This is a genomic window from Flavobacterium daemonense (assembly GCF_007341385.1).
Taxonomy (GTDB): Bacteria; Bacteroidota; Bacteroidia; order Flavobacteriales; family Flavobacteriaceae; genus Flavobacterium; species Flavobacterium daemonense.
The window spans coordinates 57,672-173,014 of record NZ_VJYD01000004.1 but is presented as its reverse complement, the minus strand read 5'-3'; the positions used below and the strand labels follow the sequence as shown (position 1 = coordinate 173,014).

Sequence of the window (115,343 nt, the reverse complement as noted above, 5' to 3'; positions counted from 1 at the left end):
ATGAAAAACAAAATTACACGAATTCTTCAACAAACGTTATTGTACAGGGCGGAAACTTGAAAATTACGGCTAAAAAAGAAGCTTCAGGAGGATCTGATTATTCTTCTGCCCGAATTAAATCGGAAGGAAAATTTGCCTTCACGTATGGAAAAGTTGAGGTTCGTGCAAAACTCCCAACAGGTGGCGGAACTTGGCCAGCCATTTGGATGTTAGGCGCAAATTATGCTACAAATGCATGGCCAGCGTGCGGAGAAATTGATATTATGGAACATGTAGGAAACAGCCAAGACGTAATTCATGGAACGCTTCATTATCCCGGACACTCCGGCGGAAGCGCAAATACCGGTTCTAAAACAATTGCAAATGTTTCGACAGAATTCCATATTTATAAAACAATCTGGAGTCCAGAGGCAGTTAAAATATATGTAGATGATGAGTTAATTCATTCGGTTCCTAATGATGCGAGTTTGCCTTTCAACAAAGACTTTTTCTTAATTTTGAATGTGGCTATGGGAGGTAATTTTGGCGGTAATATTGATGCAGCTTTCACACAGTCTTCAATGGAGATTGATTATGTAAGAGTGTATCAATAGGTTAAATTAGTTAGTAAGAATGAAGTGAGAAGGTCAGTTTAGGCTGGCCTTCTCAATTTTTATAATTTTAAAAGAAAAACGATGAAAAAGTTGGTTATGCTATTGTTGATCAGTAGTGTTTGTTTTGCTCAGGAAGTAAAAAGAAAGCTTGTCTGGGAAGAAAATTTCAATAAAAAAGAATTAAATGAAAAAGATTGGAATTTTGAACTCGGGGACGGTTGTCCTAATCTCTGTGGATTTGGAAATAATGAACGACAGATTTATACCAAAACCAATCATGAAATTAAAGACGGAAATCTAATTATAGAAGCCAGAAAAGAAGGTTCAAAGTACACATCGACCAAAATTACAACAAAAGGCAAAAAGGCATTTTTATACGGAAGAATCGAAGCCAGAGCAAAATTGCCAGTAGGTCAAGGAATCTGGCCGGCATTTTGGATGCTGGGCGCTAACATTGACGAAATTCATTGGCCAAAAGCCGGAGAGATTGATATTCTGGAATATATAGGACGCGATCCCGGAATGGTTTACACTACTTTGCACACACAAGACAGCCACGGAAACACAATCAATACAAAAAGAACTCCATATCCTAATGTTGAAGAGGGTTATCACATATTCGCCATTGAATGGACAAAAGATAAAATGGACTTTTTTGTAGATAAAACATTAGTGTACACTTTTAATCCTCCTGTAAAAAACGAAGATACTTGGCCTTTTGACAAGCCATTCTACATTATTGTCAATGTAGCGGTAGGAGGAAATTTTGGCGGACCAGCAGTTGATGATAAAATTTTTCCTCAAAAATACTATGTTGACTACATACGCGTTTATCAATAAAAATCGAAACTTAAAGATGTAAATAGCTTATAAGTAATTAATTGTAAGTTATTTATGTCTTTTTTTGTTGTTTTTTTGTTCGTATAAAAATTAAGGTTTTAACGGACTTTTCCAAGAAAATTTAACGTATGTACGCTTTTTTTAAGTTTTTATTGTTAATTATTCTGCCTTTTATTTGCTTTTTAAAATAATTATTTGTTAAATTTGATCACTTAATTAACACAACTAAAAAAAGAGAAGCCTATACAATAAAATTACTTTTTAGAAAAATTACTCCAAATTAAAGAAACTAAAAAAGTAGTATTATGGCTCATCTGCATATTCCAGACGCTCTGTTAGTAAAAAATTATATCGAAGGCAATGAAGTTGCTCTTTCGACATTAATTAAAAGGCACGAATCTAAAATATATGGTTTTATATATTCTAAGATTGCTGATAGAGATATTTCAAATGATATTTTTCAGGATACTTTTATCAAGGTAATCAAAACCTTGAAAAGTAATTCGTATAACGAAGAAGGCAAATTTTTGCCTTGGGTAATGCGTATTTCTCACAATTTGATTGTAGATCACTTTCGCAAAACCAAAAAAATGCCAATGTATAGAGAAACCGAAGAATTTTCAATATTCTCCGTAATGTCTGACGACTCCTTGACAATTGAAGGCAAAATGATACTTGAACAAGTCGAACTTGACTTAAAAAAACTGATTGAAGAGCTTCCAGATGATCAAAAAGAAGTATTGGTAATGCGTATGTATCAAGATATGAGTTTCAAGGAAATCTCTGAATTGACGGACGTTAGCATCAATACAGCACTAGGCAGAATGCGTTATGCATTGATGAATTTGAGAAAAATTATTGATAAACATCAAATTATTTTAACCAACTAATACTATTTTGAGTATTAGCCCGTTATACTATATATAAAACAATTTATAGTATGGCAAAAATTTACTCTAAGAAAGCGTTAGCTTCTAAAAATTTAAAACCTAAAAAAGAAGTAGTTTCTTTTTTACTTAGCTATTCACAAGCTTTGACTGTTGTCAAAATTGAAAATAAAAGTTTTGATATTATAGCAAATTAAGCAAAAGCTTTATTGCTAATGATAAGCCAAATGGTCGTTTTGGTTGAAAACTCACTTTCGGTACGCAAAATACTGATAGTGAGTTTTTTTTTGGTTCAAATGCAGCGCTTCAAAATTGTGATAAATGTGGTGTTTTAAGAAAATGTTATGATTTAGCTAAAAAAATATTCACATTTTATTGTGAATTCGTTTTTTAATTCTATTTTAGATAAAAAAATATAATGTTTACATAAAATTGCGACAAACAATGATATTTATGGCGTAATTACTGTTAAAATGTGAATTATTATAAGTAATAATAAAGAAATGTGTCTAATCCTTTAAAATATTTAATATGGTAAAAAACTACTCTAGCTAACTTTTCAGTTTGATTACTTTTGAAGCCTTTTCGGCATCATCAAAAGCGCAATTTTGTCTCACTCGAGAATAACCAGCAAAATTGTTGAGAGAAGAACCCAATCTATTTAACTATCAAACTTGATCTACAATGAAAATGAAACTAATGATTTTATCAATAGTATTGATAAATATTGGGACGTATGCCCAAAAAACACAAATTAAAGATGCGCAGGCAATTTTTGATAAAGGAAATTCGCAGGACGCATTAGCGATTTTAAATAAAACCGAATATCTGATCATAAATGCACCGGACGAAGATAAATCGGATTTTTATTTCTTGAAAGGAAACGTATATAAGGATTTAGCCAGTAAAAATATAGATGCGGCAAATAACTTCAGCCTTGCCTCACAAGCCTATCAGGATGTATTTTTATACGAAAATGAATCTGGAAAATTTAAATTTACAGTAAAAGCCAATGCCGCATTAAAAGACATGAAGTCTAATTTGGTAAACGGAGCCATGGCCGACTTTAAAGCGGGTAAATTTAAAGAAAGCGCCGACAAAAGCTACAAAGTATATTTGTTTGACAAAAAAGACACGCTTAATTTATTTAATGCAGCTTCATCATCAATAAATGCCAAAGATTATGTTTCGGCAATTAAATATTATGAAGAATTAAAGAAAAAGAATTATTCTGGACAAGGCGTTCTTTATTATGCAACAAACAAGAAAACAAAAGAAGAAGACGCATTTCTTTCTCCAAAAGCAAGGCAATCTGCTATAGATCAAGGTCTTTATGAAAAGCCAAGAACAGAATCGGTTCCTTCAAAAAGGATTGATGTTCTTAATAATTTGGCTTATTCTTATATGGAGAACAAAGATTATGCAAAGTCAGAAGCAGCATATAATTACGTTTTAGAAGTCAATCCTAATTATGTTGATGCTTATATTAATCTAGCGTATTTAAAATTGGAGCAAAAAAAGGCTTTGGCAGATCAAATTGCCAACTTAGGAACATCGGCAAAAGAAATGCAGCAATATGACAAATTGAATGCGCAAAAAGATGATATTGCAAGAAGTGCGATTCCATATCTAAAAAAGGCGCTTACAATTGAGCCTAAAAATGAGGATATTACAAAAACACTTTTGGGAGTTTATAGATCGCTTGATATGACAAACGAATATAACGCCTTAAAAGCAGGTAAATAACTTAGGTTCAAAGGAGCAAAGATAAAAAGGCACAAAGTTTAAGATCTTTGTGCCTTTTTTTATTTTGCCACTTTTGTCATTTCTTCAATAATGGATTTTTTTCCGACAGTTCTTGTTATAATATCTTTTTCAAGACTCCATCCTCTTGCCGGTGAGTATTCGCGTCCGTACCAAATAATCTGCAAATGAAGATCATTCCATATTTCTCTAGGGAATAATCGTTTAGCATCTTTTTCGGTCTGTGCTACGTTTTTTCCGTTAGATAGATTCCATCGGTACATCAATCGGTGAATATGCGTATCAACCGGAAAAGCCGGAACTCCAAAAGCCTGCGACATTACAACGCTTGCCGTTTTGTGTCCAACGGCCGGCAAAGCTTCAAGCGCTTCAAAACTCTGAGGCACTTCGCCATTATGTTTCTCAATCAAAATTTCAGATAAACCATGAATTCCTTTAGATTTCATTGGCGACAGCCCGCACGGACGAATGATTTCCTTGATTTCCTCCACAGACATTTTAACCATATCATACGGATTATCAGCCTTTGCAAATAATAATGGCGTAATTTGGTTCACGCGGACATCTGTACATTGTGCAGACAATAAAACAGCGATTAGTAAAGTATAAGGATCTTTATGGTCAAGAGGGACAGGTATAGTAGGGTATAGTTCTTTTAACGTATCGATTACAAATTGTACGCGAGCTTCTTTATTCATTTCCGTTTTTTTAGAGTCGTAAAATTAATGAATTATAAGTTAAGAGTTAGAAGTTGTAAGTTATAAGTTATCTTTGTTTTTCAATCTAAAATCTAAAATCAACAATCTAAAATAAAAGATATGACAACATTAAAAGCAGGCGATAAAGCACCAAATTTTTCTGGAATTGATCAAGAAGGTAAAAGCCATAAATTGGCAGATTACGCCGGAAAAAAACTAGTAGTTTTCTTTTATCCAAAAGCAAGTACGCCTGGCTGTACAGCCGAAGCTTGTGATTTAAGAGATAATTTTCATCGTTTTCAAGCCAATAATTACGAGCTTCTTGGAGTAAGCGCCGATAGTCAAAAAGCACAAACCAAATTCAAAGAAAAATTTGAATTGCCATTTCCTCTATTAGCCGATGAAGATAAATCGGTAATCAATGCGTTTGGAGTTTGGGGACCTAAGAAATTCATGGGACGAGAATACGACGGAATCCACAGAACAACTTTTGTAATCAACGAAAAAGGAATCATCGATGAGGTAATCGAAAAAGTAAAAACAAAAGAGCATGCCTCGCAGATTTTGAAGTAGTTTTTTTGTTTCAAGTTTCAGGTTTCAGGTTTCAGGTTTCAGGTTTCAATTTTTACGAGGAAATTTAACCGCAAAGCGCGCTAAGTTTTGCATTAAAAACGCAAAGTTCGCAAAGCTTAATCAGTACAAAGCTTTGCGAACTTTGCGCATTAATAATGCAATCTATATCTAAAAAAAAACTTAGCGAGCTTTGCGTTAAAAATTAAGTATCAATATTTAACCTGAAAAAAAAAGTCCCAAACAAGGGACTTTTTTTTTAATTCTTGGTATTTTGTTCCAATTCCTTTTGGGGATGATATCCAAAAAGGTGGTGTTCTTTAATAATTTCTGCAACTCCAGACGGAAGCATTGGTTCCCAGCCTGTTTTTCCTTGACCAATCATTTTTAATACTTCGCGAGAGAATATATTCAAGATATTTGGGTCATAATCTTTAATGTCAACCACTTTTCCGTTGAATTTAAAGAACTTATACAATTCCTTCATTCTCGGGTGAACTTTTAAGTTGTCAGACGTGATAATTTCGCCATCTTCGCCCAACATCGGATACAAGAAAACTTTCATATCGCGGTAGAATAATTTTCCAAAAGCTTCAAGGATTCCACCACTTAAATGACGGTAATATTTTTCATCAAAAATATCCACTAAGTTGTTTACGCCCATTGCAAGTCCCATTCTTGCTTTAGTATAATTAGAGAAGTACTCCACAACTTTGTAATATTCCTGGAAATTCGAAATCATAACCGTTTGACCAAGTGAACAAAGCAATTCTGCTCTATCCATAAAGTCACGTTCATCAATTTCTCCGTCAGAACGCAAATTCGAAAGCGTAATTTCAAAAACTGTTAAGGTATTGTCTTTGTCAACTTTATTTTCATGCAGAAACATCTTTAATGATTTTTCATACATGTCAAGATTTACGTTAGTTACCGGGCGGAAACTTCCTCTAAAAGCAAGAATATTTTTTTTATACAAAACAGCTGCTGGCAAAACGTTTTTTCCTTCCGGATTAAACATTACGGCATCCGTCATTCCATTTTTAACTAGTTGTAAACTCATCAAACGATTATCAACATCGGCAAAACGAGGTCCTGAGAAATTAATCGTATCAATTTCAAGTTGATCTTTATCTAAGTGATCGTATAAATAACGAAGAAGTCGTTTTGGATCATTGTATTTGTAAAAGGCACCGTAAATTAAATTTACACCCAAAATTCCAAGTGTCTCTTGTTGTAAACGAGCGTCAGTTTCTTTAAAACGAATATGAAGAATAATTTCGTTATATGCTTCGTCTGGTTCAATTTGGTATCGAATTCCAACCCATCCGTGGCCTTTAAATTGTTTGGCAAAATCTATAGTTGCTACCGTGTTGGCGTAACTGAAGAAAAGTTTGTTTGGGTGTTTTTCGCGGCTTAAACGTTCTTCGATCAATTCACCTTCAAACGTCAGCATTTTTTTAAGTCGGTTTTCTGTCACATAGCGGCCGTCTCCTTCAATTCCATAAACGGCGTCACTAAAATCTTTGTCATAGGCAGACATCGCTTTTGCAATTGTTCCCGACGAACCTCCAGATCTAAAAAAGTGTCTAACAGTCTCTTGTCCAGCACCAATTTCGGCAAATGTTCCGTAAATATTCTCGTTTAAATTAATGCGTAACGCTTTGTCTTTTATAGAAGGAATCTGTTCGATGACCTTGTCACCTTTGAGTTTTATTTCTGTACCCATTTTATTTTAAATAGATTTGTTACAAAGTTAGTAAATTAGGCTTCTAATGAAAGAGAAATAATCCTATTTTTGTAAAAAAATTAAGTTCAATTGAAGGTCTATTTTTTAGGTACTGGTACTTCTCAAGGTATCCCGATTATTGGGGTTGATCATCCCGTTTGCAAAAGCACTGATGCTAAGGACAAAAGACTCCGCGTATCCATCTGGATTTCGTGGAACGAGCATTCATATGTCATAGATTGCGGTCCAGATTTTAGACAGCAGATGCTTTCCTGCGGATGCCGAAAATTGGATGCAATATTATTTACGCACGAACATGCAGATCATACGGCTGGTCTGGATGATATTCGTCCGTTTAATTTTAGACAAGGCGAAATTCCTGTTTACGGCCATAAGCGTGTTTTGGAGAATTTAAGACGTCGTTTTGACTATGTTTTTGAAACCGTAAATAAATATCCGGGAGCTCCAAGCGTAAAAACGATTGAAGTTGAAAACGATAAACCGTTTGCCGTTGGAGACAAAATGGCGATTCCAATTGATGTCTTGCACGGCGATCTACAGGTTTTTGGTTACCGAATTGACGATTTTGCCTATTTGACCGATGTAAAAACGATTCAGCAAAAAGAGATCGATAAGCTTAAAAATCTAAAAGTTTTAGTTGTCAATGCATTGCGAATTGAACCGCACGACACTCATTTTAACTTGCAGGAAGCACTCGATTTCATTAATCTTGTCAAGCCTGAAAAAGCTTATTTAACTCACATCAGCCATGTTTTGGGCTTTCATGAAGAAGTGCAGAAAACACTTCCTGAGAATGTTTATCTGGCTTATGATAATTTAGAAATTACAATTTAATTATACCATAAAAATGAAAAAATCCTTAATGCTTTATCTTTTTATCCTTGCGATATTAATGAATCTTTTTACTTATTCGTTTTACAGCGGCGAAGCAAAATTTCAGCAGGAAAGATATGATAAAACAACTAAGAAACTGAGAGACAGTATTAATTTAATGACTGAAAAATTAAATGATGCCGATTATTTTTCATTGGAACACAATGAAAATGCTCAAAATTATTTTGACAACAGCGCATCTGGAGGAAAAGTGATTTTGTATGAAAAACTGATTCCGGTTGTAAAAGAGAAGTTGTTAGATTTAAATACAAATCCAAAAGGGAATCCGTACACAGGTCAGGATATGATTGGTGGAAAGAAATTCATCATCAATAAAATTAAAATTTTGAATCACAGATGGATCATTGCAGATTACAGCAATGGAGAGCTTTGGGGAGAAGTCTTGTTAAAATACTTTGTTGATAACGATGATAATATTACATTTGAAGTTAATCAAACTTGGTTATATCAAAAATAGGATTTTTTAATCCTATTTTTTTTGCTCAATTTTAAAATTATAGGAACATGAAAAAGATAATTTTATTTGCATTTATGACAACTTTTGCATTTTCTTGTGGAAAGAAAGCCTCTCAAGAAACTACAGATTCAAAAGAACCAAAAACAGAATCAAAACCTAAAACAGAAACCGTAGTGGGTGCAGACGCAGATGATCACGGTTGTAAAGCTTCGGCAGGTTATACGTGGTCAACGCTAAAAAAAGAATGTATCCGAATTTTTGACGGAACAAAATTGTCTCACTACGATGATGGAAAAACCTACACTACAGCATCATACGTAATTTTCGACGGAAACAAAGCAGAACTTTTCCTTGATACTCAGAAAGAATCTATCATTTTAGAAAGAAAGTCGGAAGGCGATTCTTGGAAAAAAGATGATTTTGAATTGATTCCGTGGAAAGGATATGTTCTAAAAAAAGCAGGGAAAATTCTTTATACAGGAGAATAAAAGTGAAATGTAAAATGTAAAATGTAAAAAGTGAAATGTAAATTGGTTTAATTATTTTACATTTCACTTTTTACATTTTACATATTTAAACAATTTCTCTAATAAACTCAGAAGTTACAACATTTGCAAACTCTTCATTTAAACTTGCTAAGGCCGTTTGGTGTATTAATTCTGCAGAGAAATCTTCGCCGTTTATTCCTTTTTTGTTGAAAGTAGCGGTGGCATCAGAAATTAAATGCACGTTATAACCAAAATTCCCTGCCATTCTTGTTGTAGTTGAAACACAATGATCGGTTGTCAAGCCTAAAATTACAAGGTTTTCTATTTTTGCATTGTCAAGCAATTCCTTTAAATTAGTTCCAATAAAGGCGCTGTTGACATTCTTTTTGATGATCGTTTCGGCTTCAAGTGGTTTTACTACATCTTGAAATTCATTTCCAGGATTTTTTTCGTTTAAAATCGAATTAGGATTTGAAGAACAATGCTGTACATGAAAAATAGGAAGTTTTTTAGATCTCCACAGTTCTAAAAGTTCACCGGCTTTTTGTTCAGCATCAACATTATTTCGATCACCGCCCCAGTACGCTAAATCGTGAAAACCTTTTTGGATATCAATTAAAATTAATGCTGGATTGTTAAGTTTCATAATATGATTTTTTAAAATTTTGGTTTAATTGTTGAAATCACTGAGCACTAAAAAAAACTGAACACTGAACACTCTACATTAGCTTAAGAGCCAATTCTTAAAATCAAAGAAATTCTGTGGTGCAACACCGTGACCGACAGGATATTCTTTATAAGTAATCGGGATATGTAAATTTTCTAAAATTGCTGGAGTTTTTCTTGCCCATTCAATCGGAATAACTTGATCTACAGTTCCATGTGATGCGAATATTTTTAGGTTTTTAAAGTCATTTTTCTCGAAACCTTCTTTGATGATTTCATCATTGAAATAGCCACTCATCGCCACAACTCTCTGAATTTTTTTTGGATACGAAAGTGCCACAGAATAACTCAAAATAGAACCCTGGCTAAACCCAATCAAAGTTACATTATTGGCATCAATTGGATAATTTGCAATTAATTCATCGATGAATTTTGCAATTAAATCTCTTGAAGTTTTAGCTTGTTCATTATCCGAAAATTTATTTTGATCTGCATCAAAATTGATTGCGTACCAAGCATAGGCTCCATGTTGTAAATCATAAGGCGCTCTTGCTGAAATCACGTAATAGTTGTCTGGTAGTTCAGTAGCAAATGAGAATAAATCGGCTTCGTTGCTGCCATATCCGTGCAATAAAAGCAATAACGGATTCTTGTCTAAAATTACTTTTGGTTCTTGTATTTTATATTCTAAAAATAAGTTCATTTTTTTTAATTGTGAATTGTAAATGGTGAATTGTGAATTTTCAACTTTGACAAAAATTCAGGCTTTGAAAAAGAGATTAGATAATAAAAAAATCTGTTTTTATCTGTGTTTTTGCTTGAAAATCAGTATCATCTGTGTTCTAAATTTATACGCTTATAAAACAGATTCGCTAAAGCGAAAACGCTGATTAGAAAGGATTTCTTTTTTGGAATTTCAAAATTTCGTTTTTTTTTTTTATCCAATAGACTTTAACCATTTTTGGAAAAGACCACCAACTAAAGGCATTGGTCTTGTATGTCCTTGAATGGCGCTAAAAATTCCATATGTCCATAAAACGGAAACGCAAATCCACATAGGGAAAGTGATGTAAAAGCTGTCAAAATTGCTTACGATCAAAGCTAAAGAAATAAAAGTAAGAGATATTCCTGCAGCCTGACGGATATGAAAAGAAGCAAAACTGTTTTTGTTTTCAGAATTCATTGACATCGCAATCAAAACACCAATAACTAAAATATAGCTAGTGATAGCGATAGACTTTCCTTCTTCGATTGAATTATTCATTGTATTATTTTGTAACAAGTTGATTGTGATTTAGAATTCCGTAAACAGAACCTTTAAGTTCCGTTCCTAAAAAAGCAGAATTTTTAGATTTTGAAAGAATGTTTTCTTTTGTAAAAGTTGATTTTCCTTCTGGAGTAAAAAAGGTGAAGTTTGCTTTTGCGCCTTCTTCAATTGTATTGTTTTCAAGCCCAAAAACAGTTCTTCCTGCGGTTAATTTTGTCACTACAGTTTCTACTGGTAAAACCGTTAATAAGGCTCCAAAAGCACTTTCTAAACCAATTGTTCCGTTTTTAGCGGTATCAAATTCCATTTTTTTGAATTCGATATCAATTGGATTATGGTCTGACGTTATCATGTCGATTGTTCCGTCTGCAATTCCGTTTAGTAAAGCCTGTCTGTCAACTTCGGTTCTCAATGGCGGTGTAACTTTAAAACGAGTATCAAATCCGTCTAGTTTTTCATCGGTTAAAACCAAATGATGTACAGAAACGCTTGCGGTTACATTTAAACCTTTTGCTTTCGCATCTCTTATCAATTGCACTGATTTTGCTGTAGAAATCGTTGGAATATGAAGTTTTCCGCCTGTGTATTCTAGTAAAAATAAGTTTCTTGAGATTTGCAGTTCTTCAGCTAAATTCGGAATTCCTTTTAAGCCTAATCTTGTAGACACAATTCCTTCGTTTGCAACACCATTTCCTTTAATGTTTGGGTCTTGCGAATAAGCGATAACCAAACCATCAAAATCTTGTACATATTGTAAAGCGATTTTCAGAATGTTAGCGTTGTCGATGCTTTTATTGTAATCGCCAAAAGCAATTGCTCCTGCTTTTTTCATGTCGTAAAGTTCCGCCATGTCTTTTCCTTCGCTGGCTTTTGTCAAAGCACCAATTGGGAAAATTTCGGTTGCAAAACCATTTGCTTTGTTTTTTACAAAATTTACTTGAGACTGATTGTCGATAACAGGGAAGGAGTTGGGCTGCAAACCAATTGCTGTAAAACCGCTTTTTGCTGCAACATTCAATCCGTTTGCTATGGTTTCTCTGTCTTCAAATCCTGGTTCACCTAGTGAAACACTGCTGTCAAACCAACCTTGAGAAACATGAAGATTATCAAAACGTACCTCGGTCGCGCCTTCTTTTGGAAGTGAAATTCCTATTTTTTCAATTAAACCATCTGCAATTAAAAGATCAACGGTCTGATTATGAAACGGACTTTTTGAGTCGATAATTTTGGCGCTTTTGATGATTATTTTCATATGTAGAGATATTTATTTTATTCAAACATTAAATGTTTTTTGTTTCTACCATTAAGAAATTAAGTTAATAAAGGGAGGAACTTAATTTTCTAAACATTAAAAAAAGTAAGTTCATAAAGTGAAACCTTAATAATCTTAATGTCTTAATAGTAAAAATCATTTTACAAATTTTATAATTGCTATTTCTAATGCTAAAAATAACAGTGCAAAGATAACAAACCATTTCCAAATTTGGCTGTCAGTTCGCTCAGTTTGTAAGGTATTAAAAATGGTCGAAATCGTATCAGCGGTTTTAAAATCAGAAACTATGTTTGTATTTACTTGACTTAAATCGCTTTCGGTTCTTTTATAATTGAAACTCAAATTCTCAACCCATTCTTTTTTGTCAAAAACACTGTAATTTCCAGCTGTTTCCGGAAAATCATTAAATGTTAATTTGACTTTATTATTCATAATCTGTTGAATCGGAATAAACGAATCATCATTTCCTTTTACTTCGAGAATGGCATCTTTTGTCAATAAAACATCAACAAAATAAGGTTTATTGCTTCCAATTGTTATGGCGTTAACACCAGTTTTTTGATTGTTTTGCGCAATTTTGTAAAATAACGGAACAATTAAAGGCGATTGCTGAAAATTTGAATTTGCTGCATTTATTGGTGCCGAAAAAATTGTAATTCCTGCTGTTGGATTTTGAATTGCCGTTACAAAAGGACTTTGATCTTCATAAGATAAAACGGCCGGATACGGACTTAAAATTCCAAATGAAGTATTTGTTTTTGGATACTGGAAATTCGTGATTTTATTTTCAAAAACGCCAGAAAACAACGGATGATCAAAATTGATTTTAGTGATTAGTTTGCTTTCGGTTTTTAAATTATTGAATTGGACTTTTCCAAAATTTCCTAAAAATGAATTCAAATTTGAAACAGAACTTTTTTCGGATGGAATAAGAACTACGTTTCCGCCTTTAGAAACAAACGCTTTTAAAGTGGTTTGCAACGCTTGCGGAATTTCAGCTAATTCGTTTAAAATGATTGTGTTTTGCTTTTCTAAACTATTATAATCTAAAGAAGCAAGTGCATAATTATTATAATTAAATTCGGCAGAGGTATAAATTCTCGATAAGAAATTGCTTTTTTCAGGTTCGCCAAGACTGATTACGTTTGTCTTTTTAGATTTTGAAATACTAAAGAAAAGCTTATTGTCATAAGTCAATCCGTTGTCTTCAATAGAAACATAACCGTGAAAAGCTTCTTTTGGAATGGTGAGGTTTATTTTCTTTTTCTTCGAATCAAAATTAATAATCGTTTTGGCAATCAATTTATTCTGATTGTATAAAGCAGTCGAAACAGGTTTGAAATCTTCGCCATAACCCGATAAATCAACACTTATTTCATAGAAATTTTCTAAAGTCTGATTGATGTAAACACTGTCAATTGAAACGTTGTTTTTTTGTTCCGCTTCGGGAATTATAAAATAAGGTTTCTCTTCAAAATCAATATTTTTGACATCATTTTCCTTTAAACCAACTGCATCAGTAATAATTACAATGTCTTTTCTATGCGCTGATTTATGCGCTTTTACTTTTGCTAAAATAGCTGAAAGTTCAAAAGGTGTTGCGCTGTAATTCAGATTCTGCAATGAACTTTTAACCGATTTGATATCCGTATTCCAATAATTTTCAGTGTTTGTCAGTAACGAAAATTGAGCTGTTTCAGGAGTATTTTCTAATAATTCTTGAACGGCGCGTTTTAGCAATTCGCCTTTTTTGCCTTTTGCCTGCATGCTGAACGAATTGTCTAAAATAATATACATTTCGTTTGAGGCATTTTTGCTGTCTTTTGCTTCAAAAAAAGGCTGAGCAAAAGCAAGAATAGCACATGTGAGCAATAACAAACGTGTGGCGAGTAATAATCGTTTTTTGATTTTAGAGCTCTTGCGAGTCTGAATTGCAAGTTCTTTTAAGAAACGAACGTTGGTAAAATAAGAAGTTTTGAATCGGCGTAATTGAAACAAATGAACCAAAATTGGAACAATCAATAAAAACAGAAAGTATAGAATTTCGGGATGTTTAAAATGCATTCTGGCTTCGATTTACTTCGTTACGTTTTGTTTTTCGCGAAGATGATGGTCAAAAATACAAATTAAAAATTATTAAACCATATAAGTTCTTAGAAGAGATTATAAGTAGAAATGTTTAAGTATACTAAAATGAACTTACATAACTTATATGATGGAAATCCTTTTAAAAAATGTAACTTTTCTGGTTTTATTTGTAATGATGAAAAAGATATTATTGCGTATTTTAGCATATTCAAAAAATAATAGAATATGAAAAAATTGTATCTAGTGTTGTTTTCAGCTTTGGCGGTGATTTCAGCGAAAGCTCAAAATAAATTCAACTTGTTAGTAGGGACGTATACCAATACTTGCCCGAGCAACGGAATTTATGTGTATGAATTTAACGCTGCGTCTGGGGATTTCAAATTAAAAAATTCTTCAGAAAATGTTATCAGTCCAAGTTATTTGTCGGTTTCAGCAAATAATAAATTTGTTTATGCGGTAAATGAAAACGGAACACAAAGTGCTGTAAGCGCATTTGGTTTTGATGCAGCGTCAGGGAAACTTAAATTTTTAAATACAAATGATGCTTTGGGCGCAGATCCTTGTCATTTAATTAATGATGATAAAAACGTAATTGTTGCCAATTATTCTGGCGGAAGCATTGTGGTATTTAAGAAAAATGCTGACGGAAGTATTACAACAGTGCAGCAATTGATTCAGCACGAAGGAAAAGGTCCAAATGCCGCGCGTCAAGAAAAAGCGCATGTTCATATGGTTGTTTTTTCTCCAGATAAAAAGTTTGTTTTGTCAAATGACTTAGGTTTGGATAAAGTTTTTATTTACAAATACAATCCTGATGCTAAAAATGAGATTTTAACTTTAAAAGGCAGCGTTGATGTAAAAGCAGGAAGCGGGCCAAGGCATTTGACGTTCAGCAAAGACGGTAAATTTGTTTATTTGATTCAGGAATTAGACGGAACGCTGACTACTTTTTCTTATGATAAAAGCGGAAGTCTGAAATTATTGAATGAAACCAATATAATTCCAAAAGATTTTAAAGGCGCAAATAGTTCGGCGGCAATAAAAATTTCACCTGACGGAAACTTTTTATACGTTTCAGATCGCGGTGACGTTAATTCGATTTCGGTTTATAAAATTCAGAAGAATGGAAGCATCGAGTTGGTTGAACAGCAAAGCACTTTAGGAAAAGGCCCAAGAGATTTCGCCATCGATCCATCTGGAAATTACCTTTTGGTAGGACATCAATACACAAATGATATTATCATTTTTAAACGAGATTTAACAACCGGAAAGCTTACAGATACAGGAAAACGAATAGAATTGTGTTCGCCGGTTGGGCTTGTGTTTACGAAAATTTAGTTTTTTAAAGGGACAAAGGTTCAGAGATTCAAAGGTTCAAAGGTTTGAACTAATAGAGAAAAGGCTCAAAAGAAAATTTTAATTTTCTTTTGAGCCTTTTTTATACTTTGTCTCTTTGCTCCTTTGAACCTTTGTAACTAGAAAAAAAACTATTTATCCTTATCTTTTCTCTTCTTGTCTCTGGTTTTCAACATATTTCGATTGACAGAACCATGAGTTTTCTTTTTGGTTTTAGAAGGTCCTCCTAAATTGACTTTTTTATTCTTTTTCGATTTTTCATGGAAAGCGCCTTCACCTTCAAGTTTCACTTTTTTCATTAAAAACTTAATCGGTTGTTTGTCTTTTTCTGGTTCGATTAATTTAGAGGAAATCTCGACTTCTTCAGGAAAATCAGTAATTTCAAGTTCTTGATCCATTAAAAGTTCCGTTTCAATTTTGAATTCCTCTTCTCTCGGAGCAACAAAACTAATTGCCGTTCCAGTTGCATCCGCACGACCTGTACGACCAATTCTGTGCATATACAATTCAGGTTCTTCAGGAAGTTCAAAATTGATAACGTGCGAAATATCAGAAATATCCAAACCTCTCGCCATAATATCAGTTGTGATTAAGCCACGAAGATTTCCTTCTTGAAATTCCGCCATTGTGCTCAAACGGTAATTTTGAGATTTATTAGAGTGAATAACACCAAATTGTCCTTCAAAATGCTCTTCAATACGAGTATGAAGCATATCTGATATTTTTTTATTGTTTACGAAAACTAAAACACGAACCATGCTTTCGTCAGTTTCCAATAAATGTTTCAGCAGATTTACTTTTGTATTGAAATTAGGAACATTATAAGTAATTTGAGTGATTTTTTCAAGAGGCGTTCCCGAAGCTGCAAGCGTAACTTCTTCTGGGAAATCAAAATAATCATTCAATATATCATCGACTTCGTCTGTCATTGTTGCCGAAAACAAAATGTTTTGACGCTTCGTTTTCATCATCGCTAAAAGCGAAGTCAATTGAGGTCTGAAACCTAAATTTAGCATTTCGTCAAACTCGTCGATTACTAATTTTTGTGTTTCATCAAAACGAACAACAGCATCAAGAGCCAAGTCCATTGTACGGCCAGGAGTACCAACTAAAATATCGACGCCTTCATAAACCGCTTTTTTTTGTGTATTGATATTTACGCCTCCATAAATGCCTAAAGTTTTAACCGACATGTATTTAGTCAATTTTTCAACTTCTTCGACTACCTGCACCACTAATTCACGTGTTGGCACCAAAATAACAATTTTTGGAGTATTGGTATTTGTGAATTTGTACAGCTTTAAAAGAGGCAATAAATAGGCAAATGTTTTACCGGTACCGGTTTGCGCAATTCCCATCATATCACGTCCAGACATGATTACAGAGAAAGATTTTTCCTGAATAGGAGTAGGCGTAACAAACCCTAATTCGTCAACAGCTTTTTGTAATGATTTTGGAAGATTGAATTTTTCGAAAGTGCTCATTTGCATTAAATTTTGTGCAAATATAGCTATAAATAGCTGAAAAATTGGTATTTCTTAGAAATTACAGAAACTTAAGCAATTCGTATTTCTTAAAAATAGCCTTTGAATTACTGCAAAAATCGTTTTATTCGCAATAAAAGTTCATTTGGATTAAAAGGTTTTGCAATAAAATCATCAACGCCAAGTCTAAACGCTTCTTCTACAGTATCTTCTTCTTCGCCAAGCGATGAAAGCGCTACCACACGAATATCTTTATAATTTTTTTTGATATGGCTGATGATTTCCAATCCTGATTTTAACGGAATAATAATAGTCGTAATTACTAAATCGGGCATAATGGTCTCGATTCGTTCAAGTGCGCTTATACCGTCTTTAGCGACGCTGATTTTATACCCTTCGCGATTTAAAATAAATTTCAGAATTTCGATAGTCATTTCATCGTTATCGATGATCATAATTTTTTTGTCACTATTGTTCATTTTTGGCGTTTATTTTTTGTAAAGTTCGATCTCATCAATCATAACCATTGGCTTTTTATTTTTTCTTTGTCTCCAGACAGGTAATTCTATCTGATTTTCAATAATAACTTTTATTTTTACAAAATTATTAAATTTTTGATTTTCAAATTCCCAAGATTTAGTTGTAATTTCAAATTCTTCTGTTAAATTATCACATATTTTTTCTTCGATAAGCTTCCATTTCTGATTTTCAAAACCGTAAATTTTTATTTTTTTAGGTGTAAAAATCCAATGGCGCTGATCGGTTAGAAAATTGAGTTTAAGAACATTAAAATTGAGTTTTTTTGTTTCAATTTCAAAAGACGGATCTGTGCCGTACCACCCAATCCAGTTGATGTTAAAGTCTTTATAGCCACGATTTCCATCCACTAGACCATAACTTCCTTTGCCTTTAAAATCATCCGATGGCGGTGTCAAAAAAGTAACTTTTAAATCTTCACCTAAATGCGTTGTTTTGTTTTTGCAGATTTCAAGCCATTCTTTGTAGTAATTATCAGGTGAAATTCCGTCTTCGCTCAATTCATAAATTCCTAGATTATTGCTGGATTTAGTGAAATTTAAAACTCTTTCTGTCAAGCCTTTTTTTACCTCTTTTTCCCCATTATTATTTACGATAAACATTCCATGTTGGTCTTTGCCATAAAATTTTGATTGTTCAAAATAGACAAATTCTAAAGCATGCCTCAATTTTTCAATCCTAGTTTTTAAAACAGCATCATCAGCTACGGCATCGGCTGCTTTTTCTAATATTTGGTCGTATTGATCCATGTCTGCTGGTTTCAAGAATGAATTCCGAGCTTGTACAGGTCCAGAATAAATATCTAAAGGCGTATTGCTTTTATTTTGGTTTTCAGTTAACGCTTTTAAATAATTGCCCACAAATGGTGCTGCTTTTCCGTAAAAACCTCTTAAAAAATCGGCTGTTGTGGCTTGAATATTAATGTCTGTATCCCATAATAATTTTGCCAGAATATATTGTCTTAATTCTGAAAAATCTCCCGGAACATCGGCATATCCTTGAACAAATAGACCTTTGACTTTATTCTTTTTAAAGAGTTTGTAATTGCTCTGAAAAGGTTCGAAATTTGGAAAAGGCGACATATAATTCGAAAATTGAACCGTATAATCCCATAAAAACAAATGCGGAGAAGCAGTGCTCCAATTTTCAAGAGTTTTTACAAATGAAGGTTCGTTTTGCGCTGTAATTTCTTTTCCTCGATTTAACTCGATAGGGCAGAATATTGTATAAATATTTGGCGCTATTTTTAGATTTACAGGAGGCTTAAATGTATGCAGATAGGCGAGTGTCGTGATTTTTGTATTTGGAAAATGTGAAGCAATTTTGTTTAAAAAATAATAAAGAGAACCTTGCGGACCACCGTGTTTTTCATTGATTTTTCGGCATTCGGTACATTCGCAATAAACCACGTCATCGTTTTGGCTGACAGAATAAAACTGAGCATTTGGCGTTTCTTCGATAATTTTTGCCATTTTTTTCTCGATCAGATTAACGACAGTATCGTTTGTCATACATAAAGATTCTCCGTTTCTTTTTCCTTGATATAAAGCAAAAAGTTTAGGATTGCTTTTAAAATACTCTTTTGGCGGAACTAAAACGCTAAAAGAATGTCCCCAAATTCCGAAATCATTTAAGTGCCAATCGAGTTTATGCCAGTCGCGAAAAGCGTCATCATAGCAATCTGGAAAAAACAAAGCGCGATAATCAAATGAAGGTTGATATTTTTTTAGCGTATTTTTTGCAAACGTAAATTGATCTACTTTTGGAATATAAGTTTCACTCGCAGTAAATTTTCTGAATTCCCAAATTTCCAACAATGTATATACTGCATAACGAAGCGATTTTGAATTTTCGGCCACCAAATAAATGGATTTTGAATCACTTTTGATGATAAATTCGCTTGGTTTTAATTTTTCCTGATCCGAAATTTCTAAGATAATTTCAGATTGTTCATGCTCTTTTTTCTCTCCAGAAATATTATCAAATTCTTTTGAAAAAGCTTTATCGATATACTTTTTTAAAAGCAAAGCAGCGTCACGCGAATCATCTGATTTTGAAATAATACTGTTTTTATTCGTTATGATAATTTCAGACTGTGACATCATATTAAAGTTGAAGAGAAGAAAAACGAGAAGCCGTAAATATATCTGATGCTTTTTTTTCATGATTTCTAAAATTTATATTGCAATAAAAAGGCAAAATCAAGTTCAGTTTGATATTTATCTGGCGAATATTCCTGCTCGTTTGTTGTAATAAGAATTCCTGCTATATAGTGACTTTTTATCAGTTTATTGAAACCTGCGCTGACCCTGAAAGATTTTAAAGACATTCTTGTCTCATATTCGGCAGCACGAGTTCTGTCATCTGGGGAAGTTCCGTAACCGGCAATCAAAGTTACATAATCATATTTTGTTTTGTAATAATATCTCGAAGTAAAAATTAAAGAAGGTGCATCTTTTTGAATATACGATCTAAGATTGAACCAATAGGAGCCAATGTATTTCCCTAAACCAATATTTAAAGTTTTGAGATCGCTGTTGTCCTGCATTTTTATGTAACGTGCTCCTAGATCAGCTTCCCAGCCTTTTTTAAAATTATGAAAATAAGAATATCCTAATCGCCATTCCGGAAAAGCGTTGTCTTGGCTGTATGCAACATCGATGTAGGAGTAATTGTTCTTTTTTGAAAACAGATGAGATTCAACCTCAAACTGCAGTCCGCTTGCCTTTACTTCTTCCAAAGAAAATCGTTTAGCATAACTAACACGTCCAATCAAACTTCCCCATAAACGTTGCCTTAAATAATCGACGCTGGCAAGGTGCCACGGGCCAACATCGTCACGGCTAATAGTCGTATAATTGTAATATGCGCCCACACGATCCATATTTACGGTCGAGTATAATTCAAAAAGCAATTGCTGGATTTCTGGATCGTTTGGAAATCTAGCCTTAATTGATTTTAAATACTTGGCTTCATTTTTAGTATCATTTTGTAACGAATAGAAAGTAATACGTTTTAACCGCAATGTTTTATCATCAGGAAATATCTCGATTGCCCGATTTGCTATTTTTACGCCTTCATCATATTTTTTTTCTTCTATATCTAAATTAATGAGGTACAAAAATGCATCCTGATATTTATTGCTTCTTTGAATAACATAATTATAATAGTACCTGGCACTGTCTTTTTGGTTTATTAAATAATAATTTCGGCCTAGCGCCAAATGAAAATCTAGATATTTTGGAGCCAATCTTTTTCCTAGTGACGCTCTTTTAATATTAAGGTTATAATTAGGGCGAGCACTTTGCATGTCTTTGGTTATGACAGTCAAAAGGCTGTCTGTATCGATTTTTTGTGCTTTTATATTTTGATTCGAAAATAAAAACAGAAAAAAAAGCAATTGGCTGATGTGTAAAATCTTAATGCACTTCATAATCAAATTATTTTACCGTTGGTTTTTCGAAGCCTTTGCGAACCATTACGCCCCATTTTTGTTCCTTTTTTGTAAAAAAGTACCAATATCCTTTTAATGAAGCATATACAGTTATTGGATGATAAACAAAAGGCTCAATGATTGCCATGCTTATAAGGGTTAATAATTCCTTGTAATTTGCGTAGCTTTTGTATAAAATCTCATCGATTAAAATTGAAATAATAGTAATCGATAAATAAAAAAGATATACTAAAAGGCTTATAATCAATAAATATTGAAAATCGATTATGCCAAAAATAAAGCTGGCAATCAAAGTGATGATTCCTATAAATTCTATTATTGGCACTAAAAATTCAAAACTGAAAAAGAAAGGCAAAACCAAAAATGCTGTACGTCCATATTTTCGATTTAGAAACATATTTCGGTGCAGATAAAGTGTTTGCACTAATCCTCGTGCCCAGCGGATTCTCTGTCTTAAAAAAACTTGCCGTGTACTTGGAACTTCAGTCCAGCAAAGTGATTCGGGAATGTATTGAATTAAAAATTTTTGATTAGTGTCATGCATGTATTTGCGCATGCGGGTTACCAGTTCCATGTCTTCACCCAAAGATTTGTGCCAATATCCGCCGGCTTTGATCACAACATCTTTGTCAAACATTCCGAGACCACCAGATACAAGCAATAAACCATTTATTTGACTCCAAGCCATTCTCCCAAATAAAAAAGAGCGAACATATTCCAGTTCTTGAAACCTCGGATACCATTCTTTTGGATAATGAACTCTATACAAAAAGCCTTCTTTTACATCGCAGGAATTCGAAATTCTGATACCCGCTCCGGTCGCAATCACGCGAATTTGGCTTTCCATGAAAGGTTTTGCCAATTTTAAAATGGTATCTTGTTTTAAAATACAATCAACATCTGTGCATAAAAATAGAGGATATTTAGATGAATTTATTCCCGCATTTGAAGCATCGGCTTTGCTTTTTCCGTTTATTTTATCTACCACAAGGAGTTTGGAGTACACAGGATTTTTAGATTTATAATGTCCCCTCACAGGCTGTGTCGGAATTTTTTCCTGATAATAAAAGTCAATTTTGACCAAATCAAATTCGGATATTAATTTTTCCAGCGTATCATCTGAACTTCCATCGTTTATAATTATGACTTCAAATTTTGGATATGTCAGCGAAAGCAGTGATTTTACGTTGTAAACAATATTCAAGCCTTCATTAAAGGCAGGAGCGACCACTGAAACACCTAGAATATGGTTAGAGCGCAACAAAACTTCATCTTCGAGATATTTTTGATATTTTAAATGTTTTATAATTGCCCAATAGGATAAGACGGATAAAAACATATAAAACAAAATATACCCAAGAGAAAAAAAGGCTATAAAAATATCATAGGCGCGTATAAGATCAGACAGAAAATCATGAATCATATTTGTATTTGTCTAATGTGATTAATCATTTTTTGTGTATCAGGATCTTTACTGCCAAATAAGTCGGTTCGTTCAGGATCCAAACTATTGCAGCAGTAAACCATTTTCAATTTTAAATCTTTTAATTCTTGTTTTCTAATTTCGATTTCTAAAAAATCTAATGTTTTCTTCGAACCAATTACTGCCAATGTTTCAAGCATTTCATATTGAATTTCAAGTATTTCATCAGGATATAGGGATAAAATTACATCTTCTGCCTCATAAAGATAGAGGTCTTTAATCGCTATAATTACGTCAGTTTTTAAGCCTTTATGGTTAACATGTAATAAGTTGATGATCTCATTTGCTCTGTTTCTGTAGTTATAAAATACCATTACCATTACAGCCAATTTTAAAATTGCCTTTTTTTTAGAAAGTATCCATTGATCAACTTCGAGGGGCATTGGTATATTTTCGGCGTGCAGAACATCCATTACTTTTATTGTGGTGATAATTGTTACTTTGAGCGGTAATTTATCTACCGCCTGCCAGTCGCCTTTTGATAGTGCCAAATAAGCAATATTAGCATTCGACCGAATAACTATGTTAGAACTGAATAAGTATTTTTTAAGAAGCGAAATGCCTGGTTTGTAGCTTAATGCCTGTAACTGATAAATTCCTTCATATTTTTATATTTTCTAAAGTCCTTTATCAAACTTGCTGTGTACTTGTTGAGTCCTAAATGCTCGTAAATAAGAAGGATATTTTTTGCAGCAGGACCTTTTAAATTGCTTTTCATTCGAATTAAATCCTCAATAAGCATGTTTTTGCACCAGGTCCTATTAATGGGGATTTGCGATTTGAATTTTGCAATTTTATATTTTAAAGTGTTTCTATCAGGGTTTGATAAAGTAACTTCGGTAAGAAATATTTCAGATTTTCGGATTGTGATATGTCTGTATGGAAGCCTGATTTGGTAAATAATTCTTTTAAGAATTAAAACAGCTGCTAAAGAAAGCGTCAAAACTAAAAAAAACGGAATGACGAAATCTTTGATATACCCTATAAGATGATTCATAACATACAGCTTTTACACTTGTAATATTACGAAAAAAAAATGCAACATCAAAGAAAATAAAATTTTTTTTGTAGCTAAAAACTTTCAAAAACTCCAAGTCCGAAAAGTGCAAAATCGTATTTTACAGGATCTTGCGAATCCATCTCTCTTAATTTGGCATCTAATTCGGCTAAAGCTTTTCCGTCGTTTTGTTTGCGTGTGAGTATTCCTAATTTGCGTGCCACATTTCCAGAATGTACATCTAAAGGGCAAGATAATGATGCCGGCGAAATACTTTTCCAAATTCCTAAATCAACTCCTTTTGTGTCTTGGCGAACCATCCATCGCAGATACATGTTGATGCGTTTCGCTGCCGAGTTATTCATTGGGTCAGAAATATGTTTTTGAGTTCTCGGGAGATGATCAATTTCGAAAAAGATTTTTTTGAATTCGTGAATGCTTTTTTGAAGATTATTCTGTTCTTGGTTTTTGGCAAAAACCGCTTCTAATCCGCCATGATTTTTATAAATATGCTGTAATCCTTTAATGAATCCGCCAAAATCTTTTCCGTTGAAAGTTCGATGAACAAAGGTTTCCAATTCTTCTAAATTTTCCTCAGAATGCGACATGACGTAATCATAGGGCGTATTTCCCATTAATTCCATCATTCTATGCGAATTTTTGATAATCATTTTGCGGTTTCCCCAAGCAATTGAAGCACTCAAAAAACCTGCAATTTCAATGTCTTCTTTTTGAGAAAATAAATGCGGAATCTGCACAGGATCACTTTCAATAAAATCCTGATTATTGTATTGAATGACTTTTTCGTCTAGAAATTCTTTAAGTTCTGCTTTATTCATTTTCTGAAAGTTTTTTGGCGTAAAATCCGTCTTTTAAATCATTGGTACGCATTTGCGGAATGGTATTGAAATATTTTTTGAAATAATCAATTTGTTTCTCGTCGACGCAAGGAAGTTCTCCGTCTCCATTTGCCCAGAAAAAATCATTTTTGATAGGAGAGTTATATCTTAAATTCCCCAACTGAATTATTCTGAAAGGTGAATTGCTTTTTGAGTTTTGATACGGATACAAGATATTTTCCGTTGAAAAATTGCTTATTTCCAACATGAATTTGTGATTTGCAAATCGATTTAGATTTATCGGAACAAATAAAACAATCATTGTTGGCAGTAATGATAACGCTAATATTGTATAAATTACTTTTTTGTTTTGAAAGATTGCAACGAAACAGAATATCGAGAAGAATAATATAAAATTCATGAAAAATCGATACTGTGGTGAGGTTATGAAAAATAGAGCAAGTTGCAGGGCCATTACAAAATATAATGTCCAAAATGTTTTTTTATTTTGGAATTTGTAAATAAAAAATGGAACGATAATAATGAGAAGAACTGCAATCTTATTAAACAAACCATTTAATTTAGGCATAGATATCCAAGTTAAAAATAAATCAGTAACCGACATCGCATTGTATTGATCTGCAGTTAAGAAAAAACCAAAATATTTAATTTGATCGTAGTAAAAACCTTGAACCGATTCAGGAATTGCATAATCCATCGTAACGGATTTAAAAAGCTTTGACGGATAAATTGGTGATCCGCAGATGATCATATTTTTTGTGACAAAAATGAAAAAAACTAAAACGGTAATTATTATAGGAAGCAGAAGTTTTTTTGAAAGTAACTTAAAGTGAAGCAAAAATAAAATTACAGGTAGTATCGCAAAAGTCAGTGTGGTGCTTTTAATGTATAGTAAAAACAAAACCAGAATTACAATTAAGTTGAATGCTTCAGAAGTTATGTTTTTGAAATTTTCTAAAAAGTAAAAGAAGACAATAAATGAAATTACATAAACCGGAATATCTGGCGAAGGCGCGCTTATAAACTGAAAAAAGAAAATATTAAACAACGGAAATAAACCCAAAACAAGATAGTTTTGATTACCATTTTTGTAATATTCACTGAGTTTTTGAATCGCGAAAATATTGCCTAGCAAAAGACAAAATCCGCTTAAATCATTGAAATTTTTATAAAGAAAAGAGAAACTGAAGACACTTTGTGTAATGTGCCAGCCACTCATTTGTCCTAAAAATAAATGCAAATTTACCAGTCCTTTTACAAAGCCATATTCATTAAGCCATTTTACAGTTTGTATGTAATACGATTCGTTATCAATAACAAACGGAATTGATGCACATTGAGCTACAATTAAAAATGAAATAATAATTAGGTACGTTTTTAAAACGATGTGGAGCTGAAGAAATTCGGCAATAAAAGTTTTATAAATTTCGGAAATTGGCGCTCTGAATTTTATCAATAAAAACAAATTCAACACTGCGAAAAAAATATGAAATTCGATGTTGATTCGCTCAAAAATGGCCCAAAAACTGGCTAAAATTGTTGTGCAGAACAATCCGAGTATTGCGGTAATTACGAAATCTTTATTTTTTAAACTGATAATTTTATTAAAACTATAACCTAAGTTAATAGTGGTAAATAAAATATAGATCCAGCTTATGAAAATTAAAATCATTAAGAAAGAATTTGTCCGTCAGACATTACCAATTTTCTGTCGGCCATATTTGCTAATTCTTCGTTATGGGTTACAATCACAAACGTTTGACCAAATTCATCTCTTAATTGAAAAAATAATTGATGAAGATTTTCGGCAGAATGTGTGTCTAAATTCCCTGATGGTTCGTCGGCAAAAATAACGTCAGGTTTGTTTATCAAAGCTCTCGCAACGGCAACGCGTTGTTGTTCTCCGCCTGAAAGTTCATTTGGTTTATGATTAATGCGATGAGATAATCCTAAAAATTCTAGCAGTTTTTTAGCGTCGGCTTCAGTTTCCGAAACTTTTTTTCCGGCAATATAAGCAGGAATGCAAACATTTTCAAGTGCTGTAAATTCTGGCAGCAATTGATGAAACTGGAAAATAAACCCTAAATTCAGATTTCGGAAATTAGATAGAGCTTTATCATTCAGTTTCAGAATATTTTCACCATTAATAGTTAATGAAGTATCTGGATCTGTATTTGAAGGTTTGTCCAACGTTCCTAAAATGTGCAGCAAAGTTGTTTTTCCGGCTCCGGAAGCACCAACAATTGAAACAATTTCACCTTTTTTAATATGCAAATCAACTCCTTTTAAAACTTCAAGTTGATCGTAGAATTTATGTATATTTTTTGCGTGTATCATTTTTTTGAAACTGTTTCTACAAAGAAACGAAGATTCTGGATAGAATCAAATTTCAATATTGTAAATTCCAAATTTCTAAAACGGTATATTTATTGAGTATGGGAATTTAGAAATTAAATTCAAGAAATAAATAATAGAATTTCTAGTATATTTTTTAATTTCAGTTAAACTAAATAGAGATACAATGCAGGATTTAAAAGCAACAAAGGAAGGGGTTAGGACCAATAAACTTTTGATTGGTTTGCTGCTGGATGCTATTGGGATGATTTCTTTTAGTATTCCTTTAATCGGAGAATTTTCAGATGTAATTTGGGCTCCAATTGCGGCTTTTATTATGACACGAATGTATAAAGGAAGAGTTGGTAAAGTAGCTAGCGTTTTGACTTTCATTGAGGAAATTTTGCCTTTTACAGATGTTATTCCGTCATTTACGTTGACTTGGATTTACACGTATTATTTTCAAAAAAGAAATAAAGAAGATTAATCTTTAAACAGAAAACCTAATCCCATGTTTTTCAGCATTTTCTTTTCGAAATTCCAAAAGAATTTGAATTGTCCAAAAACAGCTCCAATTGCGACTAATAAAACCTGATAAATTGGGAAAATTATAAGCAAACGAATTAAAGTAAACCAACCTCCAAAATCTTCTTTTGTAATGCCCAGCCAAACGCAAAAAGGTTTAGACAGCCACGCAGATGCCGATCCGGTCACGGCAAAAACGATAAGAATAATTATGGCTTGTAAATTTGAGGTGATTCCCCAGCGTTTCTTTAATTTATTCATTGTTATTTGTAATGATTACAAATATAATAACATTATCTAGATGGAACGTTACCCCAAAGCTTTTGTTTATAAGTATTTTGAAAATAAATCATGTAGTTGTAAATAAGGTAATTTACCTCGTAGCCGTAATGAATTTCGGGGCGGTAATCAATCAGCATTTCATATAAATTCGGGTTGTAAATTTGTGGTTGTCTTACGCGATTATTCCATTCGGTTACATACAAGTAATTTTTGGTTTCAAGATATGACAGGGAATAATAGTGACGTGGCAATGCAATTGAAGCCAGCCAAGTCGAAAAGCCATTGTCAATAATTATGACTTCATATTCAAGCGAGTCATTTGCAATTCTCACTGTGTCATTTACGGTTTTATTTACTTTAGGAGGACTAACGGCTGCAACATCTTTTTTTGAAGCTGTAGAGCACGCTATTATCGTAAATAAAACAATTAATATGTAAATGAATTTCTTCATGACTTCTGTTTTTGAACAATTAAAGTTACGAATTTTTTTTGAGATGCTAAGGCGCTAAGGTTCTGAGATTCTCAGGGACTAAGTTTTTTGTTTAAACTAAAAAAGCTGTTTATTTAAATAAACAGCTTTTAAAATATTTACTCAAAGAGATATAAATTCAGTACCTAAGTATCTTAGCACCTCAGTACCTCAGTACCTCAGAACCTCTATTTACTCCCAAACAATTTTCCAATAAAACCGGCAATGCCACCTTTGCTTTTAGTTACCACAAGCACATCGGCAACATCAACTTTTCCGTCGTTGTTTTGGTCAAGGCCAAATTGCATTCCATATTTAGAAATTGTATCCATAATTCCAGATGCTTGTCCGCTGTTTCCGGAAATCGAATTGATAATGTCAGAAATCTGAAAACTGCTATCATTTGGATCTTTTGCTTTATTTACTAACGAACCTAAAATCTGCGGAATCAAATTTGAAGCAACTCCGCTTGAATCAGCACTGCTTAGTCCAAATTTTTCACCAAGACTTCCACTTAATTGTTGTTGAATTTGTTGTACAACAGGATTGGAACTGTCAATTGGAGAATTTCCATTAAATAATCCGGCAATTTGTTCGGTTCCGCCTTCAGAAACAATCTTTTGTAACCCTGCAAAAATAGAATTACTGGTTTCATTCATTACTGCTTCATTATGTTCATTCGGGACAGCAGGGTTGTTTACAACGGCATCACCGCTATATTGCTGTACTAGTTGTGTCAATTGTTCAAACATGATTTTAAGAGTTTTAGATTATACACCAAAGTTAATAAAAAAAAGAAAGGGATTTACTACAAAACTGTAATAAATCCCTTTAAAGTTAATCTATTTTTTGATTCCTTAGCTCAACAAAGTGATAATTTGTGAAGCTAATTCTGTTCCAATTCTGTCTTGTGCCTCTCCAGTTGCAGCCCCGATGTGCGGAGTCAATGAAATTTTAGAGTGCATTAAGATTGCCATTTCTGGTTTTGGTTCGCTTTCGAAAACGTCTAAACCAGCAAAAGCAACTTTTCCTGAATCTAAAGCTTTTACTAAAGCTACTTCATCAATAACACCTCCACGAGCACAGTTTACAATTCCAACACCATCTTTCATGATTTCAAGTTCTTTTTCACCAATGATGTAACCATCTTGAGCAGGAACGTGTAATGTAATGAAATCTGCTTCTTTGAATAAAGATTCTAAAGATTGAGAAACGATTTTAGTTGTAATTGATTGTCCGTCAAAAAACTCAACTTTTACATCAACTTCAGGAATAAAACTATCAGCTGCGATAACTTTCATACCAAGACCAAGCGCCATTTTAGCTGTAGCTTGACCGATACGGCCAATACCAACAATTCCAAGAGTTTTTCCTCTTAATTCTGTTCCGTTTGCGTATGCTTTTTTCAAACCTTCAAAGTTGGAATCTCCTTCAAGAGGCATATTTCTGTTAGAATCATGTAAAAAACGCACACCATTAAATAAGTGTCCAAATACTAATTCAGCAACAGATTCTGAAGAAGAAGCTGGAGTATTGATTACATGAATTCCTTTGCTTTTAGCGTAATCCACATCGATATTATCCATACCAACACCACCACGACCAATGATTTTGATTCCAGGACAAGCGTCGATAATATCTTTACGAACTTTAGTTGCACTACGAACTAAAATTACGTCAACATTATTTTCATTAATATAGTTAGCTACTTGTTCTTGAGCAACTTTTGTAGTTATAACTTCAAAACCGCCTTTTTCTAAGGCTAGAATTCCGCTTTTAGAAATTCCGTCATTTGCTAATACTTTCATTGTGTGTTTATTGTTTATTTGGTTAATCGTTTAACTGTTTAATCGTATATATACGTTCAATTGTTTAATCGATGAACCAACTATTATTTTTCTTTTTTGATATTTCTAAAGGAAGTGCTTAACGGTTAAATATTTAATCAAATCAACAATTAAACGAATTAACAGTTAACCAAATTAACGATTAAACGCATAAACGATTAACCGAAAAAAACGATTAAACTTTACTTTCAAGTGCTTTCATCACATCCACTAAAACCTGAACACTTTCGATTGGCATAGCGTTATAGATAGAAGCTCTATAACCACCAACAGAACGGTGTCCTGGCAATCCAGAAATATTTGCCGCTTTCCATAAAGCATCAAAAGTTTCTGTGTGATCAGGATTTGTTAGCAAGAAAGTAACGTTCATGTTTGAACGATCTTCTACCGCGGCAGCACCTTTAAATAATGGGTTTCTGTCGATTTCAGCATAAAGTAATGCTGCTTTAGCGTTGTTTAATTTCTCAACCGCAGCAATTCCGCCTTTTTCTTTAATCCACTGTAAAGTCAATAAAGAAACGTAAACAGCAAATACAGGTGGAGTATTGTACATACTTTCTCCTTTAATGTGTTTTGCGTAATCTAACATGCTAGGAATAGTTCTTCCGTTTTTGCCTAAAATTTCTTCTTTAACAACAACAAGAGTTGTTCCTGCTGGTCCCATATTTTTTTGAGCTCCTGCATAGATTAAGTCGAATTTAGAAAAATCCAATTCGCGAGAGAAAATATCAGAACTCATATCGCATACAACTGGAACGTTGGTCGATGGGAATTCTTTCATTTGAGTTCCAAAAATGGTATTGTTGCTAGTACAGTGGAAATAATCAGCATCAGCTGGAATTTCGTACCCTTTTGGAATATGAGTGTAATTGTCGTCTTTTGAAGAAGCTACCACAATAGTTTCTCCAAAAAGTTTAGCTTCTTTAATAGCCGCAGTTGCCCACGTACCTGAATCTAAATAAGCTGCTTTTCCGTTTTCTTTCATTAAGTTATAAGGAGCCATCAAGAATGCAGTACTTGCACCACCTTGTAAAAACAAAGCTTGATATCCTTTTCCCTGAAGTCCTAATAATTCTAAAGCAAGGGAACGAGCTTCCTCCATAACAGCAACGAAATCTTTGCTTCGGTGCGAAATTTCAAGAATAGATAATCCTGAATCATTAAAATTTAAAACTGCTTTTGATGCTTTTTCAAAAACTTCCTGAGGTAAAATACTTGGTCCTGCGCTGTAGTTGTGTTTTTTCATGGTTGTTGTTAATAGTCGAAAAAATTAAAGATGCAAATTTCGGCAATAGGAGCTGAAAAAGCGATAAATTATTCGAAATAATTAAACATATTTTTACTTTGTTGTTAACAAAAACGTTATAGTATCAACGTTATCTGCGTAATCCCACAATTGAGGATTTTGTGTCTGACCAAATTTGATGCTGTTTTCAACCAAATCGTTGCTAATGATGCATTGAATTTGTTCAGAATCAGCTTCAAGACGGGATTTTAAATCGTCGATATTTTCATAAAACTCATAAAAAACACTCGAAATAGGAGAGGCGTAACTAGCGTCTTCTTTTATTGTCAAAAATCCGTTGTCCAATAATTTGTAATTGCTCATTAAAAATACTGCCTTATTATAGTCATAATTATTCGCGTATTTTTCATAATGAATAACGTCCTGATATTTGAACATTGCTTCAAAAAATCCATCAAATACATAACCTTTCGGAACAAAAAGTTTAGAGACATTTCGGCAACCTAATCCGAAATAACGAAAAATATCTTCGCCTAAAGCTTCTAGCTCTTCTTTAGATTCATTTCCGTTCAAAACCGCCGCAGAATTTCTGTTTTTTCTGATGATAGAAGGTTTGTCTTTAAAATAATATTCAAAATAACGAGAAGTATTATTGCTTCCGGTGGCAATTACAGCATCGAAATTTTCAAGTTTTCCTTCCACGAAAGTGATTTTATCTTTCAGATTTTCATCAACAGCGATTAAATATTTGGCCAAAAACGGCAACAAATGCTGATCGTTTGAGGATGTTTTTATCAAAGCTTTATTGCCAGTAATCAAAACAGATAAAAAGTCGTGGAATCCAACTAACGGAATATTTCCAGCTAAAATTAAAGCGACTGTTTTTTCTTTTCCTTCATTTTGAGCGAACTCAGCTTCATATTTTGAAAGCCATTTGTCAATATTCTCGGCTGTCAAAGCTTTTGCCCATGACTCGATTGCAAAGTAAACTTGTTCAGGAGTGTACCAGCCATTATGAGATTGCGATAATTGAATTAAGTTCTGAAAATCATTGAAAAAAATATCGTTATATAAAACGCCTGATTTTTTAACGGATTCCTTTTCAGAAAACTGACTTAAAAAATATCCTAATTCAACAAAAACACTTTTTTTTGTTTCTAATGTCATAATGTTTGCTTATGAATTGTTTTGATTGTAATTTTGCACAAAAATAAGGATAAATAAGTCGAAAGACAAAAGTCCAAAGTCGAAAGTAGAAAGTCAAAAAGACTTTAATACTTTTACTTTAAAACTTTCAAACTTTATGACAGACTTTATTACTTTATGACTTTCAAACTTTAAGACGAAAAAAGATGGCAATTATTATAACTGACGAATGCATCAATTGTGGGGCCTGCGAACCAGAATGCCCAAATACAGCAATATATGAAGGTGCAGATGATTGGAGATATAAAGACGGAACAAGTCTTTCTGGAAAAGTAGTTTTACCTGACGGAACTGAGGTTGATGCAGAAGATGCACAAACTCCAATTTCTGACGAAATCTATTACATTGTTCCAGGAAAATGTACAGAGTGTAAAGGTTTTCATGATGAGCCTCAATGTGCTGCTGTGTGTCCTGTTGATTGCTGTGTACCAGATGATAATCACGTAGAAGATGAAGAAACTTTGTTGAACAGACAAGCGTTTTTACACGGTTAATAGTATTTAGAACATTTAAGTTTAGATATTTTAAGAATCCTGAGTAGTGTACTCAGGATTTTTTTTTGCGGTATTTTAATGAAATTTTATTTTTTATTGTATAAAATACTGTAACTTAATGAATTATTTTGTTAATTTGATGATAATATTTAAAAAAATAACAGCCTATGAGGAGACTGGTACTTTTATTTATTTTATTATTTACCGCTGCTGGCTTTGCACAAAGTGCAGAGTATTCAATTGTTGTCAAAGATATTGAGACACAATTGCCAATAGAAAATGCCATCGTTTTGATCATGAAAACGAAACAGACCTTGTTAAGCAATAAGGAAGGGAAAGTGACTTTTATGCTGACTGGATCTTCGGCTCTTGAGGTTTCTCAAATTGATTATGAAAAAGTTTCGCTTCGATGGGGGCCTCTAAAGCCAGATATGTTTGTCGTTTATCTTAAAAGCAACAATACCAAATTAGACGAAATTGTAGTTTCTAAAGAAAATCCTCAAAAAACACTCCAAAAAATTGTTGCCAATTCAAGGCAAAAATTAGCTTCTTCATACCGATTAAAGGTATTTGTGAGAGAATTTTTTATGCTTGACAATAAATACTCTTATTATAATGACGGATTAGTGAATTTTCAGTTTGCATCCAATCAAAAAAAGCCATCGACAACATTATTAGTAGAGCAAAACCGTTCCTACGGACTTCTTGACAATGATGTCAGTGCCGATTTGAAAGGATATAATCTGAATAATATCATGGAGAATTACTGTAATTTAAAGTATTTTGATCCCGTTTTAGATTCAAAAACCAGAAAAGAATACGATTTTACTACAAAAGGACATCCAAACAATAAAAATTACTACATGATGTCGATTACGCCTCGTGATAAATCAAAAAAAGCATTGGATACTTTTGAAGTCATTTATGATCCTGTAAAAAAGTTAATTGTCGAATTCTCAATAATAATTACACCGCAAAGTTTGCTTCAAGTTGAGGAACAAACAAAAATAGGAGCAAAAAATGTGACCAAATCGGTTGTAAAAGTAAATTATAGAATCGCCGGTGAAGATTATTATTTAATGTGTTCTAACGAAGAAATTGGTTACGATCTTATTTTAAAAGATCATATTAAAAATATTCAGGTTCGCAACAACTTTGTAACGACGCATTTCAACAGGCAGAATTTTACGTACAGCGAAAGCGATGTTTTTAAAGAAAAATCGCTTTTCAATAAAAAGAATAAAGTGATGACGAAATACTGGGAAATTTCTGGATTTACGCCCACTGAACAAGAAAAAGCAATTGTAGATGCTTTAGAATTTAGAATGTAATTTATTACTTAAGAACAAAAAAATCCTGAACAAACGTTCAGGATTTTTTGTTATAAAAATGTTGCAACTGAGTGTAGCCGAAGTCTTTTTTTAGAAATTAAATCCAAGTCTCGCATAGTAATAAGCACCGCTGAAACCCATTTGAACAGCATCCCAATAACCTCCGGCTTCTGTATTTCCTTGCTCGTCTTGTTTAGTTGGGTAAACATTGAACAAGTTGTTGCTTCCAATGCTTAATTTTAAGTTTTTAGAAAGTCGGTAACCCAAGGTCAAATCCGTAACCAATCTTGGGTTGTAAACATCTTCTTCATCGGCATAATCAACTAAAACTACTTTGCTGAAACGCGTGAAAGCTAGTCCGGCATCAAATTTGTTTTTTGCATAAGTAAGGTTTAAGCCAAATTTATTGTCTGGAGCAGAAGCCAATAGGAAAGCTTTTTCACGATTTCCAAAGAAAGTAGCTTCATCTAAATCGCCATTTTTAACCTTGTCAATTTTCATATCATTAATGTTCCCCACTAAAGTGGCACCAATATGTCCGAAATCATACGTTTTCTTCCAAGAAAAAACCAAATCCAAACCATGTGTGCTTGTATCAACTCCGTTGGCAAAAAACTGCGCTTCAGAAACGCCAAGTCCTAATGAGCTTGCATCAAAATATCCCGTAAGAACGATACGATCTTTTACTTTAATATAATATCCATCAACAGTTGCTGTGAAATCTCCGTAAGTTGCAGTGAAACCCAAAGAAGCATTCACCGCTTTTTCTTCATTTAATTTTTCAATTCCGAAAGCTTTTGTAACCGGACTATCATTTGGCGCCAAAAGAACTTCCGTTGCACCGCTTGCATTAAAGTTTGTAAAACGCAAATTATAATAAATTTGTGCCAAAGATGGAGCACGGAAACCAGTACTCACGGAACCTCTTAAATTAATATGATCGTTTAATTTTAATCGGGAAGCTAATTTTCCGTTTACTGTGCTTCCAAAATCGCTGTAATTTTCAAAACGAACAGCACCGCTCACCATAAAAGCTTCGGTAACATCTAGTTCGGCATCCGTATATAATGAAAAATTGGTACGGCTTTTATTTACTTCATTTGCAGGACTGTATCCAGGAAAACCTTGTGAGCTTCCAGGTCTTGGATTTCCAGAAATTGGGTCAATAGGAGCACTTTGCGTTGTTGGGTCGGTAATTGGTTTTCCGTTTGTATCGTATGTTGTGTATGAACCTTCTTCACCAGCAAAAATTTCAAATTTCTCTACTCTAAATTCCGTTCCAAAAGCAATATTGAAACCGCTCATAATGTCATCATAGTTTTTAGAAACGTCAAAATTAGTTGTATTTTGAAGCAAACTGTGACCTCCTGAGTTAAATTCAGTTGGCGATTTTTCTTCGAGAGAAGCATTCAAAGTTCCTTTGATGTCATATTCAAATCTATTTTTTCCGAAAGTATTGCTCAAATCAAATTTCCAGCCACCTCCGGTTGTAGTTCTGATTCCAGCTGCCAACGAATTATCTTTTATATTTGAAGTAATTCTAGGCGTGTAACCACCAGGATAAATTGCTTCTACAACTCTTTCACCGTCATTTCTGGTAAAGGCATAAGCATCAGTATCTCTAAAATTACTACCACCAAAAGCATAAAGTTCCGTTCTGTCAGATAATGGAAGTGAAAAATTTCCGAAGAAATTTAATCCTTTAAGTTGTGCATCACCAAAACCTTTTCTGAAATCATATGCAGGTCTTAAGGTTTTGTCTTTTTGGATAAATTCGCCAGTAAAATTGGCATAACCGCCTTTGCTTCCAACTGAAATCCCATAATTTGCAGCAACTTTAAAAGAACCGCCATCAAAAGATTTGTCTTTTCCGTATGAGTTTCCATTGCCTTTTTGATCCAGTCTGAAGCCGTCAGTATTTGGTGTTCCCGGCAAAAAGTCGCCTTTTGCATTCGTATTGAAAACACCATAAGTAACAGAACCGGTAAGTTCTTTTACATTATCATTTGTTATGATATTGATTACGCCGGCAATAGCATCAGAACCATATTGCGCAGCGGCACCGTCTCTTAAAATTTCAATTCTTTTGATGGATGAAGCCGGAATCGCATTTAAGTCCGTTCCAGTATTTCCGCGTCCGCGTGTTCCAAATAAATTGATAAGTGACGATTGGTGTCTTCTTTTTCCGTTAATTAACACCAAAGTTTGGTCTGGTCCCATACCTCTCAATGACGCTGGATCTACGTGGTCAGCTCCGTCAGAACCTGATTGTTTGTTCGCATTAAAAGAGGGAGCAACATATTGAAGTAATTGGTTGATTTCGATTTTACCGCTTTGTGTTGTAACATCTTTTACATTAATAACGTCAATAGGGACAGCCGAATTTACAACGGTTCTTTTTGTGCTTCTCGAGCCAACTACAACAACATCGTTCAAAACTTGTCCGCCGCTTTCTTCTAAATTAACATCAACTTTATCACCTGAGACCGATTTTTCAATTGTTGAAAATCCGACGTAGCTAAAAATTAAAGTTGCACCTTCTTTGACTTTGATTTTATATCCACCTTCAAAATCAGTTGATACACCGTTTGAAGTTCCTTTTTCGACAACATTTACACCCGGAAGCGGTGTACCTGTTTTGTCTTTGACGACTCCCGACACTTCTTTTTGTGCAAAAAGAAATACTGTATTCAATAGAAATACGAGTAATGCAAATTTTTTCATAGTAGTTTGGATTTTTGGTTTGTTTTTTATTGGTTTAGGTTATAAAATTAGTTTTTTTTAACAAAAACTTAATAAAATGTTTAAAAATTTTCAAGAACAGCTCAATAATTATATTATTACACATTTTTACTTCGCTTACGAGGTATTAAATCTTATATTTGCAAAATTTTAAAGCCAAAAAATAGCATTTTGGCAGAAAACCAAAAAAGTACACGTAAATCATAAACCATTATAACAGAATTAGTAATGGTCTGGGCTGAGGAAAATCAGCACCATAAAACAAATAGAAACAACAGATGAAAGCAGGAATTGTAGGATTACCAAATGTTGGAAAATCAACATTATTTAATTGTTTATCTAATGCAAAAGCGCAGAGTGCAAACTTTCCGTTTTGTACAATCGAACCTAATATTGGTGTTGTAAACGTTCCAGATCCAAGAATCAACAAATTGGAAGAATTGGTAAAACCAGAGCGCGTTCAAATGGCAACCGTAGATATCGTTGATATTGCAGGTTTGGTAAAAGGAGCAAGTAAAGGTGAAGGTCTTGGAAACCAGTTTTTAGGAAACATTAGAGAATGTAATGCAATCATTCACGTTTTGCGTTGTTTTGATAATGATAATATTGTTCACGTTGACGGAAACGTAAATCCAATTCGTGATAAAGAAACGATTGATATCGAATTGCAGTTAAAAGATTTAGAAACAATCGAAAAACGTTTGGAAAAAGTAAAACGTGCTGCAAAAACAGGAAATAAAGAAGCTCAAGCTGAGGAAGCTTTACTAAACAGAATTAGAGAAGCGTTATTGCAGGCAAAATCGGCTAGAACGGTTGTTCCTCAAAATAATGACGAAGAAGTTTTAATGGAGAGTTTCCAATTAATTACAGCAAAACCGGTTTTATACGTTTGTAACGTTGACGAAGGTTCTGCAGTAAACGGAAACAAATATGTTGACCAAGTTCGTGAATTAGTAAAAGATGAAGATGCTGAAGTTATTGTACTTTCAGTAGGAGCGGAGGCTGATATTACAGAATTAGAAAGCTACGAAGAGCGTCAAGTTTTCCTTGAAGATATGGGATTACAAGAGCCAGGAGCATCAGTTTTAATTCGTGCAGCTTATAAATTATTAAAGCAACAAACCTATTTTACAGCTGGTGTAAAAGAAGTTCGTGCTTGGACAATCAACATTGGAGCTACAGCGCCTCAAGCAGCAGGAGTTATCCACACTGATTTTGAAAAAGGTTTCATTCGTGCAGAAGTAATTTCATATGACGATTATGTTCAATATGGTTCTGAGGCTAAAGCAAAAGAAGCTGGAAAATTTAAAGTTGAAGGAAAAGAATATATTGTTAAAGATGGTGATGTAATGCACTTCCGTTTCAACGTTTAATCTTTTTAGAAGAAAGAGTAAAGAAAGAGAATAGACTAAAACTGCTGGAGAGATTCAGCAGTTTTTTTATGCTTTAAAATTAAAGCTTTCTACTGTCAGGCTGAGCGAAGTCGAAGCCCGCGCAAAGATTAGCGATTTAGATTGTGGAGCTACTTGCGTGTCCTTCGACTTCGCTCAGGATGACAAAAATGAGAATAAAAAATCCGCTCAAATCAGCGCTTTCGCGAAAGCGAATCAGTAAAATCTGTGTGCAATTTCTCAAAACGAATTAGCGTTTGAAAAATTTTTGGCTTAAAAATTGGTTACAGAAAAAATAACCAATTACTAATCTAAAATCAACCAATCAAAATGCTAAAAAAATCTTTCAAATTTTTGGGCTGGACGCTTTTCGGAATTTTCACTTTTCTGGCTTTGTACATTTCAGCAGTTCTAATTATTTCAAAAATTACAGTCAATTCAGATATTGCAAAAGTCGAAGGACAAAACGCCATTCCGATTTACATTCTTTCCAACGGCGTTCATACGGATATCGTAGTTCCTGTAAAAAACGAAATCAAAGACTGGCGAAATGAAATTCAGTTCAATCAAACTCAATCAAAAGATTCGCTGATGAATTATATTGCTTTTGGCTGGGGCGACAAAGGTTTTTATCTTGATACTCCAGAATGGTCCGATTTAAAAGCAAGTACAGCTTTAAAAGCCACTTTTGGTGTCAGTTCATCAGCAATGCATACCACATTTTTCAAACAACTGAGAGAAGGTGATGATTGTATACGTATTTTGGTTTCAAAAGAAAATTATCAAAATTTAGTTAATTATATTTCTAAAAGTTTCACAGATCCTGTTCATCCACAATGGATTGAAGGTCACAGCTATGGAAAAAAAGATGCTTTTTATGAAGCAAAAGGAAGTTACAGTCTATTTAATACTTGTAATACTTGGGCAAATAATGCCTTAAAAGCTGCGAATCAAAAGGCGAGTTTATGGACCGTTTATGATAAAGGGATTTTTTGTCATTATAAATAAATTTTAGTTTAGTCCCTACGGGACAATTATTACGAACAGAGTTTTTGGGTTACCAATATTTAATCTCTACGAGATTATTCCGCTAGGAATTTAATATTGGTAGACATGGAAAAAATATAAAATTCGCCTAAAAAGCAAGAATTCAAAATTTTTGAGTATTGCGTAAATTTGAGAGAATATCAAAAATCAGCAAATGAAAATCAAAGATATATTCTCCAAAACCTGGTTTCTCTTAAAGAATACCTTTTTAGAATTTAACGATGATAATGCCATTAAACTTAGTGCGGCACTCGCATATTATACCATATTTGCGTTGCCACCTTTATTGATTATTATCATCACAATTTGTGGTGTTTTTTTTGGAGAAGAAGCTGTAACAGGCGAATTGTACGGACAAATAAATGGTTTGGTAGGCAACGGTGCTGCGAGTCAGATTCAGGAAGCTATTAAAAATGTGCAATTATCTGGTGATAATGTTTTTGCAACTGTATTTGGAGTTGTGATGTTGTTAATTGGAGCATCGGGAGTTTTTGCTGAGATTCAAAGTTCTATAAACTTTATTTGGGGATTACGTGCAAAACCGGATAAAGGAGTTAAAAAATTTATTCAAAACCGCTTAATGTCATTCTCTATGATCGTTTCTGTTGGTTTTTTAATGTTGGTCAGTCTTTTTATAAGTACCACTTTAGATTTGCTTAGTACACGTTTAAAAGTTTATTTCCCGGAAAGTACAGTTTATTTATTTTATGTAATTAATATAATTATTGTGCTGGCGAGTATTAGTACTCTTTTTGCGATTATTTTTAGAACATTGCCAGACGGAAAAATAAGATGGAAAGATGCTTTTATAGGATCAGGAGTTACTGCGCTACTTTTCATGATTGGTAAATTTGCTATTGGACTTTATTTGGGCAATTCGACAGTTGCTTCAGTTTATGGTGCGGCAGGTTCTGTGATAATAATTCTCGTTTGGGTTTATTATTCGGCAATAATTCTGTATTTTGGAGCTGAATTTACGAAAGTCTATGCTAAATCATATGGTGGGAAAATTTATCCAAATGAGTACTCTGTAAAAATAGCAAAAGAGATTTACGAAATCGACGGACCAAAAAAAGAACCAATAGAAGAAACTTTACAAAAAGAGAAGCCATGAAAATAATAGCCTTTGGAGGAAGCAACAGCAAGCACTCAATCAACAAACGTTTAGCAACTTATGCATCAAGTTTATTTGAAAATGCCGATGTTGAAGTTTTAGATTTGAACGATTTTGCAATGCCATTATTCAGTGTTGATCTTGAAAAGGAAGTGGGACAACATGAAGTAGCGCAAGCATTTTTAAACAAGCTCAAACAAGCTGATATTTTAGTGGTTTCCATGGCAGAAAATAACGGAAATTATTCAGCTGCTTTCAAAAATGTTTTTGATTGGAGTTCACGAATTGAAAAAGATGTTTTTCAGCACAAACCAATGCTTTTAATGGCAACGTCGCCGGGTGGAAGAGGCGGAAGTTCTGTTTTAGGAATTGCTCAAAATCTTTTTCCGCGTTATGGCGCCGAAATTAAAGGAAGTTTCTCATTACCATCATTTGGCGCGAATTTTGATTTACAGGAAAATAAAATAGCTAACGTTGAGTTAGATAATGAACTGAAAAACATTATTAAATCAAATTTTTAAATGCCACATAAAAAGATTGTTTTTTTATTCCTTTTGCTGAATAGTATTTTTTTGAATTGTACTTTCGCACAAAAAATCAATGATGTCGATAAAATCGTTGCCAAATATCCAAAAAACTTTGCTTCAACTGAAAAATTAGCCGAAAGAATTGAAGATGATTTCGATTCTGACTACGAACGAGCGCGAGCGATTTACAGTTGGATGGCTTTTAATATAAAATACGATTTTAATGTGTTTTTGCATCCGCCAAAAACGCAGGGCTTCAGTTATTCAAGCGAGGCAGAAAAACAAAGAAAAATAAAACAGATCAATGATAATCTTATCCAAAAAACTTTTAATTCCCAAAAAGCGGTCTGCGAAGGCTTCACAGCTTTGTATCAGCATTTGGCTTCGTTGATGGGAATGAAATGCGAGATTATTCGTGGCGATTCAAAAATTTCAGTACGAGATATTGGTCGTATAACAACTTCCTCAAACCATGCGTGGAATATGGTTTTGATTGATAAAAAATGGCGTTTGGTTGACGTTACGTGGGGGCAAGGCTATTACGACAGCAGTAAAGGCCGAATGGTAGCTGATTTTTCGCCTATTTATTTTGACACAGATCCTAATTATTTCTTTGCCAAACATTTTCCAGATTCGGGTTCTTTTTTAGGTCAAAGATTAAGCAAGGAAGATTTTCTCAACGGACCTTTAATTTATAATAAAACAATCGAAAATGATTATAAAATTCAAGAGCCAGAATCAGGTATAATCGATGCTAAAAAAGGCGATAAAATTACTTTCCAAATCAAAAACGTTTCAAAATCAAATCAGGTTTTTTATCTGAATAAATATAATAAAGCTGTAAAAGTTCAGAATCCAAAAGAAAAACACGGAGGTTTAGAATTTCAGATTCTTTATGATAATAATGTAGGCGAGTACATTACGATTTTTATCGACACGAATAGTATTGTTTCTTTTAAAATTATTTAGTGATTCAAGATCCCTGAATATCTTGATTAATGAAATTTCCTTCTTTTGCTGAATTGACGTATCTTAGCAATTCAGGATTTGAATTATAATGCCATGGAAACAACTTTTCTGAAATCAATCTTAGACAATGATTTCTATAAATTCACGATGCAGCACGCTGTTATTAAGCTTTTTCCAAAGGCAAAAGTGCGTTATGGATTTATAAATCGGGGCAAGCATGTTTTTCCGGAAGGTTTTGCAGATTTACTCCGAAAATCGGTTGATGCAATGGCTGATCTTCGTCTAACAAATGAAGAAAAAAGTTATTTGGCGCATTATTGTCCTTATCTTGATCCTACTTATTTAGATTTTCTGCAAGGTTATAGTTATGATCCGTCTGAAGTTCAAATCAGTCAAGAAGGTTCAGAAATAAAAGTTACCGTTGAAGGATTTTGGTACAGAACCATTTTGTGGGAAGTGCCTTTAATGGCTTTGATTTCGGAACTTTTTTACAAATCAAATCATTTGATCCGACTAAATGATGATGCTATAAAGAGTCTGACAAAAGAAAAAATAGATAATTACAACAAACTCGGTGTTTCAATTTTAGAATTTGGTACAAGACGCCGTCATTCTTATGATGTGCATGATTTGATCAATGAAACGTTAAGAACTTTTGGTGGACAAAGCTTTATAGGAACCAGCAATGTGCATTTTGCTATGCTCAATAACAAACGCCCGTTAGGAACTCACGCGCACGAATGGTTTATGTTTCATGCAGCACAATATGGTTTTCAAGTAGCCAATTTTATAAGTCTCGAAAACTGGACAAATGTTTATGGCGGTGACCTCGGAATTGCTCTGACAGATACTTATACGACCGAAATATTCTTCAATCAATTTGATAAAAAATATTCTAAACTTTTCGACGGTGTGAGACATGATAGTGGTGATCCGATTGAGTTTGCTAAAAAAGTGATTTCGCATTACAATAAAATGGGAATCGACCCAAAATCAAAAGTGATCGTTTTTTCAGATTCCTTGAATTATGACAAAGTAAAAACGATAGTTGATTTCTGCCAAGACAAAATAAAAATGTCTTTCGGAATTGGAACAAATTTCACTAATGATGTTGGACTTCCGGCGATGAATATGGTTATAAAATTAACCGACACAAAACCCGATAACACACATTGGCAAGGCGTTGTAAAACTTTCGGACGAAAAAAATAAAAACACGGGAACGCCCGAAATGATTGCGTTGGCAAAAGAAGTGCTCGGAATCAAATAGTAGAGCATACAATTTTTAACACATAAAAACATAGTCCCGAAGCTTAAGCATTGTAAACTTATAAGAGGCTTTTCACTTATAATAATAAACATAGCTATGTGTTAAGAAACTCGTTTCTTTTATACACTCTTTTTAAAGATATACAATCTATGTTTCTATGTGTTAAATAGTTTTTTTTGTTTCATCGCTTCTTTTTTATATTTTTAACAGTCATATTTTTTTTAAATCAATTTAAATAGATTTAAAAACTGTTATTATTCGTAACAAAAGAAAAAATACGCTTTCATTTTTTGCCGATAAATGGTACATTAGCCAAAAATCCAATTCACCTTATGCTAGAGCAAAATCAATATACCGAAGATAATATCCGATCACTCGATTGGAAAGAACATATCCGTATGCGTCCGGGAATGTATATCGGAAAACTTGGAGACGGTTCTTCACCAGATGATGGTATTTATATTTTATTAAAAGAGGTTTTAGATAACTGTATCGATGAGTTCGTTATGGGCTCTGGAAAAACTATTGAAGTGACTATCAAAGATAAAACGGTTTCGGTTCGTGATTACGGACGTGGAATTCCGTTAGGAAAAGTCGTTGACGTAGTTTCGAAAATGAATACGGGTGGAAAGTACGATTCAAAAGCTTTCCAAAAATCAGTTGGTTTGAACGGTGTCGGAACAAAAGCAGTTAATGCACTTTCTAATTATTTTAGAGTAGAATCGGTTCGTGAAGACAAACAAAAAGCCGCAGAGTTTTCTGCAGGAAATTTAGTTTCAGAAGAAGATATCGTTGAAACTACAAAACGTAAGGGAACAAAAGTAACTTTTACGCCAGACGAAACGATTTTCAAAAACTATAAATTCCGTTTAGAATATGTAATCAAAATGGTCAAAAACTATTGTTATTTGAACAATGGTTTGACAATTATTTTCAACGGAGAAAAATATTATTCAGAAAACGGACTTCGTGATTTGTTAGAAGAAACAATCAGCGAAGAAGATTTAGAATACCCAATTATCCACTTAAAAGAGCACGATATCGAAGTTGCGCTTACGCACAGTAAAACGCAATATAGTGAAGAATACCACTCTTTTGTAAATGGTCAAAATACAACACAAGGAGGAACGCACTTAGCTGCTTACCGTGAAGCCGTTGTAAAAACGATTCGTGAGTTTTACAATAAGAATTTCGAAGCATCAGACGTTCGTAAATCGATTGTAAGTGCAATTAGTATTAAAGTAATGGAACCGGTTTTTGAGTCTCAGACTAAAACAAAATTAGGTTCTACAGATATGGGTTCTGATGATGGAACACCTGCAGTTTCTGTTCGTACTTTCGTAAACGATTTTATCAAAACAAAACTGGATAATTATCTGCATAAAAACCCAGCAACTGCTGAGGCTTTATTGCGTAAAATTCTTCAAGCAGAACGCGAGCGTAAAGAATTATCAGGAATTAGAAAACTGGCTACAGATCGCGCTAAAAAAGCCAATCTTCACAATAAAAAATTAAGAGATTGCAGGGCGCATCTTCCTGATACCAAAAACCCAAGAAACTTAGAAAGTACGCTTTTTATTACCGAGGGAGATTCGGCTTCTGGATCGATTACAAAGTCGCGTGACGTAAATACGCAAGCCGTTTTCAGTTTACGTGGTAAGCCTTTGAATTCATACGGAATGACGAAGAAAATTGTGTATGAAAATGAAGAATTCAACTTATTGCAGGCAGCGCTTGATATCGAAGACGGATTAGAGAAACTACGTTATAACAACATCGTAATCGCAACTGATGCCGATGTCGATGGAATGCACATTCGTCTGCTTTTAATAACGTTCTTTTTGCAGTTTTTCCCAGAATTAATCAAAGAAGGGCATTTGTATATTTTGCAAACACCGCTTTTCAGGGTTCGAAACAAAAAAGAAACCATTTACTGTTATTCTGAAGAAGAAAGAAAAGACGCCATCGAAAAATTAAAACCAAAACCAGAAATCACTCGATTTAAAGGTTTGGGAGAAATTTCGCCAGATGAGTTCAAGAACTTTATTGGAGATACGATTCGCCTTGATCCGGTTATGATGGATAAACATACTTCAATCGAGCAGTTATTGTCTTTCTATATGGGGAAAAACACACCAGATAGACAAGAGTTTATTATCAAGAACTTGAAAGTTGAGATTGATGAGCTTGAGGAAGCTTAAAATTTAAATAAAAAAAAGTGCCAGACGGTCTGCAAAATAAAGTTATTTTCCAACAAGTTGTCGAGTTATTGCAAAATGCCCGACAACAGGTTTTGCGTACTGTAAATTCAACAATGACAATTACTTATTTTGAAATTGGTAGAATTATTGTTGAAGAAGAGCAAAATGGGAAAGATCGTGCAGGATATGGAAAGCAACTGCTAAAGACGCTTTCTAAACAATTAACAAAAGAATTTGGGAGAGGCTTTTCTATTGATAATTTGGAAAATATGAGGAAGCTCTTTTTGACTTTCTCAAAATCCGAGACATTGTCTAGGATTTTGGAAATTCAAAAAATACAGTCGGTGACTGCGGAATTCGAATCTCAAAAAACGCAGTCAGTGTCTGCGGAATTCAATAAACTAGATTATCAAACTTTATCTTCATTTTTTAAATTGAGTTTTAGTCATTATATTTTTTTAATGAGAATTGATGATGAAAAAGAAAGGCGCTTTTACAAAATAGAATCTGAAAAAAATAATTGGAGCGTCCGTGAATTAAAACGCCAGTATGATACTGCACTTTACGCAAGATTAGCTTTAAGCAGAGATAAAGAAGGAGTTCTAGAACTTTCGGAAAAAGGTCAAATTATTGAAAAGCCAAAAGATTTAATTAAAGATCCTTATATACTTGAATTTTTAGGATTACCAGAACTACATCAATATTCAGAATCGCAATTAGAAGAAGAAATAATTAATAAATTAGAACATTTCTTATTAGAATTAGGTCATGGTTTTACATTTGTTGGGAGACAGCAAAGAATTACTTTTGATGATAAACATTTTAGAATTGATTTGGTTTTTTATAATAGGATATTGAAATGTTTTGTACTTATCGACCTTAAAATCGGAGAATTAAAACATCAAGATTTAGGTCAAATGCAAATGTATGTGAACTATTACGACAGAGAAATGCGATTGGAAGATGAGAATAAAACTATCGGAATTGTACTTTGTCAAAATAAAAGTGAAGCTGTAGTAAAATATACTTTGCCAGAAAATAATGAACAGATTTTTGCAAGTAAATATAAAACCGTTTTACCAAGTGTTGAAGTTTTAAAAGAACTTCTAGAAAACAAATAAAATTATAATTAGATATAATTAAATGAAAGACGAAGAAGACGATAACATAATTCCAAACGACGACGAGAATAATCAAGATGAAAACCTGATGGATGACAATCAGGATGGAGATGACGATGAGATTATCGATGTAGATGCTAAGCATTTTGAAGGACAGCATTTTTACGAAAATCAGGAAGAAGAAGGCGAGGACGTTATTACCAAAGTAACGGGAATGTACAAGGACTGGTTTTTGGATTATGCTTCGTATGTAATTCTGGAACGTGCAGTTCCTGCTATCGAGGACGGATTCAAACCTGTTCAGCGTCGTATTATGCACTCTTTAAAAGAGTTGGATGATGGTCGTTATAACAAAGTTGCCAATGTTGTAGGTCACACAATGCAGTATCACCCACACGGAGATGCGAGTATTGGTGACGCTATGGTGCAAATTGGTCAAAAAGACTTATTGATTGACTGTCAAGGAAACTGGGGAAATATTTTAACGGGTGACGGAGCAGCGGCTTCGCGTTATATTGAGGCACGTTTATCTAAATTTGCTTTAGAGGTTTTATATTCTCCAAAAATCACCGATTGGGGCGTTTCGTACGATGGTCGTCGTGCAGAACCAAACAATCTCCCAGTAAAATTTCCATTGCTTTTGGCTCAAGGAGCAGAAGGTATTGCGGTAGGTCTGTCAACAAAAGTTTTACCGCATAACTTCAATGAATTAATTGATGCTTCGATTAAAATTTTAAAAGGAAAGTCGTTTACGCTTTATCCTGATTTTATGACGCAGGGTATTGCCGATGTTTCTAATTACAATGACGGAATGCGTGGCGGACGTGTGCGTGTGCGTGCTAAAATTTCGCAATTAGACAAAAATACTTTGGTTATTACGCAGATTCCGTTTTCTACCAATACATCGAGTTTAATTGACAGTATTTTGAAAGCCAATGATAAGGGAAAAATCAAAATCAAGAAAATTGAAGACAACACCGCTGCTGACGTTGAGATTTTAATTCACCTTTTTCCAGGAGTTTCTCCAGATAAAACAATCGACGCATTGTTTGCATTCACGGCTTGCGAAACATCCGTTGCGCCTTTAGGTTGTGTTATTGAAGACAATAAGCCGTTGTTTATTGGAGTTTCTGAAATGTTGAAAATTTCAACGCACAGAACGGTCGATTTACTTCGTCAGGAATTAGAAATTCAGTTAGAAGAATTAAAAAATAAGTGGCATTTCTCAACTTTAGAAAAAATATTCATTCGTGAAGAAATGTATATTGACTTCAAATTGTACGGAGACAGAGAATCGCTTTATAAATATTTATACGATCGTTTTGAGCCTTTCAAAAAGTCATTTGTCAGAGAAATTAATGACGATGATTTACAACGTTTGACTCAAATTCCGATGATTCGTATTACACGTTTCGACTCTGATAAAGCTGATGATTTAATTGCTAAGTTAGAAGATGAAATGAAAGAAGTTGAGCATAATTTGGAGCATCTAACAGATTTTGCGATTACTTATTTTACCAAATTAAAAGAGAAATACGGAAAAGGCCGCGAACGTCAAACAGAACTTCGTGTTTTTGATAACGTTGAAGCTACAAAAGTGGTTTTACGTAACACAAAATTATACGTAAACCGCGAAGAAGGTTTTGTTGGAACGAGTTTAAAGAAAGACGAATATGTAGGTGATTGTTCTGATATTGATGATGTTATCGTGTTTTTGCGAGATGGAACATTAATGATAACAAAAGTAGATGCCAAAACTTTTATTGGAAAAGACATTATACACGCCGCAGTTTTCGATAAAAACGATAAACGTACTATTTACAATATGATGTACCGTGATGGGAAATCGGGTCCTTCGTATATAAAACGTTTTAATGTTACTGGAGTAACGCGCGATAAAGCTTACGATCTGACTAACGGTACAAATGGTTCTCAAGTGGTTTATTTTTCACACAATCCAAATGGAGAAGCTGAGGTTGTCACCATTTTATTGCGTCAGGTTGGGACAATTAAGAAATTGAAATTTGATATTGATTTTGCAAAACTGGCTATTAAAGGTCGTGCATCAAAAGGTAATTTGGTTACCAAATACCCAATCAAGAAAATCGAATTAAAAGAAAAAGGGATTTCGACTTTATTGCCGAGAAAAGTTTGGTTTGATGATACGGTAAAACGTTTGAATGTTGACGCAAGAGGAGAATTGCTGGGCGAGTTTAAACCTAGCGATAAAATTCTGGTAATCAGTCAAAGTGGAAAATTAAAGGTTATTATTCCGGAATTATCTACTCATTTTGAAGAAGATATGATTGTTTTGGAAAAATGGAAACCTAAAAAACCAATTTCAGCGATTTATTATGATGGAGAAAAAGAGCGTTATTTCTTGAAACGTTTTCTTGTTGAAAATGAAGGCAAGGAAGAAAGCTTTATCACAGACCACCCGAATTCGCAATTAGAAATTGTATCAACAGATTATCGACCAGTTGCACAATTGGTTTTTGCCAAAGTTAAAGGTGTTCAAAAAGATGATTTGCATATTGATGTCGAGGATTTTATAGCTGTAAAAGGATTTAAAGCTTTAGGAAATCAGTTGACAACCGATAAACTAAAACAAGTTAATTTGCTGGAACCGCTTCCGTACGAAGAACCAGTTGAGGAAGTTCCTGAAAAACCAGAAATATCAGAGGATGATTCTGTAGAAACAGAATTAGATGACGATGGTCAAATTGGTTTGGTTTTAGAATAATAGAATAAAAAACGCTAAGATTTATTTCTTAGCGTTTTTTTTTTGTGTTTGAAAATCTAATTTTTAGATAAAGAAGCAACTTCTTCTTTGATCCATTTTATTTCATTATTTTCAATATGGACAGAAATAATGTCGCCATCTTTAATTTCTCCAGAGATTATTTTTTTTGCCAATGGTCTTCTTAAATGACTTCTGATAATGCTTTTTATAGGTCTTGCACCATATTTAGCATTATATCCATTTTCAGCAAGATATAGTTTTGCTTCCATCGGAATATCAACTTGAATATTGATGTTTTTCAATAAATCGGTAAATTCTTTTTTCAGATGAATTTCAAATATTTTTAGCGCATTTTCCTTACTGATAGGAGCAAAAGGTACGATTTCAGTTAAACGCCCTAAAAACTCTGGACGAAAATAATTTCCCATGATTTCCATTAATGAACTTGAATTTGGAATTTTACCTAGATTGAAAGTATTAACAATATGATCTGCGCCAATATTTGAAGTAAAAAGAATAATTGCATTCGAAAAATCACCTTCCTTTCCTAAACGATCATGAAGTTTTCCTTCGTCCATAATTTGCAGAAAAACATCAAAAACAGATGGATGCGCTTTTTCAATTTCATCAAATAAAACAATGGAATATGGCTTTTGTCTGATTTTGTTTACCAAGAGTCCGCCTTCTTCATAACCTACATATCCGGGAGGCGCACCATGAGTTGCTTCAAAATGTACTTGATTTGATAAAGGATGAAAGTTCATCATTTGCGGGCGTTGGTAAGGAATTTATGAATACTTCACTCGTACAGATTAATCAATTATTAGCTTCTGTTGATCAACAAGCTAAAGAAAGCAGCTTTTTAAAAAATAATGATCCGTATTTAATGATTAAACCTAAAATTGATAAAAGTACAGAAAATACATTTGTAATAAATTATTGGTCAACTTGTGCGGAAGAAGGCAACGATATTAAGGCAGGAACTGTTTTAGAATCTAAAAATGATTTATTTTTTATTAGCAAAACGGTCACCTTAATGACCAATACTGTTGGAGGATTAAACAAACAAAATAATAAAGATCGAATTCTGGCATATAGAAATGCACTGCTGACAAGAGGTAGAATTGTAACTTTTGCCGACATCAAAGCATTTGGATTTAATCATTTTAAAAATTCAATTGAAGAAATTAAAATTGAAAAAGGAACGCGAAAAGAAATTTCTGTAAAAGCCGGTTTCAGCCGAACGGTGGATATTTTTATAAAGACAAATTCAGAAGAAAAAAAGCATTTGTCAAATTCAGAATGGGATTATTTGTGTGACAGTTTTATGAAAAATTTGAAAAGTCGATCATCAAATGTATTTCCGTATCGCTTATTTATCGATAATTAGAAAATGAAAAACTTGGCTTTTACCGGCCAAGTTTTCTATTTAAAAAGAGAATTCAAATTAATCTCTTTTTTCTCTTTCAGCTTTTTTATAATTTTCAAGAAAGCAATTGCGGTTATATAAGCATCGCCCAAAGCCGTGTGTCTGTCTTTTTTAGAAATATCAAATTTATCCGCTAGATCGTCTAAAGTATAATGATCTTTTCGCTCAAACAAATGCGATTTGATTAGTGTCTTTTTATATAAAATCGCTGTATCTAATCTTTTGTTGGTCAATTCAGGCAAACCATTTCTTTCAAGAGCTTTATTAATCATTGTAACATCAAAAACAGTATGATGTGCAATAATGACAGCATCGCCAAGAAAAGATAAAAATTGTTCTAAAGCCTCTAATTCTGTTGGGCGCTGAACAACAAAAGCTTTTAAAATTCCATGAATTTGAGCTGTTGACTTGTCGTAGTGATCTTGTTTAACGTACACTTCAAAACTATTTTGGATCGCAATGATTCCGTTTTGTAAAACAAGAGCACCAATGCATAAAATACGATCATTTTCATAATCAAATCCTGTGGTTTCTGTGTCTAAAACAACAAATCGGGTGTTTTCGATCGTAACACTTTCATCAAAAAGATTCTCTTCTTTTTTGAAAAAATTAAATAAACTCATGATTATACCAGATTTGAAACGTTAAAACGAACAGAAATTAATTCCTGAAGTTCTTTTATAGTTTTAAAAGTTCGCTTTAATTTAATTTTTTCCATTTTAGACAATGTTTCCAAAGCAATAAACTGACCAGAATCATGATGTAAAAGCCCTTGTTTGGTTCTAAATTTCAACAAAGCTTTGAATGAGTAGGAACATGACAAATACAATTCTCTGTTATTAGGTTCCAATTCGGCTAATTTTTCGAATCTTTCCGCGGTATTGCTGATTGATTTAACGGAATGTGATAAAATCAAAACTCGGGCGGCATCAGTAAGTGGCATCAATGCACGTCGTTTAATGTCGAAATTATCTTTGTTGGCGCCATCTTGCTCAACTAAAAATTGTCTAAAGAAACCCGTAGGAGAGGGGCTTTGCAATGCACCACTTACTAAATGCATATAAAAAATCGGATTTGCTTTTACGTTTTCAAAAATAGAATCAGATAGTTGACTAACAATTTCAGAATCGCCATACGTTTTGCTGTAATCAAAGAAAATGAAAGAAAGCAGAACTTCGTTTTTCCCCGGATTTGTAATCCAATGATGTACCTGGCTCTTCCATTCGTCCAAGCTCATGCACCATTTTGGACTAGAAGCCATCATTTCGGCAGGACAATAATCGTAGCCAATATCAAAAAGTCCTTTGTTCACAAGAGAAGCAAACTTTAAAAAATAGATTTTCGTTTCATCCTTAAAAACTTCCGAAACATTTTCATAAACAATTGCATTATCCTGATCAGTATGCAACATTTGTTCACCTCTTCCTTGACTTCCAAGCGCCAGCCATGCAAATTTCACTGGAGGCGGACTGCTCATTTTTTCCAAACAAATTTCGATTACACGGGTGGTACAAGCTTCATTTAGCTCAGTTATGATTTTAGAAATCAGCGTCATCGGGATATTTTGGTCTAAATATCCCTGAAGCAATTGCATGATTCTGTTTCTTATTGGTTTTATTTCCTTTGTTTTCTTCGCTCTTTTTAATGCTTTAATCAAAACCGCCGGATTATTTCCTAACGCAACCATTACATCATGTTTGGATAAAATTCCAACCGCTTTTGTGTTGACAGTACCATCTTTAGTTAAACATAAATGGCTGATATTGCTCTTCATCATTGCCATTTGTGCTTCGGTAACCGTCATTTTTTTAGGATACGTGATAACCGGTTTCGTCATAATGGTTTCAGCAGTTGTCATGATCGAATAATCGCCGGTAACAATTTTATTTCGAAGATCTTTATCCGTCAAAATACCAATTGGGAGCATTTCGTCCACAATTAAAATTGCCCCAACTTTTTTCTTGTTCATGATTTTGGCAACCTCTTTTGCGGTTGTCGAAGGACTGCAAGTCACAATCTTTTTTGAATATTTTATCGGCGTTAGATCAAAAGAATCGTTATTAGAATGCCTGTTTTCATTCAATAAATCGTCATCGCCATACAATTTATCTTTATGAATGTCTGAGTACGGATTTCTGGTGTTCGAAGCATAACTTTCGATCAAGAAATTACCAATATTTCTATTTTCAAGCGCGTAAGGTTTAAAAACCGCAATCGGAATTGCATATAAAATGCTTTCTTCATGCGCCACAGCTTCCATGATATAATTTTCCTGTGCCAAAAGCGGACGCAGTCCAAAAATATCGCCTTCATCACACATGTCTAAAACCGTATTTTTTGTGCTTTTTTTAAGTGCAACCGCCCCTTTATGAACAACATAGAACGAATCATGAGTTTTATCGTTTTCGGCAAAAATCACAGCATCTTTTTCTTTGTAAACGATAGAAATCTGCTCAGAAAGTTTTTCCAAATCCATTTTATGTAAAAAATTAAAGGGAGGAAAATCCTTTAAAAAGTCGGCAACTCGCTGTGAAATGGTATTTTTCATTTGGTTAGATTAAAGTTCTAAAATACTATTTAAAAACATAAACGTAAAATAAACACGTTTCTTTTTTAGGAACAAAGGAGCAAAGTGCCAAAGTTTTGTTGAATGGTAAAAGAATTTGACTTTGTGGCTTCGTAGCATAAAAAAAGCCCCAATCTGGGACTTTGACTTTTTACTCAACTTTGAAAACCTTGCCACGTTGTTTTTCTTCAGAACCAACCAAGCCATATTCAAACGTATAAGAATCTTTAGAAGTTGTTAAGATTTTCATACTGATTGCTTTTTCTTCGGCCATATTTTTTGGGTGTTTTTTCTGCAAAACATATTCGCAGTCGCTAACCCAGCGCACGGTTGCAGTATCCGTTTTTCTTTCAAAAGTTTCGATTTCAATACTGTCTTTGCGTTCAAAGAAAGTCGTTTTTTTTACGCCGTTTACTTCAGTTTCAAACTTGAATTTCCCATTTTTAAAATCTGTGCAGTTGTGTTCGGCATTGTAACACGATGCTAATGCAATCAACGGAAGAAGGAATAGTATTTTTTTCATTTTAAATTATGTTGTTTTTTTAGGAGCTTATTCCTGCTTTTCATTACAATCTTTTTGCTTTTAAAGAAAAAACAAAAAGGATTTCTCCCGAAGCTTCGGGACAATCAGGGCTATAAATATTCCGGATAAATTAGAACTAGTAGAATAATAAGGGCAAAAATAATATTGATGAAGCAAAGAAAAAACAAATTTCGTCTTCGGTTTTTATCAGCTTGCTCATCTGATAATTTTGTTCGGCAGAATTTAATCAAAATCCAATAACAAAGTCCGCCTAAATCAGAATGAAATTCTATCACTTCAATCGTTTTAATTCATCGTCAGTAAAGTTCTTAATTTCTTTTTCTTTGGCAAACTTTTCAGCATTATAATTTCCCGATTTATTCTTCGGAATCGACAAGCTGTTCCATTCGCTGTTTTTCAATTGTTTGGCATAAAAAACAATCTGCCCGATATGATATGGATAATGTGCCAATTGTCTGTTTATGGCTTCAATAACCGTATGACCTTCATTTCGAATATAAATAATATCTGAAAGCTGTTCAGGTTTTAAGCTTTCCAACGCATTTTCTAGACAATTCCAGCCTTTGTTCCAGATTTCTAAAACTTCTTCTTTCGATTGCAAATCATTTTCAAATTCAGCGTCACGGTTTCGCCATTCTTTCTCTCCATCAGAAGTTAAAAAATCCGTCCAGCGCGAAAGCATATTGCCTGAAATGTGTTTTATAATCGTCGCAATACTGTTCGTGTCATCATTGGTTTCAACAAAAAGCTGTTCAGGTTCTAATTGATTTATAGCCTTTTCGCCAAGTGTTTTATAATATAAAAATTGCTTTTTTACACTCTCTAAATAAGATTCATCAGTTTTCATAAGCTTGAATTATTATTTGGTATAAATTCAGTAACTATTATAGTTTTGATCTTAAAAATTCGTGAATTCGTGGCTAAAAATTAAACGATTTTAATATCATATTTATCTAAAAGCCCAACAATTCCATCATTTGAGAATTGTGCTTTTCGCATCGGATTAAATTCGGGATCGATTTTATAATTGTAGGCTGTTTTAAAATTAACTCCTGCTAATTGAGTTTCATTAAATATAGCGCCTTCAAGATTGCAATTGTCAAAAACAGAACTTGTTAGATTAGTTCCAATAAAAGTCACTTCGCGAACTGATGAATTGATAAACTTGGTTTTTGGCATTTTTTTGTTCGAAAATATAGCATAATCCAAAGTACATTCCTCAAAATGAACTTGAAATAAAAAATCGTCACATTCATTAAAAGCGATTCCAAGAAGCTTGCAGTTTCTAAAAGTGATATTTTTTAGGCTTGTTCCCGCCAAACTTGTCATCGATAAGTTGCAGTCAATAAATTCGCAGTCTAAAAATGAATTGGAATTAAAATTACTGTTTGAGAAGTCACAGTTTTTAAAAACACAATCTTCAAACTCTCGATTGTTTATTTTTTTGTCGATGTAAATAACCTTCTCGAATGTTTTCTGAATGTGAATTATGTCTTCCATCTTTAATGTTGGATAAAAATAAGTTTTTGTTTTTTTTAAAGGCTTTAATATTAAACTTAACAGCTAAACATTAGTCATTAAACAAGCCTTTCATAATGATTTTCAGTCCTAAAAAAATCAAAACCATAGAACTCAAACAAGCCACAATTCCAATTCCTAAAACCAAATAATGCCAGTTTGTATGCTGATTCATAAAAGCATTATAAATCATTGATGGACCAATAAACATTAAAGGCAATGCACCAGTCATGTATTTAATTCCTTTCCCTAGTAATTGTTTATTTGTTGCCATTTTTTTTGTTTCAGTTTTTTTGTTTCAGGTTTCAAGTTTTTTTGTTATTTCGAGGGACGAGAAATCACACTAGAAATTCCGCAAAGTACATAGCCCATCTTTGTCGATTTACGAGTGTGATTTCTCGTCCCTCGAAATGACAAACAGTATGTATAAAAACCTTTTACTTATTATAATTGTCAACGGCATTTCTCACGCTGCCGTATTTTTTTAATAATTCTGAAGCTTCGTCATACGAAACAGGAATTTCTTCCATAATCATTTTAACGCCTCGATCTACCAGTTTTACATTGCTCAATTGCATATCGACCATTTTATTTCCTCTCACTTTTCCAAGCTGAATCATCGCTGCAGTCGAAATCATGTTTAAAACCAGTTTTTGAGCCGTTCCAGCTTTCATCCTAGAACTACCAGTTATAAATTCTGGTCCTACAACCACTTCAATAGGAAATTGAGCTGTCAATGCCAATGGGCTTCCTGCATTACAGGTAATGCAGCCTGTAATAATATTATTTTGATTACAAGCTTCTAAACCACTGATAACATATGGAGTTGTCCCTGATGCAGCAATACCAATTACTACATCATTAGAGTCAATTTTATATTTTTGAAGATCAATCCACGCGTTTGTGGTACTGTCTTCCGCATTTTCTACTGCACGGCGAATTGCAGTGTCGCCACCGGCAATAATTCCGTTAACTAAATCAAAAGGAACGCCAAATGTTGGCGGACATTCTGAAGCATCAACCACACCAAGTCGGCCTGAGGTTCCGGCTCCAATATAAAACAATCTGCCTCCTAATTTTAGTTTAGCAACTATTTGCGGAATCAAAGCTTCTATTTGAGGCAATGCTTTTTCGACCGCATAAGGAACGGTTTTGTCTTCTTGGTTAATATTTGATAATAATTCATGAACAGACATTTTCTCTAAATGTTCATACTTTGATGCTTGTTCAGTAGTTTTGGTAAATGTCATTTTATCATTGTTTAGACGGATCAAAATTAATCTTTTTTCTCTCAATCTCGAAATTTGTTGCACAAACTCACAAAGATTTAAGGTTTTGTTTAGTCTGACGTGAATACTTTGTTACATCTTTGTTAAAAGAACTAAAATATTATATTTGTTAAAACATTAAAAAGATAGATGGATAAGTTAGTTTTTTTGGATGGCGTTGCTCGTATTGCTGTTTTTATTTCGTTACTGCTGGCACTTTTTTTACTTACTGTAAAAACAGAAAATAAATTAGCAAATCGATTATTCGCTTGTTTCATAACTTTTTCAGCTATTGATTTCAGTGGTCTTCTTGATTTTTCATTTCCAGCTGAATTCGTTTACTTGACGATTTTGAGAAGCACATTTTGTTTGCTAGAAATGCCTTTGATTTACTTGTACGTTTTGGCAGTCTGTTATTCTGATTTTCGATTAAAATGGAAACATTTAGTATATACAACTCCATTTGTCGTAATGAATTTAGTTTTGACGCCTAGATTTTATTTAAAATCAGGTTTTGAGAAACAACAATTTTTAGCGAATTTCAGTAATATGCCTGAAGTGTATTTTTTTCAGATTTTAATCGAATGTCAATATTGGTTTTATATTGTCAGCATATTTTTGATTTTAAGAAAATACAAGAAAATCTATCTCGAAAACTATACAAATCCGAGTGCTTCTACGTACAAATGGCTTTTTCAAATGAATTGTGTTTTTGTTGTAATGCATTCAATTACAGCTTCAAAGAATTTGTTGCGTTATACGGCTTCCAGAGATACTTTTCTTTGGGGTAATGTTCTTATGGTGATTATGGCTTTATCTGTAATATGCTGGTTTGTAATGAAAGCATTAAATCATCCAGAACTTTTTAGAGGAATTAACTCTAGATTAAAACTAACAAAAGATATTTTGCCGGAAATTGAAGAAAAAGAGCCATCGACAACTGTTGAAAATCATTTAGTTTCTGAACAAATACTGGCATTAAAACAATATATGAAGGAGAAAGAACCTTTTCTAGATCCGTCGCTCACTATTCAGGAATTGGCCAATCAAATTGATATTCCAGTTCGAGATTTGTCTGTTTTGATTAATCATAAAATGGATCAGCATTTTTTTGATTTTGTAAATGAATATCGTATCCAAAAAGCAATGGACATTTTGAAAGACGAGTCTAAAAGTCAGCTTACAGTTTTGGAAATTTTATATGAAGTTGGTTTTAACTCCAAATCTTCGTTTAATACTTCCTTCAAAAAATATACAAATTTAACACCAACCGCTTTTAGAAACGCTTCATAGCTAATTGTGCTCAAAAACTAAAATAGTTATATTTGTTAAATAACCGGAAAAAACAATGGATATAGCTAGTCTTTTAAGTATTTTGAGCGGAATGTCGGTTTTTGTTTCCTTTTTACTGGCATTTTTTCTATTTACCGTAAAAACCGAAAACAAATTAGCAAACCGCCTATTTGCTTGCTACTTGTTATTTTTTGCAATTGATAATATCGGAATTTTTATAAATGAAGATTTCATCAAAAGCCATTTTAATTTCGAATTTTTCAGATGGAGCATTTGCGCTTTGATAATTCCGACTTTCTATCTGTACATAATATCAGTTTGTTTTGCTGGTTTTCGATTAAAAGCTAAACATTTGCTTCACGCTCTTCCATTTCTAATTACAAATGCAGTTTTTCTGTCCCGATTGTATTTTTTAAACAATTCAGAAAAAATGACATTTTATGAACATCGAGCTCAAATGCCTGAATTGTACGGTTTCCAGTTGATGTTAAGTGTGCAAATTGTTGTTTATAGCGTTGCTGTATTCTTGGTTTTAAAAAAGTATAAAGCGCTTTATCAGGAGAATTACGCCAATCCTAAAACCTCTATTTTTAAATGGTTGTTTCAAATATCGACGGTGCTTTTTGTTCTATATTATTTATCGATAGCTAAAAATGTTTTACGATTTGTTGATCTTGAAACATTATGGATTTGGGCAAATTTAATAATGCAGTTTTTTGTCCTATCAATAACCTGTTGGTTTGTTTTAAAGGCACTGAATCATCCAGAACTTTTTAGAGGAATCGATTCAAAATTGCAATTAGCTAGAGATATTGTTCATCAAGATGAAAATATTGTTGAAGTAAAAGAAAATCAAAATGAAACAATTTCGACTCAAATTGCTTTGCTGAAACAATATATGACAGAAAAAGAACCTTTTCTTGATCCTTCGCTTACTATTCAGGAGCTTTCAAACCAAATAAATATTCCCGTTCGGGATTTATCCATTTTGATTAATCATCATATCGATCAGCATTTTTTTGATTTTGTGAACGAATATCGCATTCAAAAAGCCATGAGTATTTTAAAAAATCCTTTGAAAAATGATTTGACCGTTCTGGAAATTTTGTACGAAGTGGGTTTTAATTCAAAATCATCATTTAATACGTATTTTAAAAAGTACACTAATTTAACGCCAACGGCATACCGAAACGCTTCATAATAAAGGCTTTGTAAAAAGTCGTACTTCAGGTGCAATAAAGTCGAACCAATTTCTTAAACAGAAAATGGTTCGACTTTTTTTGTCGGTCGCACAGGAAGATTTTCTAAGGCAACTTTGCTTCAAATTAATCGAACAAGTTAAAATTAGAAACCATGAAAAAATTAAACCTCCTTATCTTTTTAGTATTGCCATTATTTTGTTTAGCACAATCATTTCAATTAAAAGGAAAAGTTTCAAGCGAAAAATCACCTTTAGAATGGGCTGATGTTTCAATTTCAAATTCAGACGGAAAAATTATTGACGGAACAACAAGTAAACAAGACGGTAGTTTTGAAATTAATCTTAAGAAAGGAAATTATAAAATTGGAATAAGTCTTTTGGGATTTAGTGATTTCGAAAAAGAAATCTCCGTAGAAAAAGACACTGATCTAGGAATTATTGTTTTAAAGGAAAGCGAAACACAGTTAGTAGAAGTTGTGGTTCAGTCAAAAAAGAAAACAATCGAACAGAAAACAGATCGTTTGGTTTATAATCTAGAAAATAATGTAACAAACGTTGCTGGAGACGCTTTAAGCGCCATCAATACAGCACCAGGCGTTGTGGTACAAAATAATGTGATCAATATATTAGGAAAAGGAACTTCTCGCGTTATGATCGATGGAAGAATTATTGAGCTAACGGGTGAAGAATTGAATAATTTCTTGAAATCAATATCGGCAAGTGATATTAAAAATATTGAAATTATAAGCAATCCGCCAGCAAAATATGAAGCAGAAGGAACTGGCGGATTAATAAATATTATCATGAAAAAAGGTGCTCGTGATTCTTGGAAAAATACCGCTACAACTTCGTATGAGCAAAATAAGTATGGAATTTTTACTTTGAGAGATAATTTCTTTTACAACAAAAATAAGTTCCGTTTTTCTGCAAGTGTTAATGGAAAAACAGGATATAAAAACATAGAAGAAATTTCTAAAGTATATTTTGAGGACGGAATTTCTAATTTGCAAGCTGTGACAAAATTTAAAAATGAAAATCTATCAGGGAAACTAGCCTTAGATTATGATTTTTCAGAAAAAACAACGGCAGGTTTTCAGTTTATAAACGACAGAAGTAACCCTGATTTTCAATCGGATATTGTAATAGACAGATATAATACTGATAATCAATTGAAAAATTATACAGTCAATAATAGTTATGCAGACAGATCATCGGGAAGTTTAACGTATAATGCACATGTGATAACAAAACTCGATTCTTTGAACCGAAAATTATCTTTTGATGTCGATTACTTTAATTACAATTCAAAATTTGATCGCGAGTTTATTGCAAATGATTATTTAGCAGATGGAAGTTTTGTTGGTGTGAATCAATCAGGAAGAAATATCTCGAATCAGGATATTGACAATTGGAGTTTTAAGGCTGATATGGAACATCCGTTTCAAGCACTGAATTTATCGTATGGTGCAAAAATGAGTTTTACAAACAGTATAAGTGATGTGCTGTATTACAACGCAATCACTGGAACTCCGGAATTAGATCCTTTGCAGTCAAACCAATTTAAATACACCGAAAATAATCAGGCAGTTTATGTTAATGGAGATAAAAAAATCAACGAGAAATGGAATCTTCAAGTTGGATTAAGATTAGAAAATACGCAGACAAATGGTTTTTCTGCAACTTTAAATCAGGAAACGGTCAACAATTATTTGAAATTGTTTCCAACGGTTTTTGCATCTTACAAGAAAAATGACAACAATACTTTTAGTTTGAATTATGGGAAGAGAATCAACAGACCGCGTTTTGATTTATTGAATCCGTTTAGAATTTATATAAGCAGTAATAGTTATTCAGAAGGAAATCCGTTTTTACAACCTTCCTTTAGCGATAATTTTGAGTTTGCACATTCTTATAAAGAAGTTTTGAGAACGAGTGTTTCTGTAAATGCAATTACAAATGGCTACGGTGTTTTATTTACGTCCGATCCAGAAACTAATACGCAGATTGTTACACGCGAAAATTATTTTAAAAGTTTAAATTATAGTCTTGGAGAAACGTATTCAGCTACTTTTGCAGATTGGTGGTCAAGTGAAAATTCGTTATACTTTTTGGGTGCAAAAACCGAATTTATTAAAGATATAAATGCAACTCCATCAAATAGCTTGCAAATTGATTTTTCGACCAATAATACTTTTACTTTAGGAAAAAACACAAAACTTCAGATTGATTTTTCATATTCTACGCCTTATGAAAGTGGTTTGTATAAAGTAGGATATGCTTCGAGTTTTGATATTGGATTTAAACAAGATCTATTAGATAAATCGCTTCAAATTGCATTTTTAGCAAACGATATTTTTAATACATCTTATTTAAAAGGTTTTACTTCGGTTGTAAATGGTGTAAAACAAGTATATAGTAATAATGAGAGTAACCGATTTGTACGTTTGTCTGTGGTTTATAATTTTGGAAACAAAAAAATCAACGTAAAAGAACGCGCTTTTGGAAATCAGGAGGAAAAGAAGAGGGCGAATTAATTGTTAATTGTGAATTGTGAATTGTGGAACCTGAAACTTGATCCCGAAGCCTCGGGAGAAACTTGAAACTTGAAACTTTTTTCACGTGAAGGATAGGAGCGAGCTACCGAAGTAGCGCGGATAGCCCGACAGCATCACGATAAGAGGGCGAATAAGCTCAAAGTGAATTTGCCCTCTTATCGGGATGGTGGCACGTCCAGATTATAAAAAGAAAGCCAATAGAATTCCGAGAACGATCATGGAAACTTTGGCAACATTGAATTTGTGACCTTCGCTGCTTTCAAAAATAATTGTGGATGAAATATGGAATAAAATTCCGATTACAATTGCGGTTATTTCAGTGTAATAATTACTTAAAACAGCTAAATATTCAGATGCGATTGTGCCTAACGGTGTCATGATTGCAAAAGTCAGCATGAAAGCAAAAATGGCTTTTTTATTTAAGTCGGCATTGATGAAAAAGGTAGTCAGAATCACAGCAATTGGTAAATGATGAATAGCAATTCCGACCGCCAAACCTTGATGATGACTCACCGGAAAACCTTCTAAAAAGGCATGAATACACAAACTGATAAATAAAAGCCACGGAATTTGAGACATTTTTGCGTGTCCGTGAACGTGTCCGTGTTCAGCGCCTTTTGAGAAAAATTCCAAAACAATCTGGAACAAAATCCCAACCATAATAAATAACCCAATATTATGATTGTGAGATTCATAAACGTCTGGTAAAAGATGCATTACCGTTAAAGAAAGTAAAAACGAACCACTAAAAGCAAGCAGTAATTTTAAATTGGTTTTGTTTTGAGGTTTTAAAAACAAAGCCACACCATATCCTAAAAGTACAGAAATTAAGGGTAGTAAATAGTTCATTTTTTGTTTAATCGTTAATTTGTTTAATTGTTTAAGCGGTCTTTTGTCAATTTGCTCAAGCGATTAAACAAATTAACGGTTAAACAATTAAACGCTATTTAAAAATCATGATTAATCGTTCGCTTTCAGTTTTGTGGAATTTTTTCAGCTTGTAATCTCCAAAAATATCTAGGAGAAAAATTCCCGCTTCATCCATTAGTTCCTGAAAGTCTTTTAAAGTTAATGCTTTTACTTTTTCGGTAAAATGATATTTTTGACCTTGATCTTCAAAATCAATTTCTTTGAAAATATGTCCGTCTTCAACGTATCTTTTAATATGAAAATCAATGCCATCAACGGTTTTCACTTCTTCAGGAACCAAAGTTTCGATTACCTGCATCACGTTCATGAAATCAATTACAGCAAAACCGTATTCAGACAGGCTTTCTTTGATTGCTTTTAAAGTTGTTAAGTTATCATCATCACTTTCAAAATAGCCAAAACTTGTAAAAAGATTAAAAATAGCATCAAATTTTTCTTCGAAAGGTTCACGCATATCGTGCACTTTGAAATGAAGAGTTTCGTTGCTATTTTTGCTGGCTTCGGCAATACTATTTTCAGACAAATCGGCGCCTAAAACATTGAAGCCTAATTGGTTTAAATAGATAGAATGACGTCCTTTTCCGCAGGCTAAATCGAGCACTTTTGCTTTTTCAGGAAGATTGAGATAATGCGTCAAGTTGTCCATAAATATCTGCGCTTCTCGGTAATTTCTATCCTTATACAAAATATGATAATACGGAGTGTCAAACCATGATGTAAACCAATTTTTGGTGTTACGATCCTGATTAGGTGTTGATGAGTTGAGCGATTCAGACATTTATTCTATTTCAATTAATTCAAAGTCCGGCAAATTTAGTGTATTTTTGCCGGAAAATAACTATTTCGCGATGATACCTAAATAAAGGTCAACATACATTTGCGATTGGGGTTGTTTTTTAATACAAAAGTAAAGATGGAAGAAAATTTTAAAATGATAGCCAAATGTTTTTTTGGCTTTGAGGAAATATTAGAGAAGGAATTGCGTACTCTTGGCGCTCAGGATGTCGAAAAAGGCGTGAGAATGGTAAGTTTTAAAGGCGATAAGGGTTTTATGTACAAAGCCAATTTATCACTTAGAACAGCGCTTAAAGTTTTAAAGCCAATTTATTCTTTCAGGGCAAATAATGAACAGGCTTTATACAAAGGAATTTCAGGTTTGAACTGGTCAAAATATTTAAACGCCAATCAAACATTTGTAATTGATACAACGGTTCATTCGACATATTTTAATCATTCTGAGTTTGTTTCTCAAAAATGTAAAGATGCGATTGTAGATCAGTTTAGAGAAAGAACCGGACAACGACCAAGCATCGACAAACAATATCCAGATTTGCGAATTAATGTTCATATTGATAAAGATCAAGTATCGGTTTCGCTAGATACTTCGGGAAATTCACTGCACCAACGTGGTTATAGAACAGCAACGAATATTGCGCCAATTAATGAGGTTTTGGCAGCCGGAATTCTTTTATTATCAGGTTGGGATGGACAAAGCCATTTTCTTGATCCAATGTGCGGTTCAGGAACTTTTCTTGCCGAAGCGGCGATGATTGCCTGCAATATTCCGGCAAACATTAACAGAAAAGAGTTTGCTTTTGAAAAATGGAAAGACTGGGATAATGACTTGTTTGACACTATTATCGAAAGTTTGATGAAAAAAACTAGAGAATTTCACTATACAATCAAAGGTTTTGATAAAGCACCAAGTGCGGTCAGCAAAGCAAAAGATAATATCAGAAATGCCAATCTTGAGGATTATGTAACGGTTTCTGAAGATAACTTTTTTGACACCGAAAAAGAAGTAGAAGGAAAACTTCATATTGTTTTCAATCCGCCGTATGATGAGCGTTTAGATATTCATATGGAAAAATTCTATGCGAATATTGGTGATACTTTAAAGAAAAATTATCCAGGAACAAATGCTTGGTTTATCACGGCAAATCTTGAAGCACTAAAATTCGTCGGATTAAAACCTTCAAGAAAAATCAAGCTTTTCAACGGAAGCCTTGAAGCGCGTTTAGTGAAATACGAAATGTACGAAGGAAGCAAGAGAACGAAATTTCAACAATAAGGTTCTAAGATGCTAAGTTTCTAAGGGACTAAGAAATTTAGCTTGTGATATTATTAATAGAATAATTATAGGTTCAGAAATATAAGTTCAAAGAAGAGAAATCTTAGAACCTTAGCATCTCAGAACCTTAGCAACTTTAAAAAAAAATGACAAAACTACAAGTAAGAGCTTTTTTATATCAATTAGGAACATTTGCAATTTTGTTTATTGCAGGGAGGTATATTGTTGCGCAATACACTGGATTAACTGGATTTTGGATTCCGATGACATCTTTTATTGTAGCTACTTTAATTGGACCTAAATTTCAGGCTGTAAAAACCAGAGATGGCGAGAAGCTTTTTATGAAATGGATTTTCGTAAAAGGAATTAAAGAAATTGGATAAAAATTTTTATTGGCATTAATGAAGAAAATTGGACTTATTGGGGGTATCAGCTGGGTTTCAACGGCTGATTATTACAAGCTTATTAATGAAGGAATAAATGAAAAATTGGGAGGTTTGAACTTCTCTGAATGTTTGGTTTATTCGTTCAATTATGCCGATATTAAAAGGAATAACGACAACAACGATTGGGATTCTACTTTTAATATGCTTTTTAAAGGATGTCAATTTTTAAAAGCGGGCGGGGCAGAAGCCATTGTTTTATGTGCCAATACCATGCATCTTATTGCCGATAAACTTCAAGAAGCCATTGATTTGCCATTGATTCACATTGCAACGGAAACTGCTGTTGAAATTCAAAAGCAAGAAATTAAAAAAGTAGGTTTATTAGGAACCAAGTTCACGATGGAATTGGATTTCTTTAAAAGTAAACTAAAAGAAAAAGGAATCGAAGCAATTATTCCTACCAGCGAAAGCGATAAAGATTTTATTCATTATACAATTTTTGAAGAATTAGGAAGAGGAATTGTAAGTGAAGAAACTAAAAAACGTTATCTAGAAATCGCAAATGAATTGATGAAAAATGGCGCCGAAGGAATTATTTTAGGTTGTACCGAAATTCCATTAGTTATTAAACCAGAAGATTTGCCAGTTCCTATTTTTGATACTGCATTGATACATGCAAAAGCTGCGGTTGATTTTCAGCTTTCTTAATAGTCATTAGAAAAAATAAAAACCACGAATTCAAATGAGCTCGTGGTTTTTTTATATGATAAAAAGTATTATTTCTTAGGTGCTTTTTTAGCTGGAGCAACAGGAATAACAGTTTTTTTCTTGTAAATAGGTATGAAATACGAAACAGTATAGTTGAAACCAATTCCGAAACTTCCATCATACGTTCTGTTAAAACCTGGAATATATAGATTATCAAAATTATCTGGTTTTGAATTTGCAACAAGCATTTTAAGCTGCACGCCAAAACCAACAAAAACATTATTAAAAACCTTAGCTTTTAGGCCCATTGCTACTTCAATCCAGCCTGCTGTAAGACCGCTATATTTTTGATGTTCTACAATTGGAGGCATTTCACCCCAATACGGATTTGGATTGTAAATTTTATAACTGTTTAATTCCTGACTAAAAGTACTGAAACCACCACGAAGACCAATCGTGATCAAGTTTTCCATATCAAGCCAGTTTTGGTACAAATTATAATCAAAACCTCCTTTGATATAAGTTCCTGTTGCAGATGAGTTTAATCTGTCATCGTCTGTAGTTTTGTCTTCAAAACCAAGTTCGGCTGCTAGCCAATATTTTTTTGTCAAACGCCAGTCACCAACAAATTCTACACCTTTATAATCTTTGTCATAAAAACCGCGAGTCAGTTTGTATAAATCAACACCCACACGAAGTCCATATCGGTCAGTTTTGATACTATCCGTTTTTACTTCTTGCAAAGCAGGTTTTGCAGCTTCTGTTTTTGATTTTTCGGGAACAATTTCTTTTGTTACTGTAGTCGTCGGTGTTTCCTGAGCATGACCCAAAAACATAGAAAACAATAAGCAAAAACTAGAAAAATATTTGAATGTGTGTTTCATTTTCTAATTCAATGTTATATTTTTTTACATATATCTGTGTCATCCAGAAACCTTTGCCATCGCTATCGCTTTTTATAAAGGGAGAGGTTGGCGGAATTCCGTCAGAAAGCGGATCAAGAGCAAAAATCGTCTTAAAACCGCAAGCTCTTGAAACATAAAGATTTTGGCGTGTATAGTTAAATCGTACTTTATCAGAATTTATCGCTGCGGTATTTTCGTTGCCTGAATCCAAAATAAAAGTAAAAGTCGAAAAATCGGCATCTGTTCGCAACGGAATCGCTACTTTGGTGCCATTGGTCAAGTATTTTGCCTCACCAGTTGCAGATTCATTAAAAATAATTCCTTCAGTCATGCCGTCTCCAATTACTTTTAAATTAGTAACCGCCTTAGCAACAGATGGATTATTAGCATCAAAAAATTCAATGATTAATCGTGGCGTTGTTGGAGTATTTGGATCACAGATGTCATCTTTTTCACAACTTGACAAGCCAAAAGTAAAAAGCAGTAAAACTGAAATTATTTTTCTCATTTATATTTGATTATCGAAGTTCTAAAAGTACAACATTTTCGACATGATGCGTCTGCGGAAACATATCTACAGGACGAACACGCGTAACTTTGTATTTTTCATCCATCAAAGCTAAATCACGAGCTTGTGTAGCGGAGTTGCAGCTTACATAAACTACTTTTTTAGGAGCGATTTTTAAAATCTGATCGATTACCAGTGCGTGCATACCGTCTCTTGGAGGATCGGTAATAATTACATCTGGTTTGCCATGTTGTGCAATAAAGCTTTCGTTGAAAACTACTTTCATGTCTCCAACAAAAAACTCGCAATTGGTAATATTATTGCGTTCTGCATTTGCTTTTGCGTCTAAAATAGCTTCAGGAACACTTTCTACACCAATAACTTTTCCTGCTTTTTTAGAAACAAACTGAGCAATAGTTCCCGTTCCTGTATATAAATCATAAACAGTTTCATTTCCAGTCAATCCGGCAAAGTCACGTGTAATTTTGTATAATTCGTAAGCTTGGTCCGAGTTGGTTTGGTAGAATGATTTAGCGTTAATGCTGAATTTCAAGCCTTCCATTTCTTCCAAGATATAATCTCTACCTTTATATAGTTTAATATCTTGATCGTAAATAGTATCGTTTTGTTTTGCATTTACAACATATTGCAACGACGTAATTTGCGGAAATTTCTCGTATAAATGATCTAAAACCAATTCGCGGTTTGCTTTATCATCTTCAAAAAACTGAATCAAAACCATGATTTCGCCAGTTGAAGCCGTACGAATCATTAATGTTCTCAATAATCCAGAATGTTCTCTCGGATTAAAGAAAGCAAGGTTGTGCTCATTTGCAAAAGCTCTGATTTCGTTTCTTATTGCATTTGATGGATCTTCTTGTAAATGACATTTTTGAATGTCTAAAATTTTATCCCACATTTTTGGAATATGGAATCCTAATGCATTTCTGTTTCCTAAATCTTCTGTGCTTCCAATTTCTTTTTCAGTCAACCAACGGCTGTTAGAAAAAGAAAATTCCATTTTATTTCTGTAGAAAAACTGTTTTTCAGAACCTAAAATAGATTCAAATTCTGGAAGTTCAACTTTTCCTATTCGCTGTAAATGATTTTTTACTTCGTTTTGTTTGTAATACAGCTGTTGGCTGTATTTCATATTTTGCCATTTACATCCACCGCAAACACCAAAATGCTCACAGATTGGTTCAATGCGGTGTTTTGATAATTCGTGAAACTTTACGGCTTTTCCTTCGTAATATGCTTTTCTTTTTTTGAATGTCTGTACATCAACAACATCGCCAGGCACTACATTTGGAATAAAGATTACTTTCCCATCAGGAGCTTTTGCCACTGATACTCCTTTAGCTCCTGCGTCTAAAACTTCAATTTGATGAAAGACAACTTTGTCTGTATTTTTTCTTCCCATAGCGCAAAAATAAGGGTTTGTAAACTTTTATAAATTTAATTTTCAAAATATTTTATCAAATTGTGTAATTTAACACATTAATTAAGTTTAAAAGTTAACTTTGTTTTTTTTGCATTTGTCCCAAACGCTGCATTTAACCATATAGTATTGTTATTTTTTTATGAAGTTATATCATAATTTATCGCAAATAAGCTTTTTAAAAAAAAGCTATGCCTTTAAATTTTTATTTGTTGCGTTTATCGGAATCCATATTCCTTTAATTGGTATTCTCCTTTTTGTTTTGTTTTCGTCATACAATCTTTCGGTTGCTTCTGTTATGATTTTTGCAATAGTGATGACATTATTCGCTACAACTGTTACATTATTGGTTTTAAATCAATTGATTAAGCCAATATCTATTGCTTCAAAATCACTTGATGATTATAGAAATAATCGTAGACTTTCGGTTTTGCCTACAGAGTATACAGATGAAGCGGGGTTGCTGATGTGCAATATTCAAGAATCCATCTATGAGTCTGAAAGTTTTATAAATGAAAAACAAGATTTGATTTATATGCTTTCGCATGATTTGAAAAATTTTGCTGGAAATCCGCAAGGATTGGCAAAATTGATTTTAAGCGAAAATCCATCTGAATCTGTTAAACATTTAGCTGGATTAATATGCGAATCGACTAATTTGCAGTTTCGCTATATTGAAAACTTCATCAAACTGCTAAAAGAGCAAGATCAGGTTGTAAAAGTTACTCCAGAAGCTAGAATAATTGCTTTTAATAATATTGTGCCTTTTATCAACGAACAAGTTGAACAACGTTTAATAGATAAAAATATCACTTTAAATTTAAGCTTAGAGACAGCTGAGGCAAAATTGCGTATCGACGAAGGTTTGCTTATTCAGGTTTTGGTAAACTTAATCAGCAACGCTATAAAATTCTCTTATTTTGATAGCGAAGTGAAAGTCCGAATTTTTAGTGAAGATTCGAAATTAAAGATTATTGTTGCAGATAAAGGTATCGGTTTTGATAAAAATCAAATCGAAGAATTATTCAAGAAATTCACTAAAATGAGCCGATTAGGAACTGCAAATGAGTTGTCTACCGGAATTGGTCTTTATTTGTGCAAAAAAATAATCGAACGCCACAAAGGAACATTAAATGCTGCCAGCGAAGGAAAAAACAAAGGTGCTGAATTTAAAATCGAATTTGAACTTTAGTTTTTTTGAGTTGCTAAGATTCTGAGATGCTAAGTTGCTAAGTTTTTTTAACTCAGAATCTCAGTGTCTCAGAATCTTAGCAACTCAAACAAATCACCATAAGTGATGAACAGATGGTTTGATGTATTTTTCGTAAATTGTATTCATTGCTGCAATTTTCTCCGGACTTATTTTTGGAAGATCGTAAACAGATAAATTTGATAGAACATGATCTGCTTTTGAAGCACCCGGAATAATACAACTGATTTCGTCAAAATTTAAAATCCATTGCAATGCAATAGGAGCAAGATTTGGATTTTCTGGAAATAACGCTTTTAATTCTTCGACAGCCTTTAATCCTAATTCATAATCAATTCCAGAGAACGTTTCGCCTTTGTCAAAAGCTTCTCCGTTGCGATTAAAATTACGGTGATCTTGCGGTTCAAAAGTAGTTTTTGAGTCAAATTTGCCCGTCAAAAGTCCGCTTGCTAAAGGAACGCGTGCAATGATTCCGATATCTTTCTTCCTAGCTTCTGAGAAAAATAATTGCGAAGGACGCTGGCGGAACAAATTAAAAATAATCTGAACCGTCGTAACATTCGAATATTCAATTGCTTTTAAAGCTTCTTCAACTTTTTCAACGCTTACACCAAGATTTAAAATTTTCCCCTGATCTTTTAAACGGTCAAATAATTCAAAAATTTCTGGACGATAATAAACTTCAGTAGGAGGGCAGTGCAGCTGAATCAAATCTAAAGTCTCTAATCCAGTTCTTTTTAAGCTGTCTTCAACAAATTTCTGAAGTACTTTCGGCTGGTAGCCGTCATTCACATGCGGATTAATTTGGCGTCCACATTTTGTAGCGACAAAAATTCGTTCAGATCTTGAGCGCACAACACGCCCAACGGCAGTTTCGCTTAATCCATTTTCATAAACATCGGCCGTATCAATAAAATTAATGCCATTATCAATTGCTGTATTTATAAGCACATCAGCAGTTTTATCATCAAATCCCGATCCCCATTTTCCCCCAACTTGCCAAGTTCCAAGAGAGATTTCAGAGATATTAAAGTTTGTTTTTCCTAGTTTTCTGTAGTTCATTTTTTGAGATTCTAAGGTTCTGAGTTGTTAAGGTACAAAGGTTTTTTTTTAAAGATCCTGAGGTGCTAAGATGCTAAGTTTTTTAGTGTTCAAAAATCTTAGCATCTTAGCACCTCAGAACCTTAGCATCTTTTTTTAGTCAAATAAATCCGAAGACAAATAACGATCACCGCGATCGCAGATCACCGCTACAATAACCCCAGATTCTAATTTTTCGGCTATTTTTAAAGCTACAGCGACAGAACCGCCGCTGCTCATTCCAGCAAAAACACCTTCTTCAAGTGCCAAACGTTTTGTCATTGCTCTGGCTTCGTCTTCACTTACATCAATTACAGTATCTACTTTTGACGCGTCGAATATTTTTGGCAAATATTCCTGTGGCCATTTGCGAATTCCTGGAATTTGCGAACCGTCGCTAGGCTGTGCACCGACAATTTGTATCGCTGGATTTTTTTCTTTTAAATAAGTCGAGGTTCCAATAATGGTTCCTGTAGTTCCCATTGCCGAAACAAAATGTGTTACAGTTCCTTCGGTATCGTTCCAGATTTCTGGTCCTGTAGTTTTATAGTGCGCTTTCCAATTGTCATCATTTGCAAATTGATTCAGCATGATATAACCACCTTCAGCTACTTTTCTGTCGGCATAATCTCTAGAACCAATAATTCCTTCTTCAGCAGGCGTTAAAATCACTGTAGCGCCATATGCACGCATCGTCTGCGTTCTTTCTTTAGTCGAATCTTCTGGTAAAACCAGTTCGATTTCAATATTGAATAATTGTGCAATCATTGCCAAAGCAATTCCGGTATTACCGCTGGTTGCCTCAATTAATTTGTTGCCTTTTTTAATATCGCCTCGCTCTAAAGCGGCTGCAATCATGTTGTAAGCCGCTCTGTCTTTTACGCTTCCTCCCGGATTATTTCCTTCTAGTTTTAATAAAAGTTTTACGTTTTTATTTTTAACCAAATTGACAGTTTCCATCAATGGAGTATTTCCAATTAGGTTTAGCAATTTCTGTGGACTCATTTTATTTTTTCTCTTTTATTTTAACTTCTGTTGTAGTGGTGTTCAAAACGATAGAATCTGCCGGAATCGATTTTGTAATCCAGGCATTTCCGCCAACGATGCTGTTTTTTCCAATTACAGTTTCTCCGCCCAAAATAGTGGCATTAGCATAAATACATACGTTTTTTTCAACGGTAGGATGTCGTTTTGCGTTTTTCATTTCTTTGCTAACGCTCAAAGCACCAAGCGTAACACCTTGGTATATTTTTACATGTTTTTCAATTACGGTAGTTTCGCCAATAACGATTCCGGTCGCGTGATCAATAAAAAATGGCGATGCAATTTTAGCTCCGGCATGAATATCAGTTCCCGTAATTCGGTGTGCATATTCGCTCATTAATCTTGAAAAAAGCAATAAATCAAGCAAATATAATTCGTGGCTTAATCGATAAATGGCAATTGCATAAAAACCAGGATAAGCCAAATAAACCTCGTCTATGCTGTTTGATGCTGGATCATTTTCTAAAATATAAGCAGCGTCTTGATTCAGTTTTTCTAGGACTCCCGGAAGTTTTTCCAAGAATCTGTCCCAAATCGATTCACATAATTTTTCTGGTTTTTGGCATGCTAAAACGGCAATCTCTTTAAAGCGTATTTCGAGATCGTCAATGCTTTTGTCTAAAGCGGCATTCGAATCAAAAAGTGTGTAAAAAAGCTTCTCGGTAAAATCTTCTGTTTTAGTTTTGATTCCGTAATTTATGTTTGAATGGCTCTTTAAAGCTTTGATATTTTGTATGATAGAGTCTTTTGTCACAATTATAAAATTGAATGGATATTTTCAAACGTTAAAAGTAAGGCGTTTTTTGTAAATAAGGGCAGGAATTAACTAAAGAAATTTTGCGTTGGCTATCCTATTTGTGATAATTAAATGATCAATAAATACAACTCAACCCATTAGTTATAATTCGTTTTGTTTATTAAATACATAGAAACATAGATTTTATTTGTAGTAAAGAGTTTGAAAAGAAACCAGTTTCTAACACAGAGCCAACAATATTTTTTTAGAACAAGTGAAACGCCTTTTTTAAGAACTCTAAATCTATGTTTGTATGTGTTTAAATTATTTGCAATTGACGGCTTAAATACATCTCTGTTTGTCTCTCTTAAAAACTTAAATGTGTAAATTAGCAAGTAAAATTTATAAAAATGAAAAATAATTCAACTTTTAAAAGTGCCATTTCTGGTCTTGAATTGCCAGATAATCAGAAAATTTATGGAAAATCAATTCACGACCCTATTCTTAGTTTGATTAAAAAAGATTATCCTTCATTTTGTGATGAGGATTGTGTTTCGGTTCAGGAATTGAATGATTACCGCCAAAAATACATTTCGAATTATTTATCAAGCGAGATCGGGATGCTTTCTGATCTTGAAAAAAGTGTTATTTCCTCTTTAAAAGAAGATAAATCTATTGTAAGCATTGTTGAAGATGAAGATGAAACAAGAAATTTTGGTCAAAAAGTAGCCGATAAAGTAGCTGATTTTGGCGGAAGCTGGACTTTTATTATTTCGTTTGTTCTTTTTATAGTGGTTTGGATTGGATCAAATGTTTATTTTTTAGTCAACAAAGGTTTTGACCCATATCCTTTTATTTTGCTTAATTTGATTTTATCGTGTATTGCTGCTCTTCAAGCGCCGGTAATTATGATGAGCCAAAATCGTCAGGAAGAAAAAGACAGAAACCGCGCAAAAAAAGATTTTATGATCAACTTGAAATCGGAATTAGAGATCAGAATGATTCACGATAAAATTGATCATCTCATCATGCATCAGCAGCAAGAATTGATCGAAATTCAAAAAGTCCAGATCGAAATGATGAATGATATTTTGAATCAGATCAAAAAATAATCCCGAGGCTTCGGGACAAAAATCAGAAGTAAAAGTGCTTGAGGTAATAACCAAAAATGATAAAAATCAGATTCAAATAGGCAAGTTTCCAAATTAGCTTTTTGTATTTTTTTGATGAATTGAAAAAGTAAAAAATCAAAAATCCGAAAAATAAAAGGGTAGAATAAAGTGCCGGATACATTTTAAATGCGGCCAAAAACTCGCCTTGAAAAAGTAAGAATAAAGCACGCTGAAAACCACAGGTCAAACAGTCAAAACCGAAGATCGATTTGAACAGGCAAGGGATCATATAATGCTCTGGATTCAAGGGAATGTTTTTTGCAATTTTACAAAAAAATATGCGATATCACTTCAGAAGAAATAAACTGCTATTTTAAAGTTTTATACTTTTGAAACCTTATAAAGAAAAAAAATGAAAGCTTTTAAAATTTTAATAATGATTCTTGCCATTGGAGTAGCATTCTATGAACAAGTTTCTGAAGATAAAAACATCTATATCATGATTGCTGCAATTGTAGTTTTCATGTACGGAATGATGCAGCTGAGTGCAAAAACGCCAAGTAAAAATCAAGATAAAGACGAAGACGATGTTGAATAAAGGAGATAAGGTTTCGGTTTTAGATGAAGCCATAAACGGAACAGTAGTTTCAGTGAAAAACAATGAGGTTTTGATCGAAACTGAGGATGGTTTTATGATGACATTTTTTGTCAATGAATTAATTAAAATTCAGGAAACCAGTAATTTAATGAATTCTATTAAAAGAATTGATTTAGATGAAATTACAAAAGAGAAAACAGAACCAAAACCAAGAAGTTTTGTCAAAGAAAAGAAAGATAAGCGCGAAGTTTCGGTTCCTGAATTTGATTTGCACATCGAAAAATTAGTTCCAAATAAACGCGGTATGTCAAATTATGATATTTTGACATTGCAGACAGAAACGGCAAAAAGACACATTGAATTTGCAATCAGAAACAGGATTCCAAAAATTGTTTTTATTCACGGCGTCGGTGAAGGAATTCTAAAAGCCGAACTTGATTTTTTATTGGGCCGTTACGACGGAATCGATTTTCAAGATGCCAATTATCAAAAATATGGACTTGGGGCAACTGAAGTTTATTTTAGGCAAAACAATAAATAAAACTTTTTTTGGCTTAAAAAGAGCTCCGTTTGAAGCATAAAAAAACATCCGTTTTTATTTCTGATTTAATTGAAAAATCAGCTTGAAAAATGGATGTTTTTTTGTAGGAATTTAAAATACTTTTTACAGCAAAATTTCCAAACAATATTTAAGGTGCAATTGTAGTTACTGTTCCTAAAACAAATTCGGTCGCTAGTTTGAAAGTGCTGTTTCCTTTTTTCATAGAAGCGTTTCTTATTACGATTTTATGTTTAAAAACTTTAAGGTTGCTGGTTGTAGTCACTTCTATAATTCCACTTACATTTGCAACACCCGCAACACCTGTCCAAGTATCTTTTACAGTTGGACTTGATGGAGTTGTATTCGTGCAATAATAATCTCGGGTAGACTCAGGCAAATTGTTGTTGTATGTTCTGTAAAACACATTATTAGACGTAACCGCTGGGTCAGTTGTTGGTATGCTGATCAAACTTGTTCTAGGCTGTCCCGGAGGCGTATCTTGATTTTTAATTAAGTTTTCGTCTAAGTTTTCTATAATAAGTGCGTTTGATAAATTATTGTTGTAAGCCTTATGCTGTACATCACAGTATTTCGCAACTTCGTCTGTAAATGCAACAACAACAGGATCTGTAGTTGTTTTAAAATCTCCAAAAATGTATTCATCATTAACTTGAACAGGTCCTGGTTTTGAAAAAGTCACACCTCTTAAAGTGATGTTGTGATTGTAGCCCACAATTTCTGTGTGTCCGTCTGCGGGAGCTGGATCTTTATAAGTTGCAGTTGTCACAATTTCTAGTTTTCCAGAAATTGCATGCCATTCTTGGTTGATTTTTGGTGAAGCTGGCGGAATTGCATCACAAATATTTGATTTCGAAATTACGCCATCATAAGCTCTGTAAAAAAAGCGGTATGCAACATCGTCAATATCATAAACTACTGGTTTTCCTTCTAATGTGGCATCATTTATAAGTTTGTCTGGAGGTATCTGCAGTAATAAAGATTCCTGCGGCTTGATTTTATAAATCAAAGTATTAGTTGCATCACAGCTGGTTGAAACTACATCTTTAAAATCAATAGTTTCTACAGTTAAATTACCATCATCGCAGCCATTTAATAATAGCGCGAACAATAGGAGGCTTGCATATTTTTTCATCGTAATTTTATTTGGGTCAAAAATAGTGAAAAATTTGCCAAATGATATTGAAGATTGGACAATTGATATTTTATAACTTTGCAGTAATGAAAAAAGTATATCTCGATAACGCCTCTACAACTGCCATGCGTCCTGAAGTGATTCAGGAAATGACAAAAGTAATGACAGAAGATTTTGGTAATCCGTCTTCAACACATAGTTTTGGACGTAATGGCAAAACTGTTTTAGAACTTTCCAGAAAAAGTATTGCCAAACATTTAAACTGTTCTGCTCAGGAAATCATTTTTACCTCTGGCGGAACTGAAGCTGATAACTGGATTTTGCGTTCTTCAGTTGAAGATCTTGGCGTAAAGCGTATAATCACTTCAAGAATTGAACATCATGCCGTTTTATACACAGTTTTGGCTTTACAGGCTGATTATGGTGTTCAAGTCGATTATGTAAATGTAAATGCTGATGGAACTATCGATTTGACGCATTTGTCTAATTTGTTATCTGAAGATAAGAAGACAATTGTGAGTTTGATGCATGTGAACAATGAAACAGGAACTATTTTAGATCTTGAGCGAGTTGGTATTATTTGCAAGCAATATAATGCTTTGTTTCATTCAGATACCGTACAGTCAATTGGAAAAACCGAAATTGATCTTCAAAAAACTCCAGTTGATTTTATTGTAGCAAGCGCGCATAAATTTCACGGGCCTAAAGGAATCGGATTTGCATTTGTTAGAAAAAACTCGGGATTGCAGCCTTTGATTTTTGGTGGAGAACAGGAAAAAGGCCTTCGCGCCGGAACAGAAGCTGTTCATCAAATTGCTGGAATGGCAAAAGCTCTGGCGGTTTCTTATGAAAAGTTAGATGAAGAGAGAGCTTATATTTCAGACTTGAAAAATTATCTTATTGAACAGCTCGAAATTCATTTTCCAGGTTTTAGAATCAATGGAAAAAAAGAAGATTTTTATAATATCATCAATATAATTCTGCCTTTTTCTGCAGATAAAACTTCGATGCTTTTGTTTAGTTTGGATATGAAAGGAATTGCGGTTTCGAGAGGAAGTGCTTGCCAATCTGGAAGCATCAAGCCATCGCACGTTTTAAAAGAAATGCTTTCCGAAACCGATTTAAAACTACCAAATCTTCGAATTTCATTCAGTCATTACAACACAAAAGAAGATATTGACTGGTTGATTGAGAGTTTGAAAACGGTTTAAAGTTTCAGGTTTCAGGTTTCACGTTCTACTTGTAACTTGAAACTTGAAACCTGAAGCAAAAAAAACTATTTTCGAATCACTTTTACCTGCGAATCGTTTGTCAATTTTATGATTGTTGATGGTTTTCCGGCAACTTTATCGTGATATAAGTTTACAACATAGTCAACTCCATTTATAATTTCAGGGCTAATTTCTTTAAAAGACATTGGTGTTGGCTGTCCTGAGATATTGGCAGAAGTCGAAACTAAAGGTTTTTTCATTCTTTCCATCAATTTAAAGCAAAAAGGCTCTTTTACCAATCTAACTCCAAGAGATTTATCAGCTGAAATAACATTATGCGCTACATTTCTAGCATCGTCAAGAATTAAAGTAGTTGGTTTGTCTGATAAATCTAAAATTTGCCATGCCACTTCGGGAATATTTTTAAAAACATTGTACATCATTTTTTCCCCATTCATCAACACAATCATGCTTTGTGTTTCGGCACGCTGTTTTAATTTATAAATTTTGGCAACGGCTTCTGGATTAGTGGCGTCGCAACCAATTCCCCAAACAGTGTCAGTTGGATAAAGAATAATTCCTCCTTCTTTAATTACTTCGTAAGCTTTAATTATTTCTTCGTTCATTGTAAAAATGTATTATGCAGCAAAATTAATCTTTCTATTTGGTAAAAAGTTAAAATTTAATTTACAATATCAAGTTTTTTGTAATTTATAAGATTATTTTTGTTGTTACGTTGAATATCGGAGAGAGAAAATTGGATTTAGTTTTTTTAAGTTCAAAATTTACTCCCAAAAATAGTAGTTAATCTAAATCACGACATGTCTAAAAATCTTGTAAAAGTAGTTGTTCCTGTGTACAAGGAATATTTTGGTGAACTTGAAGAAAAATCGTTTTTGCAATGCTGTAAAGTCTTAAAAGATTATGAGATTGTAATTGTGCATCCAGAAGGGTTAAATCATGCTTATTTGACTGATGCATCTGCTAATATTACAGCCAAAAGTTTTCCGAAACGATATTTTACTTCTATAGACGGCTATAATGAACTTTTACTTTCGCCAATTTTTTATGAAAGTTTTTTAGACTCCGAGTATATTTTAATTTACCAGTTAGACGCTTTTGTTTTCAAGAATGATTTAGCAAAATGGTGCGAAAAAGGATATGACTACATTGGTGCGCCTTGGCTTGCTACTCCAGAAGATACTTTGTTTTTGAAATACTATCATAAGATGGTTCGAAAGCTGTCTAAGAAAAAACAGGAAAGACATCAGATTTTTTATAAGTCTGGAAACGGTGGTTTCTCTTTGCGTAAAGTGGCATCGCATTATGTAATTGCAAAAAAATACCAACAGTTTATTTCTGATTTTCTGAAAGAAGAAAAAAAGAAAATCTACGCCATAGAAGATGTTTTTTGGTCACTTAAAGCGCCAGAATTTGAGAGAAATTTTAAAATTCCAGGTTATAAAGAAGCTATTTATTTTGCGTTAGACCGAAAACCAAATATCGGAATGAAATTGACCAACAATGAACTTCCTTTTGGTTGTCATGGAATAAATAAGCCAAAAGTCATTGATTTTTGGAAACCTATAATTGACAAATTTTAAAGAATTATTGTTTAAATTTATTCTCCTATAAAAATAATTTTGAAGAAATTCTGAATTTTTTTAATGCCAAAATTTAATTTTAGCCTGCTTTTATAGTTTCAGAATGTTGCGTAGCGTTTGTTTTTTTTTGATTGTAATGCTTGGATAATCAGGTATTAGGGGGCTGAGTTGTGTTTTTTTTATTTTTGAATTAAACCTTTTTGTTTTTTAAATGTCTAAAATAAAAACATATTTAGGAGCATATTTAATTTACTTTAAAATAATATTAAGATAAAATGCCCGTTTTCTAAATTGAAAAATACGTTTTTTAAGGAAAAATTATGTGTTTTGATAAGTTAAACAAAAACAAATTGTAACAAGATAACGATATTGCAGTTTAATTGACTATGAAAAAATCATATTCATTTGAAGTGTTTATCGCAATTTTGTTGATTATAAAAAGTCACAAATGAATTTTAGAATAAGTCCCGTTTTTATCAGCTCAATTTCATCGGTTCTTGGTATTACTAGAGATTTTAATACAGCAGGAACTATTTTTGGCAATGGACAACGTAACATTATAAAGTTATTTGAACTTGATGGTAAGACAATTAATATTAAGTCATTTAAGGTTCCTAATTTAATAAATAAGGTTGTCTATAGGTTTTTTCGAAAATCAAAAGCAGAGCGTTCCTATGAATACGCTACATTCTTGCTGAGTAAAGGTATTGGAACTCCTGAACCAATTGCATTTGTAGAAAATTATAATTTGTTGGGTTTGAATGACAGTTATTATGTGAGTGAACATTTAGTAACCGAATTGACTTATAGAGAATTGATTTTAATTCCGGATTACCCTGATGGAGATAATATTTTAAGGCAATTTACACGATTTTCTTTTGACCTTCATGAAAAAGGAATTGAGTTTCTAGATCATTCTCCTGGAAATACTTTGATAAAAAAGGTCGCAGAAGGCAAATATGAATTCTTTTTAGTCGATTTGAACCGAATGAACTTTCATGAAAGTATGAATTTCGAACAAAGAATGCATAATTTAAGACGTTTGACTCCTGAAAAAGAAATGATTGCCGTAATGAGTAACGAATATTCTAAGCTTTATATGGATAAATCAGAAGCTGAGATTTTCGAACAAATGTGGGCGCAAACTTGTGATTTTCAAGAAAAATTTGCCAGAAAGCACAGACTTAAAAAGAAATTGAAATTCTGGAAAAAAGCAGCATAAGACTTTTGTCTTTGCTTTTTGAGACTTTAATTTACAGGTGCTGATTTAAAAAATACAATATTTGATCTTTAAACAAATCGGGAGTAAATTCAGTATACAATTGAAGTGTGTTAGGTTTTACTTCTTTATCTCCTAATTCTTTAAAAAGCTCAGGTTTAAAGTCATTTAAGTGAACAGAAATATTCTGTTTTCCATCTTCAAAAGTCGCCCAGTCATTTTTGTCGACATGAGGAGAAAAAATAGTGAACGAAGGTTTGTTTAATGCTTTAGCCATATTTATTGCGCCTCCGTCATTTCCAATAATAACATCGCACAAATCCATTATAGCGATAAACGAGCTCAAGTTGCCAGCTAATAAATCAAAATGTATTTTTTTCTGTGTTTCTGCAGAACAAAGATTGTAGATTTTTTGAGCGTCTTCTATTTGACTTGGGAAATAATTGAATAATATTTCGGCATCGCTGCTCTGACTGATAAATTCTACTGTCTCAGCCATATATTCCAAAGGATATGTTTTTATCTTTTCACTTCCTAAAAGACTGATCATAACAATTTTCTTGCTTCTGTCAACATTGTGTTTTTGGAATAAAACTACTGCTTCTTCATTTTCTTTTGGATCAACGTATAATTTTGGATATGGATTAATTGAATTTTCATCCAGATTTAATGGTTGCAACAACAAAAGCCTATTGTCGATTGCCTGACCAAATTTTGTTTTGGTCTCTTTAGGGATTCGATGAAGATTATGATTGTAAAATAAAGAAGAGTACCATTTGTAATACGAAATTTTAGTATTTGCACCAGAAAATAAAGTGATCAAATTGGTTTCTAATTTTCCGTAAACATCTATTAGTACATCATATTTTTTGGCTCTGATTTCAAAAAAGAACCTAAATAATGATGAATATGATTTTCTGATTTCATTTGGAAGTACTATAATCGAATCAATATTTGGGTTTCCAAGTAAAACATCCTTGCAATTAGGATAACACATAAAATCTATTGTAGCATCTGGATGTGCTTGTTTTAAGCTATTGCAAAGGATAGAACTTAATAAAACGTCTCCAATTCTTTTTTGCTGTATAATTAATATTTTCATTTTAATAGAATTTGTGTGCTTGGAAATTTGGTTTTTTTAGTTTTTAAAAATGTGCTGATAAATCAATCCATATTACGATATGCCAGCCATAAAAGGTAATAACGTTTTACTATAGAAAAAGCACATATATACGCTAAAATAAATCCTTCTCGGCCATTAAGAAAACCTAATTTTAGAAAATATTGATCAATAAAAGTGAAGAGTGGTTTTATAAAAAAGTGATAAATATTGGGTCTTTTGTTTCTTTTAAACAAAACCATAGCTTCTTCTTTTCGAATAACATTAAGTCTGTTGCTGAAATCGTCGAAGTTTTTGTAAGCAAAAGATTCGATCTTGTTTTTAAAAAGTTTTGGTCGTTTAAAAAAGCTTTTATCAACACTTTGCGTATAGGTATGTCTCGTTTTATCGAAAAGAAGAAGTTTCTTTCTGCCTAAAAACACACCATATTTGATTATTTTCCCAAAGAAAAGCAATGTCTGGCCAGAATAGTAGCTAGCAGCAGTTTTGGGCTTAGAAATTTCAGAACATATTTCATTGATAAGTCCCTGCGGAAGATGATCGGTGCAGCTAACTAAAACTATCCAATTATTTTTTGCAGATTCAATTGCCGATTTAATACAGTCAGCTTTGAAATTATTTCCTTGCGGCATAACCGTAGCACCCAATTCTGTTGCAATTTCAACACTTTTGTCCGTGCTGTTATTGTCAATTAAAATGATTTCATTGGCAAAGGATAAATTCTCAAAATGTTTTTTTATGTAGGTCTCGTCATTGTAACAAAGCGAGATGATGCTTATTTTTTCCGCCAACACGATTTCTGATTTTTTCGCCAAAAATAATGTTAAAAAGCATAACTTTGTCGAAAATTAAATAAAATGTCTAAATTACCAATTTTAATGTATCACAATGTGTGCCAATCTGCTTCAGATTGTAATAAATTGACAGTTTCGGTACAAAATTTAGAGAGACAATTTCAATACTTAAAAGACAATAATTACAAGACATTTCATTTTTCTGAGTTAGAAAAAATGGAGGCAATTCCTCAAAAGAGCATTATTCTGACATTTGATGATGTTACCGAAAATCAGTTGGTTTATGCCTTGCCTCTTTTAGAAAAATACAAATTGAAAGCCAGTTTTTTTATTCCTTTCCAATATATTGGAAAAACAGATTCATGGCAAAAAAAAACAGGAGAACCAGAACAGAAAATTATGACGATCGAGCAATTAAAAGAATTGCCGCGTCACATTATTGAACTTGGTTATCATTCTTATGCACATAACAGATATCAAACGCTGAGCAAGTCAGAAATTGAAAATGATTTTTTGAAGTGTGAAGAGATAATTGGAAATTATAATCTGGATGTATTTCCAGCACTTGCATACCCGTATGGGAATTATCCAAAAGAAGGCTCCGAAAATGCAAATTTCAAAACAACAATTAATGAAAATAAAATGAAATTTGGATTAAAAATCGGTAATCGACCAAATACTTTTCCGTTTAAAGATAAATATGAAATCAAACGTATAGACATCAAAGGTCTAGACAATTTGATAGTGTTTAAATTGAAAGTACGATTTGGAAAATTAAAATTATTTTAGGCCTTTTTCAAATAATACCATTTTTGCATATCTAGAAAAAACTCCGTACGCATCTATTGATGCTGCTGCTAATCCCGGAACTCCATCAAGGTAAACTCTTTTTACAAAGTAAGTATGGAAAAAACGGTAAAATGGTTTGAAGAATAAGTGAAAAAGCGTTGCTTTTTTTCCTTTTTCATGTGACATTTTTGCCTGAAACCAAGCATATTTGTCTTTTTTGCTTATAAAGTTGAAAAGTCCTTTATAAGTATAATGTATCATATAATTTTTTAATACAGGAGGTTTCGATTTTACAACCAATTTTTCGTGTACTTCATTTTCAAAACGAAGATTTTCATTTTTCATCAAACGCGTTACTTTGTCGGTATAATGAAATAAAAAACGATCCATAAAAAAGTGCGGAAACCAAATTCTATAAGCATCAGATTTATTTGAATTTATGCTTTCTAAAATTTCGTCTCTCAATTCGGGTGTAACTCTTTCGTCGGCATCAAGAAACAGAATCCAGTCACCTTTTGCGGCGTCAATTGCGTGATTTCTTTGATTGCAATAATTGTCAAACTTTCTAAAAAGAAGCTGAACTCCTAAATTAGTAACAATTTCAGCAGTTGAATCCGTGCTATGAGAATCTAAAACAATTATTTCGTCTGCAAATGTTACAGAGCGAATAGCATCGGTAATATGTGATTCTTCATTATAAGTTAATATAATAACCGATAATTTTTTAGTTTCTTTTGACATAAACTGCAGTTTGAAATCGTATATATATTCTTTTTTTTTCTTCTATTTAGTATATAAATGTATTGCTTGTAAATTTTGTGCAATAGTATAATTTTTTTTTCTGATTTTGCAAAAAAAAATCCAAATTCCAATATAATAATTGGAATTTGGATTAATAAATTGGATTCTTTAAAATTTACACCGCCACGTCGTATTCGCGAAGTGCATTATTTAATGAAGTTTTTAAATCTGTAGATGGTTTGCGAGTACCAATAATCAAGGCACATGGCACTTGGAATTCTCCAGCAGCAAATTTCTTAGTGTAGCTTCCTGGAATTACAACAGAACGTGCAGGAACAAAACCTTTCATTTCAACTGGTTCATCACCCGTAACATCGATAATTTTTGTTGAAGCAGTCAAACAAACGTTAGCACCAAGAACGGCTTCTTTACCTACGTGAACACCCTCAACAACAATACAACGAGAACCAATAAATGCGCCGTCTTCAATAATTACTGGAGCAGCTTGCAATGGCTCTAAAACACCGCCAATTCCAACACCACCGCTTAAGTGTACGTTTTTACCAATTTGCGCACAGCTTCCAACAGTTGCCCAAGTATCAACCATAGTTCCTTCGTCAACATACGCACCAATATTTACATAACTTGGCATTAAGATAACACCGCTTGAAATATAAGCTCCGTAACGTGCAACTGCATTTGGTACTACACGAATTCCTTTTTCAGCATAATTTCTTTTCAGCAACATTTTATCGTGGTATTCAAAAATACCAGATTCCCATGTTTCCATTTTTTGAATTGGGAAATACATTACAACCGCTTTTTTTACCCATTCATTTACTTGCCACTTATCACCAACTGGTTCAGCAACACGTAATTTTCCTGCATCTACTAATTCGATTACTTCTCTGATAGCATCAGTTGTAGCCGTTTCTTGTAATAAAGCTCTGTTTTCCCAAGCTTGTTCAATTATAGTCTGTAAAGAATTCATATGTTTTAATTTTTGGCAAAGATAGCGTATTTGTAGAAAAGCGGAAAAGTAAAACCTTTTTGAAAATGTTATATGTGTAACATTTTGTTTTTAATTTGATAAATAAAAAAAACATTCATATTGTTTTAAATCATGTAATAATCTTTTATAAGTTTTTTTTCTATCATAATATGACAAAAATCAGATTCTGCTTTTTTTCTTCAAGCTACTTTCGCATCGTCAATTCTGAGAAACTAAGAAACGAATTGATACAACCATTCCAAAAACAAATTTTATAAGCAGTTAATATGAATCATGAAAATCAGCTCCAAAACAAAATTACGGTAATTGACAAAGAAGTTACTTGGGACAAAACACAAGTTATTATGAGTAAAACAAATGCATTTGGTATTATTGAATATGCCAATGAAGTGTTTGTTGATGTTTCAGGTTATGAAGACTATGAATTAATGGGACAACCACATAATATTATCAGACATCCAGATATGCCAAAAGTCATTTTTAAGGTGCTTTGGGAAAATCTTAAACAAGGAAAAAATTTTCATGCAATAGTAAAAAACCTGGCGAAATCTGGACGATATTATTGGGTTATAACCGATTTTGAAATTGCGAAAGACGAAAATGGTGTTATTGTCAATTATTTTGGAAGACGACAAGCTGTACCGCATGAAGTTATTTCGCTTCACATTGAGCCTCTGTATAGAAAGCTTTTACAAATCGAAGCCGCAAGTGGTGTAGAATTTAGTGAGAAATATTTAATTGGATTTCTGGAAGAAAAAAAGAGATCGTACGTTGAATATATCAAGGAATTGATTTTGGAACATGAAAAATCACAGTCAAAATTCGTACAGTACGAACAACAGTTGTTGGAGGAAGACGAGGAGGAGGAAAGAGGTTTTTTTAGAAGATTATTTAATAGGTAATTGAATTTTTAGGTTTTGAATATTTTGGACAAGTCCGCTTTGAAGTTTTTTAAAGCGGATTTTTTGGTTTTTAAACTTATTATTTAAAAAGCATAGAGATTCAAAAAGCTTTATATTTGTACTTGTAAATGGAAATGTTGTGGAAGTAATTAGATTAGAATTTCAGCCAGAGATTAAAGAAAAAAATTAAAATGAGTTTAGGAGAGATTTATTTTTACACTTTAACAGGTTTAGTTTCAATTTTTAGTTTTTTTATTTATCTATTAGTTGAGGATATTAAGTTGTTTTCAATTTTTAAAAAGATCTTTTTAATTGCTGTCATAATTTTGATTATTGGCATTTTGTTAGTGTTTTTTGATTTAAGTTACTTGTCGAATTCTAAAACAATTTTTATTTACTCATTACCATTAGTTGCCTTATTATTAAATAGATCATTTTTTTTGATTAATAACGAATTATTTGGAGAGCCATTTATCTGGATAAGGGGAGGTTTTTTGAGAGGTTTTTGGTATAGTAAAGTTGTTGATGAAAAACAAATAACTTTCCTCAAGTGGGTTTATTATACATATTGTACAATTTTGCATTTATCACAAATATTTCTTTTATTGACCTTATTTAGAAAATTCTTTATTTAAAATTAAAAAAATGCCAAGAATTCTTTCCATAGACTACGGACAAAAACGCACCGGAATAGCCGTTACAGACGAAATGCAGATTATTGCATCGGGTTTAACCACAATTCCGACCAATACTTTAATTGATTTTTTGAAAGATTATTTTGCCAAAGAGAAAGTCGAGGCGGTTTTAATTGGCGAACCAAAACAAATGAATGGGCTTCCTTCTGAAAGTGCATCAATTATAAAAGGTTTTGTAACTCATTTTTCAAATATTTTTCCTGATATGAAAGTCGTTCGTGTCGATGAGCGCTTTACATCAAAAATGGCTTTTCAAACGATGATCGACAGCGGACTGAGCAAAAAACAGCGCCAAAACAAAGGATTGATCGATGAAATTTCTGCAACGATAATGCTCCAAGACTATCTTTCTTCTAACCGTTTTTAGGTTTCGGGTCGAAAAATTTCACTTTATTTAGAAAAAAATATGATTTTCTAACTTTTATCATGCAGATTTTAGTTTTTTTTTGCGATTGAAAAAAGTACCTTTGCATTTTTAAAAACAAATACTGTTATGCCTGACAATACAATACGTTCTAATAGTGAAGTAGTGCTTATTGGAGCTGGAATTATGAGTGCAACTCTTGGATTAATTTTGAAAGAGCTGCAGCCGGATATTAAAATTGAAATTTACGAAAGACTTGATGTTGCCGCAGCCGAAAGTTCTGATGCATGGAATAATGCAGGAACCGGACACTCAGCTTTTTGTGAATTAAATTATACACCAGAAAAGGCCGATGGAAGTATTGATCCTAAAAAAGCAATAAGCATAGCAGAATCTTTTGAGATTTCACGCCAGTTTTGGTCGTATTTGGTACAGGAAAAGAAAGTGCCGTCTCCAGAAAATTTTATAAAAAGTGTTCCTCATATGAGTTTTGTATGGGGCGATAAAAATGTAGAATATCTTAAAAAGAGATTTGCTGCATTGCAAAGTAACCCAATTTTTGCCGACATGACTTTTAGTACTGATTTCAATCAGCTGAAAGAGTGGATGCCATTAGTAATGGAAGGCAGAGAAAATAATGAAAAACTTGCGGCAACGCACATGGAAATTGGTACCGATGTTAACTTTGGTGCCTTGACCAGAAGCATGTTTAATTATCTTGAAAAATTAGACGGCGTAAAATTGTATTTTAACCACGAGGTTAAAAAACTAAAACAACGTGAGGATAAATCATGGAGAATTAAAATCACGGATCTTTCTACAGGGCAAAAAAGAAAAGCATATACAAGTTTTGTGTTTATTGGTGCCGGTGGTGGTTCATTGCCTTTGTTAGAAAAGGCAAATGTTCCAGAAGGAAAAGGTTATGGTGGATTTCCAGTAAGCGGGCAATGGCTAAAATGTACAAATCCTGAAGTTATTGCTAAACATCAGGCTAAAGTTTATGGAAAAGCAAGCGTTGGAGCACCTCCAATGTCTGTTCCGCATATTGATACTCGTGTAATCGACGGTGAAAAAGCATTGCTTTTCGGTCCATTTGCTGGGTTTTCAACTCGTTTCTTGAAAAACGGATCTTATTTAGATTTACCATTATCAATAAAATCTAATAATTTGATTCCGATGTTGGCAGCTGGATATCACAATATTCCGTTGACTAAATATTTAATCGAGCAAGTGCGTCAGTCTCCAAAGGACAGAATGAAAGCACTTCGCGAATATTTGCCTTCTGCACGTTCAAAAGATTGGAAACTTGAAAAAGCAGGGCAGCGTGTTCAAGTTATCAAAAAAGATGAAAAAGAGGGTGGTGTTTTAGAATTTGGCACAGAAGTAATCAACACACACGACGGAACGCTAGCAGTTTTATTAGGCGCTTCTCCTGGAGCATCAACTGCGGTTGCCATTATGATTGATCTTGTAAGCAGATGTTTTGCAAAACAAATCAAAACACCAGAGTGGGAAGCAAAAATGAAAGAAATGATTCCGTCTTACGGACAAACATTAAATGATAAACCAGAGCTTTTGGCTAAACTTAGAAAAGAAACTTCTGAAGTTTTAAAGTTAAACTAAGCAAGGTTTTAAATATAATAAAAGCAGCAAATCCAGATGAATTAATCTGGATTTGCTGCTTTTAATTCTTTGGTAATCTTTAAAATCTTTTCGGCAAGGTTGCTCATCCAGATTAATTGTTCAATTACTAACTGCGCTTCCTGCATTTTAGCTTGACGTGTTTCTTTGTCGAGTTCATCATCTTCGGCAAGACGCGTAAAGTTTTTGCGTTTTAATTCTTCAAACTGAAGTGTTACATCTTCTTTGTCAAAAAAAGTATCATTTATAATCGTTTCATTTTTTAAAATAGAAATGGAATGATCTAAATTTGATAAAATTGTTTTGATGATATAATTGAATGAATCTGATGCCGATGTGGTCTGATGCGACTGGATATAAGTTGATAACGAAGCCAAAGCAGACAAAATAGAATGGTTAAGCACAACTAATTTGTTTACCAACGGCAAGGTTTTTTGTTTTGATTTTGGTTCTTGCATCATACGCTGAAACGAAGTCATCAAATTTCCAATTTCTACAAAAGCATTTTTTCTGGCCAAACGGTACGACGTTGGAACTTCTCCTTTTTTATTATAATAATCGGCAATTTCTTTAAGATAGTTTCGGTTTGCCCGAATTGCGTTTTCAATGTGAATCGGCGTATTGATGAACTCCCAAGCCGGCCACAAAAACTGATTGGCGATAAAAGCTAAAATAGCTCCCGCAAGCGAATCTAAAATCCTGAACTGAATTACTTCGACCACATTTGGAGTCAAAATTCCATAGATAAAAACCACATACATCGTTACAAACGTGGCGCTTATTTTGTAATTGATCTGAGTAAAGGAAATTCCGAGAAGCATGCAAACAATCGAAAAAATACTCAGCGCAATATGATTTTGAACTACAGATACAATTCCGAAAGCAAATAATCCGCCTAAAATAGTTCCGAAGATTCTATTATAAGAACGCTCTTTCGTTAATCCATAACCCGGGCGCATGATAACGACAATGGTCAATAAAATCCAATAAACATTTTGGAACGGAAGAATTTTTCCAATCAAAAAACCAATTAAAATTGTAATGGTCAATCTCAAAGAATGTCTGAAAATAGAAGAAGAAAAACTTAAATTTTCAGTCAAAGTTCGTAACGGATAATATTGCGGTGTAAGGAATTTTTCCAATTCCTTGTCTTTGTCTTTTAGTTTGTAAGACTGCATGGCAAGCGAGAAAGCACGCTGAATAATTTTAATTTTTCCAACTTGGTTTCTTGCATATTTCAGCATGTTTGTCAGCATCAAAACACCTTCTGAAGCCTCTTCTTTGCCCAAACTTTTTTCATAATCAAAAATGGCAAATTCGAGCGCGTCCAATTCATTTTTCAAATCATTTTTATCAACATAAACCGCAATATGATGCACATTTTTAGAGAGTTTTTTTAAAGTCGAAGCCAATTTATAAGCTACGTTTTGATACGTTCGAAGCACTTCTGGATGTTTAGCAAACTTTTCATGCAATTTGCTGTGATCAAATGAAGTATATAATGCAAGTTCTTGAATTTCAACCAAAGTAATAAATACTAAAAGCATCTTACGATTTTGAGCCGTTGTGCCAGATGCGTTTTGATTGCCAATAAGCATTTTCCTTAAATCCTCATGAATAAGATTCAGCTCAACTTGAACCGCTAATTGTTTCTCAGTAATAGCATCTCTATTTGCTTCTGGGCTCCATAAATCACCTCTTAATTTGAGGTATTTAGCTGTTAGTTTTATTCCTTCGGCAATTTCAAGTTCTACATATTTATAAGGCTGTATAAAATGAAATATGAGAGATACTATTAAATATAGAATTCCTCCGATGAAAATGAATCCCGCATATTGAAAGGCTTCCCAACCTTCATGCAAATGCCCGAATGATAATGAAATTGAAAGTAAAGCCGAAAATGAAACTAATGTTGCGCGTTGTCCGTAAACGGAAATCATCGAACATAAAAACAATAAAAATCCTAAGAAAGGATAAAACAGAATCGGATACGGATAAGTAAAGTTTACCAATAAATTGACTCCCGAAACAATAAAGGAAGCTACAATAAGTCCTTTTATTTTATGGCTCAACGAACTTGGAATATCGCTGGGATAGGTATAAAAAGCTCCAAGTGCAATGGTGAATCCAATTTCAAAATGCCCTAAGAAGTTTAAAATCAGCACAGGAACTACAGAAGCAATGGTTACTTTTGAGGCGTTTAAAAAAGAAGTACTGTTCGTAAATTTCGAGATGCGATCAAACATATATAGAGGTTTACTAACAAAGGTAAGAATTGTACGAATTAATTTGGCATAATTATAGCTGAGATTTTAACATTCAGGCAAAAAATAAGATATAATATAGGGTTTAAAATTATAAGTAGACTATTTTTTACTATTTTTGCCAGCTGAATTGTGGGAAACTAAAATTCGGTTTTTGCAATAGATAATACAATAAAATAATACAAATGATTTTACCAATTGTAGGATATGGAGATCCTGTTTTAAGAAAAGTAGGTGTGGCAATTACGCCAGAATATCCAAACCTAAAAGAAACAATAGCAAACATGTATGAAACCATGTACAATGCTTACGGTGTTGGGCTTGCTGCTCCTCAGGTAGGTATGGCAATTCGTTTGTTTGTTATTGATACAACTCCTTTTAGTGAAGATGATGATTTAGAATCTGATGAAGCAAAAGAATTAAAAGGATTCAAAAAAACTTTTATCAACGCTAAAATCGTTAAGGAAGAAGGAGAAGAGTGGAGTTTTAATGAAGGCTGTTTAAGTATTCCAGATGTTCGTGAAGATGTTTACAGAAAACCAACTGTTACAATCGAATATTGTGAAGAAGATTTTGTAATGAAAACGGAAGTTTTTGATGGATTGATCGCAAGAGTTATTCAGCATGAATACGATCATATTGAAGGGATTTTGTTTACAGACAAAATATCTTCTTTGAAAAAGCGTTTGATTCAAAAGAAATTAAAAAATATTACCGAAGGCAAGACGTTTCAAGAATACAGAATGAAGTTTGCTGCCGCTAAAAAAGGAAGATAATTGTTCCTATAAGAACTAGACAAAAAATAAAATTCTTAATACTAATATTAATATAACATGAATTTAGACAAAATTTTAGCCATTTCAGGGAAACCAGGTTTATATGTACTGAAAGTGCAAACTCGTACAGGTTTTGTGGCAGAATCATTAACAGACGGAAAAAAAATCACAGTAAACTTAAAAAGCAATGTAAGTTTATTGTCGGAAATCTCAATTTATACATACGAAGGCGAAAAACCATTAACTGAAGTGATGCAAAAGATTGCGACTAAAGAAAATAAAGGTCAAGCTATTTCACACAAAGAAGATAACGCTACATTAAGTGCTTATTTCAAAGAAATTTTGCCAGAATATGATGAAGAAAGAGTTTATCCATCTGATATTAAGAAAGTATTAAACTGGTACAACACGCTTCAAGCAAAAGGTTTAGTTACTGATTTAGCTCCTGCAGCAACAGAAACAGCTGAAGAAGCTTCTGCAGTTGAAGAAAAAGCACCAGCTAAAAAAGCGCCAGCTAAAAAAGCAAAAGCAAAAAAAGAAGAATAGTCAAAGCTTCTTTCAAATATATTAATCCTGTTGAGATGTTTTCTTGACAGGATTTTTTACTTTTACAGTACTTCATTACAATTCAAAAAAAAATCAAAAATGAGCAAAGAACTTCAGATGAAAGCTTTCGAAAGATTATTAATAATCATGGATGAACTTCGCGAGCAGTGTCCGTGGGATAAAAAACAAACGCTGCAGACTTTGCGTCATTTGACAATTGAAGAAACATACGAGCTTGGTGATGCAATTTTAGATAATGATTTAAATGAAGTCAAAAAAGAACTTGGAGATTTGTTGCTTCATATTGTTTTTTATGCCAAAATTGGCTCAGAAACCAATGATTTTGATATTGCAGATGTCTGTAATGAAATCTGCGACAAGCTAATTCATCGTCATCCGCATATTTACAGCGATACTGTGGTAAAAGATGAAGAAGAAGTAAAACAGAATTGGGAAAAATTGAAACTGAAAGAAGGCAAAAAATCGGTTTTAGAAGGTGTTCCTAGAAGTCTTCCAGCGTTAGTAAAAGCAAGCCGAATTCAAGATAAAGTAAAAGGTGTTGGTTTTGATTGGGAAGAACCGCATCAGGTTTGGGATAAAGTTCAAGAAGAACTAGAAGAACTTCAGGTGGAAGTAAAAACAGGAGATCAAGATAAAATTGAAGCTGAATTTGGCGATGTTTTATTCTCGATGATCAACTACGCCCGATTTTTAAATGTAAATCCTGAAGATGCATTAGAACGCACGAATAAAAAATTCATCAAACGTTTTCAGTATTTAGAAAGCAAAGCGGGAGAATTAGGAAAACCTTTATCAGAAATGACTTTGGCAGAGATGGATGTTTTTTGGAACGAAGCTAAAAAACTCTAATTATTCGGCCATTTTTTTTAATGCTCGAACATCTTTCAGCATAATTTTTTTTCCAACAAGCTCAATTAATTCTAGTTTATTAAAATCAGACAAAAGGCGGATACAGCTTTCAGTCGCAGTTCCAATTATTCCGGCAAGTTCTTCTCTTGTAAGTTGTACTTTTAGGGTTTTATCTGGATTTTCACCAAATTCATCATGGAGTTGAAGCAAAGTTTCTGCTAAACGCTGTTTTACGGTTTTTTGAACTAATGCAATTTTATCATTTTCAGATTCTTTCAAATCTTCACAAATTGACTGCATTAAATTAAGCGAAAATTGATTGTTGTTATTGAAAAAATGAATGATTTCAGATTTCGGAATAAAGCAAACTTCCATGTCGGCGATTGCTTTTGCGGTCAAATTTGCAGGTTCATTGCTAATCATAGATCGCTGTCCTAACAACTCGCCAGATTTTACCAATTTTACAATCTGATCTTTTCCGTTGGCGCTCAATTTTGATAATTTTCCAACTCCGTCTTTAATGCAAAATACGCCATTTGTAACTTCACCTTCTTCAAAAATAGCTTCTCCTTTTTTAATTGAGTAACTCGTTTTGCTATTTGCTAATTGTATAACTTCTTCTTTATTAAGGGCTTTTAAAGAAGATAATTGGCGTACAATACATTGGTCACATTTATTCATAGCAAAATAATTTAGTGCAAAATTAACCAATATTCGTAATGCATAGCGCTGTTTTTTCTTAAAATATGCAGAAAATTTTTACGAACGTAATTTGCCTGTTTTATTTCATTAAATTAGAATTTGATTTCGTTTTCATATGATAATTGTCATATTTAAACCAAAATCTTATTTGAAATATTTGTTACATTAAAAAAGAAACAAATTATGACTGATCAGAGCTGTTTTCATTGTGGAATTGAAATTCCTAAAAATGAAGAAATCAATTTTGATGAAAAAAAGTTTTGTTGTGCCGGATGTAAAACGGTTTACGAGATTTTTAGCCTTCATGATTTGACCTGTTATTATGATTTCGAAAAATCGCCAGGCGCTACTCCGCAAGACATTCAAGGAAAATATGATTTCTTAGACAATGAAGCTATTTCATCAAAAATAATTGATTTTCAAGAAGGAAATACTGCGATTGTTTCTTTAAATATTCCCCATATACATTGCAGTTCGTGTATTTGGATTCTGGAAAACTTAAACAGAATTCAGCCGGGAATCAGCATTTCACAAGTTAATTTTCCAGAAAAAAAAGTCCGAATCACATTCAACTCAGATCTTGTTTCGCTTAAATCAATTGCTTATTTGTTAAGTTCAATTGGTTATGAACCTTATATAAGTCTTGAAAATTACGAAACGGGCAAAAGCAATGTTGATAGAAGTTTGACTTATAAACTTGGTGTTGCGTTCTTTTGTTTTGGAAACATCATGTTGCTTTCATTTCCTGAATATTTTGAAATCAAAGAGTTTTGGCTGGATAATTACAAGCCATTTTTTAGAATCTTGATTTTTTTATTGGCTTTGCCGAGTTTCCTATATTCCGCAAGCGGTTATTATGTTTCCGCTTATAAAAGTATCAAATCGAGAATGTTGAACATTGATATTCCAATTGCTTTAGGAATTATTGTAATGTTTGTCAGAAGTACTTTCGATATTGTCATGAATTATGGAGCCGGTTTTTTTGACAGTCTTACAGGTCTTGTATTTTTTATGCTTCTCGGAAAAATGTTCCAAATCAAAACCTACAGTTTTTTGAGTTTTGAAAGAGATTTCAAATCCTATTTTCCAATAGCAGTTACCCGAATTAATCAAGATACATCTGAAGAAAGCGTACCAATTTATGATGTATTAGAAGGAAACCGACTATTGATCAGAAACCAAGAATTGATTCCGGTTGATGGAATTTTGATCAGCGAAAAAGCCGAAATTGATTATAGTTTTGTTACAGGAGAAGCAGTTCCGATAACAAAAAAATCGGGCGATAAAGTTTTTGCTGGTGGAAAACAAATAGGGAAAGTAATTGAAATGGAAGTTTTGCATTCCGTTTCTCAAAGTTATCTGACGCAATTATGGAGCAATGAAATTTTTCAGAAAAAAGTAGTTCAAAAACACAAAACAATCACCGATAAAATCAGCCGTTATTTTACTCCTATATTATTATTGATTGCTTTTTCAGGATTTGGTTATTGGATATTTATTGATGCTAATACAGCGTTCAATGTTTTTACTGCTGTATTAATTGTCGCATGTCCTTGCGCTCTCGCACTTACAGCGCCTTTCACTTTTGGAAATATCCTCAGAATTATGGGTAAGCAAAAAATGTATCTTAAAAACGCTTTGGTCATTGAGCAATTGGCTAAAGTTGATACCTTAGTTTTTGATAAAACGGGGACAATCACAACAAATAAAAAATCAAATATTGTTTACGAAGGAATTCCGATTTCTGATGAAGATTCGGTTTTACTGAAAAATGTACTTCGCGCGTCAAATCATCCTTTAAGCAGAATGTTGTATGACTTTTTGCCAGAAACAAAGCGAATTAAAATTGATGAATTTGAGGAAATAACCGGAAAAGGGATTTTGGCTTTCGCCGAAAAGAAAAGAATTAAAATTGGTTCGGCTGCATATGTAGAAAGTCCAGATTTAGATACATCAGAAATCGAAAAAACGGCACTTCATGTTAGAATCAATGATGTTTATTTCGGGCGATTTAATTTCCAAAATCAGTATAGAGATGGTCTTGCAACGTTATTTTTAGATTTAAGCAAAAATTATACATTAAAGGTACTTTCAGGCGACAATGATGGCGAAAGAGAGAATCTTGAAAAAATCGTTCCAGAAGGAACTGAATTGATATTTAATCAGAAACCTGAACAAAAGCTCGAATTCATCAAAAAACTGCAGGAAAAAGGGCAGAATGTCATGATGGTTGGTGATGGATTAAATGATGCCGGAGCACTTGCTCAAAGCAATGTAGGAGTTTCTATTTCGGAAAATGTCAATGTGTTTTCGCCTGCCTGCGATGCAATTTTAGATGCCAATGAATTCTCGCGATTGAAGTACTTTTTAAAGCTTTCGCAAAAATCAATTTTGATCATTAAAATGAGTTTTGTGTTGTCTCTTCTTTATAATGTGGTGGGACTTGGGTTTGCAATAACGGGCAATCTTCTGCCATTAGTAGCTGCTATTATTATGCCTTTGAGCACAATTACAATCGTGAGTTTTGTAACTATAATGGCTAACTACTTCAGTTCTAGTAATTTAAAATGATTATAAATAATTTTTAACTAAATTTTTAGTAAATTTAGCATAAGCCATTTGACTATGATAATTATCATATTTTATGCAGTACTAAGGAGTTAATTTTGTTAACATAATTTTATGGTATGAGTGTAATTTATCTATTAATCTCAGTAAGTATTTGCGTCGCAGTAGGCTTCTTCATTGCTTTTATTATCGCTGTCAAATCTGGACAGTATGATGATGACTATACGCCCTCAGTCAGAATGCTTTTTGATGACGAGACAAAAAATATTCCCCAGAAAAATAATTCACCAACCGAAGAAAAACAAGTTTAATTATGGAAATGGAACAGTTTTATTACGACAACAAAATTGTAAAAAAATTCATTTATGCCACTATTCTTTTCGGAGTAGTAGGTATGTTAGTGGGGCTGACCTTAGCGGTCATGTACCTTTTTCCCAACATGACAGATGGGATTCCGTGGCTTAGCTACGGCCGATTAAGACCTTTGCATACCAATGCAGTGATTTTCGCCTTCGTCGGAAACGCTTTTTTTGCGGGTTTATATTACTCGCTGCAGCGTTTGCTGAAAGCCAGAATGTTCAGTGATTTTTTAAGTAATCTTCATTTTTGGGGCTGGCAGTTGATTATTGTTGCCGCCGCCATCACATTACCTTTAGGTTACACTTCATCAAAAGAATATGCTGAATTAGAATGGCCGATCGATATTGCAATAGCTCTGATTTGGGTCGTAATGGGAATCAACATGATTGGTACAATGCTTCGCAGACGTGAAAGGCATTTATACGTTGCTATTTGGTTCTACTTAGCCACATTTGTAACGGTTGCTGTTTTACACATTTTCAATAATATTGAATTGCCTGTTTCTGCATTAAAAAGTTATTCTGTTTACGCTGGTGTTCAAGATGCTCTGGTACAATGGTGGTACGGTCACAATGCGGTTGCGTTTTTCTTGACAACACCATTTTTAGGATTGATGTATTATTTTATTCCTAAAGTAGCAAACAGACCAATTTATTCTTATAGATTATCTATTATTCACTTTTGGTCCTTAATCTTTATCTATATCTGGGCAGGACCTCACCATTTATTATATTCTGCTTTGCCAAACTGGGCGCAAAATTTAGGTGTGGTATTTTCTGTAATGCTAATTGCTCCATCTTGGGGAGGTATGATCAACGGACTTTTAACATTAAGAGGTGCTTGGGATAAAGTTCGTGAAGAACCAGTTTTGAAGTTTTTTGTTGTAGCAATTACCGGATACGGAATGGCGACTTTTGAAGGCCCAATGCTTTCTTTTAAAAATGTAAATGCTATTGCACATTATACAGACTGGATTATTGCACACGTACACGTAGGAGCGTTGGCTTGGAACGGATTTATGTCATTTGGTATAATTTATTGGTTGATTCCACGAATGACAAAAAGCACTTTGTTTTCTAAAAAACTGGCTAATTTCCATTTCTGGATTGGAACTCTTGGAATTATATTGTATGCATTGCCAATGTATGTTGCAGGTTTCCAACAAGCTTCAATGTGGAAACAGTTTAATCCTGACGGAACTTTAACGTATGGAAACTTCCTTGAAACAGTTACGGCGATTATGCCTTTATACTGGATGAGAGCGATTGGAGGTACTTTATATCTGATCGGAATGATAACATTGGTTTACAATATCATCATGACCGTAAAAGCAGGAGATACAATTGAAGATGAATTGGCACAAGCTCCGGCGTTGCAAAGAATAAGCAGTAACAGATTAAGTGGAGAAAAATTCCATACTTGGTTAGAAAGAAAACCTATTCAATTGACTATTTTGGCTACGATTGCCATTTTAATTGGAGGTATTATTCAAATTGTACCAACAATTATGGTTAAATCAAATATTCCGACAATTTCAAGCGTAAAACCATATACACCATTAGAACTTGAAGGACGTGATTTATATATCAGAGAAGGATGCGTAGGTTGTCACTCTCAGTCGGTTCGACCTTTTAGAAGTGAAGTTGAAAGATATGGACCTCAATCAAAAGCAGGAGAATTTGTTTACGATCATCCATTTTTATGGGGATCAAAACGTACAGGTCCTGACTTGTTGAGAGTAGGAGGCAAGTACAATGACAATTGGCATTTTAATCACATGTGGAATCCGCAGAGTACTTCTGCAGGTTCAATCATGCCGGGCTACAAATGGCTGTTTGACAATAAACCTTTGGATATTTCATTGACACAAAAGAAAATGCAAGCGATGGTTTCACTTGGTGTGCCATATTCAGATTCTGATATTGCAAACGCTCAAAAAGCATTGAGGGATCAAGCTGTCAAAATTGAAAAAAGCTTAGAAAATGATCCTGACTTTGTAAAAAGTTATGATGACAGCAAAAAGAAAGCTGCTGCCAAAGGCGAAAAATTCGTTCCGATGAATGAAAGGGAAATTGTTGCTCTGATCGCATACATTCAAAGATTGGGGACTGATATAAAAGTAAAAGAGACCGCTAAAAAATAAGGCTATGTTTGAACAGATAAAACACAATATGGAAACGATATCGGGCGTAGAAATTTACCCGATTCTTTCTCTCTTGATCTTCTTTTTATTCTTTGTAGGATTAGGCTTTTGGGTGTTCTCTTATAAGAAAGACAAGATTAAAGAAATGAGTGAAATTCCTTTAAACGAGGACTTGGTATAATTTCAAAAGATAAATAAAATGAAAAAGTTTTTCCCAGTATATGTAAGAGTACCACTTATTTTCTTCATCGGTTTTGCTTTGATGGAGTATTTTATAGATTCAGGAAATCAGCCTGCTTTCATAAAATTCCCGATGGTTTCTGTCTTTTTGCTAGTATTTCTATTTGTTTTAATTGCAGTTGAAATTACGCTAAGCGCTGTCAATCGAGTAATGTATCAATTGATGTCGCCAGAAGAAAAAGCAAAAGTAGATTATGAAAATAGTCTTAGTTTAAGCGAAAGCACTTGGTTCAAAGAACTGATGCACAAACTGACAAAAACACCTCCAATGGAAAAAGAAGGTGATTTGTTGATGCATCACGATTATGACGGCATCAAAGAGCTTGACAATAATTTGCCGCCTTGGTGGGTATATTTATTTTATATGACTATCATTTTTGGCGCAATTTATCTTATACGTTATGAAATTCTTGGTGCAGATGATCAAGAAATGGAGCTTAAAAAGGAAATGGCTCAAGCCAAAATCGATGTCGATGAATACCTAAAAACCGCTCCCGATTTAATGGATGAAAAAACCGTTGTTTTACTTACAGATGATGCAAGTTTAGCCGCTGGTAAAGAAATTTTCTTGACAAATTGTGCGGCGTGCCACAGAGCTGATGCCGGAGGACAAATTGGTCCAAACTTGACAGATGATCGTTGGATTTTAGGTGGAGGAATCAAAAACGTTTTCCATACGATTACAAACGGTGGCCGTGACGGAAAAGGAATGGTTTCTTGGAAAACAAATGGAATGAAGCCAAAAGATATCCAAAAAGTGGCGAGTTATATTTTGTCTCTGCAAGGAAGTAATCCTAAAGATCCAAAAGAAGCCGAAGGAGAAGTTTGGGTTGATGAAAGCGCTCCTAAAAAAGATGCCGCAGCAACATCAGCAGCAGCTGCCCCAAAAGATAGTATAGAAGTTAAAAAATAAGAAAAAATCATGTCAAATTTACCAGACGAAGCTTTTAGAGATACCATTGGAACAATTGATGAAGGCGGTAACAGAAAATTTATTTTTCCTAAAAAACCGTCTGGTAAGTTCTATGATTACAGAAAGATTGTCAGCTATGTTTTGTTGGCGATTTTAGTTGCAAATCCATTTATAAAAGTCAAGGGTAACCAGTTTATGATGTTCAATGTTATGGAACGTCGTTTTAATATTTTTGGTTTTCCGTTTTGGCCTCAGGATTTTTATCTTTTTGTGATTTCAATGTTGGTTGGAGTCGTTTTTGTCATTTTATTTACGGTTGTTTTTGGAAGAATTTTTTGTGGGTGGATTTGTCCGCAGACAATTTTTTTGGAAATGGTTTTCCGCCGAATTGAATATTGGATTGACGGTGACCGAGGCGCTCAATCGCGATTGGCACGACAAGAATGGAATGCAGAGAAAATTAGAAAAAGAGTTGTAAAATGGACAATTTTCTTTATAATTTCTTTTGGTATTGCAAACATTTTCTTGGCGTATTTAGTAGGTAGCGACCAATTGTTTTTAATGATTGAGCAAGGCCCTGTAAAACAGGCCAGCAATTTTATTGCATTGCTTATTTTTACAGGTGTTTTTTACTTTGTTTTTGTTTGGTTTCGTGAACAGGTTTGTATAATTGCTTGTCCGTATGGCCGACTTCAAGGTGTTCTTCTGGACAATAAATCTATAAATGTGGCGTACGATTTTGTTCGTGGTGAAAAAGAAGAAGGACGTGCAAAATTCAATAAAAAAGAAGACCGAGCATTAACCGGAAAAGGAGATTGTATCGATTGTCTTCAATGTGTTCACGTTTGCCCAATGGGAATCGACATTCGAAACGGTACTCAGCTCGAATGTACAAACTGCACTGCGTGTATCGATGAATGTGATAGCATAATGGAAAGCGTAGGCTTGCCTAAAGGGCTTATTCGATATGCTTCCGAAGATGAAATAGCTAAAAAAGAACCTTTTAAATTCACCAATAGAATGAAAGGTTATACAGCTGTTTTATTTATTTTATTGAGTGTTTTTGTCGGAATGCTGTTTTTAAGAACTAATGTCGAAGCTATTATTCTGCGTTTGCCTGGACAATTGTTTCAGCATAAAGGAGATAAAATTAGCAATGTTTATACCTACAAAATTGTCAATAAAACGATGAATGATTACAATGATATTCATTTTGAATTGATTGATCAAAAAGGTGAAATCAAAAATGTTGGAAACAAAAATTTCAAAATCAAAAGAGAGGAAACTGCTCAAGGAACGCTTTTTATAGAAATCAATGAAGCAATCTTAGAAAGCGATAAAACAACGGTTAAAATTGGTGTTTACAACGGAAATAAATTACTTGAGACAACAAAAACCAACTTTTTAGGGCCTCGAAGTTTTAATTAAAATATACAATCATGAAAATAAATTGGGGAACCGGAATTGTCATAGCTTTTGCTCTTTTTATGACTTTTATATTATATTTTGTTTTTGAAGTACAATCGAATTCAAAATATGACAATGATTTAGTTGTGGAAGAATATTACAAACATGATTCGCATTTTCAAGAAGAAATGGCTCGTGTACAAAATGCACATGATTTGCAACAAAAGCCTTCAATAACTTTTGATAACTCTGGTGTGAAAATTGCTTTTCCTGTCACTTTTGAAAGTGATAAAATAACAGGAAACGTTTTGTTGTATCGTCCTTCAAACAAGAAATTTGACTTTAATACTAAAATTGCTTTAACAAATTCTGCTTTAGTGATTCCGAAAGACAAGCTAGTCAAAGGTCGTTGGGATGTAAATATGGAATGGCAGTACAACGGCACAAAATATTTGACTAAAGAAGTTATTTACGTTAATTGATTAACAGATGTTATATTCAGCATTTATATTAGGTCTAATCAGCAGTCTGCATTGTGTGGGAATGTGCGGGCCTATTGCTGTAATGCTGCCAGTTGATCATCAAAATGAAGCAAAAAAAGCAACTCAGATTATTACCTATCATGTTGGGCGTCTTACAGCATACGCTTCAATAGGTTTGATTTTTGGTTTGCTGGGACGAGGTTTTTTAATGGCGGGAATTCAGCAAAAAATATCCATTTTTATTGGTATTGCCATGATCGCCATTGTTTTGATTCCTGAAAAAGCATTTTCTAAATACAATTTTTCAAAACCCGTTTACAAAATAATTTCTAAAATTAAATCAAGCTTAGGAAGCCAGTTTAAGAACAAAAGTTATAAATCTCTTTTTGTAATAGGCTTATTGAATGGTTTTCTTCCATGCGGAATGGTTTATGTCGCTCTATTCGGCGCAATTGCGATGCAAAGTGCAAGCTTGGGCGTTTTATATATGCTTCTTTACGGTTTAGGAACAATTCCTTTAATGACTATTGTGGTTTATATCAAATCATTATTGAAACTGCCTTTCCGAAATAAAATTCAAAAAGCAATTCCGTATGTCGCGGTGTTTATTGGAGTTTTATTTATTTTGAGAGGTTTAGGACTTGGAATTCCTTATTTATCGCCTTCTAATATGAGTTTGTTTGTACAGCAGACTCCTAATTGTCATTAGATTGTCATTGAAAACAGATTTGTTTCTGGTGATTTTCTTTTTAAATGTAAATCAAAAGCCATACAAATATTACGAACAAAAGGTCTTCCTGCTTCTGTAATTTCGATTTTATTCTCTTCGATTATAATTAATTCGTCATTTTCTATTTCTTTTAAAGCGAATAAAACCTCTGGTAATTCTTTAAAATATAATGTTTCCTTGTTCCAAGAAGTTTCTAGTTCACATGTTAGATTTAAGATGTGTTTTCGAATAATTAAATCTTCGTCGGTTAAAATATGACCTTTAACAACTGGCAATTGATCTGATTGCAAAATTTGATAATAATCTTCCAGATTCTTGGTATTTTGCGCAAAGCTAAACCAGCTGTCACTGATTGACGAAACTCCCAAGCCAATCATAAGCTGTGTTTTTGAAGCACTGTAGCCCATAAAGTTTCTATGTAGTTTCTTATTATGAGCAGCTTGATATAAACTATCAGATGAGAGCGCAAAATGATCCATGCCAACCTCATGATAACCATTTGTTGCCAGCAATGCTTTTCCGGTTTCGTAAAGCATTCTTTTTTCGGCATCTTTTGGCAGGTTTTCTTCAATAAAACCACGCTGTCCGTTGCCTTTTATCCAAGGAACATGCGCATAACTGTAAAATGCTAATCGGTCTGGTTTTAATGAATTTGTTTTTTCTATTGTATCAACGATATTTTCGACAGTCTGAAACGGAAGCCCAAAAATAATATCGTGGCTAATTGAGGTATAACCAATTTCTTTTGCCCAAAAAGTTACTTTGGCAACGTTATGAAATGGTTGCACACGATGAATGGCTTTTTGAACTTTTTCGTCATAATCCTGAACCCCAAAACTAACTCGGCGAAAGCCTAAATCATATAACTTTTTTAGCTGTTCGTAAGTCGTATTATTTGGATGTCCTTCAAAACTAAATTCATAGTTTTTTGCTTTATCAGCTAGTTTAAAAATGCCGTTTATTAGGTTTTCTAAATTTGAAACCGAAAAGAAAGTCGGAGTTCCACCGCCTAAATGAATTTCTTTTATAAGTGGTTTTTCAGGTAAAAGTTCGCAGTAAAGACTCCATTCTTTTAAAAGTGCATTTATATAAACTTCTTCTACAGAATGATTTTTTGTGATTCGTTTGTTGCATCCACAAAAAGTGCACATGCTTTCGCAAAATGGCAGATGAATATATAAACTGATACCGTTTTTCGAGTTGCTTTCTAAAAATGATTTTTGAAAAGATTCGATCCATTTTTCTAAGTTAAAATCGGCTTCATTCCAGTACGGAACTGTCGGGTAACTTGTATATCTTGGACCAGGGACGTTATATTTTTGAGTAAGTGATATTTTCATAAATAAAACATTTTTAGAAGCATCAAAATTACTTCATCAATTGAAGATTTAAAATGATAAATATCATATTGTTGCTGTAAAACTAACACATAGAAACATAGATTTTAGAGACTTTAAAAAGGCGTTTCACATAATTAAATAAACATAGTTTGCTATGTGAAAGAAACGTGTTTGTTTTTTTATCCTCTTTTTTGCAATTAGAATTTATGTCTCCTGCTTATTGAAAATTTCATAAAGTAGTTCAAAATAAAAAAGAGACTCAAAATTGAGCCTCTTTTACTGAATTAAATAACTAACGTGAAATAGAATCTTGGATGATTTTAAGCCATTTTTTTGCAAACATATGATCTTGATAAGCGCTGATCTGCTTGATGCGGTCATCATCAAAATCATAGAATGGTATTGTGATTTTTTTTGAAGTTTCTTTTTCTTGGAATTCAAAATCTATTTTCAGAATTGCATCAGAGTTTCCGTCTGTCGTCAAAACCAATTTACAGGAAGAAACACTTTTTAAATCTACATAAGTTGATTCTTGCTGATTTGGATTGAAATTCATTAAAATAAATCTTCTGCTTTTTTGATCTATCGTAAGCGTTTTATTGCTTTGAGATTCGGTGAGATCAAAATCTTCTGGATGAGAGGCGTTGAATTTCTTTTTGATATTTAGGATCTTTGATTTATTTGCAGCGCTCGATCGTGCTGAAAAATAAATTGGAATTGCGACAATGATTGCAATCACTATCCCAATTATGGTTACACTAGTTTCCATTTTGGATATTTTAATTTGATAAATAATATGAAATACTAAACAGTTTTCGTGTAGAAAACAGTTCATTAGCGAGAAAGGAAAGATTTCTTTCTAAGTAATTTTCAGGGATTTATCTACCAAAAAAAATGGAACGCATAGAGCATAAGGGAAATTTTTTTGCCCTGCGTTGAAAATTGACGTGTGTAATTAAATAAGGAATTTGCCGCTTCATGCTGAGGAACAACAGATAGGAGCGAGTCAAACCATTTTACCGTAACAGGGTAATCTGTTTTAATGCTTGCAGCAAATTGATAGCTGGCTTGTGGCTGGATAAACGCAGAAGAATCTGGAATATCTTTGCAGAAATTCGAATCCGTTTTTTCGCTTTCAATTTTTTGCATAGGAGCGTCGCTTGCCTGAGAAGCAAAGAAGCCTATAATCAAAAGGGATATAAATAAAACGGTCTTACGAATCCAATTCATGGGGCGAATTTAGTTCATAAAACACAATAAAAGAAATTTTTAAGTGCTAATTACTTCTTAAAATGCTTTTTTGTTTTATCCTCAGCGGGAATGAGAGGCTGAGGATAAAAGTACTTTATTGCTGCATTTTAAAGTAATAGTCGGCGGAATGCTTTCCCCCGCCATAAAAGAGAAAGAAAATGCAAATCAGTAATACTGTGATTGCAAGAAACAAGCTTTCAGAATGCATTCTTCCCATGAAATTAACCAAAACTGCTCCAAAAAGAATTGGCAGCTGTGCAGCAATTGCCCATCGAGTGAGCAGACCGAAAACGATCATTATTCCTCCAATCATATGCGCGGGCGCAATATAATGCAGCAGGAACATGCCACCTCCAAATTGATCGATTGGAGAAATTAAATCATGCAGATATTGAACATTTGTTACAAATGAAACTCCTTTCATAAATAAAAAAACACCCAATACAATACGTACTAAATCTACTGGTAAATAAGTGTGCGCATTCGCCCATTTATTCAAGCTTTTTACATTTTCCATGACATAGCGTGATTAAAATTGTTTATTAAAATTACAAAATTTTAATCACATACGTAATAATAAGTGCTTGAAAATGAGTTTTTTGGTGTTAAATTAACTTATTCTGAGAATTTCGGAATGATTTAAACCTGAATTACGCCCAAATTGAATGGTTTTTGAATAGGAGCGTGGTTGGCTGCTTCAATTCCCATTGAAATCCATGTGCGTGTATCTAGTGGATCAATAATAGCATCTGTCCAAAGTCTTGATGCAGCATAATACGGCGATGTCTGTTCGTCGTAGCGTGCTTTAATTTTGTTGAATAATTCGGTTTCTTTTGCTTCATCAACAAGCTCTCCTTTTGCCTTAAGCGAAGAAGCTTCAATTTGCGCCAAAACTTTTGCTGCTTGTGTTCCGCCCATAACGGCAAGTTCTGCGCTGGGCCAAGCAAAAATTAATCTAGGATCATAAGCTTTTCCGCACATTGCATAATTTCCTGCACCATATGAATTTCCAACGATTACAGTGAATTTTGGAACAACAGAATTACTTACCGCATTTACCATTTTAGCTCCATCTTTAATAATACCGCCATGTTCTGATTTTGATCCAACCATAAAACCGGTAACATCCTGTAAAAAGACAAGCGGAATTTTCTTTTGATTGCAGTTTGCTATAAAACGTGTTGCTTTGTCAGCACTATCAGAATAAATGACGCCGCCAAATTGCATTTCGCCTTTTTTTGTTTTCACCACTTTTCTTTGGTTAGCAATAATTCCAACCGCCCAGCCGTCGATTCTAGCATATCCAGTAATCAGAGATTGGCCGTAACCTTCTTTATAAGCTTCAAATTCTGAATTATCAACCAATCGATTTATGATCTCCATCATATCGTATTGCTCATTTCGTGCTTTTGGCAAAATTCCGTAGATATCTTTTGGTTCTAAAGCAGGTTTTTCAGCTTTGATTCGGCTATAGCCAGCTTTATCAAAATCACCAATTTTATCTACGATATTTTTGATTTTGTCTAAAGCATCCTTGTCATCTTTTGCTTTATAGTCAGTAACGCCAGAGATTTCGCAGTGCGTTGTCGCGCCGCCTAAAGTTTCATTACCGATTGTTTCACCAATTGCGGCTTTAACCAAATAACTTCCGGCTAGGAAAATACTTCCCGTTTTATCTACAATCAATGCTTCGTCGCTCATAATTGGCAAATAAGCTCCTCCGGCAACGCAGCTTCCCATAACAGCTGCAATTTGGGTAATTCCCATGCTGCTCATTTGGGCATTATTTCTAAAGATGCGTCCGAAATGTTCTTTATCTGGAAAAATTTCATCTTGCATTGGCAGATAAACTCCAGCGCTGTCTACTAAATAAATAATCGGAAGTCGGTTTTCCATAGCAATTTCCTGCGCACGTAAGTTTTTCTTTCCAGTAATTGGAAACCAAGCACCAGCTTTAACAGTAGCATCATTTGCAACAACAATGCATTGTTTTCCTTTGATGTAGCCAATTTTTACCACAACACCTCCAGATGGACATCCGCCATGTTCTGCATACATTCCATCACCTGCAAAACCACCAATTTCAATACTTTTTGAATTTTCATCCAATAAATAAGCGATTCTTTCACGAGCGGTCATTTTTCCTTCAGCATGCAGTTTTTCGATGCGTTTTTCGCCTCCGCCTAATTTCACTTTGGCAAATTTTTGCTTTAATTCTGAAAGGAGTAATTTATTGTGATCTTCGTTTTTATTGAAGTTTAAATCCATGATATAATATTGATTTTACAAAATAGTGTTGGCTAATTTACAAAATCAATTGAAATAAATGGAATGTTTTGAAAATGTCTCATTTTAAATTTTGATAACAATAAGGCATAAAAAAAGCAGAAGTTCTACTTCTGCTTTTTATGTTAAATAGCTGTATGCTTAATTCGAACAAATTGTAACATAGATTTTACCTCATTAGAAAAAGCGTTTCATTCTATGTGTTAGAAACTAGTTTCTTTTTAACCTCTTTTCGATCTATAAAGCCTATGTTTCTATGTGTTTTAAAAAAAAACAGAAGTTTTGTGCTTCTGTTTTTGAATAATTAATTTAAAACCTGATTATTTTTTAGGCCCGCAAACCATTTGTTTTAGCATTGCCCATTGTTTTAAAGCATCTCGAGCTTCAACCGCCGGATAACCCAACATGGTTTTTCCTGCTGGAACATCACCAGTAACGCCAGATCCCGCACCAATAACAGCTCCATCACCAATATTAGTGTGATCTTTTATAGATGCGCTTCCGCCAATGATAACACCGTTTCCTAAAGTTACAGAACCGGCCAAACCACTGTTTCCAGCCATAATACAGAATTTCCCTAATTTGCTGTTATGTCCAATTTGAACCAAATTATCAATTTTGCAGCCATCGCCCAAAATAGTAGAACTGAATTTTCCGCGGTCAACGCAAGTATTTGCACCAATTTCAACACCGTTTCCAATAATGACATTCCCAATTTGCGGAATTTTTACAAGTCCGTTTTCTTTGCACGGACGAAATCCAAAACCATCAGCGCCAATAGTCGCATTTGGATGAATAATACAGTCATTTCCAATATGGCAACGCTCACGCACAACCGCCCCCGACCAAATAATAGTATTTTTTCCAATCGTACATTCGTCTAAAATGGTCACATTTGGATATAATGTTACATTAGAGCCAATTTCTACGTTTGGACCAACATAACAGCCCGCACCAATTTTAGCACCTTCGGCAATAATTGCGGTTTCATCAATAGTAGCCGTTTTGTGAATATTATTTCGAAAAACAGGAGTAGGAAGAGCAAAAAGGTTGAGTATTTGAGACATAGCTAAATCGGCATTTTTTACTTTAATAAATGCGCGGTTTTCGCCAGGTTCTATCGAAATATCTTCGTTAACAACTGCGATAGAAGCATTTGAAGCAGACCAGTATTTTTCGTATTTTTTATTTCCTATAAATGAAATTTGCGAAGTTGTTGCCTTTTCCAGTTGCTCGGTTGCAGTAATGCTTTGAGAAGTTGAGCCGTATATCACGCCATTAATTACTTCGTTAATCTCTTGAATTGAATAGGATTTCATTTACTGTGTGCTAGAATTTGAGGTTAATTTTCGCCAAATAAAATGAATTACAATTTAATTACCTAATGTTTTTAAAGAGTTTGTTGAAAGATGTTTAAAATTATAGTTTAATTATTAAAAGATTAACATTTTAAATATTAAAATATTGTTGGTTTTGTAATTTTTAAGGCAAGTGTTTATTGGGGTAGACAGTTTATAAAGAGGTATTTAGCTTTTTATAAACCATTAAAAACATGCTTTTTTTATTGATAAGCGGTAACTTACATTTTTTTTGTTAATTGCTTATAAATCAAAAAAAAACGATTCCCTTTTTAAGAGGAATCGTTTTGTATTTAGTCTTTGATCTTAGAGAGTGAAACGGCATTTATGCAATAACGAAGACCGCTTGGTGGCGGACCATCGGGAAAAACATGCCCCAAATGCGCATCGCAGACATTGCACACCACTTCAACCCGGATCATGCCGTATGATTTATCAGCATGATAGGCAATTGCATTTTCTTTTATCGGCTGTGTAAAAGAAGGCCAGCCAGTTCCTGATTCAAATTTTTCACTTGCATCAAATAAAACGGTTCCGCAGCATTTACATTCGTAAATTCCGGGATCAAATAAACTGCATAACTCAGAGCTGAAAGATCTTTCAGTTCCTTTTAAACGTGTTACTTGAAATTCTTCAGAAGTTAGAAGTTGTTTCCATTCTTCTTCCGTTTTCTCAACTCTTTTCTCCGGAGCTGGATTTCCTTTATTTGTAAAATGAATTACATCGGCCCATTTTATCATAACTTTTTTAGTTTTAAAGTTTCAGGTTTCAGGTTTACTGTGACTGAATACTATAAATCTGAACACTGTTTACTCTTCCTCTTTCTGTCCCATCATCATTAGATAGGCTTTTAGAAAAGCATCGATATTTCCGTTCATTACACCATCAACATCGCTAGTTTCGTAACCTGTACGAACGTCTTTTACTAATTTATAAGGTTGCATTACGTAATTACGAATTTGCGAACCCCATTCAATTTTCATTTTTCCGGCTTCAATATCAGCGCGTTGTGCTTGCTGTTTTTTTAACTCGATTTCGTACAATTGAGAACGAAGCATTTGCATGGCACGTTGTCTGTTGTCTTGCTGAGATCGTGTTTCAGAACATTGAATTTGGATTCCAGTTGGTTTGTGAACCAATTGGACTTTCGTTTCCACTTTATTTACATTCTGTCCTCCAGCTCCACTTGAACGTGAAGTTGTAATTTCGATATCAGCAGGATTAATGTCGATTTCGATACTATCATCAACAAGCGGATAAACATATACAGAGACAAACGATGTATGACGCTTAGCATTACTGTCAAAAGGAGAAATTCTCACTAAACGGTGAACACCATTTTCGCCTTTTAAATAACCAAAAGAATAATCACCTTCAAATTCTAAAGTTACCGTTTTAATTCCGGCAACATCACCTTCTTGAAAGTTAAGTTCTTTTATTTTGTAGCCGTAGCTTTCGCCCCACATCATGTACATACGCATCAACATTCCGGCCCAGTCACAGCTTTCCGTTCCTCCGGCTCCGGCTGTAATTTGAACAACGGCGCTAAGACTGTCACCTTCATCAGAAAGCATGTTTTTGAATTCGATGTTTTCAATATGCGATTGTGCATTATTGTATTGCTCGTCTAATTCTTCTACAGAAAGTTCGCCTTCTTTATAAAAATCATAAGCAAGCTGAAGCTCATCAGTAAGTTCGACAGCTTTATCATAATCTTCAATCCATTTCTTCTTGTTTCGAAGATTTTTTACAATGTTTTCTGCTTCTTTCGGATTGTTCCAAAAATCTGGCGCAAAAGTTTTTTCTTCTTCGTTTGCAATTTCGATTAGCTTGGCATCAACGTCAAAGATACCTCCTCAACGCACCAAGGCGCTCCACAATACCTTTTACTTGTTCGGCTGTTGTCATAAATTATTAAATAGTTTTAGATGTTTTTTGTAGAAACTGCCTTGATTTGATTTTACAGTTTCGTAGTACAAAAATAAGATTTAGTTTTTAGAAAGCAGTAATAAATTTAGAATACGCACATTAGTTTGTAAGTGGTTAAAAATTAATGATTTTGACCAATTTTGAAGAGTTGGTTTTTTGTCAAATAAAATAGTTTCTAAAACTGCTCTTCAATTTTTGAATTATTAATGTTAGTTTTATATGTTTTTTATAAATATTACGTTAATTTGGTTGTATAGTAATCGAAAGTTAAAATTTATGAAAACTTGCGATTAATAAATAACAGTAATACGTAATTTTGCTGTCCAAAAAAAGATATTAGTTTTATATGGAAATAAATTTAGTTAGCGATACCATTACAAAACCTACATACGAAATGCTGCAATATATGTTCAATGCACAAGTTGGCGATGACGTATATAAGCAGGATCCTACGGTTATCGAATTAGAAACAAGAGTAGCCGAATTTTTTGGTATGGAAGCTGGACTATTTTTTCCATCAGGGACTATGGCAAATCAAACCGCTATTAAACTTCACACACAGCCTGGCGAGCAGTTAATTGCCGATAAATTTGCGCACGTTTATAATTTTGAAGGGGGAGGAGTTTCCTTTAACAGTGGCGTTTCTTGCTGTTTGTTAGATGGCGACCGTGGCATGATCAACGCAGCTCAAGTTGCAGCAGCAATCAATGATCCTGAATTTTATCACAGTCCGTTGACTAGTTTGGTTTGTGTCGAAAACACAACCAATAAAGGAGGAGGAGCGTGTTATGAATTGGAAGATTTAAGAGAGATTAAAAAAGTATGCGATGCCAATAATTTGAAATTCCATTTAGATGGAGCCAGAATTTGGAATGCATTGGTAGCCAAAAGACAAAATCCGAAAGAATTTGGAGCTATTTTCGATACAATATCCGTTTGTTTGTCAAAAGGATTAGGCGCGCCAATTGGTTCTGTTTTGCTTGGAACCAAAGCTGATATTCACAGAGCGTTGAGAATCAGAAAGATATTAGGCGGGGGAATGCGCCAAGTTGGTTATTTGGCTGCAGCCGGATTATATGCTTTGGCAAATAATATTGAAAGACTAGCAGAAGATCACAGAAGAGCAAAAGAAATTGGCGCTATTTTAAGCACAAAATCTTGGGTTTCAAGTGTTGAGCCTGTTGAAACTAATATTTTGATTTTCTCTTTAGCAGAGGGTTATAGCGATACGCTTTTAATCGAAAAATTGAAACAGAAAAACATATTAATAAGCTCCCTAGGGCGCAATAAACTCAGAATCGTAACGCATTTAGATTACAAAGAAGTTATGCACACGTATGTGATGGAGACTTTTTCGAAGATCTAGAAAAAAGGTTCAAAGTTGCAAAGGTTCAGAGGGGCAAAGGTTTGAAGCTTCGAAGGTTCAAAGTTGCAGAGGCTCAGAGGAGCAAAGGTTTAAAGCTGCAAAGTTTCAAAGTTGCAGGGGTTCAGAGGGACAAAGGTTTAAAATAAAAAAAGACGCATTTTAATGCGTCTTTTTTATTGGTTACAATGTAGAAAACCTCTGAGCCTTTGGACCTTTGCAACTTTGAACCTTATTTAAAAAGATTATCCATCCCAGGAATCATCGGCATATCCATTTTTGCTACAGCGTCAAGTTCTCTTTCGTTGATGCTAGTTGCTTTTTCAATTGCTTTATTTAAAGTTACGATCAAGTAGTCCTCTAATTGTTCTTTATCTTCTAAAAGAGAGTTATCAACAGAAATAGTTTTTATTTTTCTGCTTGCTGTAATTGTAATTTTCAATAATCCGTCAGCGCTTTGTTCGTCAATTAAAACAGTATCTAAGCGTTTCTTTGTATCTTCAATTTTTTGCTGGGTTTCTTTAAGTTTGCCCATCATTCCCATTAAATCCATTTTTCTCGATTTTTTAAATTATTTACGACAAAATTAGTATATTGCTATGGTAAATCAATAGAATATTTTATGAAAAAATTAATTCTGGTTCTGTTTTGATTGTACTACTTTTGCTCCTTCGTATTTAAAAAATAAATGCTCAATAAATGCAAAATCATATAATGGCTCCCGCAGCCAAAGAAATTCCGAAGAAACTAAAAAAACATAAAGAGACTAGAATTGACAACTATTTTTGGCTAAACGACCGCGAAAATCCTGAAGTTATCGATTATCTCAATAAAGAAAACGATTACTATCAAAGTATGACTGCTCATACTAAAGATTTGCAAGAATCTTTGTATGAAGAAATGAAAAGCCGAATTAAAGAAGACGATTCATCAGTTCCTTATTTCTACAACGGTTATTTTTATATCACCCGTTTTGAAACTGGTCAAGATTACCCAATTTTTGCCCGAAAAAAAGGAAGCCTTTCTGCAGAGGAAGAAATTTTGTTCAACTGCAACGAATTGGCAAAAGGACATGCTTATTTCAAATTAGGCGGATTGAGTATTAGTCCAGATAATAAATTTGCCAGTTTTGGAGTCGATATCGTTGGAAGAAGAATTTACACGGTTCAAGTTAAAAATTTAGAAACGGGAGAAATTTTATCAGACAAAATTGAAAATGCGACAGGAAGCTCGGTTTGGGCAAATGACAACAAGACTTTGTTTTATACCAGACAAGATGAAGTTACTTTAAGAGCCGACAAGATTTTCAGACACAAATTAAATACAAATTCAAAAGATGATGTTTTAGTTTATGATGAAATAGATGATACTTTTAATGTTTCTGTACACAAAGAAAAGTCTAAAAAATACATTGTAATCAGTTCCGGAAGTACTTTGACGACGGAATACAGAATATTGAATTCTGATAATCCAGATGGCGAATTTGAGGTTTTTCAAACTCGTGTACGCGGATTAGAGTACAGTATTTCACATTATGAAGATTCGTTTTATATCTTGACAAATAAAGATAAGGCAACGAATTTTAAGTTGATGAAAACGCCTGAAAACAAAACAAAGAAAAGAAACTGGGTAGATGTTATTCCGCACAGAGAAGATGTTTTGTTGGAAGATATTGAAATCTTTAAGAATTATTTGGTTGTTGAAGAGCGCTCAAACGGATTAAATCATATTCGAATCATGCCTTGGAATGGCGAACCCGATTATTATCTGCCATTTGGAAGCGAAACTTACAATGCTTACACAACAACAAATATTGATTTTGATACCGATATTTTGCGTTACAGCTACCAGTCGCTTGCAACGCCATCTTCAGTAATTGATTTTAATATGAAAACCCAAACCAAAGAAATCTTGAAAGAGCAACAGGTTTTGGGAGGAAAATTTGATAAAGAAAATTACATCGAAGAGCGTGTTTGGGTAACGGCAAGAGACGGAGTAAAAGTTCCAATTTCGATGATTTATAGAAAAGGATTGGAGAAAAATGGCAAAAATCCGCTTTTATTGTATTCTTATGGATCATATGGAATTACAATGGATACTTATTTTTCATCAACACGACTTTCGCTCTTAGACCGCGGATTTATTTACGCGATCGCGCATATACGTGGAGGAGAAGACTTGGGAAGACAATGGTATGAAGATGGAAAACTGTTAAAAAAGAAAAATACCTTTACAGATTTCATCGATTGCTCTAAATTTGTAATAAACGAGAAATATACTTCTGCAAAACATTTATATGCAGAAGGAGGATCAGCAGGAGGACTTTTGATGGGAGTTATTGCAAACGAAGCTCCCGAATTATACAACGGAGTAATTGCTCAAGTTCCTTTTGTTGATGTAATAACAACAATGTTAGATGATACAATTCCGTTAACAACCGGAGAATATGATGAATGGGGAAACCCAAACAATAAAAAATATTATGATTATATGTTGTCATACTCGCCGTATGATAATGTAAGAGCGCAAGATTATCCAAACATGTATGTATCTACAGGATTGCACGATTCGCAGGTACAATATTGGGAGCCTGCCAAGTGGGTAGCCAAATTAAGAAATATGAAGACAAACGATAAATTTTTGTTTTTAGATACTAATATGGATGCCGGTCATGGCGGTGCTTCAGGACGTTTTGAGGCTTTGAAGGACTTAGCAAAAGAATTTAGTTTTTTATTAGATTTAGAGAAAATTAAAAGCTAATTAGAAAATTTTTGTTAAATTTGCAACCTATCGGGGGTTTTAAAAAAAACCTTTGATTAACTATTTTTTTATGAAAGAAGAAATAAATGCTTATAATAATGTTTTAGAATTAATAGGTAACACCCCACTTATTAAGCTAAATAAAATCACCGAAGAGTTAGAAGGAAATTTCTACGCAAAGGTAGAAGCTTTTAATCCAGGTCATTCCTCAAAAGATAGAATCGCATTATATATTATTGAAGAAGCCGAGAGAAAAGGAATTTTGTCGCCAGGTGATACGATCATTGAAACAACTTCCGGTAATACTGGATTTAGTTTGGCAATGGTCAGCATTATTAAAGGTTATAACTGTATTTTGGCAGTAAGTTCAAAATCATCAAAAGATAAAATAGACATGCTAAGAAGTTTAGGAGCAAAAGTTTATGTTTGCCCTGCTCACGTTTCAGCTGATGATGAAAGATCCTACTACAATGTTGCCAAGCGTTTACACGAAGAAACAAAAGGTTCTGTTTATATTAATCAATATTTCAATCAGTTAAATATTGATGCACATTACAACACAACCGGTCCAGAAATCTGGGAACAGACAAACGGAAAAATTACACACTTGATTGCTTGCAGCGGAACAGGTGGAACAATCTCTGGAACTGCAAAATTCTTAAAAGAACAAAATCCTAATATCAGAATTCTGGGTGTTGATGCTTTTGGTTCAGTATTGAAGAAATATCACGAAACAAGAGAATTCGACAATAAAGAAATTTACCCTTACCGAATTGAAGGTTTAGGTAAAAACTTAATTCCATCTGCTACAGATTTTGATATCATCGATAAATTCATGAAAGTAACCGACGAGGAAAGTGCTCATTCTGCACGTGAAATTACTCGTAAAGAAGGTTTGTTCGTT

110 protein-coding genes and 2 pseudogenes (2 of these 112 cut by a window edge) are annotated in these 115,343 nt (G+C 33.5%); 54 read left to right on the top strand and 58 right to left on the bottom strand.

Features of this window, described 5'->3' with window-relative positions:
• From FND99_RS07015 to FND99_RS07000, 5 genes are all read left to right on the top strand, one after another.
• Positions 1-593: the 3' end of a glycoside hydrolase family 16 protein gene (locus FND99_RS07015; protein ID WP_144337260.1), read on the top strand. Its footprint begins 1,072 nt before the window's first position; the window shows 593 of its 1,665 coding nt (coding positions 1,073-1,665); its start codon lies beyond the left edge, outside the window; it ends in the stop codon at positions 591-593.
• An 81-nt stretch (positions 594-674) separates the two neighbouring features.
• Positions 675-1,433, top strand: a complete 759-nt coding sequence (locus tag FND99_RS07010) for a glycoside hydrolase family 16 protein (protein ID WP_144337259.1) — start codon at positions 675-677, stop codon at positions 1,431-1,433.
• 305 nt (positions 1,434-1,738) lie between these two features.
• Positions 1,739-2,323, top strand: coding sequence for an RNA polymerase sigma factor (locus FND99_RS07005; protein ID WP_144337258.1), 585 nt, complete (start codon positions 1,739-1,741; stop codon positions 2,321-2,323).
• A gap of 50 nt (positions 2,324-2,373) precedes the next feature.
• On the top strand, positions 2,374-2,517 hold the full coding sequence (locus FND99_RS20240; protein WP_167498050.1) for a hypothetical protein: 144 nt from the start codon (positions 2,374-2,376) through the stop codon (positions 2,515-2,517).
• A 487-nt stretch (positions 2,518-3,004) separates the two neighbouring features.
• Positions 3,005-4,066 (top strand): tetratricopeptide repeat protein, encoded by a 1,062-nt coding sequence (locus tag FND99_RS07000; RefSeq protein ID WP_144337257.1) that lies wholly within the window; start codon positions 3,005-3,007, stop codon positions 4,064-4,066.
• 59 nt (positions 4,067-4,125) lie between these two features.
• On the opposite strand, the gene FND99_RS06995 is transcribed toward FND99_RS07000, so the two are convergent.
• A complete protein-coding gene (locus tag FND99_RS06995) occupies positions 4,126-4,782 on the bottom strand; it encodes an endonuclease III domain-containing protein (RefSeq protein ID WP_144337256.1) in 657 nt (218 codons plus the stop codon).
• A 120-nt stretch (positions 4,783-4,902) separates the two neighbouring features.
• Here FND99_RS06995 and bcp point away from each other — a divergent pair, with 120 nt between their 5' ends.
• Positions 4,903-5,355: a thioredoxin-dependent thiol peroxidase gene (bcp, locus tag FND99_RS06990; protein WP_144337255.1), complete on the top strand. Its 453-nt coding sequence runs from the start codon at positions 4,903-4,905 to the stop codon at positions 5,353-5,355.
• Positions 5,356-5,611: 256 nt separating this feature from the next.
• Here the strand turns inward: bcp and FND99_RS06985 are convergent, their stop codons facing one another.
• Positions 5,612-7,078: a TonB-dependent receptor gene (locus tag FND99_RS06985; protein WP_144337254.1), complete on the bottom strand. Its 1,467-nt coding sequence runs from the start codon at positions 7,076-7,078 to the stop codon at positions 5,612-5,614.
• 90 nt (positions 7,079-7,168) lie between these two features.
• On the opposite strand from FND99_RS06985, the gene FND99_RS06980 reads away from it, so the two are divergent.
• From FND99_RS06980 to FND99_RS06970, 3 genes are read left to right on the top strand one after another with little or no spacing between them, the layout of a single operon-like run.
• Positions 7,169-7,933 carry an MBL fold metallo-hydrolase gene (locus tag FND99_RS06980; protein WP_144337253.1) on the top strand — a complete coding sequence of 255 codons (765 nt, stop codon included), beginning with the start codon at positions 7,169-7,171 and terminating at the stop codon, positions 7,931-7,933.
• Between the two features lie 13 nt (positions 7,934-7,946).
• Positions 7,947-8,450, top strand: a complete 504-nt coding sequence (locus tag FND99_RS06975; protein WP_144337252.1) for a hypothetical protein — start codon at positions 7,947-7,949, stop codon at positions 8,448-8,450.
• 47 nt (positions 8,451-8,497) lie between these two features.
• Positions 8,498-8,938: a hypothetical protein gene (locus FND99_RS06970; RefSeq protein WP_144337251.1), complete on the top strand. Its 441-nt coding sequence runs from the start codon at positions 8,498-8,500 to the stop codon at positions 8,936-8,938.
• Positions 8,939-9,023: 85 nt separating this feature from the next.
• Here the strand turns inward: FND99_RS06970 and FND99_RS06965 are convergent, their stop codons facing one another.
• The 5 genes from FND99_RS06965 to FND99_RS06945 form a co-directional block, all read right to left on the bottom strand.
• Positions 9,024-9,584 carry a cysteine hydrolase family protein gene (locus tag FND99_RS06965; protein ID WP_144337250.1) on the bottom strand — a complete coding sequence of 187 codons (561 nt, stop codon included), beginning with the start codon at positions 9,582-9,584 and terminating at the stop codon, positions 9,024-9,026.
• A 78-nt stretch (positions 9,585-9,662) separates the two neighbouring features.
• Complete coding sequence (locus FND99_RS06960; protein WP_144337249.1) at positions 9,663-10,307, bottom strand: alpha/beta hydrolase; 645 nt, start codon at positions 10,305-10,307, stop codon at positions 9,663-9,665.
• Between the two features lie 234 nt (positions 10,308-10,541).
• Entirely contained in the window at positions 10,542-10,868 is a 327-nt protein-coding gene (locus tag FND99_RS06955) for a hypothetical protein (RefSeq protein WP_144337248.1), read from the bottom strand.
• 4 nt (positions 10,869-10,872) lie between these two features.
• Positions 10,873-12,123: a dihydroorotase gene (locus FND99_RS06950; RefSeq protein WP_144337247.1), complete on the bottom strand. Its 1,251-nt coding sequence runs from the start codon at positions 12,121-12,123 to the stop codon at positions 10,873-10,875.
• Positions 12,124-12,279: 156 nt separating this feature from the next.
• On the bottom strand, positions 12,280-14,208 hold the full coding sequence (locus FND99_RS06945; protein ID WP_144337246.1) for a vWA domain-containing protein: 1,929 nt from the start codon (positions 14,206-14,208) through the stop codon (positions 12,280-12,282).
• 249 nt (positions 14,209-14,457) lie between these two features.
• Here FND99_RS06945 and FND99_RS06940 point away from each other — a divergent pair, with 249 nt between their 5' ends.
• On the top strand, positions 14,458-15,570 hold the full coding sequence (locus FND99_RS06940) for a lactonase family protein (RefSeq protein WP_144337245.1): 1,113 nt from the start codon (positions 14,458-14,460) through the stop codon (positions 15,568-15,570).
• A gap of 149 nt (positions 15,571-15,719) precedes the next feature.
• Here the strand turns inward: FND99_RS06940 and FND99_RS06935 are convergent, their stop codons facing one another.
• From FND99_RS06935 to FND99_RS06890, 10 genes are all read right to left on the bottom strand, one after another.
• The gene (locus FND99_RS06935) at positions 15,720-17,072 is read right to left on the bottom strand and encodes a DEAD/DEAH box helicase (protein WP_144337244.1); all 1,353 of its coding nucleotides are present in this window, start codon (positions 17,070-17,072) and stop codon (positions 15,720-15,722) included.
• A gap of 107 nt (positions 17,073-17,179) precedes the next feature.
• Positions 17,180-17,551 carry a response regulator transcription factor gene (locus FND99_RS06930; RefSeq protein ID WP_144337243.1) on the bottom strand — a complete coding sequence of 124 codons (372 nt, stop codon included), beginning with the start codon at positions 17,549-17,551 and terminating at the stop codon, positions 17,180-17,182.
• Positions 17,552-17,560: 9 nt separating this feature from the next.
• On the bottom strand, positions 17,561-19,714 hold the full coding sequence (locus tag FND99_RS06925) for a DUF4838 domain-containing protein (protein ID WP_144337242.1): 2,154 nt from the start codon (positions 19,712-19,714) through the stop codon (positions 17,561-17,563).
• 65 nt (positions 19,715-19,779) lie between these two features.
• Positions 19,780-21,042: a YaiO family outer membrane beta-barrel protein gene (locus FND99_RS06920; protein WP_144337241.1), complete on the bottom strand. Its 1,263-nt coding sequence runs from the start codon at positions 21,040-21,042 to the stop codon at positions 19,780-19,782.
• A 7-nt stretch (positions 21,043-21,049) separates the two neighbouring features.
• Positions 21,050-22,402, bottom strand: coding sequence for a glycosyltransferase family 2 protein (locus tag FND99_RS06915; RefSeq protein ID WP_246074189.1), 1,353 nt, complete (start codon positions 22,400-22,402; stop codon positions 21,050-21,052).
• A gap of 80 nt (positions 22,403-22,482) precedes the next feature.
• On the bottom strand, positions 22,483-23,037 hold the full coding sequence (locus tag FND99_RS06910; RefSeq protein WP_144337239.1) for a hypothetical protein: 555 nt from the start codon (positions 23,035-23,037) through the stop codon (positions 22,483-22,485).
• An 83-nt stretch (positions 23,038-23,120) separates the two neighbouring features.
• Positions 23,121-23,543, bottom strand: coding sequence for a hypothetical protein (locus tag FND99_RS06905; RefSeq protein WP_144337238.1), 423 nt, complete (start codon positions 23,541-23,543; stop codon positions 23,121-23,123).
• 74 nt (positions 23,544-23,617) lie between these two features.
• Positions 23,618-24,382 carry a TIGR02757 family protein gene (locus tag FND99_RS06900; protein WP_144337237.1) on the bottom strand — a complete coding sequence of 255 codons (765 nt, stop codon included), beginning with the start codon at positions 24,380-24,382 and terminating at the stop codon, positions 23,618-23,620.
• On the bottom strand, positions 24,375-26,075 hold the full coding sequence (locus FND99_RS06895; RefSeq protein WP_144337236.1) for an LIC_10190 family membrane protein: 1,701 nt from the start codon (positions 26,073-26,075) through the stop codon (positions 24,375-24,377). Before FND99_RS06895 ends, FND99_RS06900 begins: the two co-directional genes overlap by 8 nt.
• Positions 26,075-26,740, bottom strand: a complete 666-nt coding sequence (locus tag FND99_RS06890) for an ABC transporter ATP-binding protein (RefSeq protein WP_144337235.1) — start codon at positions 26,738-26,740, stop codon at positions 26,075-26,077. The genes FND99_RS06895 and FND99_RS06890 overlap by 1 nt, the downstream gene beginning before the upstream one ends.
• Before the next feature lie 184 nt (positions 26,741-26,924).
• Here FND99_RS06890 and FND99_RS06885 point away from each other — a divergent pair, with 184 nt between their 5' ends.
• Positions 26,925-27,224, top strand: a complete 300-nt coding sequence (locus FND99_RS06885; protein WP_144337234.1) for a hypothetical protein — start codon at positions 26,925-26,927, stop codon at positions 27,222-27,224.
• Here FND99_RS06885 and FND99_RS06880 read toward each other — a convergent pair.
• From FND99_RS06880 to FND99_RS06855, 6 genes are all read right to left on the bottom strand, one after another.
• Entirely contained in the window at positions 27,221-27,523 is a 303-nt protein-coding gene (locus tag FND99_RS06880; protein ID WP_144337233.1) for a DUF6787 family protein, read from the bottom strand. The two genes, FND99_RS06885 and FND99_RS06880, sit on opposite strands and share 4 nt — an antisense overlap.
• A gap of 32 nt (positions 27,524-27,555) precedes the next feature.
• Positions 27,556-27,996 carry a DUF6146 family protein gene (locus tag FND99_RS06875; protein ID WP_144337232.1) on the bottom strand — a complete coding sequence of 147 codons (441 nt, stop codon included), beginning with the start codon at positions 27,994-27,996 and terminating at the stop codon, positions 27,556-27,558.
• 206 nt (positions 27,997-28,202) lie between these two features.
• Positions 28,203-28,766, bottom strand: coding sequence for a DUF937 domain-containing protein (locus FND99_RS06870; RefSeq protein WP_144337231.1), 564 nt, complete (start codon positions 28,764-28,766; stop codon positions 28,203-28,205).
• A 105-nt stretch (positions 28,767-28,871) separates the two neighbouring features.
• Positions 28,872-29,822, bottom strand: coding sequence for a D-2-hydroxyacid dehydrogenase (locus FND99_RS06865; RefSeq protein WP_144337230.1), 951 nt, complete (start codon positions 29,820-29,822; stop codon positions 28,872-28,874).
• A gap of 214 nt (positions 29,823-30,036) precedes the next feature.
• Positions 30,037-31,107 (bottom strand): 3-phosphoserine/phosphohydroxythreonine transaminase, encoded by a 1,071-nt coding sequence (serC, locus tag FND99_RS06860; RefSeq protein ID WP_144337229.1) that lies wholly within the window; start codon positions 31,105-31,107, stop codon positions 30,037-30,039.
• Between the two features lie 93 nt (positions 31,108-31,200).
• Entirely contained in the window at positions 31,201-32,274 is a 1,074-nt protein-coding gene (locus FND99_RS06855; protein ID WP_144337228.1) for an acyl-CoA reductase, read from the bottom strand.
• A 185-nt stretch (positions 32,275-32,459) separates the two neighbouring features.
• Between FND99_RS06855 and FND99_RS06850 the strand changes: the two genes are divergently transcribed.
• Together FND99_RS06850 and FND99_RS06845 are read left to right on the top strand one after the other, a co-directional pair.
• Complete coding sequence (locus FND99_RS06850) at positions 32,460-32,807, top strand: 4Fe-4S dicluster domain-containing protein (protein WP_144337227.1); 348 nt, start codon at positions 32,460-32,462, stop codon at positions 32,805-32,807.
• Between the two features lie 167 nt (positions 32,808-32,974).
• Entirely contained in the window at positions 32,975-34,138 is a 1,164-nt protein-coding gene (locus FND99_RS06845) for a hypothetical protein (protein WP_144337226.1), read from the top strand.
• 90 nt (positions 34,139-34,228) lie between these two features.
• Here FND99_RS06845 and FND99_RS06840 read toward each other — a convergent pair whose 3' ends face one another.
• Positions 34,229-36,862, bottom strand: coding sequence for a TonB-dependent receptor (locus FND99_RS06840; RefSeq protein WP_144337225.1), 2,634 nt, complete (start codon positions 36,860-36,862; stop codon positions 34,229-34,231).
• A gap of 296 nt (positions 36,863-37,158) precedes the next feature.
• Here FND99_RS06840 and ychF point away from each other — a divergent pair, with 296 nt between their 5' ends.
• The 9 genes from ychF to FND99_RS06795 all read left to right on the top strand — a co-directional run bounded on the left by ychF (position 37,159) and on the right by FND99_RS06795 (position 49,262).
• Positions 37,159-38,253 (top strand): redox-regulated ATPase YchF, encoded by a 1,095-nt coding sequence (gene ychF / locus FND99_RS06835; protein ID WP_144337224.1) that lies wholly within the window; start codon positions 37,159-37,161, stop codon positions 38,251-38,253.
• Between the two features lie 348 nt (positions 38,254-38,601).
• Positions 38,602-39,279 (top strand): TIGR02117 family protein, encoded by a 678-nt coding sequence (locus FND99_RS06830; RefSeq protein WP_144337223.1) that lies wholly within the window; start codon positions 38,602-38,604, stop codon positions 39,277-39,279.
• Positions 39,280-39,472: 193 nt separating this feature from the next.
• On the top strand, positions 39,473-40,432 hold the full coding sequence (locus tag FND99_RS06825) for a YihY/virulence factor BrkB family protein (RefSeq protein ID WP_144337222.1): 960 nt from the start codon (positions 39,473-39,475) through the stop codon (positions 40,430-40,432).
• Positions 40,429-40,953: an NADPH-dependent FMN reductase gene (locus tag FND99_RS06820; protein WP_144337221.1), complete on the top strand. Its 525-nt coding sequence runs from the start codon at positions 40,429-40,431 to the stop codon at positions 40,951-40,953. Before FND99_RS06825 ends, FND99_RS06820 begins: the two co-directional genes overlap by 4 nt.
• Positions 40,954-41,004: 51 nt before the next feature.
• A complete protein-coding gene (locus tag FND99_RS06815) occupies positions 41,005-41,928 on the top strand; it encodes a transglutaminase domain-containing protein (RefSeq protein ID WP_246074188.1) in 924 nt (307 codons plus the stop codon).
• Between the two features lie 93 nt (positions 41,929-42,021).
• Positions 42,022-43,197, top strand: a complete 1,176-nt coding sequence (pncB, locus tag FND99_RS06810) for a nicotinate phosphoribosyltransferase (protein WP_144337219.1) — start codon at positions 42,022-42,024, stop codon at positions 43,195-43,197.
• Positions 43,198-43,529: 332 nt separating this feature from the next.
• On the top strand, positions 43,530-45,398 hold the full coding sequence (locus FND99_RS06805; protein WP_144337218.1) for a DNA topoisomerase IV subunit B: 1,869 nt from the start codon (positions 43,530-43,532) through the stop codon (positions 45,396-45,398).
• Positions 45,399-45,415: 17 nt separating this feature from the next.
• Positions 45,416-46,519 carry a PDDEXK nuclease domain-containing protein gene (locus FND99_RS06800; protein ID WP_144337217.1) on the top strand — a complete coding sequence of 368 codons (1,104 nt, stop codon included), beginning with the start codon at positions 45,416-45,418 and terminating at the stop codon, positions 46,517-46,519.
• A gap of 22 nt (positions 46,520-46,541) precedes the next feature.
• Positions 46,542-49,262: a DNA gyrase/topoisomerase IV subunit A gene (locus tag FND99_RS06795; RefSeq protein ID WP_144337216.1), complete on the top strand. Its 2,721-nt coding sequence runs from the start codon at positions 46,542-46,544 to the stop codon at positions 49,260-49,262.
• 56 nt (positions 49,263-49,318) lie between these two features.
• Here FND99_RS06795 and FND99_RS06790 read toward each other — a convergent pair.
• Positions 49,319-49,981: pseudogene (locus FND99_RS06790) on the bottom strand (AAA family ATPase); the annotation flags it as partial.
• 23 nt (positions 49,982-50,004) lie between these two features.
• Between FND99_RS06790 and FND99_RS06785 the strand changes: the two are divergent.
• Entirely contained in the window at positions 50,005-50,652 is a 648-nt protein-coding gene (locus FND99_RS06785; protein WP_246074187.1) for a hypothetical protein, read from the top strand.
• Positions 50,653-50,687: 35 nt separating this feature from the next.
• Here FND99_RS06785 and FND99_RS06780 read toward each other — a convergent pair whose 3' ends face one another.
• From FND99_RS06780 to murQ, 7 genes are all read right to left on the bottom strand, one after another.
• A complete protein-coding gene (locus tag FND99_RS06780) occupies positions 50,688-51,314 on the bottom strand; it encodes a 3'-5' exonuclease (protein ID WP_144337215.1) in 627 nt (208 codons plus the stop codon).
• 2 nt (positions 51,315-51,316) lie between these two features.
• A complete protein-coding gene (locus FND99_RS06775) occupies positions 51,317-53,239 on the bottom strand; it encodes a DUF294 nucleotidyltransferase-like domain-containing protein (protein ID WP_144337214.1) in 1,923 nt (640 codons plus the stop codon).
• A gap of 169 nt (positions 53,240-53,408) precedes the next feature.
• Positions 53,409-53,780, bottom strand: coding sequence for a DNA topoisomerase IV (locus tag FND99_RS06770; RefSeq protein WP_144337213.1), 372 nt, complete (start codon positions 53,778-53,780; stop codon positions 53,409-53,411).
• A gap of 292 nt (positions 53,781-54,072) precedes the next feature.
• Positions 54,073-54,648 carry a DUF1572 family protein gene (locus FND99_RS06765; RefSeq protein WP_144337212.1) on the bottom strand — a complete coding sequence of 192 codons (576 nt, stop codon included), beginning with the start codon at positions 54,646-54,648 and terminating at the stop codon, positions 54,073-54,075.
• 80 nt (positions 54,649-54,728) lie between these two features.
• Positions 54,729-55,301 carry a pentapeptide repeat-containing protein gene (locus tag FND99_RS06760; protein ID WP_144337211.1) on the bottom strand — a complete coding sequence of 191 codons (573 nt, stop codon included), beginning with the start codon at positions 55,299-55,301 and terminating at the stop codon, positions 54,729-54,731.
• Between the two features lie 70 nt (positions 55,302-55,371).
• A complete protein-coding gene (locus tag FND99_RS06755; protein ID WP_144337210.1) occupies positions 55,372-55,593 on the bottom strand; it encodes a DUF6095 family protein in 222 nt (73 codons plus the stop codon).
• A gap of 163 nt (positions 55,594-55,756) precedes the next feature.
• A complete protein-coding gene (gene murQ, locus FND99_RS06750; RefSeq protein WP_144337209.1) occupies positions 55,757-56,569 on the bottom strand; it encodes an N-acetylmuramic acid 6-phosphate etherase in 813 nt (270 codons plus the stop codon).
• A 168-nt stretch (positions 56,570-56,737) separates the two neighbouring features.
• Here murQ and FND99_RS06745 point away from each other — a divergent pair, with 168 nt between their 5' ends.
• The 3 genes from FND99_RS06745 to FND99_RS06735 all read left to right on the top strand — a co-directional run bounded on the left by FND99_RS06745 (position 56,738) and on the right by FND99_RS06735 (position 61,615).
• Positions 56,738-57,880, top strand: coding sequence for a helix-turn-helix domain-containing protein (locus FND99_RS06745; RefSeq protein ID WP_144337208.1), 1,143 nt, complete (start codon positions 56,738-56,740; stop codon positions 57,878-57,880).
• 55 nt (positions 57,881-57,935) lie between these two features.
• Positions 57,936-59,081 (top strand): helix-turn-helix domain-containing protein, encoded by a 1,146-nt coding sequence (locus FND99_RS06740; protein WP_144337207.1) that lies wholly within the window; start codon positions 57,936-57,938, stop codon positions 59,079-59,081.
• Between the two features lie 152 nt (positions 59,082-59,233).
• Positions 59,234-61,615: a TonB-dependent receptor domain-containing protein gene (locus FND99_RS06735; RefSeq protein ID WP_144337206.1), complete on the top strand. Its 2,382-nt coding sequence runs from the start codon at positions 59,234-59,236 to the stop codon at positions 61,613-61,615.
• A gap of 201 nt (positions 61,616-61,816) precedes the next feature.
• Here FND99_RS06735 and FND99_RS06730 read toward each other — a convergent pair whose 3' ends face one another.
• Together FND99_RS06730 and FND99_RS06725 are read right to left on the bottom strand one after the other, a co-directional pair.
• On the bottom strand, positions 61,817-62,485 hold the full coding sequence (locus FND99_RS06730) for a ZIP family metal transporter (protein WP_144337205.1): 669 nt from the start codon (positions 62,483-62,485) through the stop codon (positions 61,817-61,819).
• A 94-nt stretch (positions 62,486-62,579) separates the two neighbouring features.
• Positions 62,580-63,344 carry a class I SAM-dependent methyltransferase gene (locus FND99_RS06725; RefSeq protein ID WP_144337204.1) on the bottom strand — a complete coding sequence of 255 codons (765 nt, stop codon included), beginning with the start codon at positions 63,342-63,344 and terminating at the stop codon, positions 62,580-62,582.
• Between the two features lie 135 nt (positions 63,345-63,479).
• On the opposite strand from FND99_RS06725, the gene FND99_RS06720 reads away from it, so the two are divergent.
• From FND99_RS06720 to FND99_RS06710, 3 genes are all read left to right on the top strand, one after another.
• Complete coding sequence (locus tag FND99_RS06720) at positions 63,480-64,637, top strand: THUMP domain-containing class I SAM-dependent RNA methyltransferase (RefSeq protein ID WP_144337203.1); 1,158 nt, start codon at positions 63,480-63,482, stop codon at positions 64,635-64,637.
• A gap of 146 nt (positions 64,638-64,783) precedes the next feature.
• The gene (locus tag FND99_RS06715) at positions 64,784-65,020 is read left to right on the top strand and encodes a hypothetical protein (RefSeq protein ID WP_144337202.1); all 237 of its coding nucleotides are present in this window, start codon (positions 64,784-64,786) and stop codon (positions 65,018-65,020) included.
• A gap of 18 nt (positions 65,021-65,038) precedes the next feature.
• A complete protein-coding gene (locus FND99_RS06710; protein ID WP_144337201.1) occupies positions 65,039-65,731 on the top strand; it encodes an aspartate/glutamate racemase family protein in 693 nt (230 codons plus the stop codon).
• Between the two features lie 68 nt (positions 65,732-65,799).
• On the opposite strand, the gene FND99_RS06705 is transcribed toward FND99_RS06710, so the two are convergent.
• Genes FND99_RS06705 through rlmD form a run of 3 tightly spaced genes read right to left on the bottom strand, consistent with a single transcriptional unit; the run spans position 65,800 to position 68,567 of the window.
• Positions 65,800-66,615, bottom strand: a complete 816-nt coding sequence (locus FND99_RS06705) for a DUF6048 family protein (RefSeq protein WP_144337200.1) — start codon at positions 66,613-66,615, stop codon at positions 65,800-65,802.
• Entirely contained in the window at positions 66,587-67,144 is a 558-nt protein-coding gene (locus FND99_RS06700; protein WP_144337199.1) for a DUF6452 family protein, read from the bottom strand. The genes FND99_RS06705 and FND99_RS06700 overlap by 29 nt, the downstream gene beginning before the upstream one ends.
• A 10-nt stretch (positions 67,145-67,154) precedes the next feature.
• Positions 67,155-68,567, bottom strand: a complete 1,413-nt coding sequence (rlmD, locus tag FND99_RS06695; RefSeq protein ID WP_144337198.1) for a 23S rRNA (uracil(1939)-C(5))-methyltransferase RlmD — start codon at positions 68,565-68,567, stop codon at positions 67,155-67,157.
• A 160-nt stretch (positions 68,568-68,727) separates the two neighbouring features.
• Here rlmD and FND99_RS06690 point away from each other — a divergent pair, with 160 nt between their 5' ends.
• The gene (locus tag FND99_RS06690; protein WP_144337197.1) at positions 68,728-69,777 is read left to right on the top strand and encodes a sensor histidine kinase; all 1,050 of its coding nucleotides are present in this window, start codon (positions 68,728-68,730) and stop codon (positions 69,775-69,777) included.
• A gap of 93 nt (positions 69,778-69,870) precedes the next feature.
• Here the strand turns inward: FND99_RS06690 and FND99_RS06685 are convergent, their stop codons facing one another.
• The 3 genes from FND99_RS06685 to epsC all read right to left on the bottom strand — a co-directional run bounded on the left by FND99_RS06685 (position 69,871) and on the right by epsC (position 72,673).
• Complete coding sequence (locus FND99_RS06685) at positions 69,871-70,857, bottom strand: aldo/keto reductase (RefSeq protein WP_144337196.1); 987 nt, start codon at positions 70,855-70,857, stop codon at positions 69,871-69,873.
• 135 nt (positions 70,858-70,992) lie between these two features.
• Positions 70,993-71,880, bottom strand: coding sequence for a cysteine synthase CysM (cysM, locus tag FND99_RS06680; protein WP_144337195.1), 888 nt, complete (start codon positions 71,878-71,880; stop codon positions 70,993-70,995).
• Between the two features lies 1 nt (position 71,881).
• Positions 71,882-72,673, bottom strand: coding sequence for a serine O-acetyltransferase EpsC (gene epsC, locus FND99_RS06675; protein ID WP_144337194.1), 792 nt, complete (start codon positions 72,671-72,673; stop codon positions 71,882-71,884).
• A 392-nt stretch (positions 72,674-73,065) separates the two neighbouring features.
• On the opposite strand from epsC, the gene FND99_RS06670 reads away from it, so the two are divergent.
• Entirely contained in the window at positions 73,066-73,767 is a 702-nt protein-coding gene (locus FND99_RS06670; RefSeq protein WP_144337193.1) for a DUF1003 domain-containing protein, read from the top strand.
• 22 nt (positions 73,768-73,789) lie between these two features.
• Here FND99_RS06670 and FND99_RS06665 read toward each other — a convergent pair whose 3' ends face one another.
• Complete coding sequence (locus tag FND99_RS06665) at positions 73,790-74,056, bottom strand: DUF2752 domain-containing protein (RefSeq protein ID WP_246074192.1); 267 nt, start codon at positions 74,054-74,056, stop codon at positions 73,790-73,792.
• Between the two features lie 123 nt (positions 74,057-74,179).
• Between FND99_RS06665 and FND99_RS06660 the strand changes: the two genes are divergently transcribed.
• Together FND99_RS06660 and FND99_RS06655 are read left to right on the top strand one after the other, a co-directional pair.
• Positions 74,180-74,365, top strand: coding sequence for a hypothetical protein (locus FND99_RS06660; RefSeq protein WP_144337191.1), 186 nt, complete (start codon positions 74,180-74,182; stop codon positions 74,363-74,365).
• Positions 74,355-74,906: a Smr/MutS family protein gene (locus FND99_RS06655; RefSeq protein ID WP_144337190.1), complete on the top strand. Its 552-nt coding sequence runs from the start codon at positions 74,355-74,357 to the stop codon at positions 74,904-74,906. The genes FND99_RS06660 and FND99_RS06655 overlap by 11 nt, the downstream gene beginning before the upstream one ends.
• Before the next feature lie 148 nt (positions 74,907-75,054).
• Here the strand turns inward: FND99_RS06655 and FND99_RS06650 are convergent, their stop codons facing one another.
• Positions 75,055-76,059 (bottom strand): hypothetical protein, encoded by a 1,005-nt coding sequence (locus tag FND99_RS06650; RefSeq protein ID WP_144337189.1) that lies wholly within the window; start codon positions 76,057-76,059, stop codon positions 75,055-75,057.
• Between the two features lie 86 nt (positions 76,060-76,145).
• On the opposite strand from FND99_RS06650, the gene FND99_RS06645 reads away from it, so the two are divergent.
• On the top strand, positions 76,146-77,270 hold the full coding sequence (locus FND99_RS06645; protein WP_144337188.1) for a cysteine desulfurase family protein: 1,125 nt from the start codon (positions 76,146-76,148) through the stop codon (positions 77,268-77,270).
• 65 nt (positions 77,271-77,335) lie between these two features.
• On the opposite strand, the gene FND99_RS06640 is transcribed toward FND99_RS06645, so the two are convergent.
• Positions 77,336-77,896 (bottom strand): L-threonylcarbamoyladenylate synthase, encoded by a 561-nt coding sequence (locus tag FND99_RS06640; RefSeq protein ID WP_144337187.1) that lies wholly within the window; start codon positions 77,894-77,896, stop codon positions 77,336-77,338.
• Positions 77,897-78,091: 195 nt separating this feature from the next.
• Here FND99_RS06640 and FND99_RS06635 point away from each other — a divergent pair, with 195 nt between their 5' ends.
• Positions 78,092-78,874 carry a DUF5672 family protein gene (locus tag FND99_RS06635; RefSeq protein ID WP_144337186.1) on the top strand — a complete coding sequence of 261 codons (783 nt, stop codon included), beginning with the start codon at positions 78,092-78,094 and terminating at the stop codon, positions 78,872-78,874.
• A 448-nt stretch (positions 78,875-79,322) separates the two neighbouring features.
• Positions 79,323-80,096: a protein kinase family protein gene (locus FND99_RS06630; protein WP_144337185.1), complete on the top strand. Its 774-nt coding sequence runs from the start codon at positions 79,323-79,325 to the stop codon at positions 80,094-80,096.
• A 31-nt stretch (positions 80,097-80,127) separates the two neighbouring features.
• Here FND99_RS06630 and FND99_RS06625 read toward each other — a convergent pair whose 3' ends face one another.
• Both FND99_RS06625 and FND99_RS06620 read right to left on the bottom strand, forming a co-directional pair.
• Entirely contained in the window at positions 80,128-81,195 is a 1,068-nt protein-coding gene (locus FND99_RS06625) for a glycosyltransferase family 9 protein (RefSeq protein ID WP_144337184.1), read from the bottom strand.
• Between the two features lie 62 nt (positions 81,196-81,257).
• Positions 81,258-82,028: a glycosyltransferase gene (locus FND99_RS06620; protein WP_144337183.1), complete on the bottom strand. Its 771-nt coding sequence runs from the start codon at positions 82,026-82,028 to the stop codon at positions 81,258-81,260.
• A gap of 42 nt (positions 82,029-82,070) precedes the next feature.
• Here FND99_RS06620 and FND99_RS06615 point away from each other — a divergent pair, with 42 nt between their 5' ends.
• On the top strand, positions 82,071-82,796 hold the full coding sequence (locus tag FND99_RS06615; protein ID WP_144337182.1) for a polysaccharide deacetylase family protein: 726 nt from the start codon (positions 82,071-82,073) through the stop codon (positions 82,794-82,796).
• Here FND99_RS06615 and FND99_RS06610 read toward each other — a convergent pair.
• Both FND99_RS06610 and FND99_RS06605 read right to left on the bottom strand, forming a co-directional pair.
• The gene (locus FND99_RS06610; protein WP_144337181.1) at positions 82,788-83,537 is read right to left on the bottom strand and encodes a glycosyltransferase family 2 protein; all 750 of its coding nucleotides are present in this window, start codon (positions 83,535-83,537) and stop codon (positions 82,788-82,790) included. The two genes, FND99_RS06615 and FND99_RS06610, sit on opposite strands and share 9 nt — an antisense overlap.
• Positions 83,538-83,712: 175 nt before the next feature.
• On the bottom strand, positions 83,713-84,528 hold the full coding sequence (locus FND99_RS06605) for a 2,3,4,5-tetrahydropyridine-2,6-dicarboxylate N-succinyltransferase (protein WP_073409737.1): 816 nt from the start codon (positions 84,526-84,528) through the stop codon (positions 83,713-83,715).
• A gap of 287 nt (positions 84,529-84,815) precedes the next feature.
• On the opposite strand from FND99_RS06605, the gene FND99_RS06600 reads away from it, so the two are divergent.
• From FND99_RS06600 to FND99_RS06590, 3 genes are all read left to right on the top strand, one after another.
• The gene (locus FND99_RS06600) at positions 84,816-85,451 is read left to right on the top strand and encodes a PAS domain-containing protein (RefSeq protein ID WP_144337180.1); all 636 of its coding nucleotides are present in this window, start codon (positions 84,816-84,818) and stop codon (positions 85,449-85,451) included.
• Between the two features lie 645 nt (positions 85,452-86,096).
• Complete coding sequence (ruvX, locus tag FND99_RS06595; RefSeq protein WP_144337179.1) at positions 86,097-86,513, top strand: Holliday junction resolvase RuvX; 417 nt, start codon at positions 86,097-86,099, stop codon at positions 86,511-86,513.
• A gap of 126 nt (positions 86,514-86,639) precedes the next feature.
• Positions 86,640-88,133: a malate:quinone oxidoreductase gene (locus tag FND99_RS06590; protein WP_144337178.1), complete on the top strand. Its 1,494-nt coding sequence runs from the start codon at positions 86,640-86,642 to the stop codon at positions 88,131-88,133.
• A gap of 41 nt (positions 88,134-88,174) precedes the next feature.
• Here FND99_RS06590 and FND99_RS06585 read toward each other — a convergent pair whose 3' ends face one another.
• The gene (locus FND99_RS06585; RefSeq protein WP_144337177.1) at positions 88,175-90,397 is read right to left on the bottom strand and encodes an FUSC family protein; all 2,223 of its coding nucleotides are present in this window, start codon (positions 90,395-90,397) and stop codon (positions 88,175-88,177) included.
• A 203-nt stretch (positions 90,398-90,600) separates the two neighbouring features.
• Here FND99_RS06585 and def point away from each other — a divergent pair, with 203 nt between their 5' ends.
• The 3 genes from def (at position 90,601) to mazG (ending at position 92,607) form a co-directional block, all read left to right on the top strand.
• Entirely contained in the window at positions 90,601-91,191 is a 591-nt protein-coding gene (def, locus tag FND99_RS06580) for a peptide deformylase (protein ID WP_144337176.1), read from the top strand.
• A 57-nt stretch (positions 91,192-91,248) separates the two neighbouring features.
• On the top strand, positions 91,249-91,737 hold the full coding sequence (locus FND99_RS06575; protein WP_144337175.1) for a DUF5606 family protein: 489 nt from the start codon (positions 91,249-91,251) through the stop codon (positions 91,735-91,737).
• Positions 91,738-91,836: 99 nt separating this feature from the next.
• A complete protein-coding gene (gene mazG, locus FND99_RS06570; RefSeq protein ID WP_144337174.1) occupies positions 91,837-92,607 on the top strand; it encodes a nucleoside triphosphate pyrophosphohydrolase in 771 nt (256 codons plus the stop codon).
• Here the strand turns inward: mazG and FND99_RS06565 are convergent, their stop codons facing one another.
• Positions 92,608-93,288 carry a Crp/Fnr family transcriptional regulator gene (locus FND99_RS06565; RefSeq protein ID WP_144337173.1) on the bottom strand — a complete coding sequence of 227 codons (681 nt, stop codon included), beginning with the start codon at positions 93,286-93,288 and terminating at the stop codon, positions 92,608-92,610.
• A gap of 204 nt (positions 93,289-93,492) precedes the next feature.
• On the opposite strand from FND99_RS06565, the gene FND99_RS06560 reads away from it, so the two are divergent.
• The 8 genes and pseudogenes from FND99_RS06560 to FND99_RS06525 all read left to right on the top strand — a co-directional run bounded on the left by FND99_RS06560 (position 93,493) and on the right by FND99_RS06525 (position 102,131).
• Entirely contained in the window at positions 93,493-95,880 is a 2,388-nt protein-coding gene (locus FND99_RS06560; RefSeq protein ID WP_144337172.1) for a heavy metal translocating P-type ATPase, read from the top strand.
• 116 nt (positions 95,881-95,996) lie between these two features.
• On the top strand, positions 95,997-96,188 hold the full coding sequence (gene ccoS / locus FND99_RS06555; RefSeq protein ID WP_133524865.1) for a cbb3-type cytochrome oxidase assembly protein CcoS: 192 nt from the start codon (positions 95,997-95,999) through the stop codon (positions 96,186-96,188).
• 2 nt (positions 96,189-96,190) lie between these two features.
• Positions 96,191-98,380 (top strand): cytochrome-c oxidase, cbb3-type subunit I, encoded by a 2,190-nt coding sequence (ccoN, locus tag FND99_RS06550; RefSeq protein WP_144337171.1) that lies wholly within the window; start codon positions 96,191-96,193, stop codon positions 98,378-98,380.
• A 4-nt stretch (positions 98,381-98,384) separates the two neighbouring features.
• Positions 98,385-98,578: pseudogene (locus FND99_RS06545) on the top strand (CcoQ/FixQ family Cbb3-type cytochrome c oxidase assembly chaperone).
• A gap of 1 nt (position 98,579) precedes the next feature.
• Positions 98,580-99,533 carry a cbb3-type cytochrome c oxidase N-terminal domain-containing protein gene (locus FND99_RS06540; protein WP_144337169.1) on the top strand — a complete coding sequence of 318 codons (954 nt, stop codon included), beginning with the start codon at positions 98,580-98,582 and terminating at the stop codon, positions 99,531-99,533.
• A 9-nt stretch (positions 99,534-99,542) separates the two neighbouring features.
• Positions 99,543-100,961: a cytochrome c oxidase accessory protein CcoG gene (gene ccoG, locus FND99_RS06535; RefSeq protein ID WP_144337168.1), complete on the top strand. Its 1,419-nt coding sequence runs from the start codon at positions 99,543-99,545 to the stop codon at positions 100,959-100,961.
• An 11-nt stretch (positions 100,962-100,972) separates the two neighbouring features.
• Positions 100,973-101,422, top strand: coding sequence for a FixH family protein (locus FND99_RS06530; RefSeq protein ID WP_144337167.1), 450 nt, complete (start codon positions 100,973-100,975; stop codon positions 101,420-101,422).
• A gap of 7 nt (positions 101,423-101,429) precedes the next feature.
• Positions 101,430-102,131: a sulfite exporter TauE/SafE family protein gene (locus FND99_RS06525; RefSeq protein WP_144337166.1), complete on the top strand. Its 702-nt coding sequence runs from the start codon at positions 101,430-101,432 to the stop codon at positions 102,129-102,131.
• On the opposite strand, the gene hemN is transcribed toward FND99_RS06525, so the two are convergent.
• The 8 genes from hemN to prfB form a co-directional block, all read right to left on the bottom strand.
• On the bottom strand, positions 102,128-103,492 hold the full coding sequence (gene hemN, locus FND99_RS06520; protein ID WP_144337165.1) for an oxygen-independent coproporphyrinogen III oxidase: 1,365 nt from the start codon (positions 103,490-103,492) through the stop codon (positions 102,128-102,130). The genes FND99_RS06525 and hemN overlap by 4 nt on opposite strands.
• A gap of 292 nt (positions 103,493-103,784) precedes the next feature.
• Positions 103,785-104,261, bottom strand: coding sequence for a hypothetical protein (locus FND99_RS06515; RefSeq protein WP_144337164.1), 477 nt, complete (start codon positions 104,259-104,261; stop codon positions 103,785-103,787).
• 113 nt (positions 104,262-104,374) lie between these two features.
• Positions 104,375-104,722: a hypothetical protein gene (locus FND99_RS06510; RefSeq protein WP_144337163.1), complete on the bottom strand. Its 348-nt coding sequence runs from the start codon at positions 104,720-104,722 to the stop codon at positions 104,375-104,377.
• Between the two features lie 115 nt (positions 104,723-104,837).
• Positions 104,838-105,260, bottom strand: a complete 423-nt coding sequence (locus FND99_RS06505) for a DoxX family protein (protein WP_144337162.1) — start codon at positions 105,258-105,260, stop codon at positions 104,838-104,840.
• Between the two features lie 122 nt (positions 105,261-105,382).
• Positions 105,383-107,011, bottom strand: a complete 1,629-nt coding sequence (locus tag FND99_RS06500; RefSeq protein ID WP_144337161.1) for an acyl-CoA carboxylase subunit beta — start codon at positions 107,009-107,011, stop codon at positions 105,383-105,385.
• A gap of 338 nt (positions 107,012-107,349) precedes the next feature.
• Complete coding sequence (gene lpxD / locus FND99_RS06495) at positions 107,350-108,348, bottom strand: UDP-3-O-(3-hydroxymyristoyl)glucosamine N-acyltransferase (protein ID WP_144337160.1); 999 nt, start codon at positions 108,346-108,348, stop codon at positions 107,350-107,352.
• A 332-nt stretch (positions 108,349-108,680) separates the two neighbouring features.
• Positions 108,681-109,127 carry a peptide-methionine (R)-S-oxide reductase MsrB gene (gene msrB, locus FND99_RS06490; RefSeq protein ID WP_144337159.1) on the bottom strand — a complete coding sequence of 149 codons (447 nt, stop codon included), beginning with the start codon at positions 109,125-109,127 and terminating at the stop codon, positions 108,681-108,683.
• A 69-nt stretch (positions 109,128-109,196) separates the two neighbouring features.
• Positions 109,197-110,295, bottom strand: a protein-coding gene (gene prfB, locus FND99_RS06485) for a peptide chain release factor 2 (protein ID WP_144337158.1) whose coding sequence is annotated in 2 segments (ribosomal slippage) — positions 109,197-110,231 and positions 110,233-110,295 — 1,098 coding nt in all. Because the reading frame shifts where the segments join, the coding sequence is not laid out codon by codon here.
• 367 nt (positions 110,296-110,662) lie between these two features.
• Between prfB and FND99_RS06480 the strand changes: the two genes are divergently transcribed.
• Positions 110,663-111,682 (top strand): threonine aldolase family protein, encoded by a 1,020-nt coding sequence (locus FND99_RS06480; protein WP_144337157.1) that lies wholly within the window; start codon positions 110,663-110,665, stop codon positions 111,680-111,682.
• Positions 111,683-111,911: 229 nt separating this feature from the next.
• On the opposite strand, the gene FND99_RS06475 is transcribed toward FND99_RS06480, so the two are convergent.
• Positions 111,912-112,232 (bottom strand): YbaB/EbfC family nucleoid-associated protein, encoded by a 321-nt coding sequence (locus FND99_RS06475; RefSeq protein WP_144337156.1) that lies wholly within the window; start codon positions 112,230-112,232, stop codon positions 111,912-111,914.
• Positions 112,233-112,378: 146 nt separating this feature from the next.
• On the opposite strand from FND99_RS06475, the gene FND99_RS06470 reads away from it, so the two are divergent.
• On the top strand, positions 112,379-114,439 hold the full coding sequence (locus FND99_RS06470) for a S9 family peptidase (protein WP_144337155.1): 2,061 nt from the start codon (positions 112,379-112,381) through the stop codon (positions 114,437-114,439).
• A 70-nt stretch (positions 114,440-114,509) separates the two neighbouring features.
• A protein-coding gene (locus tag FND99_RS06465; RefSeq protein WP_144337154.1) for a PLP-dependent cysteine synthase family protein crosses the window boundary here: on the top strand, positions 114,510-115,343 show its 5' portion. It continues 207 nt past the right edge of the window; 834 of the gene's 1,041 nt are visible here — the first part of the coding sequence; it begins with the start codon at positions 114,510-114,512; its stop codon lies off the right edge, out of view.

What these genes read in the sequence shown, in the direction of transcription:
- FND99_RS07010 (WP_144337259.1), top strand. Translation starts at nt 675, where the DNA reads ATGAAAAAGTTGGTTATGCTATTGTTGATCAGTAGTGTTTGTTTTGCT.
- FND99_RS07005 (WP_144337258.1), top strand. Translation starts at nt 1,739, where the DNA reads ATGGCTCATCTGCATATTCCAGACGCTCTGTTAGTAAAAAATTATATC.
- FND99_RS20240 (WP_167498050.1), top strand. Translation starts at nt 2,374, where the DNA reads ATGGCAAAAATTTACTCTAAGAAAGCGTTAGCTTCTAAAAATTTAAAA.
- FND99_RS07000 (WP_144337257.1), top strand. Translation starts at nt 3,005, where the DNA reads ATGAAAATGAAACTAATGATTTTATCAATAGTATTGATAAATATTGGG.
- FND99_RS06995 (WP_144337256.1), bottom strand. Translation starts at nt 4,782, where the DNA reads ATGAATAAAGAAGCTCGCGTACAATTTGTAATCGATACGTTAAAAGAA.
- bcp (WP_144337255.1), top strand. Translation starts at nt 4,903, where the DNA reads ATGACAACATTAAAAGCAGGCGATAAAGCACCAAATTTTTCTGGAATT.
- FND99_RS06985 (WP_144337254.1), bottom strand. Translation starts at nt 7,078, where the DNA reads ATGGGTACAGAAATAAAACTCAAAGGTGACAAGGTCATCGAACAGATT.
- FND99_RS06975 (WP_144337252.1), top strand. Translation starts at nt 7,947, where the DNA reads ATGAAAAAATCCTTAATGCTTTATCTTTTTATCCTTGCGATATTAATG.
- FND99_RS06970 (WP_144337251.1), top strand. Translation starts at nt 8,498, where the DNA reads ATGAAAAAGATAATTTTATTTGCATTTATGACAACTTTTGCATTTTCT.
- FND99_RS06965 (WP_144337250.1), bottom strand. Translation starts at nt 9,584, where the DNA reads ATGAAACTTAACAATCCAGCATTAATTTTAATTGATATCCAAAAAGGT.
- FND99_RS06960 (WP_144337249.1), bottom strand. Translation starts at nt 10,307, where the DNA reads ATGAACTTATTTTTAGAATATAAAATACAAGAACCAAAAGTAATTTTA.
- FND99_RS06955 (WP_144337248.1), bottom strand. Translation starts at nt 10,868, where the DNA reads ATGAATAATTCAATCGAAGAAGGAAAGTCTATCGCTATCACTAGCTAT.
- FND99_RS06950 (WP_144337247.1), bottom strand. Translation starts at nt 12,123, where the DNA reads ATGAAAATAATCATCAAAAGCGCCAAAATTATCGACTCAAAAAGTCCG.
- FND99_RS06945 (WP_144337246.1), bottom strand. Translation starts at nt 14,208, where the DNA reads ATGCATTTTAAACATCCCGAAATTCTATACTTTCTGTTTTTATTGATT.
- FND99_RS06940 (WP_144337245.1), top strand. Translation starts at nt 14,458, where the DNA reads ATGAAAAAATTGTATCTAGTGTTGTTTTCAGCTTTGGCGGTGATTTCA.
- FND99_RS06935 (WP_144337244.1), bottom strand. Translation starts at nt 17,072, where the DNA reads ATGAGCACTTTCGAAAAATTCAATCTTCCAAAATCATTACAAAAAGCT.
- FND99_RS06930 (WP_144337243.1), bottom strand. Translation starts at nt 17,551, where the DNA reads ATGAACAATAGTGACAAAAAAATTATGATCATCGATAACGATGAAATG.
- FND99_RS06925 (WP_144337242.1), bottom strand. Translation starts at nt 19,714, where the DNA reads ATGATGTCACAGTCTGAAATTATCATAACGAATAAAAACAGTATTATT.
- FND99_RS06920 (WP_144337241.1), bottom strand. Translation starts at nt 21,042, where the DNA reads ATGAAGTGCATTAAGATTTTACACATCAGCCAATTGCTTTTTTTTCTG.
- FND99_RS06915 (WP_246074189.1), bottom strand. Translation starts at nt 22,402, where the DNA reads ATGTTTTTATCCGTCTTATCCTATTGGGCAATTATAAAACATTTAAAA.
- FND99_RS06905 (WP_144337238.1), bottom strand. Translation starts at nt 23,543, where the DNA reads ATGAATCATCTTATAGGGTATATCAAAGATTTCGTCATTCCGTTTTTT.
- FND99_RS06900 (WP_144337237.1), bottom strand. Translation starts at nt 24,382, where the DNA reads ATGAATAAAGCAGAACTTAAAGAATTTCTAGACGAAAAAGTCATTCAA.
- FND99_RS06895 (WP_144337236.1), bottom strand. Translation starts at nt 26,075, where the DNA reads ATGATTTTAATTTTCATAAGCTGGATCTATATTTTATTTACCACTATT.
- FND99_RS06890 (WP_144337235.1), bottom strand. Translation starts at nt 26,740, where the DNA reads ATGATACACGCAAAAAATATACATAAATTCTACGATCAACTTGAAGTT.
- FND99_RS06885 (WP_144337234.1), top strand. Translation starts at nt 26,925, where the DNA reads ATGCAGGATTTAAAAGCAACAAAGGAAGGGGTTAGGACCAATAAACTT.
- FND99_RS06880 (WP_144337233.1), bottom strand. Translation starts at nt 27,523, where the DNA reads ATGAATAAATTAAAGAAACGCTGGGGAATCACCTCAAATTTACAAGCC.
- FND99_RS06875 (WP_144337232.1), bottom strand. Translation starts at nt 27,996, where the DNA reads ATGAAGAAATTCATTTACATATTAATTGTTTTATTTACGATAATAGCG.
- FND99_RS06870 (WP_144337231.1), bottom strand. Translation starts at nt 28,766, where the DNA reads ATGTTTGAACAATTGACACAACTAGTACAGCAATATAGCGGTGATGCC.
- FND99_RS06865 (WP_144337230.1), bottom strand. Translation starts at nt 29,822, where the DNA reads ATGAAAGTATTAGCAAATGACGGAATTTCTAAAAGCGGAATTCTAGCC.
- serC (WP_144337229.1), bottom strand. Translation starts at nt 31,107, where the DNA reads ATGAAAAAACACAACTACAGCGCAGGACCAAGTATTTTACCTCAGGAA.
- FND99_RS06855 (WP_144337228.1), bottom strand. Translation starts at nt 32,274, where the DNA reads ATGACATTAGAAACAAAAAAAAGTGTTTTTGTTGAATTAGGATATTTT.
- FND99_RS06850 (WP_144337227.1), top strand. Translation starts at nt 32,460, where the DNA reads ATGGCAATTATTATAACTGACGAATGCATCAATTGTGGGGCCTGCGAA.
- FND99_RS06845 (WP_144337226.1), top strand. Translation starts at nt 32,975, where the DNA reads ATGAGGAGACTGGTACTTTTATTTATTTTATTATTTACCGCTGCTGGC.
- FND99_RS06840 (WP_144337225.1), bottom strand. Translation starts at nt 36,862, where the DNA reads ATGAAAAAATTTGCATTACTCGTATTTCTATTGAATACAGTATTTCTT.
- ychF (WP_144337224.1), top strand. Translation starts at nt 37,159, where the DNA reads ATGAAAGCAGGAATTGTAGGATTACCAAATGTTGGAAAATCAACATTA.
- FND99_RS06830 (WP_144337223.1), top strand. Translation starts at nt 38,602, where the DNA reads ATGCTAAAAAAATCTTTCAAATTTTTGGGCTGGACGCTTTTCGGAATT.
- FND99_RS06825 (WP_144337222.1), top strand. Translation starts at nt 39,473, where the DNA reads ATGAAAATCAAAGATATATTCTCCAAAACCTGGTTTCTCTTAAAGAAT.
- FND99_RS06820 (WP_144337221.1), top strand. Translation starts at nt 40,429, where the DNA reads ATGAAAATAATAGCCTTTGGAGGAAGCAACAGCAAGCACTCAATCAAC.
- pncB (WP_144337219.1), top strand. Translation starts at nt 42,022, where the DNA reads ATGGAAACAACTTTTCTGAAATCAATCTTAGACAATGATTTCTATAAA.
- FND99_RS06805 (WP_144337218.1), top strand. Translation starts at nt 43,530, where the DNA reads ATGCTAGAGCAAAATCAATATACCGAAGATAATATCCGATCACTCGAT.
- FND99_RS06795 (WP_144337216.1), top strand. Translation starts at nt 46,542, where the DNA reads ATGAAAGACGAAGAAGACGATAACATAATTCCAAACGACGACGAGAAT.
- FND99_RS06780 (WP_144337215.1), bottom strand. Translation starts at nt 51,314, where the DNA reads ATGAGTTTATTTAATTTTTTCAAAAAAGAAGAGAATCTTTTTGATGAA.
- FND99_RS06775 (WP_144337214.1), bottom strand. Translation starts at nt 53,239, where the DNA reads ATGAAAAATACCATTTCACAGCGAGTTGCCGACTTTTTAAAGGATTTT.
- FND99_RS06770 (WP_144337213.1), bottom strand. Translation starts at nt 53,780, where the DNA reads ATGAAAAAAATACTATTCCTTCTTCCGTTGATTGCATTAGCATCGTGT.
- FND99_RS06765 (WP_144337212.1), bottom strand. Translation starts at nt 54,648, where the DNA reads ATGAAAACTGATGAATCTTATTTAGAGAGTGTAAAAAAGCAATTTTTA.
- FND99_RS06760 (WP_144337211.1), bottom strand. Translation starts at nt 55,301, where the DNA reads ATGGAAGACATAATTCACATTCAGAAAACATTCGAGAAGGTTATTTAC.
- FND99_RS06755 (WP_144337210.1), bottom strand. Translation starts at nt 55,593, where the DNA reads ATGGCAACAAATAAACAATTACTAGGGAAAGGAATTAAATACATGACT.
- murQ (WP_144337209.1), bottom strand. Translation starts at nt 56,569, where the DNA reads ATGACATTTACCAAAACTACTGAACAAGCATCAAAGTATGAACATTTA.
- FND99_RS06745 (WP_144337208.1), top strand. Translation starts at nt 56,738, where the DNA reads ATGGATAAGTTAGTTTTTTTGGATGGCGTTGCTCGTATTGCTGTTTTT.
- FND99_RS06740 (WP_144337207.1), top strand. Translation starts at nt 57,936, where the DNA reads ATGGATATAGCTAGTCTTTTAAGTATTTTGAGCGGAATGTCGGTTTTT.
- FND99_RS06735 (WP_144337206.1), top strand. Translation starts at nt 59,234, where the DNA reads ATGAAAAAATTAAACCTCCTTATCTTTTTAGTATTGCCATTATTTTGT.
- FND99_RS06730 (WP_144337205.1), bottom strand. Translation starts at nt 62,485, where the DNA reads ATGAACTATTTACTACCCTTAATTTCTGTACTTTTAGGATATGGTGTG.
- FND99_RS06725 (WP_144337204.1), bottom strand. Translation starts at nt 63,344, where the DNA reads ATGTCTGAATCGCTCAACTCATCAACACCTAATCAGGATCGTAACACC.
- FND99_RS06720 (WP_144337203.1), top strand. Translation starts at nt 63,480, where the DNA reads ATGGAAGAAAATTTTAAAATGATAGCCAAATGTTTTTTTGGCTTTGAG.
- FND99_RS06715 (WP_144337202.1), top strand. Translation starts at nt 64,784, where the DNA reads ATGACAAAACTACAAGTAAGAGCTTTTTTATATCAATTAGGAACATTT.
- FND99_RS06710 (WP_144337201.1), top strand. Translation starts at nt 65,039, where the DNA reads ATGAAGAAAATTGGACTTATTGGGGGTATCAGCTGGGTTTCAACGGCT.
- FND99_RS06705 (WP_144337200.1), bottom strand. Translation starts at nt 66,615, where the DNA reads ATGAAACACACATTCAAATATTTTTCTAGTTTTTGCTTATTGTTTTCT.
- FND99_RS06700 (WP_144337199.1), bottom strand. Translation starts at nt 67,144, where the DNA reads ATGAGAAAAATAATTTCAGTTTTACTGCTTTTTACTTTTGGCTTGTCA.
- rlmD (WP_144337198.1), bottom strand. Translation starts at nt 68,567, where the DNA reads ATGGGAAGAAAAAATACAGACAAAGTTGTCTTTCATCAAATTGAAGTT.
- FND99_RS06690 (WP_144337197.1), top strand. Translation starts at nt 68,728, where the DNA reads ATGAAGTTATATCATAATTTATCGCAAATAAGCTTTTTAAAAAAAAGC.
- FND99_RS06685 (WP_144337196.1), bottom strand. Translation starts at nt 70,857, where the DNA reads ATGAACTACAGAAAACTAGGAAAAACAAACTTTAATATCTCTGAAATC.
- cysM (WP_144337195.1), bottom strand. Translation starts at nt 71,880, where the DNA reads ATGAGTCCACAGAAATTGCTAAACCTAATTGGAAATACTCCATTGATG.
- FND99_RS06670 (WP_144337193.1), top strand. Translation starts at nt 73,066, where the DNA reads ATGAAAAATAATTCAACTTTTAAAAGTGCCATTTCTGGTCTTGAATTG.
- FND99_RS06665 (WP_246074192.1), bottom strand. Translation starts at nt 74,056, where the DNA reads ATGATCCCTTGCCTGTTCAAATCGATCTTCGGTTTTGACTGTTTGACC.
- FND99_RS06660 (WP_144337191.1), top strand. Translation starts at nt 74,180, where the DNA reads ATGAAAGCTTTTAAAATTTTAATAATGATTCTTGCCATTGGAGTAGCA.
- FND99_RS06655 (WP_144337190.1), top strand. Translation starts at nt 74,355, where the DNA reads ATGTTGAATAAAGGAGATAAGGTTTCGGTTTTAGATGAAGCCATAAAC.
- FND99_RS06650 (WP_144337189.1), bottom strand. Translation starts at nt 76,059, where the DNA reads ATGAAAAAATATGCAAGCCTCCTATTGTTCGCGCTATTATTAAATGGC.
- FND99_RS06645 (WP_144337188.1), top strand. Translation starts at nt 76,146, where the DNA reads ATGAAAAAAGTATATCTCGATAACGCCTCTACAACTGCCATGCGTCCT.
- FND99_RS06640 (WP_144337187.1), bottom strand. Translation starts at nt 77,896, where the DNA reads ATGAACGAAGAAATAATTAAAGCTTACGAAGTAATTAAAGAAGGAGGA.
- FND99_RS06635 (WP_144337186.1), top strand. Translation starts at nt 78,092, where the DNA reads ATGTCTAAAAATCTTGTAAAAGTAGTTGTTCCTGTGTACAAGGAATAT.
- FND99_RS06630 (WP_144337185.1), top strand. Translation starts at nt 79,323, where the DNA reads ATGAATTTTAGAATAAGTCCCGTTTTTATCAGCTCAATTTCATCGGTT.
- FND99_RS06625 (WP_144337184.1), bottom strand. Translation starts at nt 81,195, where the DNA reads ATGAAAATATTAATTATACAGCAAAAAAGAATTGGAGACGTTTTATTA.
- FND99_RS06615 (WP_144337182.1), top strand. Translation starts at nt 82,071, where the DNA reads ATGTCTAAATTACCAATTTTAATGTATCACAATGTGTGCCAATCTGCT.
- FND99_RS06610 (WP_144337181.1), bottom strand. Translation starts at nt 83,537, where the DNA reads ATGTCAAAAGAAACTAAAAAATTATCGGTTATTATATTAACTTATAAT.
- FND99_RS06605 (WP_073409737.1), bottom strand. Translation starts at nt 84,528, where the DNA reads ATGAATTCTTTACAGACTATAATTGAACAAGCTTGGGAAAACAGAGCT.
- FND99_RS06600 (WP_144337180.1), top strand. Translation starts at nt 84,816, where the DNA reads ATGAATCATGAAAATCAGCTCCAAAACAAAATTACGGTAATTGACAAA.
- ruvX (WP_144337179.1), top strand. Translation starts at nt 86,097, where the DNA reads ATGCCAAGAATTCTTTCCATAGACTACGGACAAAAACGCACCGGAATA.
- FND99_RS06590 (WP_144337178.1), top strand. Translation starts at nt 86,640, where the DNA reads ATGCCTGACAATACAATACGTTCTAATAGTGAAGTAGTGCTTATTGGA.
- FND99_RS06585 (WP_144337177.1), bottom strand. Translation starts at nt 90,397, where the DNA reads ATGTTTGATCGCATCTCGAAATTTACGAACAGTACTTCTTTTTTAAAC.
- def (WP_144337176.1), top strand. Translation starts at nt 90,601, where the DNA reads ATGATTTTACCAATTGTAGGATATGGAGATCCTGTTTTAAGAAAAGTA.
- FND99_RS06575 (WP_144337175.1), top strand. Translation starts at nt 91,249, where the DNA reads ATGAATTTAGACAAAATTTTAGCCATTTCAGGGAAACCAGGTTTATAT.
- mazG (WP_144337174.1), top strand. Translation starts at nt 91,837, where the DNA reads ATGAGCAAAGAACTTCAGATGAAAGCTTTCGAAAGATTATTAATAATC.
- FND99_RS06565 (WP_144337173.1), bottom strand. Translation starts at nt 93,288, where the DNA reads ATGAATAAATGTGACCAATGTATTGTACGCCAATTATCTTCTTTAAAA.
- FND99_RS06560 (WP_144337172.1), top strand. Translation starts at nt 93,493, where the DNA reads ATGACTGATCAGAGCTGTTTTCATTGTGGAATTGAAATTCCTAAAAAT.
- ccoS (WP_133524865.1), top strand. Translation starts at nt 95,997, where the DNA reads ATGAGTGTAATTTATCTATTAATCTCAGTAAGTATTTGCGTCGCAGTA.
- ccoN (WP_144337171.1), top strand. Translation starts at nt 96,191, where the DNA reads ATGGAAATGGAACAGTTTTATTACGACAACAAAATTGTAAAAAAATTC.
- FND99_RS06540 (WP_144337169.1), top strand. Translation starts at nt 98,580, where the DNA reads ATGAAAAAGTTTTTCCCAGTATATGTAAGAGTACCACTTATTTTCTTC.
- ccoG (WP_144337168.1), top strand. Translation starts at nt 99,543, where the DNA reads ATGTCAAATTTACCAGACGAAGCTTTTAGAGATACCATTGGAACAATT.
- FND99_RS06530 (WP_144337167.1), top strand. Translation starts at nt 100,973, where the DNA reads ATGAAAATAAATTGGGGAACCGGAATTGTCATAGCTTTTGCTCTTTTT.
- FND99_RS06525 (WP_144337166.1), top strand. Translation starts at nt 101,430, where the DNA reads ATGTTATATTCAGCATTTATATTAGGTCTAATCAGCAGTCTGCATTGT.
- hemN (WP_144337165.1), bottom strand. Translation starts at nt 103,492, where the DNA reads ATGAAAATATCACTTACTCAAAAATATAACGTCCCTGGTCCAAGATAT.
- FND99_RS06515 (WP_144337164.1), bottom strand. Translation starts at nt 104,261, where the DNA reads ATGGAAACTAGTGTAACCATAATTGGGATAGTGATTGCAATCATTGTC.
- FND99_RS06510 (WP_144337163.1), bottom strand. Translation starts at nt 104,722, where the DNA reads ATGAATTGGATTCGTAAGACCGTTTTATTTATATCCCTTTTGATTATA.
- FND99_RS06505 (WP_144337162.1), bottom strand. Translation starts at nt 105,260, where the DNA reads ATGGAAAATGTAAAAAGCTTGAATAAATGGGCGAATGCGCACACTTAT.
- FND99_RS06500 (WP_144337161.1), bottom strand. Translation starts at nt 107,011, where the DNA reads ATGGATTTAAACTTCAATAAAAACGAAGATCACAATAAATTACTCCTT.
- lpxD (WP_144337160.1), bottom strand. Translation starts at nt 108,348, where the DNA reads ATGAAATCCTATTCAATTCAAGAGATTAACGAAGTAATTAATGGCGTG.
- msrB (WP_144337159.1), bottom strand. Translation starts at nt 109,127, where the DNA reads ATGATAAAATGGGCCGATGTAATTCATTTTACAAATAAAGGAAATCCA.
- FND99_RS06480 (WP_144337157.1), top strand. Translation starts at nt 110,663, where the DNA reads ATGGAAATAAATTTAGTTAGCGATACCATTACAAAACCTACATACGAA.
- FND99_RS06475 (WP_144337156.1), bottom strand. Translation starts at nt 112,232, where the DNA reads ATGGATTTAATGGGAATGATGGGCAAACTTAAAGAAACCCAGCAAAAA.
- FND99_RS06470 (WP_144337155.1), top strand. Translation starts at nt 112,379, where the DNA reads ATGCAAAATCATATAATGGCTCCCGCAGCCAAAGAAATTCCGAAGAAA.